The sequence below is a fragment of the Novosphingobium sp. BL-S-33 genome, from assembly GCF_056857025.1.
Genome location: NZ_CM166474.1, coordinates 2,967,796 through 3,082,124, shown reverse-complemented (window position 1 = coordinate 3,082,124; position 114,329 = coordinate 2,967,796). Strand labels below are relative to the sequence as shown.

The following is a 114,329-nucleotide window of genomic DNA, read 5'->3' as shown; positions in this document are numbered from 1 at the left end:
TCAGTACTTGACGTTCAGCGTCAGGATCGCGGTACGACCCGGAGCCTGGTTGGCGAAGTGGGCCGTGTAGGCCTTGTCGTAGTATAGTTCGTTGAAGACGTTCTGCACGTTCAGCTGAAGCTGCGCGATGTCGTTGATCTTGTACGAGGCGCTGGCGTCGAAGCGCCAGTAGCTCGGCACCATGCGGGCGAGGGTGCGGGGAAGCACCAGCTGGCCGTTGGTGATCGTGCGCGCGCCCACTTCCTGGATGCCGCCGTAGATCTTGCTCATGTAGATCGCACCGCCGCCGAGCGTGAACTTCGACGTGACGTTGTAGTTGGTGAACGCGGTGAAGCTGTGCTTCGGCGTGTTCGGGAACGGCGTGCCGGTGCTGACGGCGGGCGCGTAGATCGTGACGGTCTGCTTGGTCACGGTGTCGACTGCGGTGGTGGTGGTGGTGCCGCCGTCGACGATCTTGGCGTCCATGTAAGTATAGCCGCCGAAGACGCTCCATTCCGGCGTAATGTTGCCGTTGAAGCCGAACTCGATGCCGCGAATGCGGCGGTTGCCAACGAAGACGACAGTGTTGTTGTCACCGGTGGTACGCGCGTTCTTGGTTTGGGTCTGGAACGCTGCCAGCGACAGTGAGAGCGTATTGTCGAACAGGTTCCACTTGGTGCCGACTTCGTAGGACTTGGTCCGTTCGATCTTCAGCGCGTCGGTCAGTTCCTGCGGTGTTGGCGCGTTCGGGGTCGTGGGTATCGTGGTGTTGAGCGCGTTGCCTTCGCTGCCCTGGCCCAGATACGCGCCCGGAGGCGTTGCGGCGCTGGAGGTCGAGATGTAGATGCTGCTGTCGGCAGTGGGCTTGAAGACCAGGCCGGCCTGGTAGTTCCACAGGTCGTCCGTACGGCTGACATAGAGGCGGTTGGCGGTTGAAGTCGCGGCGAGGCCGGGGCTGACCACGGTCTTGTAGTGGTCGTAGCGGCCGCCGAGGTTCAGCAGCAGGTTATCGGTGATGTTGACGGTGTCGAACAGCGAGGCGCCCCAGCTGTCGATGCGCGTCAGCGTGCGGGTCTTGGGCAGGCTGCGCACGATGTCGGTCGGGATGGTTGATCCGTCGGCAGTGTAGCTCACCCAGGGATCGCTCGGATTGGGATTGTCGACCGAGGTGCAGTTGTAGCGGGCGACCATGTTCGCGTTGCAGCGCGGGCTCTGGGTCGAGCCGGTCGCGATGGCGGTGCCGGTCGTGGCGTTCGACACGTAGGAGCCGGTCGAGGCCTTTTCGCGTGCGAATTCGAAGCTGGCGGCGAAGCTGTTCTTGAGGCCGAAGAGGTTGGCATCGCCGAACAGGTCGGTCTGGTTGATCAGGCCCTCGGCATAGCCGTAGCGCGTGTTGGCGCGGCGCCAGACCTGGTTACCGGGAGCAGTGATCGTACCAGCGGCGTTCTTGGCACCGTAGACGTTGCCCTGCTGGTCGTCCGGCTGGGTGAGGACGTAGTTCTGCTCGCTGCGGCCATAGCGCGAGGTGTTGCGCAGAGTGATGCCGTTGTCGAACTCGTGCTGGGCGCGGATCGTCAGGTTGTTGACGTTGGTCTTGCGGAAATCGCGATCCTTGAGGCCGTAGAAGGCATCGCGCGGACGATCGACATCGACGCCGCTGATCGTCGTGAAATGCTCGGCCGGGGCGGTTTCGGTCACGCCGGCAGGGGCGTTGGCCGAAGTATAGAGATAGGGAATGCCCGAATCCGGCAGTTCGTTGGATTCGAGGTGATAGTAGCCGATGGTCAGGCTGGTCGGGCCATTGAGGCCGAGCTTGACGGAAGGTGCGACGCCCCAGCGCTTCGACCAGACGGCATCGCGGCCGGCGATGTCCTGATCATGGTACATGGCGGCGAGGCGAACGCCGACGAAATCGTTCAGCGGCTGGTTCACGTCGAGCGTGACGCGCTTGTAGTCGTCGGTGCCGATGCTGCCGCTGGCAGCGGCGAAGCGGTCGGCCGTGGGGGTCTTCGACACGAGGTTGATGCTGCCACCGGCGCTGCCGCGGCCGCCCATCGAACTGTCGGAGCCCTTGACGATCTCGATCTGCTCAACCGCGAAGACTTCGCGGCTCTGCGCGCCGATGTCGCGAACGCCGTCGAGGTAGGTGCTGGCCTGGCTGTCGAAGCCGCGGATGAAGGGACGGTCGCCCTGTGGGTTGCCGCCTTCGCCGGCGCCGAGCGTGATGCCGGGCACGGTGCGCAGGGCTTCGGTGAGCGAGGCTGAGGCGGTGTCGCGGATGACCTGCGAGGGAATGACAGTGATCGAGCGGGGGGTGTCGACCAGCGGAGCGGTGTATTTGGGGGAATCGACCTTGTCGACCTTGTAGCTATCCTCGTCGATGGCCGTGTCGGTCACGGTCACGCCGCCGAGCTTGGGGGCGCTGGCGGTCTGGGCTTCCTGCGCCAGTGCGGGGGAAGCAGCAAGGACGCATCCCAGCGCGAGGAAGGCAGGCGACGACGAATTGCGGAAACGGGACAGAGACACGAACTTCCCCCTTGTTGCTAATGAGTATCAATTAGGTGGCGCTAATGCGAATGATTCGCGATTCATTCAAGGGAAATTTTCGCGGCCCTGCGACAAAGGTGAAATCTGCGACAAAAGTGTAACCATGCGGACGCACCAAGGCGCCCATGGCACTGACCTGCCTCCCAAAAGGTTCCTCGCGGCGATCTATGGGATGCCCATCAGGAAGTGGCACCAGGGCAAGCCGTTTCGCCAAGGTGCGGATTTTCGGGATGGTCACGGCATCGGAGGCGGGGGTCTCACGGTGCACGTTTGCAGCAAGCACGGCTTCAGCACGGCGATCTTCTGCAAGTTGAAAGCACGGATGGCGGCATGGAGGTCCCCGATGCCAGCTCCCTGATTGGCGTCGATCTGAGGGTGGCTCGGAGCCAACACCCGTCCGGCCATGGGGACAAGCTTCGGTGGAACGGCTGCTACACGATGTTCAGCCACACTCGTCGGTTGGAAGTCGAGCGCGCCGGACCTTCAACCGCAAGGCACTCGTTATGGTCGAGGGGGCGCGACGGGCAGGTCGCGCTAAAAAAGAGGCCCGGCCGGCTTGGAAAGCCGACCGGGTAAGGAGGAAGATCGCAATTTGTGGTGGCCTGCCTTGGGCAGCGCTGTCGGGCAGGCCTGATTTTGTGGGACGTGATCAGTTCCCGAAATGCACCTTCAGGCGCAGGCCGTACATGCGCGGTTCGCCAAGCGAGGCGACCAGCATGCCGGTTCCAGAGATGCCGGGCAGGAAGGTGTAGTACTTTTCCTTGGTCACATTGGTTGCGAACAAGGCAAGGTCGACCGGCGAGCCGGCAATCGAATTCCAGCTCGCATTGAGGTTGAGCAGATTGTTCGACGGCAGCCAGCTCAGGCTGCGGAATTCCGCCTGGAGCGCCGGATCCGGGCTCGTGTAGAAGCGGCTGGAATAGTTGCCGAGCGCCCGGTCGGTATGGGTATAGGTCGCGCCGATCGAAATTGTGCCGATGTCTTCGTCCAGCGGCAGCTGATAGGTCGCGGTGATGGAGTACTTGTTCTTCGGCGACAGCAGCAGGGGATCGCCAACCCGGGCTTGGCCGACGACTTCATAGCCGGTCGACGGGCCATCGACCGTAAAGGTCTGGATCGAGCGAATCTTCGTGTCCAGGTGCGCGTAGGAGCCCTGGATCGTGAAGCCCCGGAACGGCGAAATCGATCCGTCGATCTCGACGCCCCAGATCCGCGAGCTACCCGCGTTTGCCGGTGCCGTCGTCGGCGACACGCTGGGCGGATTGGTGAGGCCGGTGGGGTCGCTGTACTGCAGGAAGTCGAGCTGGATCTGCTGGTTCGAGAAGTCGTTGTAGAACGCCGCGACGTTCAGCGTGCTGCGCAGGAATTCACGGAAGCTCCCCTTCATGCCGACTTCATACGTGTCGACCTTCTCGGGCTGCACATAAGCAAGGCTCAAGGGAACCGAGGGAGAGACCGTACCGGTGCGATAACCGCGAGAGTATTTCGCGTAGAGCATGAGGTCACGCATCGGGGTGTAGTCAAGGTCGATCAGCCACGTCGGCGCGCTCGACTTCTGCGTGAGATTGATGCGGCAATCCGTGGTGGGATTGAACGTGGCGGCCGTTACCGTCGCCGCGTTGCTGGTCGCGGGGTTGCTGCAATAGATCTGGGTCGGCGTGCTGTAACCTATGGCCGGGAAGCCGGTGTATGTCACCAGCTGGCTGTCGTTGATCACGCGGTCCCAGGTGTAACGGAAGCCGCCGGTCAGCTTCAGTTGCTCTGTCAGCTTGTAAGTGGCCTGCGCGTAGAGACCCACGTCACGGAACGAGGTTCGCGATGCGGTGTAGTTGACGACGCCTTGCGGAATGCCGGGGACCGGAAGCATCGACAGCGGAGACGTGCACGAGAGCGCCGCCAGATCGTTGCAGTTGCCATAGACCGGCGACTGCGAACCGGACAGGCCGAGCGGATCGCTGACTTCCAGATAGGCGCCGCCCTGATAGGTCAGGCGGTCGTCAAGGGCGCGGCCCTGAAGCTGGAGTTCTTCGGTGAACGTCGACTGGCTGCCCGTCGCCCCGTTGGGCAGCGGATTGATGCTGGCAAAGCCGAACGAACCGTTTGGAAGACCGATGTTGGCGGTATTGAGATCGGTGCCGAACAGCGGCGAAGTAAGATTATCGCGCAGTTCGGCGTAGCTGGCGATGTTCTTGACCGTCAGCGCATCGCTGGCCTGCCAGGTCGTGGTGTTGATGATCTGCCACTGCTCGACCTTGGACGAGGGATTTTCCATCGTCTGCCAGGCATCGTAGAAGCCCGAACCCTGCCGCGTGAGCTGATCGCCCGCAAACGCGCCGAAGCCTTCATTCGGGTCCACCGCGATCAGCTTCTGCAGCGAGCCGTTCGTGTGCGAGCGGCTGTACGACACGATCATGTAGTTTTCGAGGTTGGGCGCGAGATCGGCCACGGCGCTGAAGCGCAGCGCGGTATAGTCGACGTCGCCGAAATCCTTGGGCCCAATGCCGCTGTTGTTGTGGATGTAACCGTCGCGCGACTGATGATCGACACCCATTCGGATGCGCAGCGAGTCCATGACCGGGATGTTGATGACCGCCTGAACGCGGCGCAGATCGTAATTGCCGATCGATCCTTCGACAAAGCCCTCAAGGTTGTCGGTGGGCTTCTGCGGGACCAGAAGGACGGCACCGCCGGTGGTGTTGCGGCCTTGCAGCGTGCCCTGCGGGCCCTTCAGGACCTGGACGTTCGAGAGATCGAAGAAGCTGCCCGGACCGGCGCCGTCGCCAACCGGAACGTTGTTCGACGCGCCGCGCGGCGCAACGACGTCGGCAAAATAGACGCCGACAGACGGCGCCGTGCCGGTGTCCTGGACGAAACCGCGGATAGCGAAAGTGGAGTTTTCGTTGCCGAAGTTCGAGTTCGCCGACAGCGACGGCGTGTAACGCGCCAGATCCTGCGAGTTGACGACATTTCGATCGGCAAGTTGCGACTGATTATAGGCAGTAATCGAGATCGGCACGTCCTGCAGTCGTTCTTCGACGCGGCGTGCGGTGACGATAATGTCGTTGGTGCTGGCTTCCGTATTGTCTGTCGATTGCGCTGCGGCTGGGGAGGCGGCGAAGGCAAAGGCAATTGCACTGGCGCCGATCATCATGGAGCACGATTGGAATTTGGTAAGCACGCTGTCCTCTCCGAATTTATTATTATGCCAGGCATACGAACGGTCGCCGCAAAGCGCGGCCTCCGGGCAGGCATTATTGACTATGTTCAGATATATAGCGCTGCAGCGCATAGCGTTGGCGTTGGGAGGCGGCAATTCCGATCGCCGATAATTCCCAGTGATCGCTGTCGGGATGATGTCTGCCGATACAAATCGCGACTTGTCTTTGCGCGACTCGCATTAAGCGATTTGATCGCCACCAATTCAATATTGAACCGGTCTTGCATTCTAGAGGCAAGGCAGCAGTTCTTATGAACTCTGCTGTATCACAAGTCTAGGGGCTGCGAATCAATCGTAGACGGGACTCCCTACATCCAATCTTCATTGGTTCAACTGGTTGAACGATTTTTGTTCAACAGATCGAATGATGTGCTTCGCAACATTGATCGATGCCCAAATGGTCCGCGCTCATCGCCTCATCGGGGACTTCGCCATCTTCGCGACCGAAAGCGGAAAAATCCACTCGGGCCGTCATGGCGGGCTCCAGCATGTCTTGGAAAAACGAATTGGTCGGGGAGACAGGATTCGAACCTGCGACATCTTGCTCCCAAAGCAAGCGCGCTACCGGGCTGCGCCACTCCCCGACCCTTCGGTCGTCGATGATGATGTTGGGTCCGTGCCGGCCCTCTACGGTGGTGGGCCCGGCAGGATTCGAACCCGCGACCTAGCCGTTATGAGCGGCCAGCTCTAACCGCTGAGCTACAGGCCCCAACCGTTCCCCCGGCTCATCGACAGCGCCGGGGTGAAAGCCCGTTAGCTTGGTGCGTCGCACTAGGCAAGCTCGACTGCGTGCATGATTTCGCCAACGCTCGTCGGAAGCACGCCGCGCCGCGCAAGATGGCCGAAAAGCTGGCGCCACCAGTCATATAACCTGTTGAGATCTTGCACGTCCTGTACGTAAGGCGTGTGTCCAGGGGCCAGCGAAGGGCTGTGGAATGAGAAAACCAGCACCGGAAGACCGTCGTCGATGGCGATATCGACTCCACGGAGGGCCTCGTCGACACTGATTCCCTCCGGCGTCAGGGCGATGCGTTCGAGCAGTCCGGTGCGGGCGAGCACGCCGCGCACTTGCGGCGCGCGCCAGAGGTGTGGGTAGATCGCATTGCCCATCTGCCGCAGCGGCCCCCAGTAGACCGTGGTCAGCGGCAGTTCGAGCAGGCGCTTGGCCGGATCCACCCAGTAGGGTCGCAGCGGATGTTCGCGGTAGTTCGGGCCGCCCGCGCTGCTGTAATCGAACCGGGCACGCACCGAACTGTCGATGGCGATTCCGAATTCGGTGAGGATTTCGGCCGTGCGGGGGCCAAGGCCATAGCGGCCGGCGCGATAGATTCGCGGCGCGGTTCCGAAGGCTTCGACGATCCGGGCGTGGAGCCGGGCGAACTTCTCGCGCTCCAGGGTGAAGGGAAGATTGCCTGCGTAGGAATTGAACTCGCTGACCTCTTCGTCGAACGGCGGGCTCACCCAGGGGTGGAGTTGGACGCCCACTTCGGCACGCCCGGCGCTGACGGCGTTGCCGATGGCTTCCGGTATGCGCGGCGATTCGGCGACCGGATAATCGACAAGGTAGATCGGCTTGACGCCGAATCCTTCGCAGAATTCCTGAAACTGGCGCAGGGCCGAGACAGTGACCGTACTGTAGCGATCACGATCGAGGGGGGCGTCCCAGTCGAACTCTTCCTCGGTATCGACCGTGACAATAAAGCGTTGGCCGAAATCCTCCCGAAAACGGGCAAAGGCGTCCGGCTTGGGCGGCTGAAGGATGTTGATCCCCGACAAGATTGAATTTTCCCCCGATCGGGTCGCATCCGGTAGGGCGACTGAATTCAGAGCGCTCGGCTCCGCGATGAATGGCTATGATCTGTGTCCAGCGCGGTCAACCCGGGCAGGTGAAGCTCCAGGCGCGCGCCGGTGCGGCGCAGACTGCCGCCGGCTGCTGCCGCCTCGGCTGCTGCAAGACGCAGGGTGAAGCCGATCCCGAACATGCCGGTAGACAGGGCATGGCCGCGATCGCTCGACGAGGATTCGTGGAAATTCTCGTCCGTGCGCGCCGCGAGCGAGGCGGGCAGGGCGACGCGCAGCATGGCGCCGTTATCCTCGCGCCCCCATTCGACCGGAAGGATCTCGTCGAATGCGGTGGACCCGGCGAGCGCCGCGAACAGGCGCCAGATAAGGCGTTCGGCTTCGGTACGGTCAAGCGGCACTGGCAATGCCGCGTCGTCGGTCATGGCGATAAGCGCGAAGCCGCTGCGGCGTGGCTCGGTCCATGCCTTTAGGCGGTTCACCGTTTCGGCGAGCACGGCGCCCAGGTCGCATTCCCCGGTTTCGAGGCCGAGCACGCCGGTCTCCAGCCGGACCAGCCGATCCAGTTCCTCGAAGCCGGCAAGAATATGAGCGCAGTCTCCGGCGATGGCGGCGGCCAGCGCGCGATATTCATGCGGAGCAGGGCCATAGAGCTGCTGCTGGATGATTTCGGCGGCAACCTGAATCGCATTGGCGGGGGTGCGCAGCTCGTGCAGCACCTGACGCAGCCGGTCAGCTTCGCCATGGCCTTGCACGGCGGCGCCGACTGCGGCGAGCACGGCGGGACGGCGCAAACGGCCGCAATAGCCCATGAAACGGCCGCTGACGGGATCGAAGCGAGGAACGGCATCGACTTGCCAGGTACCCCGAATCGCGGGGGCGCCGCTGATCTCCACTTGCGCTGCGCGCAGCGGCAGGCGGTGGCGCATGGCCGAGACGATGCCCGCCGGCGCCTCTATGCCCGGCGCTTCCGTGGAGGGGAGGCCGGAAAGGTCGAGGCCGATCAGCGAAGGCGCGTGGATGCCGTCTGCCCAGGATACGCGGCCTTCGGCATCGGTGCTGAAGTCGATCGCGGCCGGCACGCGCGGCGGGCTGGGCGCGGCGTCGGTATGCGGTGCGCGCGGCTCATCGAAAGCCCCGTCGTGGTCGTGATGCCCGTTGCCGAGTGCCTCGCGCGCCTTACGGAATTCCTCGATGCGGCGGACGATGGCGCCGATCCCGGCCTGCGTATTGGTCGGCGGCGGCGCGACGCCCAGCGAGGCAGTGGCTTGACCGAATTCGGCGAAAGGTGCGGTTTCGACGGCGCGGAGCGGAGGAGGGGGGGCAGCCTGCGGCGGAGCAGCAGGGCCAGGCGCACTCGGGCTCGGCGAAGTTGCGGCGGGTGCGGCAGCGGCAGGAGCAGGCGGCGCCTCGACCTCCACTTCCAGCAACATGTCGAGTTCCATCGCCTTGACAGGCGGAAGAGCCCGGTCCTGCACACCAAGTTGTTCGAGCAGGGCATCGACTTGCGGGCCAAGGTCGCGGCGGTGACGCAGGATTCCGCGCGCCCGGATGGGCAGGGCGGGGATCAGCGTGAGCCAGGCATCCTCGGTCAAATTGGCGGTGCGCACGGCGGCAGTGGCCACTTGCGGCTCGGCTTCGGCAAGGCGCGCGACAAGGCGCGGGTTGGCCAGAGGCTGAAGCGGCTGCGCGACCAGCCGCGCGCGGTCGGCGGCGGGAATGATCTTGTCGAGTTCGCGCAGTTGCGCAAACCCGGCGGCAACCGCCCAGGAGCGGGCATTGGCCGGCAGCCGGCCGAGAATATCGACCAGTTGCCGGTACTGGATACGTGCCAGTGCCTCGCCCGTAGTTGGCAGTCGCAACACCGTGGCAAGACGATCGTCGAAATGCATTCCCGCTCCAAACCGTCCGGTGGCCGCTCATGCGCCAATCCGCCGCCGGACTTCAAACTGACACTCTAATCTGCCCCTTGGCGGCGACTTTAACGCAAATCGCTTAAGGAGAGGTCACCAAGCCGCGCACTTCCTCGGATTCTACGGTGGATAACCGTCGCTGGCAAACGGTGCAGACAGCGAAAGCGGTCGGTTTCTAGGCGTTGCAATGCGGTACAATTACGCTATGGGATAATAATATTACAGGGGTGCACGTGTTTTCGAGTGGAAGTTACATGCTGGACGACGCCGGCGCGCCCGCAAGGAAAGATTCGCATGATCAATCTCGATGAAATCGACCGCCGCCTGCTCGCAGAGCTGCAGAGCGAAGGTCGCATCACCAACGTCGAACTGGCGCAGCGCGTGGGCCTGACGGCGCCGCCGTGCCTTCGCCGCGTCCGCAGCCTTGAAGAATCGGGCATTATTCAGGGCTATCACGCCGATCTGGATGCCTCGAAACTCGGCTTCACCATCACCGTTTTCGCATTGGTCAGCCTCAAGAGCCAGGCCGAGGAATCGCTGCGCGCGTTCGAGGACCACATGAAGGGCCTGCCCGAAGTGCGCGAATGCCACATGCTCAACGGCGAAATCGACTTTATACTGAAGATTGTCAGCCGCGACCTTCAGAGCTTCCAGGAGTTCCTCACCAGCAAGCTGACCCCGGCACCGAACGTGGACAGCGTCAAGACCTCGCTGACGATCCGCACGGCCAAGAACGTGCCCGGAGTGCCGCTGGAAGGCTGAGGCTCCCGCGCCCTCGCGCCGGTCCGCGTGGCGGGCCGTGCCGGACGGGGGCGCAATTCAATCCACTGATATGGCGGCAGGCCGGCGAACCATGGGTTGCCGTGTCGCCGCCGACAGTCACAAGCCCGCAGCGGCTTCCAGTGCCACGATGTAGCTCTGCGCACCGAAGCCGGCCACAGTGCCCTTCGCGGCCATGCCGACCCATGACTTGTGGCGGAATTCCTCGCGCGTGTGCGGGTTCGAGAGATGGACCTCGATTACCGGCACCTTGATGGCGCGGATGGCGTCGAGCAGCGCGATCGACGTGTGCGTATAGGCGCCCGCGTTCAGCAGAACGGCATGGGCGCCGTTATCCTCGGCCTCATGCAGCCAGTCGACGAGATGGCCTTCGTGGTTCGACTGGCGCATGTCGATCTCGCAATCCAGCGCTTCTCCGCGTTCGACGAGCATGGCAGCGATATCGTCGAGCGTCTGGGACCCGTAGATGCCCGGTTCGCGCAGGCCCAGCCGGTTGAGGTTCGGCCCGTTGAGCACATAGACCAGCCTGGCTGCCATTTCGCGAATGTCTCCATGAACTTGCCGACACGCGGAACGCGGCCGGACACTGTCGCTCTAGCGCAACTGCGCGGGCCCTGCAAAGCGTGCGGCGGTGCCGTCAGCCGACAGGCTCTGTCTGCACACCGACGCGGAAGGGGCCGTTGTTCATGATGGGGCCGGATGCTGCAGGGGCGGCGGCCTGAGCTGGTGCGGCATCGGGGGCGGGCGGTGGCGCGTCCGCCTGCTTGTCATCGGGCTGCTGCGCGTTGTCCTGCGGCGTGGCCTCGCCCTGATAGAACTGGGCGAGTTCGGCGTCGTGGGCCTGCTTCGCGGCGGCATCTGCCGTTGCCCGCGCAGCGGCCTGATTGGCTGCCTCAGCCTTTGCCGTCTCGGCCTTCGCCTCGGCAAGCTGTTGTTCGAGTTCCGCTTCGCGGCTCTGGCCGCAGCCGGTCAGCGCACCGGTCAGGACAAGTGCCGGTGCCACCAGCACCAGCGAACGCACGACATTCCGAAACACGCAAATGCTCCTCGCAAGGGACCCGAAGGCCTTGCGAGGAGGTTTATCACCGAAGCGTTAGCGCAATGTTAGCGATCCGAGTCCTTGGTCTTGCCCCACTGGCGCATCGCCGAATACCCGAGGTAGCCGGTGCCGAAGAGGGCATAGAGCGGTTCGGGAATGCCGTTGAGGTAAGCGGTCATGCTTTCGGCGATGGCGTGGGCAGTCGCTGGGCTGAGGGCGCCGATCAGCCCCATCGGCAGCGACCAGAGCAGCATGACGTACATTACATATAGAAAGCTGGGTCGTGCGCGACTGGTCCAGGGATCGGTGGAATTGGCCTCAGCGATGATAGCCGAGAGGCTGGCCTGCAGCATCTCCAGATCCTGGCTGTTTTCCTGCTTGAGCAGTTCCAGCTTGGCGCGGTCGCGCGCTTCGGGGTCGGGGATGACCTTGTCTATGATCTTGGCGATGGGATCGATAATCGAATCGAGCAGCGGCATGGACGAGCACTCCCTTTCGGATTGTTGCTCGCAACCAGATAACCAAATCGGTTCGTGTAGGAAAATGCCGTAAACATGCGTCGAGGGTCCCCGAGGGGGGGGGTGCATTGTCGACGATGTTTGGAAAATTGGTCGGGACGAGAGGATTCGAACCTCCGACCCCCACACCCCCAGTGTGATGCGCTACCAGGCTGCGCTACGTCCCGACCGGAGCGCGGCCTATAGGCAGGTCATTCGGATAGCGCAAGCACCCTTTCTTCACTTTCTTCACGGGGCCTGTGGATGAATGCATCAGGGCTTGAAGTGGCGCCGAAGATGGCCATTTGGCCGTGACATTGGGGGGGCTGGGGGCGCTTTCGCCCGCGAGTGCGCGCGTTGCCAGCCTTCCGCTTTATTGCTAACCGCGCCCATCCGGTGAAATCCGGCGACGGTATTTCGGGGCGGGGCGTGCGGCACATCCGATGCAACGCGCGATTCGCGCCGGGACGAAACGACAAGAAGGCCCTTCATCTCAATGCAAAGCTCGATTCTCAACCAGCTTGCCGCCGCCGCGCCCGCGGGCGCTCCGCCCGCATGGATCCAGTATCTGCCCTTCGTGGCGATGGCCGCGATCTTCTGGTTCCTCATCATGCGTCCGCAGATGAAGCAGCAGAAGGAACACCGCAGCAAGCTTTCCGAGCTGAAGCGGGGTGACGAAGTGCTGACCGGCGGCGGTTTCGTCGGCAAGGTCCTCAAGGTCGATGATAACTATGTCGAGATCGAGATCGCCCAGGGCGTGAAGGTCAAGGCCGTGAAGTCGACCATTGTCGACGTCATTCCGCCCGCCGGTTCCAAGCCCGCCAACGACTGAGGCTTCGGCCCTAAAATCAGAAAAAGAGAAGCCTGAGGCTATGCTCGAATTTTCCACCTGGAAGAAGGCCTGGTACTGGGCGCTGACGCTGTTCTTCTGCGTCTGTGCCCTGCCTTCGCTGGTCGCGCTCACACCGAACGTGCGCTGGCCCTCGGCATTGCCCGAGCCCAAGATCAATCTCGGCCTTGACCTTGCCGGCGGCAGCCGCCTGCTGCTCGAAGCCAATCGTGACCAGGTCACCCAGCAGCGTCTGGAAGGCATGGAAGAGTCGGTGCGCACGCGCCTTGGCCAGAGCGAGCCGCGCATTGCCATCGGTGACGTTTCCAGCTCCGGCGGCAAGCTCTCCTTCACGGTGCGCGACCCTTCGCAGGTCGATGCCGCGCGTGAAGCGATTCTGCCGCTGACCTCCGGCGCGGGCCTCTCCGGCCAGCGCGACTGGGACATCCAGGTGGTTGACGGATCGCGCTTCGTGCTCGTGCCGACCCAGGCCGGCATCGATCTTGCGATCAACAACGCGATGGAAACCGCGGTCGACGTCGTGCGCAAGCGTATCGACGCGTTGGGCACCAAGGAGCCCGATATCCGCCGCCTTGGCGGAACGCGCATCGATGTGCAGGTCCCCGGTCTTCAGGATCCGCAGGCGCTGAAGAACCTGCTGGGCCAGACCGCCAAGCTTGAATTCAAGATGGTCGATGAGACCGCCGTGCCCAGCGATCTTGCCAAGGGCGTGGTTCCCCCGGGTTCGGAACTCGTTCCCTGGGCCGATCCGAAGGATCCGGCCTCGCAGGGCGTCCCGGTTCTGGCGGTCAAGCGCCTCGGCGGCATCAAGGGTGACGAACTCACCGATGCCAAGCAGGCCTTCGAGCCCAAGACCAACACACCGGTCGTCTCGATCACCTTCAACCAGCAGGGCGGCGAGAAGTTCGCCAAGCTGACCACCGAGAACGTCGGCAAGCGCTTCGCCATCATCCTTGACGGCAAGGTGCTCTCGGCTCCCAGCATCCGCGAGCCGATCCTTGGCGGCGGCGCGCAGATCTCGGGCAGCTTCACGGTCCAGTCGGCCACCCAGCTTGCCATCGCGCTGCGTTCGGGCGCGCTGCCGGTCGATCTTACCGTGGTGGAGGAGCGCACCGTCGGTCCCGACCTCGGCGCCGATTCGATCCACAAGGGTGCCATCGCCATGGGCGTGGGCACCGGCTTGCTGATGATCTTCATCCTCGTCACCTATGGCCGCTTCGGCGTCTATGCCTGCTGCGCGCTGGTGGTGAACCTGCTGATGATCCTCGGCGTGATGAGCCTGTTTGGCACCACGCTGACGCTGCCCGGCATCGCCGGTTTCGTGCTCACCATCGGTGCCGCGGTCGACGCCAACGTGCTGATCAACGAGCGTATCCGAGAGGAACGCCATCGTGGCCGGCGTGTGCTGCAAGCGGTGGAACTCGGCTACAAGGAAGCCAGCCGCGCGATCTTCGACGCCAATATCACCAACGTCATCGCTGCCGTGCTCATGGCGGCTTTCGGCACCGGACCGGTGCGCGGCTTCGCCATCGTTCTGTTGATCGGTATCGCGACGTCCGTGTTCACTGCCGTGACCATGACCCGCATGTGGGTCGCCGGCTGGCTGCGCAAGACGCGGCCAGCGGACCTGAACCTGTAAGAGGAGAGGACAGATGAAGCTCCTCAAGCTCGTTCCCGACCACACCAACATCCACTTCCTGCGGTGGCGGGTGCCGTTCTACGTCATGAGCCTTGTTCTCATGGCGGCCTCGATCGGCCTCGTCGTCACCAAGGGCCTCAATCTGGGCGTCGACTTCGTCGGCGGCCAGGTGATCCGCGTGACCTTTGCGGAGGGCACCAACGCCCCCGTCGAGGTGCTCAGCAAGGAGATCGACAAGCTGGGTTACGGCGAGCCGATCATCCAGCGCTTCGGCAAGCCGAACGAAATTTCGATCCGCATGAAGCTGCCGACCGGCGGAGACAAGAATCCGAAGCTGTCGGACGCCATGTCGCGCACGATCACCACCGACATCCGCTCGAACCACGCTGATGCCCGTATCGACGGCGTCGATTCGGTCACGGGCAAGGTCTCGGGTGAGCTTGGCCGCAGCGCCATGCTCGCACTCGGCCTCGCGGCGTTGGCGGTGGCGGCCTACATTTGGATCCGCTTCGAGTGGCAATTCGGTGTCGGCGCGCTGTTCAGCCTCGTGCACGACGTGACGCTGACGCTCGGCCTCTTCGCGATCACGCAGATGGAGTTCGACCTCAACATCGTCGCGGCCCTGCTGACGCTGATCGGTTACTCGCTGAACGACACCATCGTCGTCTACGACCGTATCCGGGAGAACATGAAGAAGTATCGCAAGATGCCGATGCCCGAGCTGCTCGACCTTTCGGTCAACGAGACGCTCGCCCGCACCATCGTCACTTCGCTGTCGATGCTGATCACGCTGGTTTCGTTGCTGCTGCTGGGCCCGGACGTGATCTTCGGCTTCACCGCCGCGATCGTGCTGGGCATCTTCGTTGGTACTTACAGTTCGATCTACATGGCCGCGCCGATCCTGATCTGGCTGGGCGTGAGCAGCGACAGCTTCGTCAAGACCGAGAGCGAGATCGACCGTCAGGAACGCCTCGCCCGCGAGCGCAGCGCGCGTCCCTGACGCCGTTTGCTGACTGACAGGAAAAGGGGCCGCTCCCGCAAGGGAACGGCCCCTTTTTCGTGCCCGAATGGTGCGCGGGCAGGGCTATTTTGCGATCCTGTAAAAGTCCGCCACCCGGTCAAGCGCGAGGCCGAGCACCAGCTTGCCGCTGCGCACTGGCCAGCCCAGCGTCTTTTCCGCAGTGGGCACTGTCTGGCCCGCGCAGACCACGCGCCACAGCACGTCGGCGAGCCCCGAACCGGCGGCAGCGATGGCGCTATCGAACCGCGCTTTGGCGGCAATCTGGCGCTCGCCGGGGGTGAGGTCCGTCCCGCCGCCACCGACGCGGACCGGGTCCCAGTGCATCGTCACGCGCGGCGAAAGCTGCGCGCGTTCCCAGTCAGCGCGCAGGAGTTCGCCGGCGGCGAACCGGCGGTCGCTCAAATGGCCACGGGCATGGAGCCAGGATAGCGAGGATTCGGCCAGATTGACGGTCACGCTGCGCGGCCCCCGCCGTCTGGGCGAATCGGCAGCGAGGCGGCCCGATCCCTCGCTTGTGAGCGGGCGTTCGACAAGATGCTGCTTCATGGCTTCCTCCAGAGTTTACAGAAGGCCGTAACTTGCCAAACTGGAGTGATTGTAGGAAAGAGAAAACCTAATTGGTTATTCCGAGGTGCCCGTGATCAACCGTATTCGTGACATCCGGCAGCAGAAAGGCCTTACTTTGGCGGATGTGGCCGCCGCCTGCCGTCCGGCGACGACGGCGCAGACCATCGGGCGGCTTGAAACCGGCACGCGGACGCTGTCGCTTGGCTGGATGAACCGCATCGCCGCCGCGCTTGAGGTGGAGCCTGAACTTCTGCTGCGTAGCGAAACGCGCGAACCGGCGATGATCGTCGCGGTCCTGACCGAAGCCGGGCCGGAAGCGCCGCACGCGCCGCGTGAAGCGGTGCCACCCCACGAACTCGCCGCCGAAGCGCCCTGGCTGGTGCTGGAAGTGGAGACCTCCTCGGGTGAGTACCGTGTGGGAGATCAGGTCTGGCTGCGCCAGCTGCCTCCGGGGCAGGCCGCGCGGGCGCTCAACCGCGATGTGCTGGTGCCGCGTCCCGTCGGGCGCTTCGCGTTCGGGCGGCTGATCGATTGTGACGGGGATCGCATCGCGCTGCTGCCTCCGGCCATCGGCCAGAGGCAAGTGCTGGTGGAACATCCGCAGTGGCTGGCGGTTGCGGAGATGCTGGTCAGAAAGCTCTAACTTCTCACGCGTAGGGGCACGTCATGCGCATCCTTTCGATAGCCACGCTGTTCCCCAACCCCGCGAAGCCGTCCTTCGGGATCTTCGTTGGTAACCAGATGCGCGCGGTGGTGGCCAACTGCGCCGTCGATCTCGTAATGGTGAGTCCGGTCGGTGTGCCGCCATGGCCGCTGTCGCGCCGCAAGCCCTACGATGCGCTGCGGGAGCTGCCTGAGGCGAGCGACGCTTCGGGCATTGAAGTGCTCTATCCGAAGTTCACGCTGATCCCGAAAATCGGCGGCGACAGTAATCCGGGGGGCATTGCCAAGGCGATCTTGCCTCTCGCGCGCCAGTTGCATGCCGAGCAGCCGTTCGACCTTGTCGATGCGCAGTTCTTCTTCCCCGACGGCCCCGCCGCCGCGATCGTGGCGCAGGAACTGGGCGTGCCACTGACGATCAAATCGCGCGGCGCCGATATCCATTACTGGGGGCAACGCCCGGCCGCGCTGGCGCAGATGCTCAAGGCGTCACGACAGGCGAGCGGCATGCTGGCGGTCAGCGAGGCGCTGCGCGAAGACATGATCGCGCTTGGCATGCCGGGCGATCGGATCGGCGTTCATTATACCGGCCTCGACCGTGAGCGTTTTCATCCCATCGAGCGCGGCGCGGCGCGGGCCTTGGTCTCGGCACTGCCGGATCTTGGTGTCTGGTCGGTGGGGCCGCTGCTGGTGACGCCGGGATCGCTGATCCCGCGAAAGGGCCAGCGGCTGGTGATCGAGGCGCTGGCGCATCTGCCGGGTGTGCGCCTTGCGCTGGCGGGCGTGGGCGCGGACGAAAAGGCATTGCGCGGGCTTGCCCATTCGCTCGGCGTTGCCGACCGTGTGCAGTTCCTCGGGCAGGTCGGTCACGATCTCCTGCCGCACTTGCTCTGCGCGGCCGATGTGCTGGTGCTGCCCTCGGCGAGCGAGGGGCTTGCCAATGTCTGGATCGAAGGGCTGGCCTGCGGCACCCCGATTGTCGTTCCCGACATCGGCGGCGCGCGCGAGGTGGTGAAGGACCCCAGCGCTGGCCGCCTTGCCGAACGCACGCCCGAGGCAATTGCCGAGGCGGTGCATGCCATTCTCGCCGACCCGCCGAGCCAAGAGCAGGTTTCGGCCAATGTCGCCCGCTTTTCATGGGGCGTGAATGCGCAGAACCTTGTACGCTTCTGGCGCGCGGTGCTGGACGGAAAGTCGCTCGAAGACGAGGGCGCCGCCGCGCTCACGGGGTAGATTTAAGCCTTGCCCGTAAAGCAGACCTGATTCCCGATCTGAAGGTGCACTCCAGCTGCAACCTCGTCATCCCCGCGAAGGCGGGGATCCCGCTTCTTTTGCGCTAGGCGCGAGGTCGCCAGAAAGCGGGGCCCCCGCCTTCGCGGGGGCGACGATGATGTGGGATTGGCAGTTCGACTTATATCCAGAGGGTGGGGCGTATGCATCTCCGGGCAGGAGATGCATATTCACCGCCGAACTCCGGATTAGCCCTCGACCTGCTCGGCCAGTTCCAGCCAGCGTTCCTCGGCCGCTTCCTTGTCGGCGCGCGCCTTGTCGATGGCGGCGGTGAGGCTGGCGAATTTCGCCGGATCGCGGGTGTAGAGCGCGGGGTCGGCCAGCGCCGCCTCGTCTCGGCCAATGGCCGCTTCCAGTTCCTCGATCTTCTTCGGCAGCAGTTCGTAGTCTCGCTGGTCCTTGTAGGACAGCTTGCCCTTCTTCGGCGGCGGCGGAGCGGCGGTATTGGTGCTCTCCTTCGCTTTGGCCTTGCCGGAGGCCGTGCGCTGGCGGCGCTTGGCTTCCCAGTCGGCATAGCCGCCCGCGATCACGTCGATATGGCCGGATCCGTCGAGCCCGAGGGTCACGTTGACAGTGCGATCGAGGAAGTCGCGGTCATGGCTGACGATCAGCACGGTGCCGTCGTAGTCCGAGATCACTTCCTGAAGCAGGTCGAGCGTTTCGAGGTCGAGGTCGTTGGTCGGTTCGTCCAGCACTAGCAGGTTCGACGTGCGCGCAAATTCGCGCGCGAACAGCAGGCGCGAACGCTCGCCGCCGGACAGCGTGCCCACTTTCGCCTCGACAAGGCCGGGATCGAACAGGAAGTCCTTGAGGTAGCCCTGGATGTGCTTGCGCACGCCGACCACGTCGATCCAGTCGCCACCTTCGGCCAGCACGTCGCGGATGCGCATTTCCGGGCTCATCCGGCTGCGCTGCTGGTCGATGACCGTGGCGTCGAGCGTCGCCGCGCGCGTTACCTTGCCCTCATCGGGCTGGATTTCACCCATCAGGATCTTGAGCAGCGTCGTCTTGCCCGAACCGTTGGCGCCGACCACGCCGATGCGGTCGCCGCGCTGGATGCGCAAGTTGAAGTCCTTGATGACCGTGCGGTCACCAAAGCGCTTGGTGACGTGTTCGGCAACGATAACCGACTTGGTCTTGCTGTCGTCCGCGACCACGGCAAGCTTGGCCGCGCCTTGCGGGCCCATCATCGAGGCGCGCTGCGCACGCATTTCCCAGAGCTTGGCAAGGCGGCCCTGATTGCGCTTGCGGCGCGCGGTGACGCCGCGTTCCAGCCAGTGCGCCTCGATCTTGAGCTTGGCGTCCAGCTTCTGCGCGGCGCGCGCTTCCTCGGCGTAAACTTCGTCTTCCCACGCCTCGTAGCCGCCGAAGCCGATGTCCCGGCGGCGCAGGCCTCCACGGTCCAGCCAGAGCGTCGCATTGGTCAGGCGGGTGAGGAAGGTACGGTCGTGGCTGATGACCACGAAAGCGCCGTTATAGCGCTGGAGCCAGGATTCCAGCCAGTCGATGGCGGCAAGGTCGAGGTGGTTGGTCGGCTCGTCCAGCAGCAGCAGGTCCGGCTCGGAGGCGAGGGCGCGGCACAGTGCGGCGCGGCGGCGCTCGCCGCCCGATGCGCTGCTGGCTTCGCGCGAAAGGTCGATGCCGAGCTGGTCGGCGATGGACTCCACCTCGTGGCGTGGCGGCGCGTCGTCGCCGTGGATCGCGAAATCGAGCAGGGTGTCGAAGCCGGTGAAGAACGGATCCTGCTCCAGCGTCACCACGCGTGTGCCGGGCTGGACCGAGCGCGTGCCCTTGTCGGCATCGACGATACCCGCGATCAGCTTCAGCAGCGTGGTCTTGCCCGCGCCGTTGCGGCCGATCAGGGCCAGCCGGTCACGGGGACCGATGTTGATGTCGATGTCCTGGAAGAGCCAGCCGTTGCCCTGGATGAGGCCGAGGCCTTCCCAGCTGAGAATAGGTGCAGTTGCCATGATGCCTGCGCCCTACAGGCAGGGGCAGGGGGCCGCAAGCGCGGCGGAAGCAATGTGAGCGTGGGATTCCTGCAACACATTTCAGTCGGTGCCGCCTTCGTGCCACATTCAGGACTTGTTCAAGCCCCGGTGCTTAGGCACCCACGACGTTATGAAACGCCTCGTCTCCTTTCTTGCAGTGCGCAGCGCTTTCCTGGGCGCAACTGTGATTGCCGCGTTTGCGCTGGTGGCGCCTTCGCTTTGCGCGCACGCCGCCGATCCGGGCGGAGAGCAGGGAGAGGCCCGCCGCGAGCGGAAGGCGGGCAACATCCTCTCGATCCGCCAGATCGAGCAGCTTGTCCTGCCGCGCATGGGGGCGATGCAATACCTCGGTCCCGAATACGATGCCGCCGCGATGGCGTATCGGCTCAAGTTCATCCAGAATGGAAAGGTCTATTTCGTCGATGTCGATGCCCGCACCGGCCGCGTGATCGGGCAATCCCGCTGATCGGATCCCGCCGATCGGGCGTGGTTATGCGCCCGGAAGGCTGGATCGCTTGACGCTTACCGGCTTTCACCCCATTTGCTTCATCCATTTCGTGGCCCATTTCAGGGCACCTCCGAGGGAGAGACCGATTTGCGCATCCTGATCGTCGAGGATGAACCTACGCTCGGCAACCAGCTCAAGACCACGCTGGAACAGACCGGCTACGCCGTCGATCTTTCGACCGATGGCGAGGACGGACATTTCCTGGGCTCGACCGAGGACTACGACGCGGTGATTCTCGACCTTGGCCTGCCCGAGATCGATGGATTGACCGTGCTCGGCATGTGGCGCCGCGAAGGGCGCGACTTCCCCGTGCTGGTGCTCACCGCCCGCGATTCCTGGTCAGACAAGGTGGCCGGGCTCGATGCCGGTGCCGACGACTACCTCGCCAAGCCGTTCCAGACCGAGGAACTGATTGCCCGCCTGCGCGCGCTGATTCGCCGCGCTTCCGGGAATACTTCCAGCGAACTGACGGCCGGCGACGTGCGGCTGGACACCCGTTCCGGCCGCGTCACACTGGCCGGCGAGCCGGTGAAGATGACCGCGCAGGAATACAAGCTGCTGTCCTACCTGATGCACCACAAGGGCAAGGTGGTCAGCCGCACCGAACTGATCGAGCATATCTACGATCAGGATTTCGACCGCGATTCGAACACGATCGAGGTCTTCGTCACGCGCATCCGCAAGAAGCTGGGTGCCGATGTCATCACGACGATCCGTGGCCTTGGCTACAGTCTCGACGATCCCGCCGAACCCGGCCGCGGCTGAGGCGCCGGCGGTGGCGAACACCGCCCCGCCCGAAGCCGTGCCCGAACCCGAGGCACGCGAAAGCTTCCCGCACGAGGCGCCTACCGGTTCGCTTGCCCGGCGCATGATGCTGATTGCGGCAGGATGGATTTCGATCCTCCTGCTGGTCGGCGGGCTGGCGCTCGACCACACGCTGACCGGGCTCGTCACGCGCAATTTCGACGAGCAACTGGGCTACATGCTGACCGGCATGATCGGTTCGGCGGAAATCGGCCCGGACGGAGAAGTCTTCTTCATCCGCCCGCTGGGCGACCAGCGCTTTCTTGAGCCGAATTCGGGCCTCTACTGGCAGATTCGCGGCAAAGGGCATGAGGATTTCCCCTCGCGCTCGCTGTGGGACCGCAGCCTCGACGTGCCGGCGGACCACTTCGACGCCCAGCCGCACGTCTATGATTCGCACCAGTTCCCGGGCGAGACGCTGCGCGTGATGGAGCGCTCGATCATCCTGCCGGGCAGCAATACCAAGTGGATGTTCACGGTCGCCGCCAGTCGTGTCGATCTGGACGAGCAGATCAAGATGATCCGGGCGATCCTGGTCTACAGCTTCGTCGCGCTTGGCTTCGGCCTGCTGCTGATGGCGGGGATGCAGACCTGGTACGGCCTGTTCCCGCTGCGCCACGTGCGCCGCGCGATCCAGAAGCTGCGTACCACTGGATCGGCCCGGGTTGCCGACCCGCTCCCGCGTGAGGTCGAGCCGCTAGTGGAAGAGCTCAATGCACTGCTCGAACACAACGAGCGTCAGGCCGAGGAAGCGCGTACCCATGCGGGCAATCTTGCTCATGCGCTGAAGACGCCGCTGACCGTGGTGATGAACGCGGCGACCGCGAAGGCGCCCGATCTCGCCGATACGGTGATTCGCGAGGCGGCGGTGATGCGCCGGCAGGTCGATCACCATCTGGCGCGGGCGAGGGCGGTGGGCCGCCGCGCCGTGGGACAGTCGCGCGCCGATGTCTGGCCAAGCCTTGAGGCCGTGCTGCGCGCGGTGGAGCGGCTCTACGATCAGGCCCGCTGCGATCTGGATGGCAATCACGCTGCCGTGGTCGCGCTGGAAAAGCAGGATCTAGAGGAAATCCTCGGCAACCTCATCGAGAACGCGGCCAAGTATGGCGGCGGCAGCGTGTTCGTCACAGTCGACGCCGAGCGCGATTCGCGCCTGTGCCAGATCTGGGTGGAGGATGACGGCATGGGCATTCCCGAGGCCGAGCGCATCCGCATCTTCGATCGCGGCGCGCGGCTCGATTCGGGCAAGCCCGGCACCGGCCTTGGCCTTGCCATCGTGCGCGACGTGGTGGAAATCTACGGCGGCAGCGTCGAACTGGACGAGAGCGAGGATCTCGGCGGCCTGCTTGTCAGGCTTTACCTGCCGCGTGCTATCGCCTGACATATTCCCGGCTTAAAATCCCGTGGAACCGGCGCTAACGACTGTTGCGGAACCAGCCGTTCGTCCCCATGGGCCCGGTTCACCTGATCGAGGATAACCCCCAATGACCGATTCCATCACGCTGACCGTATCCCCCGACGAGATCGAAATGATCGTCGATGCGCTGGAGGCCGACCTCGAAGGGTATGTCGAGGCCGCCAAGGAAGCGCGCGAGGACGGTAACAAGGAAGACCTGGAGACGTTCGCGGAAGCCGCAACGCGCATCCAGGCACTGATCACGCGCCTTCAGGACCTCGTCGAGGGCTGATGCAAGGCTGAGGGATGGCGCGAGATCGCGCCGTCCCTCAGGTATTGCCTGTCGTCAAATTCGCTTTCGGCGAATTTCCAAACCGAACCTCAGCCCGCTTTCGCGCGCTGGTGGTGGCGGATCACTTCATCGATGATGAAGCGGATGAACTTCTCGCCGAAGTCGGGGTCGAGCTGCGCGTCTTCGGCCAGCTTGCGCAGGCGGACGATCTGGCGCTCTTCCCGGCTGGGATCCGAGGCGGGAAGGTTCTTCTCGGCCTTGTAGGTGCCCACGGCCTGGGTGATCCGAAATCGCTCGGCGAGCATGTGGATCAGCGCGGCATCGATGTTGTCGATGCTGGCGCGGTAAGAGGCCAGAACGGGATCGGTGGCGGGAGGCGTGGTCTCGGTCATCGGGACGGTCCGCTAGCACGCCTCTGCGCGCTCTTCCAGTCCGGCCGCCAAACCGTCCTTTCGATGTGCCCCTCCGATCGGCGCCGCCAACCGTATTGTGCACCCGCGTTGTGGCATTCGCTCTTGCGTAAATGCTTGCAAGCGCGCAATGCGCCGAAACGATGAGTGCCGATGTCATACCCCTGCGCACGCGCGGATCGCAGCCTTCCCTCGCCCCCATGCTGGCGCTTACCGCGGCCGGCATGAACAGCGTGAATGCGGTCATTCTTGATCGCATGCAGAGCGAGATCCCGCTTATTCCGGCACTGGCCGGTCACCTGATTTCGGGTGGCGGCAAGCGCATGCGTCCGATGCTCACCGTCGCTGGGGCGGAACTCTGCGGCTATCAGGGCACGCGCCACCACAAGCTGGCGGCTTCGGTAGAGTTCATTCACACCGCCACGCTCCTGCATGACGACGTTGTCGACGGTTCGGACCTGCGGCGCGGCAAGGCGGCGGCGAATATCGTCTTCGGCAATCCGGCGACGGTTCTGGTGGGCGACTTCCTGTTCAGCCGCGCGTTCGAGCTGATGGTCGAAGACGGCAGCCTGAAGGTTCTCAAGATTCTGTCGAGCGCCAGCTCGATCATTGCCGAGGGCGAAGTCGATCAGCTGGTCGCCCAGCGCAAGATCGAGACGAGCGAGGAACACTACCTCCAGATCATCGGCTCCAAGACCGCCGCGCTCTTTGCGGCCGCGACCCGCATCGCCGCTGTCGTCGCCGAGAAGGGCGAGGCCGAGGAGCATGCGCTGGATGCCTATGGCCGCAACCTGGGCATTGCTTTCCAGCTTGTCGACGACGCCATCGACTACGATTCGGAGGCCTCCGAATCGGGCAAGGACAAGGGCGACGATTTCCGCGAAGGCAAGATGACGCTACCCGTCATCCTCGCCTATGCGCGCGGCACGGCCGAGGAACGCAAGTTCTGGGAAGAGGCTATCGCCGGCTTCCGCACCGAGGACGAAGACCTCGCGCACGCTGTCGAGCTGATCAATCGTCATGGCTGCGTCGAGGCGACACGTGAGCGTGCGCGGCTCTATGCGCAGCGCGCCATCGACGCCCTGTCTATCTTCCCCGCCGGTGCCGCGCGAGACGCCATGTGCGAGGCAGTCGAGTTCGCGGTAGCCCGCCGCTACTGATCGGGGCTTTCCCTTCGTAAAAGATTACGGCGCGCCCGGTCACCGGGCGCGCCGTTCGTTTATGCGCGCAAGACATGCGGGCAGGCGTGAAGTCGTTCGCGGCGCTGTTTGAAGTTCCCGGGGCGTATTCTATTGGTTTGATAGATCGGGAGATTGCCATTATCTTCCGGCCATTACGTATCCTGTGAAGGAGCGCGTTCGATGGTCTGGTCGTGCCGCGAGGCGGCGCCGTTTCCCGCCTCAGGCCCAGCCATGGCCCGCGCTCTCCGACTTGCGCTTCGATATCTTCCGTTCCCCCGATTTCGCGAAGAGGAGCCCCCTATGCCCTTCCTGACGACCGGATTCGTGCGCTCTGCCCGCATGCTGGCACTGCCGGCGCTACTCATGGCCGGCATGGCCGCCGATGCTTGTACCCGCGCCGTCTACCTCGGGCCGGATAACAATATCATCACCGCCCGCTCGATGGACTGGAAGAGCGACATCCTCTCCAACATGTGGATCCTGCCGCGCGGAATAGCGCGCAGTGGCGAGGCTGGACCCAATTCGATCAAGTGGACCTCGAAATACGGCAGCGTGATCGTCAGCGGCTACGACGTCTCGACCACCGACGGCGTCAACGAGAAGGGGCTTGAAGCGAACCTGCTCTGGCTCGCCGAATCCGAATATCCGCACTTCGACGCCAAGAGCAAACCCGGCCTGACCATCGCCGCCTGGGCCCAGTACATGCTCGACAACTTCGCGACAGTGGATGAGGCGGTGACCGCGCTTCAGAAAGAGCCGTTCACGATCGTCACCGACAATGTCCCGGGCGAGGATCGGCTGACCACCGTGCACCTCTCGCTTTCGGACGCGACGGGGGATAGCGCGATCATCGAATATATCGACGGCAAGCAGGTCATCCACCATTCGCGCGCCTATCAGGTGATGACCAATTCACCGATTTTCGAGCACCAACTCGCGCTCAATGCCTATTGGAAGGACATCGGCGGCACCGTCATGCTGCCGGGTACCAATCGCGCCGCCGATCGTTTTGCCCGCGCCTCGTTCTACATAAATGCGATTCCCAAGGCTGAAGACCCGAACAAGGCGCTTGCCTCGGTGTTCAGCGTGATTCGCAATGCCTCGGTGCCTTACGGCATCAACACGCCGGAGGAGCCGAACATTTCCTCCACCCGCTGGCGCACCGTGTTCGACCACAAGCGGCAGCTTTATTTCTTCGAATCCGCGCTGACGCCCAACACATTCTGGGTCGATCTCAAGAAGATCGATTTCTCGAAGGAGAGCGGGAAAGTGAAGACGCTCGATCTCGGACCGAACCAGGATCACACGTTCTCGGGTGAGGTGTCAGGCGACTTCGCGGAACACGCTCCCTTCCGTTTTCTGGGCATCAGCGGTTAGCCACCAAGCTCCGGCGTGAGGTGAGGCCAGGAAGCCACCCTGCGCCATTCGGGCAACACTTCAATGCTGCAATGAATCGGCAATAAACCTGCAATTGCCGCGCACCTTTGGCGCGTCTATCCAGACCCCGTTATGCCCCTTGATTCCGAGCTGGCTGCCACGGGTTATCAGCCCGGGTCGCCGCGCCAGCGCTTAGTCTCCTCGCTGCTTTCGGCAGCCATATTGGTGCTCGCGCTCTTGCTTGCGATCACCCAGACGGGATTTGTCCCGGCTCTGGTGAAGAAAACCGCTGCGCTGACCACGTTCGACGTCGTCAACCATGAGCGTGAAAAGGGCGGCAGCGAGCCGCAGAAGCAAAAGCAGAAGCAGGAAAAGCATACCGAGCACAAAACCTCGGTTCCGGTCGTGACGGAGAAGCCTGTCGAGCAGCCTGCGGCCGCGAAAAAGCAGGCTTTCACGTTCCTGCGTATGTCGAGCAACGATTTCGCGGCGGCGGACATCGGCAAGATGAAGGGCGAGTCGTCGGCTTCGGGCGATCAGGCTCCGGGCGGTTCCGGCGGCACTTACGGCCCCGGCGAAGGCCCGGGCGGCATGGTGCTCTACAATGCCGCGTGGTTCCACGAACCGACCGATGCCCAGCTTGCGGGTTACCTGCCGGACCATCGCCCGACCAGTGGATGGGGCGAGATCGCCTGCCAGACGCAGCCCCACTACAAGGTCGACAATTGCCAGATCCTGGCCGAATCGCCGCGTGGATCGGGCTTCGGGCGCGCGGTGCTCAATGCCGCCTGGCAGTTCGAGGTTCAGCCGCCGCGCATCAACGGCAAGGCGCAGATCGGCAGCTGGGTAAGGATCCGCATCACTTACAGCGAGCGGGGCATATCGTCCTGAGCCGCCCGGCGTTACCGGGCGCTCAGGCGACGCTGAACGCGCTCTTCCGCTCGGTGCCGAGGCGTTCGATCAGATCCTCCAGCCGCATCGGCATGCCCAGATGATAGCCCTGCGCCAGCGTGAAGCCGGCGATGCGGGCGCTCAGCATCTGCTCCTCGGTCTCGATACCCTCGATCACGCAGTCCAGCGAGAGCGAGCGGGCGAGGTTGCGGATGGCCGCGATCAGGCGGCGGCCGCGCGTCTCGTCAAGGCGAGGGGCGAAGCTGCGATCGATCTTGACCATGTCCAGCGGAAGCTGGTGCAGCGCGGAGAGGCTTGAATAGCCGGTTCCGAAATCGTCCAGTGCGATACGCGCGCCGGTTTCGCGCAGGCCTTCCAGCGCATCGCTGGCGCTGTCGAACTTGGCAATCAGCGAGGTTTCAGTGATCTCGAAGATCAGCCGCGAGGGCGCACCACCTGATCGCTCGATCAAGGCGATCAGCGCGGCCACGGTCTCGGCATCGGCAATGTCGTGGCCCGAGAGATTGAAGCACATGTGCATGGCCTCGGGCAGGCGGACGAGCGCGGCCAAGGCCTGCGTGAACAGCGCCAGCGTGACTTCGCGGGCGCGGCCGATGCGCTCCGCCGACGCGATCAGCATTTCCGGAGGCACGGCGCCGAGCGAGGGCGAAGTCCAGCGGGCGAGGCATTCCACGCCCATCGGCATGCGATTTTCGGTGGCGACGATCGGCTGGAACACCACCGAAAGCTCGCGCGCTAGGTCGGCCGTTTGCAGCGCCGCGTCGAGCGCCTGCTCGGTGCGGATCATGCCTTCGAGTTCGCTGGAAAAGCGCACGCACTGGCCGCGCTTTTCGTTCTTGGCGTGATAGAGCGCGAAGTCCGCACGGTCGAATAGAGCATCGGCGCTGCGGCCGCTGCCGGGGAAGTCGGCAAGGCCGGCCGAACAGCCAACCGCCACGACAAGGTCACCGACCCGCGCCGGACGTCGGATTTCGGTGCAGAGCTTCTGGGCAATCGCCTCGGCTTCCTCGGGCGAGCCTTTGACGATGATTCCGAACTCATCGCCGCCGAGGCGGGCAATGACCACATTTTCGGGGCAATCGGCGATCATGCGCTGGCCGAGCACTTGCAACAGGCGGTCGCCCTGGGCGTGGCCGTAGGTATCGTTGACCGGCTTGAAGCGGTCGAGATCGATCAGGCCGACGGAAAACCCCTCGGCGCTATCGGGATCGGCCAGCATGGCTTCAAGATGGCTGAAGAAGCGCCTGCGATTGGGCAGCCCGGTCAGGGCATCGGTTTCGGCCAGGCGCGCGTTCTCTGCGCCCAGCACTTGCGCCTGCCGCCGTTCGCTGGTGAGCGCGTGCTGCGTGGTTTCGAGAGCGACGAAGGAATCGTAAGTATCGCGCAGGATCTTCAGGATCACCGTGGCGACCAGTGTGATGTTCACGGCGATAGCTATCCGCACCAGCGGCCCCATGATGAGGCTGTAGGCAAGGAAGATCCCCAACACGAGCGTGCAGATCAGCAGGGCCGCGTTGGGAAGGAACGTCAGGCAGAAGACGCAGCCCAGCACCGTTACCGCGATGTAGATGGCGACATGGCCATGCTCGTAAGGCCCGCCGTACTGGTCCAGCACAAGCGCCCAGCCGACGAATGTCACTGCAATCACCACGGCAAGCCAGGTGGTGCGCCGCATCCGATATTCGGCCACGTCCGGATCGAAGTCCGCCGATGTGGTGGGGCGCAGCCACACGAGCATGCGCATCAGGCAGGCGGCGACGAGAATCGCGGGAACCGTCAGCGTCAGATAGCCCGGCGCCAGCGCCCGATGCGTAAAGGCCAGGATCGCGGCATTGACCGAAAGGAGCCCGTAAAGCGGCGGCACGCGTTCGCGCAGGCGCAAGTATTGCGCCACCGGCAAGGGATGTTGACCGGCTCTATAGGTCAGGTTGGGGGTATGATCGGGGTGTTGCAAAGTCATCGGCTCCGACAGCCACAGTTAGCTATCAATCGTTGAGGAAGAGTGGATGGCCGGACGAACCCGCTCCAAAATGGTTGCATTTACCCGTAATGGTAGCGGTCTGGCGAACCGTTCGATTGGCTTCTAAGGAAGCACGCGTGAGCGAACTCCCGATCCATGCCGTGCTACCCGAACTGCTGGCCGCCTTGCGTGCCGGGCCCCGCGCCGTCCTGATCGCGCCGCCCGGTGCGGGCAAAACGACCGCGCTGGCTCCTGCGCTGTTGGCTGAGCCGTGGTGCACGGGCACCGTGATCCTGCTTTCGCCGCGCCGTGTGGCGGCCCGCGCCGCCGCCGAGCGCATGGCCGCGCAGCTTGGCGAGCAGGCCGGTGAGACCATCGGTTATGTCACCCGCCTTGATGTCAAGCGCTCCGCACGCACACGGGTAGTGGTGATGACGGAGGCGATCTTCGTTGCCACGATCCTCTCCGATCCCGAGCTTCCCGGCGTATCGGCGGTGCTGTTCGATGAAGCGCACGAGCGCCATCTCGACAGCGATCTTGGCCTCGCGCTCGCCATCGAGGCAGGCGAAGTTTTGCGCGAAGACCTGCGGATCGTCGTCATGTCAGCCACCATCGACGGCGCGCGGTTCGCACGCTTGCTGGGGCCCGAAACGCCGGTGATCGAAAGCGAGGGCAAGGCCTGGCCGCTGGCCTTCCGCTGGCTTGGTGCGTCGCCCGCCTTGCGTATCGAGGAGGCGATGACTTCGGCCATTCTTGCTGCCTGGCGCGAGCAGGAGGGCGATATCCTCGCCTTCCTTCCCGGCGTCCGCGAGATCGAGCGCGTGGCCGAGCGGCTGACGGAGCGATTGCCGAACGTCCCGATCCTGCCGCTCCACGGCCAGTGCGAGCCCGCCGCCCAGCGGACCGCGATCCGCCGTGACGGTGAGGGCCGCCGCCGAATCGTGCTGGCCACGGCGATCGCGGAGACGTCGCTGACGCTCGACGGCGTTTCCGTCGTCGTTGACAGCGGCCTCTCGCGCCGGGCGGAGTTCGACAAGGCGGCGGGCGTCACCCGGCTCGCGACTCACCGTGCCAGCCGCGCCTCGGCCGCGCAGCGTTCGGGCCGTGCGGCGCGGCAAGGACCCGGCGTGGCCTATCGGCTGTGGGAAGAGGCCGCCCATGCGGGACGGCCGGAGTTCGATGCGCCCGAAATGCTCACCAGTGATCTGGCCCCGCTGACCCTCTCGCTGGCGCAGTGGGGCGCGGGAGATCCGGCGGCGATGGCCTGGCTGGACCTGCCGCCCGCGCCGTCGCTGGATGCCGCGCAGCGGCAACTCGAATCGCTCGGCGCGCTGGATGGGGAAGGGCGGATCACCGATTTCGGGCGCAAGGTTGCCAGCCTGCCGATGGACCCGGCGCAGGCGGCGATGATTCTGCGCGCTACCGAACTGGGCGCCGGAGGCACGGCCGCGAAGCTGGCGCTGCTGTTGCAGGAACGCGGGCTGGGCGGCCGCAGCGAGGATCTGGCGCAACGCCTGTCTCGCTGGAACGGGGATCGTGCGCCGCGTGCTGAAGCCTCGCGCAAGCTGGCGTCGGGCTGGGCCCGCCGTGCGCGCTCGTTGGTGGCCGAGGGCGGACAGGGTCAGGACGTGCCCCCCGGTGTCCTGCTCGCGCTCGGGCGACCGGACATGCTGGCCCGGCGCCGCGATGCCAGCGGAGAGAACTGGCTATCGGCGGGGGGCAGGGGCTACGTGCTGGATCCCGCCTCGCCGCTCGCCACGCGCGAATGGATGGTGATCGGCGATGCACAAGGGCAGGCGCGGGGCGCGCGAATCCTGTCGGGCGCGACGCTGGAGCCTGCCGAAGTCGAGCAATGGCTCTCTGAACGGATCGAGCGCCGCTCGGTGCTGCGCTGGAACGAATCGGAAGGGCGCGTGGAAGCGCGGCTGGAGCGCCGAATCGGGGCAATCACGTTAGCATCCGGCCCCGACCCGGCCCCCGATCCCGCCGCGATTTTTGCATTCCTGCTCGAACGCGTGCGCGAGAAGGGGCTCGATCTCGTGCCCTTCGGCAAGGGCGCTCACGCCTTGCTGCGGCGCGCGCGCTATGCGGGGATCGAGCCGCTGTCGGAGGCTGCGCTGCTGGCCGATCTCGACGACTGGCTTGGCCCGCTTCTCGGCCGCAGGCTCGACGCGGTGGACAAGGGCGCGCTTGCCGATGCCTTGCGAAACCGGCTCAACTGGGACGACCAGCAAAAGCTGGAGAAACTGGCGCCGCCGGAATTCCGCAGCCCCGCGGGCACCAGCCATGCCATTGACTATGAGGACGAGGGTGGGCCCAGCGTCGAGATTCGCGTGCAGGCGCTGTTCGGGCTCGACCGCCATCCCACGTTCGGCCAGCCGCCGCTGCCGCTTCTGCTCAAGCTGACGTCGCCCGCCGGGCGCCCGATCCAGACCACGCGCGACCTGCCGGGATTCTGGCGCGGATCGTGGCGCGATGTGCAGCGGGACATGAAAGGGCGCTATCCCCGGCACCGCTGGCCGGACGAGCCGTGGAACGAGGATCCCAGCCTGAAGACGCGAAATGCGTTCGAAGCATCGCGGGGCAAATGATTTGCGCTTGATTCTCGCCCCGATTCGACGGCAAAGCGCTTGCCCATGAGTGCACGCATCTATCAGCGCCCGAAGAACGCCATGCAGTCCGGCAAGGCACTGCTTGACCAGTGGGTTCTCGAATTCGCCGCCGCCGAGGCCAAGAAGCCCGATCCCCTGATGGGCTGGGCCGGTTCGGGCGACACGCAGCAGCAGGTCAGCCTGACGTTCCCGGACGTGGAGGCGGCCAAGGCCTATGCAGAGCGCTACGGCATCGAGGCAGAGGTCCATGTAACTCCGCCGCGCCGTCTCAAGATTCAGGCTTACGCCGACAACTTCCGCTGATCCATCGCGCTCCGGCGCGTTTTTTCGCAGCAAACGGCCCGCGTTCCCACATCAAGGGGGCGCGGGCCGTTGCCGTTCCGGCTTTGGAATTTCGGCCGGAACAAGTGCCGCAGGGGCTGGACAAACCCGAAGCGCGCCGCCATATGCCCGCCCGGGAGTCGGGTGGACGTTTGCGTTCGCCAATCTGGTCAGGTCCGGAAGGAAGCAGCCACAACGGATTGCGACGGGTCGCCCGGCTCCTTCAGCCAACATCGTGATGATACCTCAAACTGGCCTCTCAGGCCGCAGGACACCGTTCCTGCCGGTATCATTTCACGCACGGCTGTGGAGCAAATCGCTTTCCTCCTGACATTCGCGGCCCCAACCCCTAGTTTGGCAGACGATGGACGATTCACGCGACATGTTCGGCGATAGCCCGCCCTGGAATGACGGGGACGAGGAAGAGGCCGCACCGACCTCGGCGGAAATGGAAGCCGCCGGGCAGGTGTCGATGTTCGGTGATCCCGAACCGGCGCCCGAGCCTGCTGCAACGGAGCCGGAAGCCGAACCTGCTTCGGAGCCGGAACCTGTGGCTGAACCGGAGGCTGAGGTCGCGGCGCCTGCACCTGCACCTGCACCTGCACCTGCAATTCCAGCCGCCCCGAAAGCACCGGCACCTGTCGGCACGCCCGCGCAGCCCTATCGCGTGCTGGCGCGCAAGTACCGTCCGCAGAGCTTCGGCGAGCTGATCGGCCAGGAAGCGATGGTCCAGACCCTGGCCAACGCGATCAAGCGCGACCGGCTGGCCCATGCCTTCCTGATGACCGGCGTACGCGGTGTGGGCAAGACATCGACCGCGCGCCTGATTGCCAAGGCGCTCAACTGCATCGGTCCGGACGGGCAGGGCGGCCCGACCATCGATCCCTGCGGCCAGTGCGAGCCGTGCCGCGCTATTGCCGAAGGCCGCCATATCGACGTGATCGAGATGGACGCGGCCTCGCATACCGGCGTGGATGACGTGCGCGAGATCATCGAGGCCGTGCGCTACGCTGCCGTTTCGGCGCGCTACAAGATCTACATCATCGACGAAGTCCACATGCTGTCTCGCAATGCATTCAATGCCTTGCTGAAGACTCTTGAAGAACCACCCGCACATGTGAAGTTCCTCTTCGCGACAACCGAAGTGGACAAGCTGCCGGTCACGGTGCTCTCGCGCTGCCAGCGCTTCGACTTGCGCCGTATTCCCGCGCCGATGCTGGCCGATCACTTCGCGAAGGTCTGTGGCCTCGAAGGTGTCGAGGCCGAGGGCGAGGCGCTGGCCATGGTCGCCGCTGCCGCCGAAGGGTCCGTGCGTGACGGCTTGTCGATTCTCGATCAGGCGATTGCCCATGCCGATCTGGATGGCGAAGGCCAGGTCCGTGCCGACAAGGTGCGCGACATGCTCGGCCTTTCCGACAAGAGCGTCCAGCGCAAGCTGATCGCGGCGATTCTCGATGGCAAGGGCGCCGATCTGCTGGACCTGGTCGCGCACCAGTTCGCGCTGGGCGTCGAGCCGATCGCGATCCTGCGCGGGCTGATGGAACTGGGCCACCGGATCGCCGTGGCGCAAGTCGCCGGCAGCGCGCACGATGTCCATTCCGCCGAGGAGCGCGAAGCGATCGAAAGCTGGGCCAAGGCGCTCAAGCCCGGTCAGGTCCATCGCCTCTGGCAGCTCCTGCTCAAGGGGCATGAGGAAGTGAAGTCCGCCCCCGATCCGCTGGTCGCCGCGCAAATGGCGCTGCTGCGGATCATGCATGCGGCCGACATGCCCGATCCGGGCTCGCTGGTGAAGAAGCTGGAAGACCTTGCCGCGCGCGCGCCTGTCGCTGCCGCGCCGGTTGCCGAAGGTCCGGGCGCCCCCGCCGGAGCGGCGCCTGCCGCCACGGTATCGCCGGAAATGCTGGCGAAGCGCTGGGAAGAACTGGCCGACGACGTCGAGCATGCGGGCGAGCTTTCCACCGCCAACACCATGCGCATGCAAGTGCGCGTGGTTGAGCTGCGGCCGGGGCTGCTGCGCTATTGCCAGCCGCCGGGCTTCAGCGAGGACATTACCGCACTTGTGCGTGCTGGCCTTGCCAAGGCGACCGGCGAGCGCTGGGAAGTCCACAAGGTCAGCGAGGACGGCGCGCCGACGCTGGTCGAACTGGCCGAAGCGAAGAAAATCGCGGAAAGTGACGAGGTCAACCAGCACCCGCTGGTACTGGCCGCCAAGGCCGCTTTCCCGGATGCCAAAGTGATCGAGGATGAAAGCCCGCTTGCCGTTGGCGGCGGTGCCCGCAATTGGAGACGTTGAAATGAAGTCGATGGAAGAGATGATCCAGGCGGCGCAGCAGGCCGCCGAGACCATCCAGAAGCAGATGAACGAGACCCAGGCCAAGCTGGACTCGCTCGAAGTCGAAGGGCTTTCGGGCGGCGGGCTCGTCAAGATCCGCTGCTCGGCCAAGGGCCGCGTCATCGCCGTGTCGATTGATGACAGCCTGATGCAGCTGGATGAGAAGCAGATCCTCGAAGACCTCGTGGTCGCTGCCTACAACGACGCGCGCGTCAAGGCGGACTCGGTCGCCGGTGAGGAACTGGCCAAGGCCCAGCAGGGCATGGGTCTGCCACCGGGCTTCAAGATGCCGTTCTGATTCTTTCTGTTTTGAGGCCGATTTGTGACAGATTTTTCTGACGCCGATGGGTGTCTGGGGAAATCCGGGACGGGCCTTTTCGCCGCCCTCGGTGCGGACCATGGATTCACCGAATTCATGGGCCGAACCGGGGGCGGTTTGCCGTTTTTGGCCGCTCGCCGGGCCCGAAACCGCTTATCTACGGCCGATCCGTCCCATTTCCGGAACGGATGACCCCGGTGTGCCGAATGCGCCTCAGTTGCGGATATTCTACACCGGCAATAAGGATTACCGTGGAGGCGAACGGCAAGCGCTTCCACAGTCTTTCGCGGCTATTGCATTGCGTGCTGCCTGATTGACACCATATCTATCGCCAATGGCCGGCGTCCGAATGGGCTTCGGCACGTATAGAATTGGATATGCCTTTGAACCTGCTTCCGTTGCTGCCCTTGCGCGATATCGTCGTGTTTCCCGGCATGGTCGTGCCTCTCTTCGTCGGCCGCGAAAAATCCGTTGCTGCACTTGAGGCGGCGATGGCGGGTGAAAAGGACATCTTCCTTCTCGCCCAGCTCGATCCCAGCTGCGACGATCCCGAGCGTGACGATCTTTATGACACCGGCGTGATCGCCAGCGTCCTGCAACTTCTCAAGCTGCCTGACGGTACCGTCCGCGTGCTGGTGGAAGGGCAGGAGCGTGCGCGCCTGACCGGCCTTCAGGCCGAGCAGGGCGCCGAGGGCGAAATGCTGGTGGCCGACGTCGAGCGGATCGATGCGGACACCGTCGAAGGTTCCGAGAGCACCGAAGTTGCCGCGATGATGCGCTCGGTGGTCGAACAGTTCGGCGAATATGCCAAGCTCAACAAGAAGCTCTCGCAGGACGCGGGCGAACAGCTGGGTGACATCGAGGATGCCGCCCGCCTGGCCGATACCGTGGCCGCGCAGCTTTCCGCCAAAGTCGCGGACAAGCAGGCCGTGCTCTCCGAGCCCGATCCGCTCAAGCGGCTGGAGATGGTCTATTCCTTCATGGAAGGCGAACTTGGCGTCCTTCAGGTGGAGCGCAAGATCCGTGGCCGCGTGAAGCGGCAGATGGAGAAGACCCAACGCGAATATTACCTGAATGAGCAGCTGAAGGCGATCCAGTCCGAACTCGGCGGCGGCGACGGTGAAGAAGCCAACGAGATTCAGGAACTTCAGGACAAGATCGAGAAGACGCGCCTGACCAAGGAAGCGCGTGGAAAGGCCACGGCGGAGCTGAAGAAGCTCAAGTCGATGCAGCCGATGAGCGCCGAAGCCACGGTCATCCGCAATTACCTCGATGTGCTGCTGGGCCTGCCCTGGGGCAAGAAGAGCAAGCTCAAGCGCGACATTTCCGAGGCGCAGGGCGTTCTCGATGCCGATCACTACGCGCTCGACAAGGTCAAGGACCGCATTGTCGAGTATCTGGCCGTGCAGGCGCGCACCAACAAGCTGAAGGGGCCGATTCTGTGCCTCGTCGGCCCGCCGGGCGTCGGCAAGACCTCGCTGGGCAAGTCGATCGCCAAGGCTACGGGGCGCGAGTTCATCCGCCAGTCGCTGGGCGGCGTGCGCGACGAGGCCGAGATTCGCGGCCACCGCCGCACCTACATCGGCTCACTGCCGGGCAAGATCGTGACCAACCTGCGCAAGGCCGGCAAGTCGAACCCGCTGTTCCTGCTCGACGAGATCGACAAGCTGGGTCAGGATTTCCGCGGCGATCCGGCCTCGGCCCTGCTCGAAGTACTCGATCCCGAACAGAACGCGAAGTTCCAGGATCACTACCTCGAACTCGATATCGATCTGTCGGACGTGATGTTCGTCTGCACCGCGAACAGCCTCAATCTGCCGCAGCCGCTGCTCGACCGCATGGAGATCATCCGTCTTGAGGGTTACACCGAGGACGAGAAGGTCGAAATCGCCGAGCGCCACCTGATCCGCAAGCAGGTGGAGGCGCATGGCCTCAAGAAGGGCGAGTTTACGCTCACGCAGGATGGTCTGCGCGATCTCATCCGCTACTACACCCGCGAGGCGGGCGTGCGTACGCTGGAGCGCGAGATTGCAAGGCTTGCGCGCAAGTCGCTGCGCCAGATCCTTGAAGGCAAGACGAAGGGTGTGGTCATTACGCCGGAAAACCTTGCCGATTTCGCGGGTGTGCGGAAGTTCCGCCACGGCGTGGGCGAGGAAGAGCATCAGGTGGGTGCCGTCACCGGCCTCGCCTGGACCGAAGTGGGCGGCGAACTGCTGACGATCGAAAGCGTGACTGTGCCGGGCAAGGGCGCGATCAAGGCGACCGGCAAGCTTGGCGAAGTGATGAACGAGTCGATCCAGACCGCCTTCAGCTTCGTGCGTGCGCGCTCGCCCGCTTACGGGATCAAGCCGTCGATCTTCAACAAGAAGGACATCCACATTCACCTGCCCGAAGGCGCGGTGCCCAAGGATGGCCCCTCGGCCGGTATCGGCATGGTCACCTCGATCGTCTCGACGCTCTCCGGCGTGCCGGTGCGCAAGGACATCGCCATGACCGGCGAAGTCACCCTGCGCGGCCGCGTGCTGCCGATCGGCGGGCTCAAGGAGAAGCTGCTGGCCGCTCTGCGCGGTGGCATCACCACGGTGCTGATCCCGGAAGAGAACCGCAAGGACCTCGCCGAGATCCCCGAGAATGTGAAGCAGGGGCTGGAGATCATTCCGGTCAGCCATGTCGACGAAGTGCTGGCCAAGGCGCTCGTCGAGCCGCTCACCGCGATCGAGTGGACCGAGGCCGACGAACTGGCCGCCGCTCCGCCGCAGACACCGGCCCCCTCCGCCACCGCGCACTGAGGCGGTCGGCATAACCGAAACGAGAAGGGCGCCGGTCGATCCGGCGCCTTTTTTGTATCGGGATGGCGGCTATTTTGAATGGCAACTACCGAACCCGGCCTCACTCCTGCTCAGGCTGAACTTGTCGAAGGATGCGAGCCTTGCACCACGCGCGCGGGGGCTTCGACAGGCTCAGCCTGAGCGGGAGTGGAAGGCGTAGGATTTGATCCGTCGGCCTGATCGGGACCGGTGAACAGGCTATTGTGCCGGCGATGGCGGGGGCACTCTTTGGGTTTCCCCCATCAGCGCGATGACGGCGGCTTTGAAAGGGTAAGCTACTGTCTCGCCCCCCACACCGCTCATCCTGAGCTTGTCGAAGGATGGGAAGCTCGCGCCACGCCCTCAAAGGCTTCGACACGCTCAGCCTGAGCGGGCGGGTGTCCGGTTTGCTCTTCCCCATCCGACTGGCGTTCCATTTCCTTTACGGGCGGCACGCCGTAATTTTCGGTCGAATTTCGATTTCCTTGCGCAAGCGGTTTGCGCAGTCTCTTGCCATCCCCGCGCTGTGCCTGTAACGGGCCGCTTCCCGCGCCGCGTCCTTGCCGTGCGGGGATTTGCATGAAGGATCTTGAAATGGGTTACCGGGTTGCCGTCGTCGGCGCGACCGGAAATGTCGGCCGCGAAATGCTCAACATCCTCGCCGAGCGCGAATTCCCCTGCGACGAGATCGCAGCGGTGGCTTCGTCGCGTTCGATCGGGACCGAGATTGAATTCGGCGAAACCGGCAAAATGCTCAAAGTAAAGAACATCGAGCACTTCGATTTCACCGGCTGGGATATTGCGCTCTTCGCCGTCGGCTCCGAGCCGACGAAGATTTACGCGCCGAAGGCCGCCGCTGCGGGCTGCGTGGTGATCGACAACTCGTCGCTCTATCGCATGGACCCGGACGTGCCGCTGATCGTGCCGGAAGTGAACCCGGACGCCATCGACGGCTACAAGGCGCGCAACATCATCGCCAATCCCAACTGCTCGACCGCGCAGATGGTGGTGGCGCTGAAGCCGCTGCACGACAAGGCGAAGATCAAGCGCGTCGTCGTTTCGACCTACCAGTCGGTTTCCGGCGCGGGCAAGGCGGGCCTTGATGAGCTGTTCGAACAGAGCCGCGCGATCTTCGTCGGCGATCAGGTCGAACCGCGCAAGTTCACCAAGCAGATCGCCTTCAACGTGATCCCGCATATCGACGTCTTCCTCGACGACGGTTCCACCAAGGAAGAGTGGAAGATGATCGTCGAGACCAAGAAGATCCTCGATCCCAAGATCAAGATCCAGGCCACTTGCGTGCGCGTGCCGGTCTTCGTGGGCCACTCGGAATCGCTGAACATCGAGTTCGAGAACGAAATCTCGGCCGAGGAAGCACAGGACATCCTGCGCGAAGCGCCGGGCATCATGCTCGTCGACAAGCGCGAGGACGGTGGTTACGTCACCCCGATCGAAGCCGTTGGCGACAGCGCCACGTACGTCAGCCGCGTCCGCGAGGACCCGACTGTAGAGAACGGCCTGGCCCTGTGGTGCGTATCGGACAACCTGCGCAAGGGCGCTGCCCTGAACGCGGTGCAGATCGCCGAACTGCTGGGCCGCCGCCACCTCAAGAAGGGCTGATTTCGGCTCCGGTGACGGGCGGGCTTCACGGCCTGATCTGACAGACAAAAAGGTCCGCGAGGCAGATGCTTCGCGGGCCTTTTTTGTGCGCACGCGCGGGGGTCTTTGGGGAACCCATGGCAGCGAAATTCTGTATAGTGCGTTTGTCTTGAACGGTTCCGCCACGCTTCAGGCATGCCCCTTCGGGTACGCCTAACAGGGAAGGCCATTGAGTGACCTCACGCATCGTCGAGCAGGGTGATGGCACCCGTCTGAGTGCAGTGCGAGTGGTTGCGCCGTGACGATTGAGCAGATCATTGCCCAATACGGCCTTGTCGGGCTGTTCCTCGGCGCGGGTTTCGAAGGGGAGACCATGACCGTCCTGGGCGGGCTCATGGCGCATCGCGGATTGTTGCCCTATTGGCCGGCGGTGCTGGTTGCGGCGGGAGGGTCGTTCTTTGCCGATCAGCTGTTCTTCCAGCTGGGACGGCGCTTTCGCGATCATGGTTTCGTTCGCCGTATGCACGCCCGACCTGCCTTTGCGCGGGCGCTGGCGGCGTTCGAACGCCATCCGCTCACCTTCACTTTCGCGTTCCGCTTCATTTACGGCCTGCGCACGGTGAGCCCCGTTGCCATCGGCACCACGCGGCTGGCGACACGGACGTTCGTGGCGGTGAATGCCGTGGCGGCGCTGGTCTGGGCGTTCATTTTCGTTTCGCTCGGCTATTGGTGCGGGGAGGCGATCGATACGCTTTTCGGGCGCATCCGGTCGATCGAGCACTTGCTGGCCGGAGTCGTGGCGGTGGCACTGATCGCGGCACTGGCCATCCATTACATACGGCGCCGACCACCCGCCGCATGACTCTTGTCCCGGCGGCGCGGCGGTTCCATCTAGGGGCTTCCTGAAAGCGAGGGAGGCTTTTCATGCAACAACCCGACGCCGCATCCGGTCTGGCGCTCATCGCCAGCCGGCTCAACACTCTTTCCGCATTGCTCGACAAGGCCGAGGGGCTTTGGGTGGGCAGGAATCTCGACACGCTGGCCGCCGCGCGGCTGGCGATCGACATGCATCCGCTGTCCTGGCAAGTGGCTGCCACCGCGACGCAGGCTGAGCAGTTTCTCGCATGGAGCCGGGGCAAGGAGCAGCCGAACACCGTCACTCCGCCCACCGGCTGGCATGATGCGAAGGCGTTGCTGCGCGAGGTACTGGCCAAGGTACAGGCAGCGGCGGCTGAGGCTGCGGCACTGCCGGAGACGAAGCACATCCGACTGGAGCCGATCGGCATGTGCCTCGATCTCTCCGGCCAGCGCTATCTGGACGACTGGATCCTGCCCAATCTCTATTTCCACCTGATCACGGCCTACGCGATCCTGAGGATGCAGGGGCTGGAGTTCGGCAAGGCCGATTTCATGGCGCACCTTGCCGGGGACATCCGGCCGATTGCGCCCACGCCGGTATGACGGTGCGGATGACCGGCGGCTGCCAGTGCGGCCGCATCCGCTACACCGCCGAAGTCGATCCCGAGACGGCCTATCTGTGCCATTGCAAGATGTGCCGCCGGGCGACCGGGGGCGTCTCCACTGCCTTCGTCAATCCGCCGCGCGATAAGGTGGTCTGGCATACCGAGCCGGACTGGTATCAGTCCTCGCCCATCGCGCGGCGGCCGTTCTGTTCGCAGTGCGGCACGCCGCTGGGATTTGAATTCAGCGAGGGCGCGACGAATATCGACCTTACCGTCGGCAGCTTCGACGATCCCACGCCGTTCCGGCCCGAGCACAACTATGCCACTGAATCGATGCTTCCGGCATGGGCTGACGTGACGCATTTGCCCGGCTACACGAGCGCCGAGAATCCCAATGTGATCGAGCGCTGGAAGGCGGCCGGAATGGCACCGCCCGAGTGATCGATCCTCCCGTAGAGCAGGCGAATTGGCAGTGAGCGACGCTAAGACCGAATATCTCGAAGGCTATGCCGGCACCCGGCTGGCCGTGCATGTCATGGGCGATCACGGCGCGCGGCCGCTCCTGTTGCTCCACGGGCTGTTTTCCAGCGCGGATGTGAACTGGATCAAGTACGGCAACGCGCGGATACTTGCCGATGCCGGGTTCGAGGTGTTCATGCCGGACTTGCGCGCCCATGGGCAGAGCGGGGCGCCGCACGAAGCCGATGCCTATCCGGGCGACGTGTTGGTGCGCGATCTCAAGGCGACGGTGGAGCAGCTTGGCCTTGGGGACTTCGACCTTGGCGGCTTTTCGCTGGGCGCGCGGACTTCGGTGCGCGGCGTGCTGGCGGGGCTGGCGCCGCGTAAGTTGATCCTTGGCGGCATGGGGCTCACTGGCCTTTCGGGCTGGGCGCGGCGCTCGGCGCATTTCGTGGATGCCATCGATCGCTTCGGCACGATCGAGCGCGGGGACAAGGCTTTCATCGCGCAGGCCTTCATGAAGTCCATGAACATCGACCGCGTGGCGGCCCGGCTGCTGCTTCAGTCGGTGGATGATACGCCTGCCGATGCCATCGCGCAGGTCTCGATGCCGACGCTCTGTGTTTCCGGCAAGGATGACCACGATAACGGTGCGGCTGTCGATCTGGCGGCGGCACTGCCGGACGGGCGCTATGTCGAGACGCCGGGGAATCACATGTCTTCGGTGACGTTCAAGGATATGGGCCGGGCTATGGCGGCGTTTCTGCTCGATTGAGGTTCGCGCGACGAGAAGGAAAGACATGAGTTCGCGCAAAGGCGCAAAGGCGCCAAGGGGCCGTGTGATTGTGGCATCGCCGTTTTGAGCCAATACCCTCTGCGCACTTCGATAGATGGCAGAGGGTAAGATGCCTTCGGCGCCTTGCGCGGCCTCTTTGCGCCTTCGCGCCTTTGCGCGAAAACCTGTCTTTTTTGCGTAATTTACCTAGCCCGAGGCGCATCGGCTTTATGTCATCGGGCATATATCGGCCATCGCCCTCCCGATACGGTTGATCTTGCGCCAAGCGCGGTTAGTCTCCGGCGCCATCAGAACATACCAAGAGGGCGCACCCATGAAATTCGCATCCACCGCACGCGCGGCGCTGGCCGCCGGGCTTTGCTTCGGACTTGCCGTTCCCGCTTTCGCCGAAGAAGCCAAGGCCGACTATCCCACCACCGCCGCTGGGGCGGCACAGTTCATCGCCGATGCCGAGAAGGACCTGTTCCCCGCCTCGGTCGACAATGCGCGCATCAGCTGGGTGAACTACACCTACATCACCGACGATACCGACGCGCTGGCGGCGCAGTCGAACGCGGCGATCACCGAGAAGCAGGTCGCCTATGCGATCGAAGCCGCGAAGTTCGCGAACGTCCCGGGCCTCGATCCCGACGTTGCCCGCAAGCTGGGCATCCTGCGTCAGGGCATCGTCCTGCCCGCGCCGACCACGCCGGGCGCGGCGGACGAACTGAGCACGATCTCCACACGCCTTGCCTCCACGTACGGCAAGGGCCGCGGCACGCTGGACGGCAAGGAAATCAACGGTTCGGACATCGAGGCCGCCATGGGCGACCTCTCGCACACCCCGGCGGAATTCGCCGAGATGTGGACGAGCTGGCATGACAACGTCGGCGCGCCGATGAAGGGCGATTACGTCAAGATGGTCGGCATCGCCAATCAGGGCGCCAAGGAACTCGGCTATGCCGACGTCGGCGCCATGTGGCGTTCGGGTTATGACATGACGCCGGAACAGTTCTCGGCCGAGACACAGCGCCTCTGGGAAGAAGTGAAGCCGCTCTACCTCGCGCTGCACACTTACGTCCGCCACAAGCTGAACGAGAAGTACGGCGATGCCGTGCAGCCGAAGACCGGCCCGATCCGCGCCGATCTGCTGGGCAACATGTGGTCGCAGGAATGGGGCAACGTCTATCCGCTGGTGGCTCCGGCCGGCGCGGGCGATCTTGGCTATGACATCGGCGCGCTGCTGAAGGCCAAGGGCAAGATCCCGCTGGACATGGTGAAGTATGGCGAGGGATTCTATTCCTCGCTCGGCTTCGCGCCGCTGCCGGACACGTTCTGGAAGCGCTCGATGTTCGTGAAACCCGCCGACCGCGAGGTGATCTGCCACGCGTCGGCCTGGGATATCGACAACAAGGACGATGTGCGCATCAAGATGTGCACCAAGGTGAATTCGGAAGATTTCGTCACCATTCACCACGAACTGGGCCACAACTACTACCAGCGCGCCTACAACAAGCAGCCCTACCTCTACCTCAACGGCGCCAACGATGGTTTCCATGAGGCGATCGGCGACTTCATCGCGCTGTCGATCACCCCGCAGTACCTCGTCCAGATCGGCCTGCTCGACAAGGACAAGGTGCCGAGCGCCGACAAGGACATCGGCCTGCTGCTGCGTCAGGCGATGGACAAGGTGGCGTTCCTGCCGTTCGGCCTGCTGATCGACCGCTATCGCTGGGGCATCTTCGACGGCTCGATCAAGCCGGCCGACTACAACAAGGCGTGGACCAAGATGCGCCTCGACTATCAGGGCGTGGTGCCGCCTTCGGCCCGTCCCGACGACGGTTTCGATGCGGGTGCCAAGTTCCACGTGCCGGGCAACACGCCCTACACGCGCTACTTCCTCGCGCGCATCCTCCAGTTCCAGTTCTACGAAGCGGCGTGCAAGCAGGCCGGCTGGAAGGGCCCGCTTCACCGTTGCAGCTTCTACGGCAACAAGAAGGTGGGCGAGAACCTCGACCGCATGTTGGCGATGGGCATGTCGAAGCCCTGGCCTGAGGCGCTCAAGGCCTTCACGGGTTCGGACAAGCTGAGTGCCAAGCCGATGCTTGCCTACTTCGCACCGCTCCAGAAGTGGCTCGACGAGCAGAACAAGGGCGAGAAGGCCGGCTGGTAATACGAATGCGGCGCGGGAGCATGGGCTCCCGCGCCGCATCTATCGGCCGTTCAGGGCCGCAGGCGTCATTGCATTCCCGGCATCCATTTCGGCGGACTGCTGTTCGCGGCGATGTTGCTGAGCGTGCCGATCCACAGCGACTGATGGCCCGAGCGGGGCAGGATATGGCCGGAGAAGCGGAACGTGACGGCGCGCGGATGCTTGCCTAGCAGCGTGTTCAGCTGGCTGGACGCATCGCGCGAGAGTTCGAAGCGGTTCCGCCCGGTCTTGTCGTCGCAATCCGGCGCCTGAAGCGAGAAGCCGTCCACGCCCGCGACCAGCACGCCCTGACCCTGCACCGGACCCGATGAGGTGGTGTTGACGTTCCAGCAAGCGCCCATTTCATGCGCGGGTTTGAGTTCGGAACAACCTGTGCCTGCCAGAGCAAGCAGGCCTGCAATCGATAGTCGCACGTGTGCCGTCTTCATCGGTGCTGTCATCCTCTCTCTTTTCATTTTTTTGAGAGGATGACGCGGTATTGTCCGTCGTGCAACGAAAGATGTCATCTGCGGTTCATGAAAGACCGCGAAATCGGGGAGCCGGACGGACCCGGCTCCCCTCTTTTCACTCTTAGAAGTCGACAGTCACGTTCATGAAGAGCGTGCGGCCATAGACGTCATACGTGGATGGATAAGTGTTCGCCTGCTCCTGGTTGTCGCCCAGGATCGGCGGCTTCTTGTTGAACATGTTGTTCATGCCCACCGACCAGGTGAACTGCTTGGCCACGTCGATCGAGGCTGCCAGGTCGAAGTAGTCGAACGCCTTGATCTTTTCGACGCTGTAGTCGGTCGACACATCGTCGTCCTTGACCGGGGACAGGTGACGCCAGGCGAGCGAGAGGGTCTTGCCTTCGGTCGACCATGTCACGCGGCTGTTGAGGCGCCACTTGGCGTAGACGTTGCCGCAGAGCAGGCCGAACTTGCCGGCGCAGTCATACGACATATCCGAAATCGTCGCGATCGGCGTGAACTTCCAGCTCATCAGGCGGGTGCCCGAGAAGCGCAGGTCCAGCTTGCTCTCGTCATTGACGCCGAACGCGAGCGGGATCGTGTAGCGCGCGTCGAAGTCGATGCCGTCGGTCTTCACGCCGCCCGAGTTCGTCAGGTTATCGATGGCGCCGTTGATATTGTAGCTCGTCGGATCGCGCGGCAGCAGCGAGCAATAATCGGTGTTGTAGGGCGTCCAGCCATTGGCGGCAGTGCCGTAGCAGGCACCGACGATGTTGTTGGTAGTCGCGGTGGTGATGAAGTTGTCGATCTTGATGTTGTAGTAATCGACCGTCAGCGAGAAGCCCGGAATGAAGCGGGGCTGGATCACCGTGCCGAACGTCCAGGTATTGGCGGTTTCCTCACGCAGTGCGCTGTTGCCCGCGTTGTAGCTGAGGATCTGCGGATCGGTGGTGAAGTTGCCGATCTTGCCCGCCGGAACGCCCGAGGCGATGCAGCTGGCATTGAGCGTGGCATTGGAAAGCGCCGCGCTGGTGGCGCAGGGGTCGCTTGCGGTCTCGTAGTTTCCGATGCTGCCGCTGTAGAGATCGGCAACCGTTGGCGCGCGAACGGCCCGCGAATATTGCCCGCGCAGGCTGATGTCCTTGACCGGTGCCCAGACAAGACCGGCCGAGAACGTGCCGACCTGACCCGCTGCCGTCGAGTAATCGGAGAAGCGATAGGCGCCGTTGAATGCCAGACGGTCGATGAACGGCTTGTCCGCCAGCAGTGGCACGTCGATCTCCGCGAAGAGTTCCTTGACGTTATAGCCGCCCGCGGTCGGGCCGGAGGCGTTGAAGCCGATCACGTCGCCCGAGGAGAGCGCCGCGTCGGGTTCGAACTTGCCGTGTTCGTTGCGGTATTCGGCACCGAACGCCAGACCTGCGGCCCCGGCGCCGAGGTCGAACAGCGAATTGTTGGTGATCGCGCCGCTGGCGACCTTCTCGGTGATGGTCGAGCGGTTGACCGTGTCGATCGAGATGAAGTCGGCCGCCGCCTGGCTGATGTTGCCTGCGCCGAAGATGTTGAGCGGGACGCAGCCGTTGCTCGTATCGGTGCAGACAAGGTTGCCCGCGCTGTCACGCGTGGTCATCAGCGCCTGCTGGACGCGGCTGGCCGAGACGTTGCCGTACTGGTGCTCCACCTGCCGGGTGCGGGCGTAGCTGAAGTAAGCGTCGTAGTTCCAGTCGCCTGAGATATTGCCGCGCGCGCCGATCAGGCCGCGAACGGCCTTGCTGTCCATCACCGAAATGCGGTTGCCCACTTCGTTGAGGCGGCGATAGACCGAAGCGGACGTGTAGCCGTCACCATCGGTATCGTAGCTTTTCAGTAGGGCCTGCGAGTCCGCCGAGAGGAACGAGCTGTTGGTGTCGATCTCGTACGTGCCCGAGAGCGGCGTCGGCGCCAGCTGGTTCTTCACGCGGTTGTGGACGTACTGGCCCTCGCCATAGAGCGTCAGGTGATCGCTGACGTCGAAGTGGGCCTGACCGAACAGCAGTTCGCGCTTCTGCGGGACCTGAAGGTAGTTTTCCGAGGCGTAGTTATAGGCGTCTGCCGAGGTATAGTCCCGGTAGTTGCCGTCCTGATTGAACATGTAACGGTTGCCGTCGAGCGAGATCGCGCCCTGCGGGATGTAGCTCGAACCACCGGCCGTCAGGCCGCCAGCGCCGTCTTCGGTCTGGGTCGTCGCGGTGTACTTGCGGGCCGACTGGAGGATCGGATTGCGGCGCATGTAGTCGCCATAGAGCGTGATGTTGCCGCGCCCGTCCGCGAAGTTCTTGCCGACCAGCAGGCCGCCGCCGTACTGCGCGCCGTCGCCCTGTCCGGTAAGGCGGTAGTTGGCGTTGGCCTGCACGCCGTCATAGTCCTGCTTGGTCACGAAGTTGACCACGCCGCTGACCGCGTCCGAGCCGTAGACTGCCGATTTGCCGCCCGTGACCACATCCACGCGCTCGATCAGCGCGGTCGGGATCGTGTTGAGGTCGACCACCTGATTGGTGTCGTAGGAAACGTAGCGACGGCCGTTGACGAGGATCAGCGTGCGCACCGCGCCAAGGCCGCGCAAGTCGGCCGTGGCGACGCCGCCGCCGGGATTGTTCGACGATGCGGTCGCGCCCGGAAGTACCTGCGGCAGGTCCTTGAGGATGTTCTCGACATTGACCTGTCCGGTCAGTTTGATCTCTTCCCGGCTCACCGCCATGATCGGCGCGGCCTGTTCGAGATTGGCGTTGGACAGGCGCGAGCCGGTGACGACGATGGCGCCCGTATCGGCACCGGCGTCGGTTTCATTGCCGGAAGTGGCGGCAGTGTCTTGGGCCTGAGCTGCGACCGGTAGACCCATGAGGAGCGTGGACGCCAGAAGAAGGCGCTTCATCTCGGATGTCATTGATTACTCCCTATTGCGGATTTCGGCGCGGGAGAGGGGTGTGCGCGTCGAAATCAGGAAAGGGTGTCTGCGCGGGAGTCCCACGCTTGTCATGCGAGATCAGTAGTTGTGTTTGATTGATTCAGGGTTAGTTGTAGAACTGCCACAACTATTTCAGATCAAGAAAAGAAGATGAAAAATTCGAAATTCGAAAGAAATACAATTGAAATGGAATTTCATGTTCTTTTCTTGAAGGGTGATATCTCGATTATTGGTTGTTTGAGCATCAATCAAGTCTAAAAGTGTCCATAATATCGTATATTATGGAATATAATTATACCGCTCTATGGTGATGCGATGGTTGATTGCGCTGGTTGGCCGGAGAGGCGTGCAACGAAAAGCCGCCGCTTTCATGACGAAAACGGCGGCTCATTCGTGTCTTGGTGATGGACCGGCGGCGAACCGCGGCCGTTTAACGGAACGGCGGTTCGTTGAATGCATGCAGCTTGCGGCTGTGCAGGCGCTCGCCCTCGGCGCGCAGCAAGTCGCAGGCCTGGAGGCCGATCTTGAGATGGCTGGCGATGGCTTCCTCATAGAACCGGTTGGCCTGGCCAGGCAGCTTCAGTTCGCCATGGATCGGCTTGTCGGAAACGCAGAGCAGGGTGCCGTAGGGTACGCGGAAGCGGTAGCCCTGCGCGCTGATCGTGGCGCTTTCCATGTCGATGGCGATGGCGCGGCTGAGGCTGAAACGGTGCGCGGATTCGGTGTAGCGCAGTTCCCAGTTGCGGTCGTCGGTGGTGACAACGGTGCCGGTACGCATGCGCTTCTTGAGATTGGCGCCGCCTTCGCCGCTCACCGCCTCGGCGGCGCTGGCCAGCGCCTGCTGGACTTCGGCAATGGCAGGCAGCGGGATTTCCGGCGGCAGCACGCGGTCAAGCACGTGGTCGTCGCGCAGATAGGCATGGGCGAGCACATAGTCGCCGATGCGCTGGCCTTCGCGCAGGCCCCCGCAGTGGCCGATCATCAGCCAGACCTCCGGGCGGATGACCGCGAGGTGGTCGGTAATGGTCTTCGCGTTCGAGGGGCCGACGCCGATATTGACCAGCGTGATCCCCGACTTGTCCGGCCGGATCAGGTGATAGGCCGGCATCTGGTGGCGGCGCCACGCAGTGTCGGACAGGCGTTCACGCGCATTGTCGACCGGCGTGTCGAGATAGAGCCCGCCCGCGCCAGAAAGCGCGGTGTAGCCATCGGTGCCGATCTGCCGGCCTGCCCAGTCCACGAACTCGTCCACGTAGCGGTGGTAGTTGGTGAAGAGGATGAAGCGCTGGCAGTGCTCGACGCTGGTGCCGGTGTAATGCTGAAGGCGCGCGAGGCTGAAGTCGGTGCGCAGTCCGTCGAACAGGGCTAGCGGCAGCGGCTCGTCCTGCGGGTGCATGAAGGTGCCGTCGGCGATCTCGTCACCGATCATGGCGAGTTCGGTGGTCGGGAAGTGCGCCGCCAGTTCCTGCGGCGTCACGCTGCCCATGCCGATGCCGTCGAGCACGTAAGGGAAGGGGATCTCCTGCGTGGAGCGGCCCACCTCGATGGCGATTTCATAGTCTTCGTGAAGCAGGCCGAGCTGTTCGTGCAAATAGTCTGCGAAGAGCCGCGGGCGCGTGATCGTGGTGACGTATGTGCCGATGTCGTTCAGCCGTCCGAACGAGCGGCTGTAGAGCGAACCGCGCTCGACGCCATGATAGGTGATGCGCAACTCGGGATAGCACCAGGCACGTGCTTCGCGGCGTTCGACAGGAGGGAGTGTGCCGTTCTCGACAAAGGCGGCGATATCGGCCTTCAGAGTGGTGACGGCGGTTTCGTAAACGCGGACCAGTTCCGCGATCGTGCTTTCGATCGTTTCCATCGCCCACACTTACGCGATTCGTATTGCAGTGCAATAGTCGGGCCGGGCGATTGGATTGGGGTGTTTGCGTGGGAAGGTTTCACGCGGAGGCGCGGAGACGCGGAGGATTTCTGGTGCGCCATGGGCGCCTTCAGTATGTGTCGTCAGCGTTTTGCGCGTGCCGCGAGTATGAGTGCGGCTTTGCCGCCGGCGTTATTCCTCCGCGTCTCCGCGCCTCCGCGCGCATCAATCTATGATGCGCATCAGATAGGTCACAGTCTTTCCGTTCCCCAGCAGCGCCTCGCCCACGGGTTTGAAGCCAAGCGCCTGATGGAAGGCTTCGCTGACCGGGTTGGGCGGGTCGGAATTGACTTCGCAGACCACGCACTCATGCCCGGCGGCGCGGGCCCGCTCGAAGAGATGAGCGTAGAGCTTGCGGGCAAACCCGCGCCCGCGTGCCTCCGGCGCGGTGACCACCCGGTCGACATAGACGAAGCGCGGGTAACGAGCGCGGAACCATTGGAAATTGGCGCTGTCGTAGTCCGCATCCTGATCGAAGGCGATCAGCGCTGCGTCCAGCGTTCCGGCATTCCGGCCAATCCGCGCCGCCACGAAGGCGCGCTCCACCAGCAACTCCATCCGTGCCGCGTCGGCCAGCGAAAGCTCGACCGCATGGGCATTGTTGAGCGCCAGCAGCGCCGCGCGCAATTCGGCATTGATGGCATAGCCGGGGCGCAGATCGGTGGGGTCGGTCATCGTCAGGTCCGCACAAAGGAGAAAGGCCCCCGCTCCGTGAGGAGCGAGGGCCTTTCGAAACGCTTGGTCAAGCAGAAGGGGAAGCTCAGGCTTCCTCTTCGCCTTCCACCGCAGCTTCTTCGACCGCGATTTCGCCGGGTTCGGCGTTCGGGTCGTAGGCTTCGGTGAAGCCCGAGACGTCCTGTTCGAACATCGCGGCCATGACGTCGACGCCCTGCGACTGCAGGTCGGCTTCGTCGGGCGAGCGAGCGACGTTCACCTTGACGGTGACGGCGACTTCGGGGTGCAGGTTCACGCGAACGTCGAACACGCCGATCGTCTTGATCGGGCGTTCGAGCACGATCATGTTCTTCGCAACCTTGGCGCCATCGGCGTTCAGGGCGTCGACGATGTCGCGCACCGAAACCGAACCGTAGAGCTGGCCCGAGTTCGACGAAGCGCGGATCAGGACGACCTGCTTGCCTTCGACGTCGCCCGAGTGCTGCTCGGCAGCCGAACGACGCTCAGCGTTTTCGGCTTCGATCTTCGCACGGTTGGTCTCGAAGACCTGCTTGTTGCGCTCGTTGGCGCGGAGCGCCTTCTTGTTCGGCAGCAGGTAGTTGCGTGCGTAACCGTCCTTGACGGAAACGACGTCACCAATGGCGCCGAGCTTCTCGATGCGTTCGAGGAGGATGATATCCATGAGGTTCGTCCCCCTTACTTGACGATGTAGGGCAGGAGGCCGATGTGCCGGGCGCGCTTGATCGCCTGGCTCAGCTCACGCTGCTTCTTTGCGGAAACCGCGGTGATGCGGCTGGGAACGATCTTGCCACGCTCGGACATGAAGCCCTGAAGCAGACGCACGTCCTTGTAGTCGATGGCCGGAGCGTTCTTGCCCGAGAACGGGCACGACTTGCGGCGGCGGAAGAATGCACGTGCCATGGATCAGGCTCCTTCACGTTCGCGACGGCGAGTACGCTCGCGATCGCTCTTGCGCATCATGACCGAGGGGCCGCCTTCGTGCTCGTCGACGCGGACGGTCATCCAGCGGATGATGTCTTCGTTGATCGCGGTCTGACGCTCGAGCTCGGCGACAACGTCACCGGTAGCTTCGATGTTCAGCATCACGAAGTGCGCCTTGCGGTTGCGCTTGATCTTGTAGGCGAGATTCTTGAGGCCCCAGGTCTCGGTCTTGGTGACCTTGCCCTGGTTCGACTCGACGATCTCGGTGGCGGTGGCGGCAAGCGTATCGACTTGCGCCTGGCTGAGGTCCTGGCGTGCCAGGAACACGTGCTCGTAAAGAGCCACGGCACTTCCTTTTCTCTAATCTAACCGATCGCTGGCTGTCCGCGGGATTGCGGGGCCCCTCCGGCTTTCGTCCTTTCCGAGCGGCCATGCGGCACGGTCGGAAGGCGCGCCCTTATGCGGGGTGGCCGGGAAATGCAAGCTCTATCCGACCGCACGCCCCCGGCCGATGCCGGAGGCGTGCAAAGCGAAACGGGCGCTCAGGGCTTGATCCCGAGCTTCGTGTAGAGCGCATCCACGCCCGGATCCAGCCGGCGGGCAACGGCGATTTCGTCCCGGCTCTCGGCCGCGCGGCCAAGGCGGGCGAGGACGATGCCGCGCATGTAACGGCTTTCGGCCTGGGTCGGCGCCTCCAGAATTACGGCATCGAGATCGTGCAGGGCATCGTCATAGCGGCCAAGGCGGAACCAGATCACCGCCCGGCTGTCGAGCGGGCCGACCGGGCTGGCGGCCAGTTCGACCGCGCTGGAACACTGGCGAACCGCGCTTTCCACCTCAACCCCGCGCATGCCCTTGATCCAGCAGGCCAGATTGAGCAGGTCCGGGCTCTGCGGCCTCTGCGTCATCAGCGTGTCCAGCATCGAGAGCGCCTCGGTCGCATCGGCATAGAGGCCCAGCTTCTCGACTTTCGACATTTGCCAGAACCGCAGCTCGTCGCCGCCCAGCGCAATCTTCTCGTCGATCAGTTCGCGAACTTCGTCGGTCTTGCCTTCCAGTGCCAGCAGCGTGGCCACGAGATCGGCGGAGGCGCTGTCCGAAGGATCGAGTTCCTGCGCCTTGCGGGCATCGGCCATTGCGCCCGGCACGTCGCCCAGCGCGCGGTTGACCTCGGCGCGTTCGAGATAGGAGGGCGCATCTGCCGAAAGGGCGATGGCGTGGGTCAGGTCCTCGCGCGCGCCTTTATAGTCACCGATGCCCCGGCGCACGCTGGCCCGCGCGATCCAGGGATCCGGTTTGGGCTCCTTGGCCGCCATGGCCTTGGTCAAGATGCCGTCGATGGCGGCGGCCTGCGTCGTGCCCTTGGCGGCCGGAGTGAGATCCCAGCGACGCGTGGCATTGGCGGGGGCGACGATTTGCGGGACTTGCGCCTGCGCCTTGGCGAGCTGCGCGCGGTCGGCGGCGATCCGGTCCGCGGGAACTTCCTGCCCCGAAGCGTCCTGCCGCTCGTCATAGGAGAACAGGCCGCCAGTGAGCGCCGCATGCCCGGTGAAACGCGATCCCCCCACCGAGGCGTCGATGTCGTTCGCGCCCTGAAGCGTATAGCCCTTGCCGCCGTCAGGCAGCTTGATCCGCACATGATAAACCATGCTGACCGGCTGCGTCGTGGCGACCGGAAGCTGCCGCCATTCGGCGCGGGCACGGTCGGGGATGAAGGAGAAGTCGGCGAGCATGCTCTCCATCCGCCGTTGCATCAGCCGGTCGCGCGGCCTCCACACGGTGGTGACGATGCCACGCCCCTTGAGCACGGTAGTGGCATTGTCGGTCGAGGTTTCGATCGAAACCTCGGCGTACTGACCTTGGCCAAGCACGCGCGTAAGCTGGCTGCGGACCATGTCGTCGCGCTGCTCGGGATCGAGCGAGTTGGCGGCTAGCCCGATGCCGAGCGCCTGCGCGCCGTGGAGCGTGACTTTGGCGGTAACGACTGCCGGCAGATCGAGGCTGGTGCTCTCGTCATAGTCCGCCTCCAGCTCCAACGTCGGCCGCGCGTTGGCGTGGGTCTCGATCAGTTCGGGCTCGGCGCCGGCCGTACGCAGCGGCAAGACGTAGCCGAAATCGGGCGTGTCATGGATGTCCTCGATCCGCGAGCCTAGCCCGGTGCCGTCAAGCCAGAGGCTCTGTCCGCCCACTTTCGCCCGGACCAGCACGTGGTCGAACACGGCGGCGCTGGGCAGGCGGCGCGGCAGATCGAAAGCGCCGCCTGTGGCGCTGGCGGTCACCGCCTCGGCCTCCACGCCCAGCCGGTCGAGCAGGGCCAGCAGGAGCAGGGTCTTGGCCTTGCAGTCGCCGTAGCGCAGTTGCCAGGTCTCCGCCGGCTTCTGCGGCGTATAGTTGCCGCCGTTCATCTGGACCGCGAGATAGCGCACTTTGTCCTGCACGAGCTGGAGCGCGGCCTGCGCACGCGTCAACGGATCGGTCGAGGCGGCGGCGATCTTGTCCGCCTCGGCGGCCAGCGGGGTGCCGTCCGCAATGAGCCCGTGCGCCGCGTAGAGCGGGGCGAACGTGCGCGAAACCTCAGGCCAGTCGCGGAACGTGGAGAATTCGAAAAGCGGCAGAGGGCGGAATCGCGCGGGTGCGTCGGCCGGCATTTCGGGCTGCTTGGCCAGCGGTAGCGCCACTTCCAGTTCCATGGTGTCGCCATGGCGGACCGGGGCTGCCGGGCTGTCCTTGGTGAGGATCTGCCACTTGGCGTTCTCCGCCACCGGCCAGATCACGCGCAGGCGCCCGGTGCCGATCCGCAAGGGGCGAACGGGGAGGACGGCCATGGCCTGCACGTGATCGCCCAGCACTTTGTCATGCTGCGTGCTGGAATAGCGCAGGCGGAACAGATCGCCCACGCGCAGGCCCTGAATCGCGGCCGTGGCGCTAAGGACGCCGGTGAGCTGGCGCTGTTCGAGCAATTCCTCGCGGCGCAGCACGTCAAGCTTCATGCCGCCCTTGAGGAGGTCGATAGTCTCGCCATCGCGCACGATCGAGATCTCGTGAATGATGAGGTCTCCCTGATCGGGGGACCACTGCGCAGCTACGGTAGAGAACTGGGCGAGCATCTCGGCAGAAGCGATCCGTACCGCCGTATCGTTATATCGCCAGAGCTGGCCGCCTTCGACCTTCTGCTGCGAATCGTAGATGGCGATGGGCGCCGTGTCGGAGCCGGTGGCGGCAGGCAGAGCGGCGACTTTCACCCAGGCGGGCGAGGGCTGGTAGAGAACGGTCTCGCCCGCAAAGGCCGGAGACGGAATAGCCGCAACGATGGCGCAGGCCAGAACGGCCCGCGAGACTTTGCCCAGATGCACCTGAATTTCCCCCAATTGAACGGCGCAAATGTGTAATCCATTGCCATTGCCGCGCAATAGGGTGGGCGAGAAATGGCACGTCTTTCTGGGCGCCCGATGGAAAGCTTTGGCCGCCTCCAAACCCCCGTCATCCTGAACTTGTTTCAGGATCCATCTCGCCGCTTGCGCCGTGTTTTGATCGGCCAATCGTACCTATTCGCTCTCCACATCGCTCATCCTGAGCCTGTCGAAGGATGCCAGCACCGCGCCACGCCGCCGGGGGCTTCGACAAGCTCAGCCTGAGCGGGATCGAGAAAATGGTTGAACGAGCGGAAATATCGATGTCTGTTTCGGACGCGGAAGCATTGCTTCAAATGGCCAAAATTGCGGGAAACAGTCAGGCCGGTTTCAGGCGCTTGCGAAGGAAAATGCGGACATTGTCACGTGGCGAATTATCGAGCGTGCCAAACACCTCGTATCCGAGTCTCTCGTAAAACCCCCGCGCCTGGAAAGTGAAAGTGGTCAACCAGGACCCTACACACCCTCGCTCAATCGCGAGTTCTTCCGCCGATGCCAACAATTGCGCGCCTAAATCTTGACCCCTTAGTGCAGTCGGCACGACAAGGTAGTCAACGAAGAGCCAATCATAAACGGTCTTGCCCCATAGGCCTCCGATGATCGCGCCATCTTCGCCAGTGAGGGTGATGGCGACGGGTTGAGGGTCTGGGGGGTAACCGTTCTCGGCATTGAAGGCCGCCAGTGGGCGCAAGATCGCGTCTCGGATCGCGTCCGTCGGGGTTTCACATAGGGTAAGGGCAGTCGCCATGCTCATCCTGCTCATTGTTCAAAGAGCAGCTTCGTCGAGAAACGGGGCAACAATTGGGCGAGCACAACGGCGATTCCGGAAAGGCATATCTCGGGTAAAGGCAGCGACAGATGGATTTAGCGCTCGAATTACTCCCTGCCACCCTAACTCACCGCCAGAACAAGGTTGCGCACTTGCGGGTAAACCTGCGTTTCCCAGCGCGACCCGGCAAACAGGCCGTAATGGCCCACGCCGGGCTGGAGGTGGTGCCGCTTGAGATGCGGCCGCAGGCTGGAACACAGGAAGTGCGCCGCCGCCGTTTGGCCCACGGCGCAGATGTCATCCCGCTCGCCCTCGACAGTGAGCAGGGCCGTCTTGCGGATCGCGCCGCAGTCCACCTTGCGGCCCCGATGTTCCAGTTCGCCCTTGGCCAGCAGTGCCCGCTGGAACACCTTGTCGATCGTTTCGAGATAGAATTCGGCCGTGAGGTCCAGCACGGCGAGATATTCCTCGTAGAACGTCTCGATCTTGTCGGCATCGGCCTGCCGGTCGTCGGCCAGCGCCTGATAGAGCTTGCGGAACTGGCCGAAGTGGCGGCCGAGGTTCATCGACATGAAGGCGGAAAGCTGGATGAAGCCGGGATAGACCTTGCGGCCGGCGCCCTTGTGGCGCCAGGGCACCGTCTCGATCATCGTGTCCTGAAACCAGGCGAAGGGGTGTTCGGTGGCCAGTTCGTTGACGCTGGTGGGGCTTTCGCGGGTGTCGATCGGGCCGCCCATCAGCGTCATCGAGCGGGGTTGGCAAGGATCGTCGTCCTGCGCCATCAGCGCAACGGCTGCCAGCACCGGCACGCAGGGCTGGCACACCGCAAGTACATGCGCGCCGCGCTTGCCGTCGGCGTCGCCCAGTTCCTGCAGGAAGTGAATTACATAGTCGATGAAGTCGTCAAAGCCGAAGTTACCCTGGCTCAGCGGGATGTCGCGCGCGTTCTTCCAGTCGGTGATGTAGACATCGTGATCGCTCAGCAGCGTGAACACGGTATCGCGCAGCAGGGTAGAGTAGTGGCCGGAGAGCGGGGCGACGACCAGCATCTTCGGTTGCGGCGCTGCAACATCGTCCTTGGCGAAGTGGAGAAGGTTGCCGAACGGCAGGTCCACCACCACTTCCTCGCGCACTGTGACCTCGCGGTTGCCACTTAGCACCGAGGTAATGTTGTAGGCCGGGCGCGCGTGGGTGATCGTGGCTTTCTCGAACGTCTCCGAAAGCGCGAAAAAGCGGCGTAACCAGGGCTGATCGTGGGCTCCGCTAAAGTAGTGGTCCCGCATCTCGACGGTGTTGCGCGCGGCCCAGCGGGGGAGTTCGAGCAGGTCCGAATAGGCCTGGTACGCCTGGTAGAGCATGCGTGGTCTTTCCCTGCCGCGGTTTCGCGCGCGATTCGTTTCGAGGCGCAATCGGTGCTGGATTCATGCTGCGCTGCATCATAAGCTGATGCAAGCAAAAGCACATTATGCGGAGACGGCGGTGAGCGAGTCGGGAAGCGCCCAGCTATCGATTTCGAGCAAGACCTATTCGGCCTGGTCGCTGCGCGGCTGGCTCCTGTGCCGCCTTGCGGGGATCGAAGTGGAGGAGAAAGTGGTCGCCAACGATGCGGCCAATCGCGCGGAGCTGCTGCTGCTCTCGCCCTCGGTTCTGGTGCCGCGTCTCGAACATGAGGGCGCCAGCGTGTGGGACACGCTGGCGATCGCCGAATATCTCAACGAGAAATACCCCGGCGCGGGAATGCTGCCGCAGGATCCGATCGCGCGGGCGCATTGTCGCTCGATCTCGGGCGAGATCCATTCCGGCTTCACCAACTTGCGCTCGGCGCTGCCGATGAACCTCAAGGTGGTGCACGAAAGCTTCCCGATCTTTTCCGGGGCGCGTCCGGATATCGAGCGGATCGAGGCGATCTGGCAGGAATGCATCGAGATCTACGGCGGTCCCTACCTGTTCGGGAGCGAGCCGACCGTGGCCGATGCCATGTATGCGCCTGTTACGCGCCGCTTCCTGAGCTATGCCGTGCCGATGAACGACTTGTGCCGCGCCTATTGTGAGACCATTGCCGTGTGGGCGCCGATGGCCGAATGGCTGGTGGCCGCCAAGGCAGAGCCGGAAGATATCGAGGAACTCGACGTCGAGTTCTGAAAGCAAAGACAACCCGGCGGGCATCGCTGCCCGCCGGGTGCTTTCGGGACCTTAGGGATCCCGCTGGGGAACCGTTCAGCGCAGAAGCGTGAGGACGTTTTGCTGGGCCTGATTGGCCTGCGCGATCATCGCGGTGGAGGCTGGCGAGAGGATCTGCGCCTTGGCCATCTGCGTGGTTTCAACGGAGTAATCGGCGTCCTCGATCCGTGAGCGGGCGTCGGAGAGGTTGGTCACATTGCTGGTCAGGTTGTTGATCGCCGATTCCAGCCGGTTCTGCCCGGCGCCGAGTGAGGCGCGGTTGACGTTCAGGGATTTCAGCGCATCGTCGACATGGTCCAGCGTGTTCGAGGCGGCGGTGCTGGTCGAAACGTCCAGCGCCGTGGCGTCGAGATCGGTGCCGTCGATGGCGACCGACGTGAGCGTAACCTTTTCGCCGGAGTTCGAACCGGTCTGGATGTCAAATGTCACGTCCGAGCCGGAGGTGGTGGAAAACAGTTTGTTGCCGTTGAACGTGGTGGTGGAAAGAATGTCGCCGATCTGGTCGGTCAGTGCGGACACTTCCTGCTGCATCGCGTCGCGGTCGGTGTCCTGATAGGTACCCGATGCCGACTGGATCGCCAGTTCGCGGACCCGCTGGAGCATGTTGGCCACTTCGTCCAGCGCGCCGTCGGCGGTCTGCGCCAGAGAGATGCCGTCGTTGGCATTGCGGATGCCCTGGCTCATGCCGCGGATCTGTGAACTCATCGAGGTCGAGATGGCAAGGCCCGCCGCATCGTCCTTGGAGGAATTGATGCGCTTGCCGGTGGAGAGGCGCTCCATCGCGGTGCCGAGTGCCGCGTTGGCGGCAATCGATGCGTTCGAGGCGCGGATGGCGCTGATGTTCGTGTTGATGACCGACATGATTGTTCCCTATTTTCAATACGTTGGAAGTCACCGTCGAGGCTCGTTCCGGACAGGGGAGAGAACGGTGGGCATCGGACGCCGTTAAGGGCAGTGTGAGGGGAGCAATGGCGATCGGTCTTGCGGAAGCGCGGCGGCGGCCATCACGAAAGGCCGCAAACCCCTTCATTGGCGAGGTTTTTGCCGGAATTGCTTGATCGGTGAAAAATTCCCCCGCATGGCTTGGGAATTCTGTTCAACCGACCAAGGATTGTTCTTCCAATGCCTTCCGGCCTCGTTGCCCTGCTCGATGACGTTGCGGTGATCGCGCGTGCTGCCGCCGCCTCGCTCGATGACGTGGGGGTGGGCGTGGCCAAGGCCGGGAGCAAGGCGGCCGGCGTGGTGATCGACGATGCGGCGGTGACGCCGGGCTACGTCACCGATTTCACGCCCGATCGGGAACTGCCGATCATCTGGAAGATCACCAAGGGATCGCTGCGCAACAAGCTGTTCATCCTGCTGCCGATTGCCCTGGTGCTAAGCGCGTTTCTGCCCTGGCTCATCACGCCGATCCTGATGCTGGGCGGCAGCTATCTCGCCTTCGAGGGCGCCGAAAAGGTGATCGAGAAGCTGGGCGGTGCCAAGCACGGCGAAACGCTGGAAAGCCCCGTTCAGGACGCGACGACATTCGAACAGGTGCGCGTTTCCGGCGCCATCCGCACAGACCTGATCCTTTCGGCAGAGATCATGGCCATCGCTCTTGCCGAAGTCGCCGACAGTTCGCTGGTGACGCGCGCGGTGGCGCTGGCGCTGGTGGGCGTGCTGATCACGGCGGGCGTCTATGGCGCGGTGGCGCTGATCGTGAAGATGGACGACATCGGCCTCCACCTCGCCCGGAAGGAAGGGAAGGGCACGCAGGCCGTGGGCCGCATGCTGGTGCAGGGCATGCCGAATGTGCTGACCGTGCTCGCTTCGGTCGGCACGGTGGCGATGCTGTGGGTTGGCGGCGGGATCATCCTCCACGGCCTTGAGCAACTGGGCGTTCCTGCTCCGGCGCATCTGGCGCATGGCTTCCAGCACTGGCTCACGGTACTGGGCGGGCCGCTGGGCGGTGTGCTCGGCTGGCTGGGCTATGCGCTGGCTTCGGCCGCAGTGGGTTTGGTGCTGGGCGGCGTGATCGCGCTGATCGTGCATCTGATCGCCAAAGTGCGCGGCAAGGCGCACTGATCGGCGATCAGGGCCTCGATCAGGGAAGCGCCGCGAGCAGTTCTTTCGCGAATACCGTCAGCGTGTCGTCTCGCGCGCCCATGACCACCACGCGGTCACCGGGCTTGGCGATCTCGACAATGCGGCGCGCGCAGTCCTCGCGAGCGGCGACATATTCCGACTTTCCACCGGCTGCTTCGATCAGGCTGACGATGCGCTCGCTGCCCTGCGAGCGGTCCACCGTGCCGCCGAAATAGACCGGATCGCACAGGATCGTCACGTCGTCCGGGCCGAGCTTCGCCGCGAAGACTTCGGCCAGTTCGTAGCCCATCTGGCGCAGCGGGCCGTAGCCGTGCGGCTGAAAGAAGGCGATCACCCGGCCTTCGTGCGCCTTGAGCGTGGCGAGCGTGGCCGAGACCTTATCCGGATTATGGCCGAAATCGTCGATCACCGTCACGCCTGACGGTGAGGTGCCGACGATATCAAATCGGCGCGCAAGGCCGACGAAACTGCCCAGCGCCTCGACCGCCTCGGCCACCGAAATCCCGGCGGCATTGGCCGCAGCAATGGCGGCCAGCGCGTTGTAGAGGTTGTGGCGGCCCGGAACCTTGAGCGCCAGCGCGTGGGCAGACCCATCGCGGCGATCCACGACCGTTGCGGTCAGCGAAATCGGCTCTTCCACAATATCTGTCGCGGTGATCTGCGCATCCGGCGAAACGATCCCGAACGTCACCAGCGCCTTCGCATGAGGGGCGAGCGCGGCCGTTTCCGCATCGTCGAGATTGATTGCGGAGACCTCCGCGCGGCTCAGGAAGTCACCGAAAAGCTGGCGCAGTTCCTCAATGCTCTTGTGGTCGAGGCTGACATTGCCCAGCACCGCGACCTTCGGGCGATAGAGTGCGATGGAGCCATCACTCTCGTCCACTTCCGACACGAAGACTTCGCCCTCACCCACCCGGGCGCTGGCGAAAGGCGCATCGGGCGAAGCGAAGTTCTTCATCACCGCGCCGTTCATGATCGTGGGGTCACGCTCGGCGTGGGTCATGATCCAGCCGGTCATGCCGGTGACGGTCGACTTGCCCGAGGTGCCGCCGATGGCAATGCCGAAAGGCGCGGCATTGAACAAAGTCGCCAGAAGCTGCGCACGGCTCATGCGCGGGCAGCCGAACTCTTTCGCGCGGACCACTTCGGGAACGGTGTCTTCCACCGCTGCCGAGGCGACCAAGGTCTGCTCCGCGCCGGTAATGCCGCTGCCATCCTGCGGATGCAGGTCGAAGCCGAGGCTTTCCAGCCATGCGAACTTTTCAGGCGTGCGGCCCTGATCGCGGCTGCGGTCCGAGCCCGCTACTTGCGCGCCATGCCCCTTGAGGATCAGCGCGAGCGGCAACATGCCCGATCCACCGATGCCGCAAAAGAACCAGGGATGTGAAGTGAGGTCGTGATGCTCGGAAGTCATGAAGCTTCGGTATGCGGCCTTGTTCGTCCTGACAACCTCGATAGGAAGGAGCCATGACCCGTATCGCAGTTTGTGCACCGTCCACCCCGATCACCCGCGAGGATGCGGAGGCCGTCGTCGCATTGGTGGCAGAAGAGTTCCCCGGCGTGGAGCTTGCGATCCACGATCAGTGCTTCGAAGTGGAAGGCCATTTCGCCGGCAGTGACGCCTGGCGGATCGCGGCCCTGGTGGAATGCGCCAACGACCCGTCGGTGGATGCAGTGTGGTTCGCGCGCGGCGGCTATGGAGCCTGCCGCGTGGCCGAAAGCGCTATCGCGAAATTCACGCATGACGCACAGAAGAAGACTTTCCTTGGCTATTCCGATGCGGGTTACCTGCTTGGCGGGCTCTATCGTGCGCGGATCGGCAAGCCCGTGCACGGGCCGATGCTGGCCGATATCCGGCGCGAAGGCGGGGCAGAGGCAGTGCGCCGCGCATTACGCTGGCTGACCGGCGATGCCTCCGGCGTCGAACCCACCGGCGACGATCATCCGCGCGTCGCCTTCAACCTGATGACGCTGTCGATGCTCTGCGGCACCCGCCTGATGCCGGGGCTGGCCAAGCATGTCGTGCTGGTGGAGGAAGTTTCCGAGTATCTCTACGCGGTGGACCGGCTGTTCTTTCACCTGACCGCGCACCTCGGCGGCGTGGCCGGCCTGCGCCTCGGCCGGGTCAGCGACGTGCCCGAAAACGACCGTCCGTTCGGCATCGAAGCCGAGGAAATCGCCCGCCATTGGTGCGCGCATCACTCCATCCCCTACCTCGGCAGCGCCGATATCGGGCATGACGCGATGAACCGGATTGTTCCCTTCGGGCTTGCCGAGCGGCCCTAAGGTCAATAACGCGCCGCGCCACGTCATATTCGCAAATCGGCAGGGCGCACCCGCAAGCCCGCCGGATAGAAGGAGCCGCCAAGATGCGTGCATTCGTTTTCCCGGGACAGGGTAGCCAGAAGGTCGGCATGGGCGCCGAACTCGCCGAAGCCAGCGCCGTTGCGCGTGAAGTCTTCCAGGAAGTGGACGAGGCGCTCGGCCAGAACCTCTTCCGCGTGATGACGCAGGGCCCCGAAGAGGAACTGACCCTTACCGAGAACGCCCAGCCGGCGATCATGGCCAATGCCATCGCCGTCCTGCGCGTGCTGGAGAAGGAAGGCGGCATCTCGCTCGCCGACAAGGCGGACTTCGTCGCCGGTCACTCGCTGGGTGAATATACCGCACTCTGCGCCGCCGGTGCTTTCAGCCTTGCCGACACCGCGCGCCTGCTGAAGCTGCGCGGCCAGTCGATGCAGGCGGCCGTTCCGGTCGGCCTTGGCGCGATGGCGGCGCTGCTGGGCGCGGATATCGAGAAGGCCACGGCGCTGGCCGAAGCCGCTGCCGAAGGTCAGGTTTGCACCGTCGCCAACGACAACGACCCCACGCAAGTCGTGATCTCGGGCCACAAGGAAGCCATCGAGCGCGCTATTGCGCTGGTGAAGGACCACGGCATCAAGCGCGGCGTGCTGCTGCCGGTGTCGGCCCCGTTCCACTGCCCGCTGATGCAGCCCGCCGCCGATGCCATGGCAGAGGCACTGGCCAAGACTCCTCCGGGCAGCCTGCACGTGCCGCTGTTCGCCAATGTCACCGCCTCGGTCGTCACCGATCCCGCCGAAGTCCAGCGCTTGCTGGTCGAGCAGGTCACCGGCCGCGTCCGCTGGCGCGAAAGCGCGATCGCCATGCGCGAGGCGGGCGTCGAGACCTTCGTCGAACTCGGCGGCAAGGTGCTCGGTCCGATGATCAAGCGTTCGGCCGGTGAGGTGGAGGTGATCTCCGCCGTGACCATGGCCGAGATCGAGGAACTGGCGAAGATTCTTTAAGAGTTCGCGCAAAGGCGCGAAGGCGCAAAGGGGGCGGCGGCTTTGGTTGATGTCGATGCGATCAGCGCGGACGTCGTTGATGCCGCCGTCCGAATACATCGCGGCCTTGGTCCCGGCTTGCTGGAAAGCGTGTATGAAACGGTCTTGGCGGCTGAGTTGGAGCGCCGAGGATACAAGGTTGACCGGCAGCGGCCGGTCGACATCCGGTTCGACGGCATGCATTTCCCGGCTGCGTTCAGAGTGGATCTGCTGATCGAGGAGCGTCTTGTTGTCGAGATCAAGTCGGTGGAAAATCTCAGTCGCGCCCATGCCAAGCAGGTTCTCACCTACTTGCGTTTGGTCGACCAGCCCCTAGGGCTGCTGCTCAATTTCTCGGGTGAAACGATGAAGGAAGGAATTCGGCGGTTGGTGAACAACCATCGATCCGATCGCTGAGGCCTTCGCGCCTTTGCGCCTTTGCGCGAACCCTTTACAACTAAAGTCATCATGGAGTGACCCAGATGTTCAACCTCAACGGAATGACCGCCCTTGTCACCGGCGCCTCGGGCGGCATCGGCTCGTCGATTGCCCGCGCGCTGGCCGCGCAGGGTGCGCGCCTTGCCATCTCGGGCTCGAACGCCGACAAGCTGCGCGCCTTCCGCGACGAGCTTGACGAGCACACCCCGCAGCACCTGCAGGACGTCGATCATGTCGCCATCGCCTGCAACCTCGGCGATGCCGAGCAGGTCGAGAAGCTGGTTCCCGCCGCGCTCGAATCGCTGGGCAAGATCGACATCCTGATCAACAACGCCGGCATCACCCGCGACAACCTCGCCATGCGCATGAAGGACGAGGAGTGGGACCAAGTCATCAAGATCAATCTCGAATCGACCTTCCGCCTGATGCGCGCCGTGACCAAGCCGATGATGAAGGCCCGCTTCGGCCGTATCATCAACGTCACCTCGGTCGTCGGCACCACCGGTAACCCCGGGCAGATGAACTACTGCGCGGCCAAGGGCGGCATCACCGCCATGTCGAAGAGCCTCGCGCAGGAACTCGCCAGCCGCAACGTTACCGTGAACTGCATCGCCCCGGGCTTCATCCGCACCGCGATGACCGACGTTCTGCCCGACGCGCAGAAGGACGCCCTCAACGGCCGCATTCCGATGGGCCGCATGGGTGAGGGCGAGGACATCGCCTCTGCCGCCGTGTTCCTCGCCTCGAAGGAAGCGGGCTACGTCACCGGCCAGACGATCCACGTCAACGGCGGCATGGTGATGGTCTGACATGACCTTGGGATTGGCGCGGATGGTCAGGGTTGAGCCCTGCGATCCGCGCGATCCCGATGCCGTTTCGGTGATGGAGCGCCTCTCGCGGGCGCTGAACGCCATCACCGGCGATGGCGGTACGTCCTCCTTCGATCCGGCCGATGTGCTCGTGTCCCGCGCGCTTTTCGTGATCGCGCGGGATGAGCATGGCGCCGCGATCGGATGCGGCGCCTATCGGCCGCTCGAAGGCGATGTGGCCGAGATCAAGCGGATGTATGCCGAACACGGTAGCGGCGCGGCGATTCTGTCCCATCTCGAAGCTGCCGCGCGGGCCGATGGCTATGGCGCGGCATGGCTCTCCACCCGGCGCGTCAACGCCCGTGCTGTCTCGTTCTACGAGCGACACGGCTATGTCGAGATCGCACCGTATGGCCGCTATGCGGATCGGCCGCAGTCGATTTGTCTCGGGAAAATCCTCACCTCCTAATCGTGAACGGTGCGGTCCGCGCTCACGATATCCGCGCCGAGCTTTCCCGCGAGATCGCGCGCGACGGCCAGAATCGAGTGGCCGTCCGGTTCGGGATCGGGCGCTGCAAAGCTCACGGTGCCGTTGGGCGACCACCAGAGCGCGCGCAGCCAGCCGCCATAGCCATCGCGCCAGACTTCCACATCGCCGCCACGGTTCGGCATGACGACCCACTCGCGGGTAACCGGATTGAGCGCGTTGGCGTCGCCATCGGCAAGCCGCACGCCTTCGATGCCGATCACGGCCTCTTTCCATTCAGGCAGGGTGATCGGGCGAATTTCGCCGCTCTCATCCTTGCGTTCGATGCGCAGATGGTCAGACAAGTGGTTCGTCTCCCACGATTTCGGCGTGGCTGGGGGTGCTTGTGAACATGCTCCGAACGCGTCTTGGGGGCAAGCGGCGAGCGTCATCGGGGCGCCGGAATGCGGCGGGCTGCGGCGCCGGGGCGAAAAGTCACGAGAAACCCCCGATTTATCCCCAGTTTCGCCTTTCAGGGGGCATTACTCGCTTGCCGCAAGCCTTACGTACGCTAGAGATATTCGTCCTGAAATTCGGGATCTCCCGCCTTCGCGGGGGTGTCCCAAGCCCGACCAAGGGGGACCTGAGGCTGACATGAAGGCCACCATCGAACGTTCCACGCTCCTGCGCTGCCTCAGTCACGTGCAGTCCGTCGTCGAGCGGCGCAATACCATTCCCATTCTCTCGAACGTACTGATCGAGGCTTCGGGCAGTGGGTCGTTGCGCATCATGGCGACCGACCTCGACTTGCAGGTGGTGGAAACCCTTGGCGCGGTCTCGGTAGAGCAGGCCGGCGCGATCACGGTTTCCGCGCACCTCCTGTTCGACATCGCTCGCAAGCTGCCGGACGGTAGCCAGGTCAGCCTCGATGCGGCCGATAACCGCATGGTGGTGAAGGCCGGGCGCAGCCGCTTCCAGCTGCCGACGCTGCCGCGCGACGATTTCCCGATGATCGCCGAGGGCGAGCTGCCGACCAGCTTCGAAATTCCGGCGGCAACGCTGGCGCAGCTGATCGACCGCACGCGCTTCGCGATTTCGACCGAGGAAACGCGCTACTATCTCAACGGCATCTTCCTCCACGTCTCGGACGAGGAACTGAAGGCTGCCGCCACCGACGGTCACCGTCTCGCCCGCTTCACCCTGGCCCGTCCCGACGGCGCCGAGGGCATGCCGGACGTGATCGTGCCGCGTAAGTGCGTGGGCGAGCTGCGCAAGCTGCTCGAAGAAGCGCTCGACACCAATGTGCTGGTCGATCTTTCGGCCAGCAAGGTCCGCTTCACCTTGGGCGGCGAGCACGGCGTTGTGCTGACCAGCAAGCTGATCGACGGCACCTTCCCGGACTACACGCGCGTCATCCCCACCGGGAACGACAAGCTGCTCCGCATCGATCCCAAGAGCTTCTTTGAAGGCGTGGACCGCGTGGCGACCATCGCCACCGAAAAGACCCGCGCGGTGAAAATGGCGCTGGAGCAAGACCGCGTGACGCTTTCGGTCACCTCGCCGGACAACGGCACGGCGGCGGAAGAAGTACCGGCAGACTATTCGTCGGATGGTTTCGAGATCGGCTTCAATGCCAATTATCTCAAGGATATCCTCGGCCAGATCGATGGCGACACGGTGGAACTCCACCTTGCCGACGCCGGCGCGCCGACGCTGATCCGTCAGGACGAGAAGAGTCCTGCGCTCTACGTGCTGATGCCGATGCGCGTCTGATTTCGGGCATTATCGCAGGATAGAGGGCCGGGGCGAAAGCTCCGGCCCTTTTTCTTTGCGCGTTCGGGATGGGTGGGCTGCTTGGCCAAGCCTCCGCCGCCTCGAACCTTTGCCGTCATCCCCGCGAAGGCGGGGATCCCGCTTTTCTTTGAGACGTGGTGCGAAAGAAGCGGGGCCCCCGCCTTCGCGGGGGCGACGATGGTCTATTTGGGATAGCGGCTGAAGAGGATCGGCTCACGACCCTCAATCAGTTCTGTAACTCAGGCCACTTCGCTGCGCATATCGGGCTCCGCCGCGAAATAGTGGGGCACTTCGTCTGCCTCGATCGGCTGGCTGTAGAAGTAGCCTTGCAGGTGCGTGCAGCCCGCGCCCTTGGTGGCGTCGATGAGGTGGGCCTCGCTGATGCCCTCGGCCACCACTTCGGCGCCGACATGCCGGGCCATGGTCACCGCCGCTTCCAGCACCGCGACCGAGGCCGGGTCCTGCCCGAGGTCCATCACCAGGCTGCGATCAAGCTTCATGCGATCGAACTTGAAGCTCTTGACCATCGACAGCGACGAATAGCCCGTGCCGAAATCGTCCAGCGCAATGCGGAAGCCGAGGTTGCGCAGCAGGTTGAGCGTAAGCAGCGCGCGGGTGTTGCGCTCGATCGAGAGCGATTCCGTCACTTCCAGGAACAGGCGCTGCGGGGCAATGCCGTGGCGGCCGCAGGCGTCGAGCAGGAAGGCGCTGAACCCGTCGTGCTGGAGTTGCAGCGGCGAGAGGTTGATGCTCATCGTCATGTCGGGCCAGCGCGCGAAATCAGCCAGCGCGCGGCGGATGATCCATTCGCCCAGCCGCACCATCTGGCCGCTGCGCTCGGCAGCGGGGATGAATGTGGAAGGCGGCACTTCGCCCAGATTCGGATGCTTCCAGCGAACCAACGCCTCCACTTCCTGCACGGTGTCGGAAACCGGGTGGATCGGCTGGTAGACCATGCGCAGCTCGCCTCTTTCGAAGGCGGTTTCGAGGTCCTTTTCAAGTGCCCGGTCGACGGCGCGCTCCTCGGCCATTTGCGGCGCGAAGCCGGTGGCGGAATTGCGGCCGTTCTTCTTCGAGGCGTAGAGCGCCATGTCGGCATTGCGCAAGATTTCGTCGATGTCGGCCTCGTCCGAGGCTTCCACTTCGGCAACGCCGATCGAAGCGGTGATCGCTACCGAATATTCGCCGAGGCTGAAGGGCGTGCGCACCGAATCGGTGAGGCGGGAGGCCAGTACGGTGGCGGATTCGCCCTCTGCCATTTCGATGCAGACGGCGAACTCGTCCCCGCCGACGCGGGCGACGATGCTGCCGTCGCCGAGGTTAGCCTTGAGCCGGGTGCCGATCAGCCGCACCAGATCGTCTCCGGCGGCGTGGCCGTAATCGTCGTTGATGTGCTTGAAGCGGTCGATGTCGATCAGCATGCAGGCGAAGCGGCGCTCCGGCGCGGCGCTGAACAGCCAGGTCACGTCTTCCTGGAAGGCGCGACGGTTGGGCAGGCCGGTGGCCGGGTCGCTGAAGGCCAGGTTCTTGACCGCCTTGGCATTGCGCCGGAAGGTTTCGAGCGGGCCGGACAAGTCCTTCAGTTCCTTCAGGCGGAAGGAGCCGATCTCGATATCGAGGTCACCATTGGCCAGCCGTTGCAGCGAACCGTGCATGCGGCGCACGGCGGGCAGAATGTTCCGGAGGATGTCGAACAGCACCAGCGAGACGATCAGGATCGTCACCAGCCCGGTGCCGAGCACCAGCATCTGCCAGCGCCCGATCGACGCGACCAGTCGGCGCTGCGCGGCCTCGCGCTCGGCATGGGCACGCTCGACGATGCGGGCGGCAAGGCCGGCCATGGCATTGTTGCGCGCCTCGATCCGCTCGATCAGGCCTTGGCCGGCGTTGTGGCGGGACTGGATTTCGAGAATGGCGGCGATGTGCTTGTCCAGATCCGCGAAAGGGTCGGAGGCTTCCGGCAGGTCATAGAGCGCCATGCCGCTGTTGCGCAGCTTGCCGAGCCGGTCGCCGATGGCGATGGCCGCGTCGGTCAGTTCGTCTGCGGTATCGTCGCTGGCAACAAGGCCGCGATTGGTCGCCATGCGCAGCTTGCCCACCGCTTCGGCGAACTGGTCCGCGTTCTCGGCAATGGCCGATGCGTGAACAAGCGCCTCGCCCTCATGGCGCAGCCCGAAGGCTTCGCGTTGGGTGACGACCTGCAACAGCACGGTCGCCACGACGATAAGCGCAAGCGCGCCGACAAGACGCGTTTCCAGCGACGAAAGCAGCCGGCCAATCGCCGGTTTCCAAGATGACATCATGCACCCGAAGTTTCGGGGTTTCGATATCGCCCCGGTTGATTTCGGATGGCTAAGTAGACGACAAGTTCTAAGAAATCATAATAATAACAACTATTTAATTTCAAATGCTGTCATCAAAGTGCAATGTTAAGGCGCTTTACAGGCGGGCTTTTGCAGCGGTTTCGGCTCTCGCTTCGGTAACGACAGCCTTTTCTTGGAGCAGCGGCACCAAAACCGCGTTCAGATCGTCAAGATCGAAGGCGCCGGCCTTGGCGTAACGGAGTTTTCCGTTCCTATCGATGACGAAATTGGTGGGAACACCGGTGAGCGGTCCATACGGGCCCTTGATCTTGCGCGCGGCCGGGATCGCCATGGCCTTGAACAGGTCCTTCAGCAGATAGAGCGGCGCGGAGTCTTCCGTGGTGATCGCGAAGACGCTGAGGCCGTGCTGGTGCTGGATCTTGTAGTAGTGATCGAGCGTGGGCAGTTCCTTGCGGCAGGGCACGCACCACGTCGCCCAGAAATTGAGCACGACCACTTGCCCGCGAAGCTGTGCGAGCGTGACCTTGCTGCCGTCCATCAGGGTGATTTCGAAGTCCGGCGCCATCTGGCCGACCACCGGTGCGGGCTTGGCCTCGACTGTCCCCACAGGCATGGCCAACATCAATGCCGCCGCGATTGCGGTGCGGACATGCTTCATCGTCATCGTGCGTAACCCCCTGTTCGCAAGAGTGGCAGGGGATAGCTGCGGCGGCGGGGCGGTCCAGTGAAAATTACGCATTTGTTGCCGGTGGCCGCTGGATCGGCAGCCACCGGCAGACGGTGTCAGTGCTTGCCGGCGGCCTCTATCATATGTTCCACCGCGACGAACTTTTCGCGCGGGGCGCCGTCGCGGGCATTGGCGATCTCGGCCTCGTCGATCTTTTGCCAGTCGGTGAACTTGACGTAGTCGATCCCGCGTTCGGCCGCGAGCGCGTCGAAGCCGGGGCGGCCGGGCTTGCCGGCGCCATCGGCGCGGAAGCCGCCAAGGTCGTCGGAAATCTTCTCGACGATGGCGAAGCCGTCGGGCCGGTTGGTGCCGATCGTGCCGGTGGGGCCGCGCCGGGCCCAGCCGACGCAATAGAGCCCCGGCGCGATCCGGCCGTCCTCATTGGCGAAACGGCCGAGCTTGTCGTCATAGGGTACGTCCGGAATTGGCGAGGTCTGGTAGCCGATGCAGGCGATCACCAATCCGGCGGGGATGCGATAGGTCTCCCCGGTGCCGACTGCCTTGCCGTTTTCCAGCCGGGTGCGTTCGACCTCGACCGCCTCGACACGGGTCTCTCCCAGGATGGCGCGCGGGGCGGCGAAGAAGTCGAAATCGATGACGACGCGTCCGCCTGCGGGCTCGGGGCCCGTTTCGGCCTCCGATTCGACCGCCGCGAAGGCGCGCAAATGGCTCACCGCCTTGCGCTGGCCGGGTTCGAGCGCGGCGTCTTCGGCGGCGGGCGGCAGGTCGGCCGGATCGACATGCGGCCAGGCGCGGGTGAGGTGGGTCAGCTCGCCCAGTTCCTTGGGTGTCATCGCGATCTGGCGCGGCCCGCGCCGCCCGAGGATGACGATGCGGCGGACTTGCGAGCCCAGCAAGGTATCGAGTGCGTGCCGGACGATATCCGAACCCGCGAACTCTTCCTTGGACTTGGCAAGGATGCGCGCCACGTCGAGCGCGACATTACCGTTGCCGATCACCACCGCCGTATCGTTCGAAAGCTGCGGGGCGAGCCCCGAGAATTGCGGATGGCCGTTGTACCAGCCGACGAAGGCGGCCGAGCCGAAGACATTGGCCAGATCCTCTCCGGGAAGGCCCAGCTTGCGGTCGTTGGGCGCGCCGGTGGCCAGCACGACGGCATCGTAAAGGTCGCGCAGTTCGGCCACGGTCACGTCGCGGCCGATATAAACATTGCCGACGAAGCGGACATTCTCGGAAAGTGCGGTCGTTTCGTAGCGGCGGGAGACGCCCTTGATCGACTGGTGATCGGGGGCCACGCCGCTGCGGATCAATCCGAAGGGTACCGGAAGGGCATCGAAGATATCGACGCGCACACCGTCTCCCCATTGCCTGAGCGCTGCTTCGGCGGTGTAGTAGCCGGCCGGTCCCGAACCCACGATCGCGATATGCCGCATGGACTTGCTCTCCCGTGAGAGGGCGCACCGGGCGTGCGCCCCGTCACTTTACAAGCAAGCATGGGGCAGGGAACGGAGCAAGCGAAAACGGCCACTTGGCTGCGCCCTGTCCCAAGTGGGCGGGTGCCCGTCGCGGGCCCGGCGGGGGATAAGTGTTATCCCCTGTGAGGCGCAGCAAATTCGGATTTTTGCGGTCACCGAGAGGCGCGGGCTTAACCCTTTTGAAATGGCCCGGCCTGCAATAGCGAGGGCATGGCGAAAACAGGTTCCAGACGGCGATGGCCGACCGCTGGCGAGGGCGTGACGGATTCGCGCGCCTCTGCGCCGCTGCGCGTCGATGCGGCCGGCGAATCGGAGCTGACTGTTTCACACGATAGTGCTCCGGACATTCTCGCCGTCGACGAGCCGGTATCGGAAGCGACTGCCCCGCGCAGTGCCGCCGGGAATTTCGCGCTGCTGCGGCCCAAGGGCGGAAGCAGCGACCCGCTGTTCTATTTCATTGCCCGCCGCTGGGAACTGATGGCGCCGTGCATGATCTGCGCGCTGGTCATTATGGGGCTTGTGGCGCGGGCTGCGCCGGGTCCCGGGCCCTCGTTGCTGACGCTGTTCGCGGCGCTTGGCTGCCTTGCCGCACCGTGGCTCGCCCGTATCGAGGAACGCTGCGCGCACGATAGCTGGAAGCGCTACCCGCTGATGCTGCTGGCGATCGCATTGCCGATGGCACTCTTCGGCACCGCCGCGACGGACTGGACCCTGTCCTCTCCCGAGCTTGGCGGAAGCGTGACGATCTCGGTCTTCGTGCTGACCGTGCTGCTGGCGACCGTACTGCTCGAAGGGCGGCAGACATCCATCGTGACCGCAACCGTGGCCCTGTGGTGCGGCGCCTCGCTGCCGTCCACCTCGTTCCATGCGTTCGGCCTGATCGTCGCGGGGAGTGCCGTGGGCCTCGTCGTCGCCAGACGCCAGATGCGGACGGCGGCGGCGGAATCGGCCCGCCGCGCCGAACAGGCACTGCGTCAGCACCGCGCCGAGGAACTGCTCGGCGAATATGAGGACACCGGGCAGGGCTGGTTCTGGGAGAGCGACCGGCGCGGGCTGGTTACTTATGTGTCGCCGCGCATTGCCCAGCTTCTCGGCTGCACGCAGGAAGAGGCGGCCGGACGCACGTTCGCCAGCCTGTTCCATGTCGAGACTGGCGGACAGCAGGAGAGCGAGCGCACGCTGGCCTTCCACTTCGCCACGCGCTCCTCGTTCCAGGACCTGACCGTACGCGCCGCGACGGGCGAGGCGGATGAGCGCTGGTGGTCGATCTCCGGTCGTCCGGTGCTCGACCAGTTCCACAATTTCCTGGGTTTTCGTGGTTCGGGCACCGACCTGACCGAGACCCGCAAGTCGCAGCAGCACGTGACGCAGCTGGCGCGCTTCGATTCGCTGACCGCGCTCGCCAACCGCTATCAGATGGCGGAATGGCTGGAGAAGATCCTCACCTCGCCGCGCCTCGAAAGCCGCGCCTGCGCGGTGTTCCTGCTCGATCTCGACCGCTTCAAGCAAGTCAACGACACCATGGGCCATCCGGCCGGCGACGCGCTGCTCAAGCAAGTGGCCGAGCGGCTGACCGGCACCGTCGGCGCCATGGGCCGTGTCGGACGCCTCGGCGGCGACGAGTTCCAGGTCCTGCTGCCCGGCCATCACCAGCATGAGGGCCTTGCCCATCTGGCGCGGCGGATCATCGAGAACCTGTCGCAGGCCTATCCGATCGACGGCGCGCAAGTGACCATCGGCGCCTCGGTGGGCATCTCGCTCTGCCCGGACAACGGCGTGACGGCGGAGGAGATCATCCGCAATGCCGACCTCGCGCTCTATGCGGCCAAGGGCGGTGGGCGCGGGCGGCATTACTTCTACGACGACGATCTCCATTCGGACGTCAAGGAGCGTCAGCAGCTCGAACAGGACCTGCGCGACGCCATCGCGCTGGGCACGCTGGAACTCCATTACCAGCCGCAGATCCGCACCACGACCGAGCGGATCACCGGTTTCGAGGCACTGCTGCGCTGGAACCATCCGCGTCATGGCTATCTCTCGCCCGCCCGCTTCGTGCCGGTGGCGGAAGAGACCGGGCTGGTTGCCGAGATCGGCGAATGGGCCCTGCGCACCGCCTGCCGCCATCTTGCCGCCTGGCCGGACGAAGTGCGCGTGGCCGTGAACGTTTCGCCGCTGCAATTCTCCAACCCCGCATTGCCTTCGATCGTCACCCGCGCCATCGCGGATGCCGGAATCGCACCTTCGCGGCTCGAACTGGAGATCACCGAGAGCGTCTTCCTGGGGGAGGACGAATCGACCGAGGCGATGTTCGCCGCGCTCAAGGCGATCGGCGTGCGTCTGGCGCTCGACGATTTCGGCACCGGCTATTCCTCGCTCGGCTATCTGAAGAAAGCGCCGTTCGACAAGATCAAGCTCGACCAGAGCTTCGTGCGCGGCGCCGCAATCGAAGGCAGCCGCAACGGCGCGATCATTTCCTCGATCGTCAGCCTTGCCGAGGCGCTCAACATGGAGACCACGGCCGAGGGCGTGGAAACGCTGGACGAGCTGGACCTCGTCCGCCTGCTCGGGTGCAGCCATGTGCAGGGCTATATCTACGAACGGCCGCTGGACGGCGTCGGCGTGGCGGCGCGGCTGGCGCTGGGCCTTGGCGCCACCGCGCAGGGCCCGCGCTCGGCACGCGCGCCGCGCCAGACCATGCTGCGCAAAGTCATGCTGGAGCATGGCGGCCATATCTACCATGCCACCATCCGCAACGTGTCGCAGACCGGCGCGCTGGTGGAAGGGCTGTGGAACGTGCCGGTCGAGACCTGCTTCGCGCTGCATCTGTCCGACGATCACGTCGTTCTCGCCCATGCGCGCTGGTGCCGCGAAGATCACATGGGCGTCGAATTCGCGGCGCCGCTGGAGCTGGATGCCCACGGAGCGGTGCTTTTCACCCCTCCGCGCACCCTTCGCGAGGCAAGCGATTCCGGGCCAATGCGCAAGGCAGGCTGACAGCGGCCAAAAGCGCTGCTAACGGCGCTCCATGACCGAACTCGCCCAGATCCGAAATTTCTCGATCATTGCCCATATCGACCACGGCAAGTCCACGCTTGCCGACCGTCTGATCCAGTCGACCGGTGGCCTCTCCGAACGTGAGATGAGCGCCCAGGTGCTCGACAACATGGACATCGAGAAGGAACGCGGCATCACCATCAAGGCGCAGACCGTGCGCCTGAACTACACCGCCAAGGACGGGCTCACGTACGAGTTCAACCTGATGGACACCCCGGGCCACGTTGACTTCGCCTACGAAGTCAGCCGCAGCCTTGCCGCCTGCGAAGGCGCGCTGCTGGTGGTGGACGCGGCGCAGGGCGTGGAAGCGCAGACGCTGGCCAACGTCTATCAGTCGATCGAGCACGACCACGAGATCGTGCCCGTCATCAACAAGATCGATCTCCCCGCTGCCGAGCCCGAGAAGGTTCGCACTGAGATCGAGGACATCATCGGCATCGACGCCTCGGAAGCGGTGCTCGCCTCCGCCAAGTCGGGAATCGGCATTGCCGAGATCCTCGAAGCCGTGGTTGCCAAGATCCCGCCGCCGAAGGGGGAGCGCAATCAGCCGCTCAAGGCCATGCTGGTCGATTCGTGGTACGATCCGTACCTCGGCGTCGTCATTCTGGTGCGCGTGATTGACGGCGTCATCAAGAAGGGCCTGCAGGTCAAGTTCATGCAGGGCGGCACCGAGCACCTGATCGATCGTGTCGGCTGCTTCACGCCCAAGCGCATCGACCTGCCCGAACTGGGCCCGGGCGAAATCGGCTTCATCACCGCGCAGATCAAGGAAGTGGAACAGGCCAAGGTCGGCGACACCATCACCACGGTGAAGGGCGGCGCGACGCAGGCTCTGCCGGGCTACAAGGAAGTGCAGCCGGTGGTGTTCTGCGGCCTGTTCCCGGTCGACGCGAACGACTTCGAGAAGCTGCGCGAATCGATCGGCAAGCTGCGCCTCAACGATGCCTCCTTCAGCTTCGAGATGGAATCGAGCGCGGCGCTGGGATTCGGCTTCCGTTGCGGCTTCCTCGGCCTGCTGCATCTGGAGATCATCCAGGAGCGCCTGAGCCGCGAATACGACCTCGACCTCATCACCACGGCGCCTTCGGTGGTCTATCGCCTGACGATGACCGACGGCACCGTGAAGGAATTGCACAATCCTTCCGACATGCCCGATCCGGTGAAGATCGACTTCATGGAAGAGCCGTGGATCAAGGCGGTGATCTACACGCCGGACGAATATCTCGGCTCGATCCTGAAGCTCTGTCAGGACCGTCGCGGTATCCAGAAGGACCTGACTTACGTCGGCGGCCGCGCACAGGTGACCTACGAACTGCCGCTCAACGAAGTGGTGTTCGACTTCTACGACCGTCTGAAGTCGATCAGCCGCGGCTATGCCAGCTTCGATTACGAGCAGATCGGGCTTCAGGAGGGTGACCTCGTGATGATGAACATCCTCGTGAACAACGAGCCGGTCGACGCGCTTTCGATGGTTGTCCACCGCAGCCAGGCCGAACCGCGCGGTCGTGCGCTGGTGGAGCGTCTGAAAGATCTGATCCCCCGCCACATGTTCAAGATCCCGATTCAGGCGGCGATCGGTGCCAAGGTGATCGCGCGCGAGACGATTTCGGCGATGCGCAAGGACGTGACTGCCAAGTGCTATGGCGGCGACATCACGCGCAAGAAGAAGCTTCTGGAAAAGCAGAAGGAAGGCAAGAAGCGCATGCGCGAGTACGGCAACGTGCAGATTCCGCAGGAAGCCTTCATTGCTGCCCTTCGCATGGGCGAGGAGTGAGCACGACTACCGGCTCGCTTCGAGTGGATTGAGAAAAGGGCGGGAGAGCGAGGCTCTCCCGCCCTTTTTCTTTGCCGTGGCGTTGGAAGAAGGAAGCGGGATCCCCGCCTTCGCGGGGATGACGAAATTTGAGGTTGCGGGGGCTGTCGAACGCCCCTGAACCCACCACCACGTCATCCCCGCGAAGGCGGGGATCCCGCTTCACTTCAAGCGCGACGGCCGAAGCTGCCACAGCCTCAGAAAATCCGCCGCACCGAAAGCAGGACAGTCCGGCCCATCGGGTCGAGATAGTCCTTCTGATAGGCGTAGGGCGTGGCGCCGGTGGCATCGGTCACGCGCTGGCGCTGATCGAACAGGTTCTCGATCGAGAGGCTGACGCGGGTGCCGCGCGCCCAGGCCTTGCCCCGGAAGCGGTTTTGCAGGTTCCCGAACAACCGAAGGTCGAGCGTCGACAGCGATGAGAAGTGCAGGTCGCCGGTGGACGAGGAGAGCCCGTCGCCTTCGACATGGGTCGCGCTCTGCCAGTTGCCCTCCAGCCGGAAGCCAAGGCCGTTGTCGATCACGCCAAGGCTGGCGGTGACCTTGTGTTGCGGCGTCGCGTTGCCGGTGATCGTGCCGCCGTGGAGGAGGTCGATGGTCTCGCTGTCCTCGGTAAGCTGCACGTCCTGGCGCAGGATCCAGGTATGATAGACCGAGGCGAGCAGGCGCATGCCGTTGTCGCTCCCGCCCGAGAACCCGCGTCCGCCGCGCCCACCCGGGCCGCCGAAGCCACCGGGTCGGCCGCCGCCGGGGCCGCCCGGCCCACCGGGACCGCCTTCACCGGGAGGCGGACCGAAGCCATCTGGCGGCGGACCGTCGCGGGGAGGGCCGAAACCATTTGGCGGCGGTCCACCCGGAGGGCCGAAGCCGCCGCCGGGGCCTTCGCCCTCGCGCTGGCCGTTGACGGTGATCTCGTTGTCGGCGCCGGGCTGACCGGGCTGGGGCACTCCGGCCTGCTGGCTCGGCGTCTGCCCGGGTCTTTGACCACCGGCAGGCCGCTCGCCCTGCTCACCGAACCGACGGCCGCCCCATGGGCCCTCCCCGGGCCGCCGCTCGGGGCGCTTGGGCTTGCGCAGCTGGGCCGAGAAGTTGAAGCCCCAGCGCACTTGCTCGGTGCGCTGGCGATAAACGTTCACGGGACGGGAATCGACGCTTGTGAGCGTGCCGGAATCGTCGCGGATGAAGCGATCGGGGAACGCGTCCTCGACTTGCTCGGTCACGCCGCCAAGGCTCATGATGGCGTTGCGATTGCGGCTGTCGACGTAGCTGGCGCTGAAATTGAGCTTGGGCTCGCTGGTCAGCTGCGCATTGACGCCCAGCTTGAAGCTGTGGCGGTCATCCGCCTTGAGGTTGGGATTGCCGCCGGTGATCGTCGTCACCAGCACCGACTCGCCCGTCACATAGTCGAAGACGCGCTGGTTGGTGGTGGTGATCACCGGGTTGCTCAGCTGGGCCACGGTCGGCGCGCTGCGGTCCTCGTTCACCGCCGCGATCACCGTCACGTTCTTCACCGGCGTCCAGTTGAGCCCGTAACCGAACGTGCCGAGCGTGCCGTAGTCCGAAACTTGCGTGATGCCGCCGTTGAGATTGAGGCTGAGCGTGCCGATCGCGCCCAGGAAGCCCTTGGTGCGGCTGGTCAGCGGAATATCGACGCTGAGCTTGGCGCTGCCGTTGGTGCGGCTGGCGTCGCCATCGATGGTCGAGCCCTCGCGAATGGTGGTCGATGTTTGCGACGTGAAGTCGCCGCCCAGTTTCAGGCTGACGCCCATGTCGCCGGCCGGCAGCTTGAGCAGCTTGCCGAAGATCAGCGCGCTGGCACTGCCGGTGTCGCTGTTGGACTTGGCGCGATTGGTCAGCATGTTCCCTAATAGGCCGGGTGACAGCGTGCCATAGGGATCGACCGTGGGATCCCCGGCATCGAGCGCGGCTTGCAGGGCAGCGGTGTCGTACCCCGTCTCGGTGCGGGTATCCGTCTCGGTGTGCTCGTAGCTGGCGATGACCGAGAGCTTCCAGCGGGTGGACAGATCGACGTTGAAAGTCGATCCGGCCGTGACATCGCCGGTATTGGTCGACCGGTTCAAAGGATCGGTCGAAAGGTAGCGGTTGAGCGTGGTTGCGGTGCCGTCCGAGAAGGGATTGTCGGCGGGAACCGTCAGTTCGCCGTCGGCCAGCCCGCCCAGCGAGCGGCTCGTCTTGTACGTGCCCTTGACGTTGAACGAGAGGTTCGCGGAACCGCCCAGATCGTGCGCAAGGCTGGCGCCAACCGCATAGTTGCGCGTCGATGCCTGAAGCGTGCGATAGGCGCGGTCGTCGGAAAGCCCGGCCGCCGGGGTTATGCCGCTGTTGGGGTCGGGCTGGATATCGCGGTCGCTTTCCAGAATCGCGGCCTGCGTGTTGATCTTGCCGGTCAGGTTCACGCGGTCGTTGTCGTGGATGCGCGTATAGGTGAACGCGCCCGAGCCCTGACCGCCGCCGCCCTTGGTCGAAAGGCCGCCGCCCAGATCGGCCACGCGCGACTGGAAGCGGCGCTTCAGGATGATGTTCACCACCTTCTGCTGCGCGTCGTAGCCATACTTGATGGCCACTTCCTCGGGCAGGATGTCCACCCGCAGCACCGATTCCACCGGCAGGTCGCCAACTTCGTTGACGCCCGAGACGCGCTTGCCGTTGACCAGCACGACCGGCCCGCTCGACGAATCGCGGCCGGATATGCTGGCGGTCTGGTCGGCGATCTCGTTCAGCAGGTCGCTGATCGAATCGACGCCGTAGGATGCGATCTCGCCCGGGCCGATCTGGTTCTCCGGCGGAATGTCGCCGATCACCGCGCCGGGAACCGCCTGTCCGGTGACGATGATCTCGTCATTGCTGACAGTCTCGTTCGAACTGGCGGCGGAATTGCTCTTGGCGGCGGAGGACTTCGGTGCCGCAGCGGGCGCGGCCGTCGCAGCCTGCTGCGCGCGAGTCTCCACCGGTACGGCCAGCGCCGTGGAGGCCAGCGCAAGGTAAAGCGCACTGTGGTGTGCGGGCAGGGCGCGTGTGCGGGCGATAGCGGAGGTCCTCATGTTTTCCGGGCTAGATGGAGAGTGCCTCCCGGCAAATCCTCGAATGGTAAGAAATTGTAATGGTCCCGTCGCAGTTGTTACAGACTGACGAATTCGGTGCACGGGCACGGCTAAAGCATTGGGTTTGCGAACGTAGTTAAGGCCCGCGCAGAAAATTCTGGCGGCCGAGCGCGGCGTTTCGGCGATTGGTCTGGAAAAGGTCCCATTTAAGCTGCCGGAAAAGCCGCTCGCTCGATGGCATTTGCCAGTGCGCCGGGTTGAACACCAATTGGTTACCGACATATATGTAGCAAGAAAGGACCGGCGGGGTGGGGGATGCCTCGTTGGAACGGGGAAGTACGGGTTCGATGGAAATCGATTGTTGGGCGCACGAACCGGAATCGGCGCAGTTTCGGCGGATTTTGGAAGTCTTGCCGCTGTTGACCGAGAAACAGCATGAGGTGTTGAGCCTCGTGGCGGAGAATCGCACGAGCAAGGAAATCGCATGGGAACTCGGGATTTCCGAAAGCGCGGTGAATCAGCGCATCGAAGGCGTTCGCAATCGCACCGGCTCGCCGCCGCGGGCGGAGCTGGCGCGCGTCTATCGCCAGTACCAGAAGCTGCCGGATGCAGCCTGTAATCCTCTACCAGACAAGAATCCTCAGGTTTCGCCAATCGACGTTGCCGCCGAAGAATGGGGGCAGGACGAGCAGGGCGACCGCCTCAGGCTTGCCGATGGAGTGACCTTCAGAGTGGAGGCGCCCTGGCACGCCGAACCGGTCGACCGGCTTGTTCCCGAGGTGCTCGATGGTCCCGATGCAGGTCTCAACCGCATGGCAGCCATGGTCCTCATCGCCGGCGGCCTGCTGCTTGTTGCGGTGTTTGGACTGGATCTTGCCACGGCGCTGAGCCGGCTCTCGTGAGCCAGCCTCGATCGCTCACAATGTCAGGCGCCTCGTTCGGGTCGGAGGCGTCGATGGAGGGTCGTTATGTCGATGACGATTTCCGCAGCCACTGCCTGCATCAGCCGCCAGCTCCCCGAAGCCGAGCTTTCGCTCGATTCGGCGCTCCTTGCCTCTGCCCGCCTGATGGAATCGATGCTGCTGGCACGCCAGGCGGACGGCGTGGCGAATTTCACGGGCCAGACCGCGATCCTGCGCCTTGCCAAGTCGCAGCGCTCGCTGATCGAATGCCAGAACGACATGATCCGCGTTCACCGCGCGCTGCTCGACGCCGGCCGCGAGGTCAAGGCCATCATCGACGAGCCCGAAGCCTGCCCCGCGTCGGGCACTCTGGTCGAAGAAGCGTCGCTGCTTCAGGTCGCCTGAACAGGTCCGGCGGGTCCGCGAGGTCCGCGCGATCGGGTTCGCATGGCGGCGGGGGGCCGCCATGCTGATCTGGGATGCGCGGGCCTACGTGCTTCACGCCGTACTCCTGATATTGTTCGTTCTGGCGCTGCGCCGTGGTGCAGCGCCGGAACGCATCCTGACGACAACCCTTCTCGGCATGCTTGTGTTCGACCGGATCTATCACCTGATCACCGGACAGCATCCCGTGATGGTCATGGGAGTGAACCTTGGTCATTTCGCGATCGACGTTATCGGCCTTGCAGTCTTCGTCACTGTTGCTCTCAGCGCCAACCGGAGCTACCCGCTGTGGATAGGGGGCGCGCAGATGGTGGCGCTCTCAAGTCATTTCTATCCGCTGCTGGCCCACGATTTGGCGGGGACGGGCTATTTGGCGATGAGCATCATGCCCTCCTACGCACAGACGATCGCGATGGGGATTGGTCTTGCGTCGCACATGCGGCGGCAGAAGACAGCGGGCAGCTATCGCTGCTGGCGCACATCCTCCAGCCCTTTGCAAAAGGGCAGGCCGAGGACATCGCCCGCCGCCTGATCCAGTCGTTCGGGTCGCTGCGCGGGATTACCTGCGCATCGCCCACGGCTCTCGCTGACGCGATTAGGGGGGGCAACTGCAACGAGGATATGCTGGTGGCAGCGATCATCGTGGCGCGTGACATCAATATGCTGGCCGCCCGCGAAGCGCTCTATGGCGAACCTACCGAGCCGGGAAACCCACGGCTGCGCCAATACCTCGTCCGCAGGCTCGGCCCGCGTCACGAGGAATGCGTGCTGGTCCTGTTCCTGACGGCGGAAGGTCTGTTCATCGCCGAGGATTTCTACGCGGGGGCCCATTGCAACACGGCGACGCTGCCGCTGCGCCGCACGGTACGCCGTGCCTTCGACCTTGACGCCAGGCGGCTGGTGATCGCGCACAACCACCCCTCGGGCAATCCCGAGCCCAGCGCGGCGGACATCCGGGCAACCCGTCATTTCGGCGAGATTGTCGGCGCGCTCGACCTCGAACTCGACGATCACGTCGTGATAGGCTGGAACCGGACCGTGAGTTTTCGCGAGAGAGGATTGATCTGAAAGGCGTTTATCGCGCAGGACCCATCATTCCGCCGAAATGCCCCGTTCGGGTATTTGACATTGTGGGCGATGGAACCAGACTGTCTTTCGTTACTTCCAGACACTCTCTATCCGGCGGAATTGCCCAGCTTTCGAAATCGCTTGGCTCCGCTTCCGGTATTCCTTCGGCTTTCACATTCCTGCCGCACACTTCCCCCCCACTGCATTGGAGACACGCCCTTGACCCGGACCGTGATCGTACCCACCACTCCGTATGAAGGTCAGGCGCCCGGGACCTCGGGCCTGCGCAAGAAAGTGCGGGTGTTCCAGCAGCCCAATTACGCGGAAAACTTCATCCAGTCGGTGTTCGATGTGGTGAGGCCCGCACCGGGCGCAGTGCTGGTAATCGGCGGTGACGGACGCTTCCACAACCGCGAGGTGATCCAGCAGGCGATCCGCATGGCCGCTGCCAATGGCTATGCGCGCGTGCTGGTCGGGCGCGGGGGCATTCTCTCGACCCCGGCGGCCAGCCACGTGATCCGCAAGTACGGCGCCAGCGGCGGCCTGATCCTTTCGGCCAGTCACAATCCCGGCGGCCCGGACGAGGATTTCGGCATCAAGTACAACATCGCCAACGGCGGCCCCGCGCCGGAGAGCGTGACCGGCGCGATCCATGCGCGGACCGAGACGATCGACCGCTGGCTCACCGTCAAGACGGACGACATCGACCTCGACAAGCTGGGCGAGGTCCGCGTGGGCGACACCACGGTCGCCATTCTGGACCCGGTTGCCGACTATGCGGAATTGATGGAGACGCTGTTCGATTTCGACGCGATCCGCGCGATGGTCTCTTCCGGCTTCACCATGCGTTTCGACGCGATGGGGGCCGTGACCGGGCCCTATGCGCACGAGATCCTCGAAAAACGCCTCGGTTTTGAACAGGGGACGGTGGTGCACGGCACGCCGCTGGAGGACTTCGGCGGGCACCATCCCGATCCCAACCTGATCCACGCGCGGGACCTCTACGATCTGATGATGGGGCCTGACGCGCCCGATCTCGGCGCGGCATCGGACGGCGATGGCGATCGCAATCTCATCATCGGCCGCGGGCGCTTCGTGACGCCGTCCGATTCGCTGGCCATGCTGGCCGCCAATATCGAGATCGCGCCCGCCTATCGCGGCCGCCTGACCGGAATTGCCCGCTCGATGCCGACCAGCGGTGCAGCCGACCGCGTGGCCACGGCTTTAGGCATTCCCTGCTACGAAACGCCCACCGGATGGAAGTTCTTCGGCAACCTGCTCGATGCGGGCAAGGCCACGATCTGCGGCGAGGAAAGCGCGGGCACCGGCTCGGACCACGTGCGCGAGAAGGACGGGCTCTGGGCCGTGCTGCTCTGGCTCAATATCCTCGCCGTGCGCGGGATAAGCGTCGACGAACTGGCGAAGTCTCACTGGGCGCGCTTTGGCCGCAATTACTACGCGCGGCACGACTACGAAGCCATCGACAAGACAAACGCCGATGCTCTGATGGCCGAACTCAAGGCCGCATTGCCCGCGCTGCCGGGCAAGACGTTCGGTCCGCTGACCGTCGCGCATGCCGATAGCTTTGCCTATACCGATCCTGTCGACCATTCGGTCAGCGAAAATCAGGGCATCCGCGTGCTTTTCGAGGATGGCAGCCGCGTGGTTTTCCGCCTTTCGGGCACGGGCACGCAAGGGGCCACACTGCGCGTCTACCTCGAACGCTACGAGCAGCCGCTCGGCCATCTCGACGCCGAGACCGCCGCGATGCTGGAGCACCAGATCGCCGCTGCCGACGCCATCGCCGGGATCGCGCGCCACACCGGACGCACGGCGCCTGACGTCATTACCTGAGCAGGTGCGTTCCGGGCTTCGGGCCCACGACTTCAGGTAATTTCGACACGCCGGAATAGCGACATTCCGGCGTGTCGGCGCGGTCCGTGAGATCCCGAAGAATCAACACATTGCGGCTGCTTTCGGGCGCTAGCTGATGGCAAATCCGGTGCGCTTGCGACCGCATTTATCCCGATGAATGCACATGCTTTGCCCGGTTTCTGCCGATCTTATCCACAAGGCTGTCCACGCGGCCCCGCGCAGCGCAACGCCGTGGCGGTTTCGCGGCGGCTGTCTTGCGCGCGTCGTTGGCGCGGCAGAGCATCCCGCTCGCGACGCCCGCGAAGGGCGCATTGGGGAGAACGCGGATGCCTCGGACCGACGTGGGTGGAATCGGCATTGCCTATGAATTGCTCGGCAAGGAGGGCGACCCGGCCGTGGCGCTGACGCCGGGCGGGCGCTTCACCATGGAGGTACCGGGCCTGCGCGAGATGGCCGAGGGCCTTGTCGCGGCGGGGCGGCGGGTCCTGATCTACGATCGCCCGAACTGCGGCGCATCCGATGCGTGCCTGCTGGGCGAGAGCGAATCCGAGATGCAGGCAGAGGCGCTCGCTGGCCTGATCCGCAAGCTGGACCTTGGCCCGACGATGATTGCGGGCGGATCGGGCGGCAGCCGCGTCTCGATGCTGGCGGCGGCGCGCGATCCGGAGATCTGCTCGCACCTTGCGCTCTGGTGGATCTCGGGCGATCCGATCGGGCTCATGCAGCTCGCCACTTATTATTGCGGCGAGGCGGGGACGCTGGCCAGCCGGGGCGGCATGGAGGCTGTCCTTTCGGCAACGAGCTGGGCGGAAAACTTCGCCAAAAGCCCGCGCGCGCGCGATTTCATCCTGTCGCAGGATCCGGACAAGTTCATCGCGGTGATGCAGAAATGGGCGGCGGCTTACGTGCCTTCGCCGGTGAGCCCGGTCCCGGGCATGACCCAGCGCGACTTTGCGCGGCTGACGATGCCGGTGCTGGTGTTCCGCTCAGGCACCAGCGATCTTTCGCACACGCGGGCCACGTCGGAATGGGTGCACCGCATGATCCCGCATTCGCGGTTCATCGATCCGCCATGGGGCAACGACGAGTGGAACGAGCGTTCGGTCGAGACGCATTCGGGCGGAAACGGGCACACGCTGTTCCGTTCGTGGCCGAAGCTGGTGCCGTTTTTGCTTGAGCTTGCGAGCCAGTAACGGACGTCGTCTTCGCCGGGGTGTATTCGGGGCTCTGGTTGCACCTCGCACAGAAGAAGCGGGATCCCCGCCTACGCGGGGATGACGGGGGGCGTTAGGCACCGCCTTTCCTCCTCCGTCATCTCAACGAAAGCGGGGAACCTGCCACGGCGCTTGAACAAAGTGCCATGCGAATGGCGCGTTTGCCGGGAGCGCGTCAATCACCATGCTGCCGTTTGCCGGGACGACGACGGGCGGGGGCCCGCAATTGGCAAGCTCGAGAGAGCGAGGCTCCAGAACCCAAACCCCGTCGTCCCCGCGAAGGCGGGGACCCCGCTTTTCTTGAGAAGCAGCGGTACGCAGTCCGGGAGGATTTACCCACCGGCCGCCCACATCACACCCACAGCCGGTCCACTGATTATGCCCGATATATCCACAAACTTTCGCAAAGTTATCCCGGCTTGTGCACCATCTGCCGACAGCTTCCTGACAGGATATGCCTGCTATATCGACAAACTTATCAACAGGCTTGCCCGGCAATGGAACGAGGTGCTCTAGAGCGATGATGAACCTCGATCGCTACCTCGCACGTATCGGCCTCGACGCCGCACCTGCCGCCGATCCCGAAGGCCTCGCAGCGCTGCAACTGGCGCATCGCCGCGCCATCGGCTTCGAAAACCTGGCCATCCCGCTGGACGAGGGCATCCGCATCGATAGCGCCAGCGTCTTCGACAAGCTCGTCATGCGTGGGCGAGGGGGCTATTGTTTCGAGCAGAACCGGCTGTTTTCGGACGTTCTGTCGGCCATCGGTCTCGTCAACCGGCCGCTGCTGGCGCGCGTGTTGCTGGGGCTGGCCGAACATGCCGCGCCGCCCCGCACGCATACGCTGGTACTGGTGAACATGCAGGGCGCGGCGTGGATTGCCGATGCAGGATTCGGAGGCAGCTTCGTGCCGCCGATGCCGCTGGAGGACGGCGCGCAGGCGCAGAAGCCGGACGGCGCGTGGCATCGCCTGCTGCGCAGCGGCGAGCGCGGATCGCTTGGCGGCGAATGGCGGCTTGAACGCGCGGGGCCGGCCAGCGCCACCGACGGACGCAGCGCGCCGCACGGCGACTGGCAGCCGCAATATATCTTCGACCTCAGCGAGGTCGCGCAGGACGATCTCGAGATGGGCAACCACTGGACCTCGACCCGCCCGAACACGCGCTTCACCACGCTCTGCGTGGCCAGTGTGGTGCTGGAAAACGGCTTCGCGGCCATGACGGACCGCCAGCTTTCGCTCTACCGAAACGGCGCCAGCGAGACGCGCGAGATTGCCGATGCGGCCGATTACGCCCGCACTCTGCGCGAAGTCATGGGCATTGCCCTGTCAGACGAGGAAGCGGCACGCCTGCCGCTGTTTGCCTGAAGAAGGCGAGGCTCAGACTTCTCTGAGCCTCGGCATCAGTTCGACGAAATTGCAGGGGCGGTTCCGGCTGTCGAGCTGTTCGGCAAGGATGCCGTCCCAACCGTCCTTCACCGCGCCGTTGGAGCCGGGCAGGGCGAAGATGTAAGTCCCGCGCGCCACCGCCGCGCAGGCGCGCGACTGGACGGTTGAGGTGCCGATGGTCTGGTAGGACAGCCAGCGGAACAGTTCGCCGAAGCCGGGAATGTCCCGATCCTTTACCTGGTCGATCGCTTCGGGCGTGACATCGCGGCCGGTCAGGCCGGTGCCGCCGGTGGTGACGATGGCGTCGATCTCGCGATCGTCGATCCAGTTGTTGAAGCGGCTGGCGAGGCGGGCGGCATCGTCCTTCTCGATGGCGCGGGTGACGAGCCGGTGGCCGGCGTCGCGGATGCGCTGTTCGAGAATGTCGCCTGAGGTGTCATTCTCGGGGCCACGGGTGTCGGAAACGGTGAGCAGGGCGATGTTGATGGGCTTGAATTGACGATCAGGATCAATGGCCACGCACAATCGCTCCGTTCGCTGCCATGTGGACGGCCTGCGAGCCGGTGAGGCCCGGGAAAGTCGGCCACAGGTCCTGTGCAAGCGCCATGCGGCTTTCCGAAGGGCCGCCAGCCTGACGCTCGTACATCCAGTAGTTGCGCAGCACTATGTTCACGTAACCGCGCGTTTCCCAGTAGGGCAGCGATTCCATCCACAGCAGCGGATCGCCGCCGCAGTTCACTTCGGTATTCCAGCGGGTGATCGGCACGAGGCCCGCGTTATAGGCCGCCATGACCTTGAGCAGCAGGCCCTGCGTGCCCGGCGCGTCGCGCAGGGTCTGCAAGTGCTGCTGGCCGAAGGCGAGGTTGACCTCGGGCTTGTTGAGATCGCCCGGCGTGCCGGACACGCCCAGCGCGGCGGCATGGTCGCGCGCGGCGGCGGGCATGATCTGCATCAGGCCGCGCGCGCCGGCAGGGCTGACGACGCTGGTCTGGAAGATCGATTCCTGAAGCGTATGCGCATAGACGAGCGCCGGATCGACTTTCCAGCCGCCGGCGGGAGTCCACTTCGGCGTCGGGAAGCGGCTGGCCGGTTCCGGGCGGCCGCCGGTCGGCGCATTGTAGGCCATCCAGAGCTGGGTCGAAGGCAGGCCGAGATCGCGGGCAAGGCGGGTGATCTGCACATATTGCGAGGCATCGCCGATGCGGGCCTGATGGCGCAGCACTTCGTCGGCAAGGCCGTCCTCGCCGATTTCGGAGAGTTCCACGGCGGCACGGATATTGGGGGTGTTGCGCAGTGCCTGCCAGTCGGCCTGCGTGAAGTCGGCGGCGGCGTGCTGTTCGGGCAGCTTCATGCCCAGCTGCTCGGCGGCGAGCATGCCGTAGAGCGTTTCGTCACGCGCAGCGGCAAGGCGCAGTTCGGTGGCAGCCATCTCCGGCTTGCGGCAGCGGACCAGCGCGCGGCTGCGCCAATAGTGCGCGGCGCTGCTGAGTTCGGCGTTCTCGGAATTCTTCGCGGTCTTGTCGAAGGCGTCGGCGGCGCCGTCGCAGTCGCCCAGACGCCAGGCGGCAAGTCCGGCGGTCCACCACGATTCGCCCACCCACGGGCCCGCGCCCATCGCGCCCAGCTGCGCCGCCTGATAGGCCTGCGCGTCAAGGTTCTCGATATAATAGGCCCAGGCGACCTTCTGGCGCCATTCGGCCTGCGCATAAGGGCTGAGCGAAGCGTCGATACCGTCGAGCAGGGTGCGCGCGCCGGTCGGATCGTCGTTCTTGATGCGGTCGTTGATGCTGGCCGAAATCGCGGCGGGCATCGTGCCGTCATCGATCGAGGCCGGGCGCACGCGCTTGGTCATCGTCGGCAAACGGGCGAAAGCCTGTTCGCTGGGGACGGTGGGCACGCTGGCGGCGCCGCGCTTCAGGGCGAGGCGGCTGATCTGGTCGGCGCCGGGAAGCTCAGTGCCCTGAGCCAGCCAGGTCTGGAGGTCGCTAAGCTCGATCTTGGGCGAGCCCGAGGCAAGGAAGTATTCGGCGCGGAGCTGCTGGTGGAGCGGGCCGTCCGGACGGTCCGTCAGCATCTTCTGCACGGTCGCCCAGTCCTTGGCGTCCACTGCGGCGAAGGCCTGCTTGTAGTAATCCCGATCGTCCTGGCTGAGCAGCGACGGGACCGCCGTGTTGTCTGCGCGGGTGCGGAAGTATTCCACCGCTGCGCTGTTGGCGAATGCCGGCGTGGCTGCCAGCGTGGCGACAGCTAGCGCAGCCACCCCCGCGGCGCGCGCTGCCTTGGCAATGTGTTTCACTTCAATTCCCCGCATCCTGCGACCTGACCCCGAATTTCGTGGCCGGATGGATGCTCCCTCAGGGTGCCGTCCACTCCAGCCAGGCCCTCCAGATACTTGCTTTCGCGCGCGGATTTTGCAGCAGCGCAGCAAGCCCCCATCCTGCCAACAGAGGTATCGTCATTCCTTCATGGTGAAATTGTCTTAAAACGGCAGCCCGTTGCGGTGATTCGTGGCCGATCAGCGGCAGAACGTTGCCTCCGAGCACAATCAGCCGCTTCGGCGCGGCCAAAACGATATGTCGCGCCAGCGCGTCGCCCACCCCGCGAGAGGCCGCTGCGCGCCAGTCGGGCACCGGATCGGGGCGGGGCAGGGCACTGGCGAGGTAGACATCCTCGCGCCGCATGCCGAAAGCCTTGAGCATCGCGTCGAGCAGCCTGCCCTGCGGTCCGGTGAGCAGGCGCTCGCGGTCCTCGCCTTCGGGCGTTTCCATCACGATCATCAGTTCGGCACCTGCCTCACCCTCGGGCATCAGGCGGCCGGTGGGGCCGCCATCGTCGAGCAGGGTCTCGGTCATCCACCATGAACGGAAGGCGTCGAGGTCGGCGGGCAGCAGCTTGGGATCGATGCTGGTGGGCGCGGCGGGGGCTTCCTCCACCACTTGCGGGCGACGGCGCGGCGGGCGGCGACTGCCGTCTTCGGCCTGCTCTTCCTCGGGCACGATCCATTCGCGCGGTTCGTCGAGGAAGTCGCAATCGACCCCCGCCTCGCGCCACCAGTCGAGCGCGGCGGTGATATCGGATTTGATATCGTCCAGAAATTGCCGATTTGGGGCCTGATCCATCGCGTGGGTCTTGACCTGTCGCATTCCACCAATCAAGGCACAACACGAATTAATCGCGCGTTTAAGTGCGTGAATCGTGAATTTCAGGGGCTGTTGGGGCCAGAACCGGGCCAGATTACGGGGCCAGACTACGAGGGTTGCCATGATTGAACGTGAATCGATGCCTTACGACGTCGTCATCGTCGGCGGCGGGCCAGCCGGCCTTGCCACGGCGATCCGTCTGAAACAGGTCGATCCCGAACTTTCCGTCTGCGTCCTTGAAAAGGGCTCGGAGATCGGCGCCCACATCCTTTCGGGCGCCACCATCGATCCCAAGGCGCTGGACGAGCTGCTGCCCACCTGGCGCGAAGACGGCTGCCCGCTGGTCGAAACCCCGGTGACGGACAACTGGCACTGGCACCTTACCAAGAAGAAGAAGTTCTCGCTGCCGCATCTGGTGATGCCGCCGCTGATGTCCAACAAGGGCAGCTACACCGGTTCGCTGGGCAACCTCTGCCGCTGGCTGGCCGAACAGGCCGAAGCGCTGGAGATCGAGATCTTCCCGGGCTTCCCTGCTGCCGAGATCCTCTATGACGATGCCGGCGCCGTGATCGGCGTGCAGACCGGCGACATGGGTGTGGACCGAGAGGGCAATCCCAAGGACGACTTCCAGCCGGGCATGAACCTGCTCGGCAAGTACACCGTGTTCTGCGAAGGCGCGCGCGGCCACCTGACCAAGCGCCTGAAGGCCAAGTACAATCTGGAGGCCGATTGCGAGCCGCAGATCTATGGCATCGGCATCAAGGAACTCTGGGACATCCCGGCGGACAAGCACGTCCCCGGCCGCGTGATCCACACGCAGGGCTGGCCGATGAGCGAGACCGACAGCTGGGGCGGCGGCTTCCTCTATCACCAGGCGAACAATCAGGTCGCGCTCGGCTTCGTCACCGCGCTCGATTACAAGAATCCCTACGTCTATCCGTTCGAGGAATTCCAGCGCTGGAAGCAGCACCCGGAAATCCGCGCGATTCTCGAAGGCGGCAAGCGCGTGGCCTATGGCGCGCGCGCCATCAACGAGGGCGGCTGGCAGTCGGTGCCGATGCTGGCCTTCCCGGGCGGCGTGCTGGCGGGTTGCTCGGCGGGCTTCGTCAACGTGCCGCGCATCAAGGGCACGCATACCGCGATGAAGAGCGGCATCCTCGCGGCCGAGGCGATTGCCGCGGCGATCAAGGCGGGCCGCGAGCAGGACACGCTGGGCGAATACGATACCGCCGTGCGCGAAAGCTGGATCGCCAAGGAACTGAAGCTCGTCCAGAACGCCGAGCCGCTGGTCGCCAAGTGGGGCGGCGAGATCGGCACGGTGCTGGCGGGCGCGGACATGTGGCTGCGCACGCTGTTCGGCTTCGGCGTGGCCAAGCCGATGAAGCACCACACCGACGCTTCCACCCTGCAACGCGCGGATCTCTACAAGCCGGTTGCCTATCCCAAGCCGGACGGCGTGATCAGCTTCGACCGCCTGACCAGCGTGTCCTACTCGTTCACCAACCATGAGGAAGACCAGCCGGTCCACCTCAAGCTGACGGACCCCACGGTTCCCACGCGGATCAACCTGCCGGTCTATGCCGGTCCCGAGGCGCGCTATTGCCCGGCGGGCGTCTACGAATTCGTCGATCCGGACGGTTCGGGCATGAAGCTGCAGATCAACGCGCAGAACTGCGTCCACTGCAAGACCTGCGACATCAAGGACCCGACGCAGAACATCGAATGGGTGACGCCGGAAGGCGGCGGCGGTCCGAACTACCCGAATATGTAATCGGCGATGGGGGGAAGGCTGAGCTTTCCCCCTTTTCGGATTCTATTTGCGGCCAATATTTCTGCCATTCTTCATCGTCACCCTGAACTTGTTTCAGGGTCCATCGTGCAGCGTGAGCGGAACTGGAGACAGCCAGCCGAGAGTTCCGCTGGTGACCTGACGCTTCGGAGCAGGCGGCCAGATGGATCCTGAAACAAGTTCAGGATGACAAAAGGCAGGACGTTCGGGTGTTGGAAAAACATTCGGGAGTCCGAAAACGAGGGCCACCTTGCCTCTCCGTTCGCATAGCGGCATGGACAAGGCGATGATTTCCGAAACCGCCTACGCCAAGATCAACCTCGCGCTCCACGTCCGCAGACGGCGCGAGGATGGCTATCACGAACTGGAAACGCTGTTTGCCTTCGTCGATGCCGGGGATGAACTGACGGCGGTTCCCGCCGAAGCCGACCGCCTGACGACCCACGGCGAATTCGCGGCGAAGATCGACGATCCCTTCGGCAATATCGTCGCCAAGGCGCTGACGGCGCTCCCCCATGGGAAAGGCTGGGCGGTCGATCTCGAAAAGCGGCTGCCAGTTGCCGCCGGTCTGGGCGGCGGCTCGGCCGACGCGGGCGCCGTGTTCCGCATGGTCGAGCGTACGCAAGGGTTGCCCGAGGACTGGCACGCCCGCGCCGCCAAGCTGGGCGCCGATGTGCCCGCCTGCGTGCTCTCGCGGCCCTGTATCGGCACCGGCACTGGCACCGACCTCACCGAAGTTTCCGAAAACGATCTGGCCGGTTGCCCGGTCCTGCTGGTCAATCCGCGCCTTCCGGTGCCGACCGGCCCGGTGTTCAAGGCGTGGGACCGGGTCGACCGGGGCCCCATGCCGGGCGGCACACTGCGTGACATCGCGCTGTCCGGCCGCAACGATCTCGAAGCCCCCGCCATCGAAATCTGCCCGGCAGTGGCGGACGTGCTGGCGGTTCTGCGCGAGACCGCGCCTTTCCTTGCCCGCATGTCCGGTTCGGGCGCGACCTGCTTCGCGCTTTACGAGAGTCAGCAAGCCTTAAGCGAAGCGGCGGCAAGGGTGGCGGCGGTCCGCCCCGATTGGTGGCAATTGTCCGGGAGCCTGCGTTGATTACCGAAGCGCGCATCACCGAAGCCTGGCGTCTGCTGGGCACGCCGCAAGCGGGCGGCATCCTGATCGTTGGCGATCATGCCTCCAACCGCGTGCCGGAGGGGATCGACCTTGGCATTCCCGCCGAACTGATGGAGCGGCACATCGCCATCGACATCGGCGTGGCGGGCGTGGCGGAGCGGATGGTCGAGCACGGCGGGAGCGGCGGCATCGCCGCATGGCTCGCCAATGTCAGCCGCCTCGTCTGCGATTTCAACCGCGACCTCGATGCGCCCGGGCTCCTGCCCGAAGTGTCGGACGGCCATGCGATCCCGGGCAATGTGCTGTGCACCGAAGGCCGCTCGGCCCGCCTTGCGCGGTATTTCCACGCCTATCACGACGGTCTCGAAGCCCGGCTGGTGGCCGCCGAGCCCGCGCTGATCCTCTCCCTTCACAGCTTCACGCCCGCGCTGGCGACCTGCGACAAGCCTCGCCCGTGGCATGTCGGCGTGCTCTACAACGAGGATGACCGCGCCGCGCGGATCGCCATTCCGCTGCTGGAGGCCGAGGGGCTCGTGGTGGGTGACCAGTTGCCCTATTCGGGCAAAGTGCTCAACGCGACGATGAACCGCCATGCCGAGGCGCATGGCCGCCCCTATCTCGGCATCGAGATCCGGCAGGACCAGATCGAGGATGCGGCCGGGCAGGCGCTCTGGGCCGACCGCATGGCGCGGGTGTGCCGGGAGGTTGCGGTTCGTCTCGGCTGACTTGTGGAGTGCGGGCCGTCGCGATACTCTTCCGGCACCTAAGCATCGGGGGAACGTCATGATCGGCTATCATGTGGTGCGACTGGCGAAATTTTCCGGCCGCGAAGCGCGTGCGAAGTTCTGGCCATGGGTCGCGGTGGTGATCGGTCTGACGTTCGTGATCGGTGTCATCGCGGTGGCGCCGATGATGCTCTCCACCATGACCCGGATGCAGCAGTTCGCTCGCGAGCATCCCGATCAGGCGACTGTCACGACCGGGCCGGGCAGTTACCAGATCCGCATTGAGGGCAATCACCCCGAACTGATGCCGGACCCGGCGCCGATCTTTGCGGCGATGGAGGGCATTGCCGCGCTGGCCATCGTCCTACTGGCCGCCGCCATCGTCCGCCGCCTGCACGACGCCGGGCGCGGCGGAGCATGGGGACTGCTGCCGCTGCCGTTCCTGTTCTTCTCCTTTGCCAGAATGCCCGCGATCTTCGCCGCGCCTCAGCCGGACATGGGCCTGTTCGGCCTGCTGGCGCTCAACAGCCTGCTCTTTCTCGGCGCGGTAGGCGTGCTTGTCCTGCTGCTGGCGCAGCCGGGGCGGGCCAAGGAAAACCGCTACGGCTTGCCGCCGGAAGGCTGATCGGGCGGCTCGGACTTGCCTGACCCGATGCCGAACAGCGCCAGCACTTTCTTGCGCAGATCGGTCACCGCCACGATCAGCGCGGAGAGCGCGACGATCACGCCGGTAACCAGCTTGAGCCAGAACGGCGCGCCTTCCAAAGTGTCCTGAATCCAGCCGACCACGCCCACCTTGACGTGGAAGCCGTAGGAATGCGGCGTGCTCACCACGTCCCAGAACTGGCCTTGCCGGTCCTTGACCTGCACTACGGTGGTGATCGTCATCATGTGGTCGCCGCCGCGCTTGGGCGTGACCTGCCAGCCCCAGACCGTCGAAGGATAGGGCTTGCCGAGGTGGACGCGCTGGGTGCGGTCGCGCAGCGGCTTGATCTCGAAGGAGTCGTCGCCTTGCAGGTCCGCCGCCACGAACTCGCCCACGGTGACGCTGAAGTGCTGCACATGGCCGGGCATCTGCGCGACGACCTGCTCGGGCGCGGGAGCAAGGTCGGCGGTGGTCGCAGGCGGCGGGGCCGGGGTGACGAGCGCGGCATTGTCGGTTGCCTCGGCCACGGGCGCGGCCGACGCGTCCTCGCTGGGTGCAGGGCTTGGTTTGGGGCTGGGCGGCGGTGTCGGGGCGGGCGCCGGTGAGGGTGGGGGCGTGGGATGAGGCTTCGGCGGATCGGCGGCAACCGCCAGCCACACCGTGAAACTCTCGCCGCGTTCGAGCGGGTTGGGTGCGTTGAACGCCGCCGTGCCGTCGGTTTGCCGCGCGGCCTGCTTGGCGAATTCCGTGCAGTCGTCGGGCAGGACATAGTCCTGGATCACGTCGCAGTATTCGGTGCCTTCGGTCGGCCCCCGACTACCGGGGGCGTTCGTGCAGCCACTCAGCGACAGTGCCGCCGTAAGCAGCGCAAAGCCGCCAAATCCGCTCCAACGCATTGGTGCCATGGTGATCCCCCATGCCCGGATGCCCCTGCTGCAAACGGTTTCATGGAAGCCCCCATCCTGTCAATCGGGGCTTCCCCGGCGCCTCGCAATTGCGCATGATCCGGAAAGTTAAATCGGTCATCCGGGACATTTTATGGCTCGCAAAAGCCGCCCGCATCGCGTAGGGGGCGCGGGCAAGACGGTGCGCGCGACGTGCGGCACCGGTCATTTCCCGGAGTTCGCACAATGCCCGCCTATCGCTCACGCACTTCCACTCACGGCCGCAACATGGCGGGCGCGCGTGGCCTCTGGCGCGCGACGGGGATGAAGGATGCGGACTTCGGAAAGCCGATCATCGCCGTTGTAAACTCCTTCACGCAGTTCGTTCCGGGGCACGTCCACCTCAAGGACCTCGGCCAGATGGTCGCGCGCGAGATCGAGGCAGCGGGCGGTGTCGCCAAGGAGTTCAACACCATCGCGGTCGATGACGGCATCGCCATGGGCCACGACGGCATGCTCTATTCGCTGCCGAGCCGCGACCTGATCGCGGACAGCGTGGAGTACATGGTCAACGCCCACTGCGCCGACGCCATGGTCTGCATCTCCAACTGCGACAAGATCACGCCGGGCATGCTGATGGCCGCGCTGCGCATCAATATCCCGGTGGTCTTCGTCTCGGGCGGGCCGATGGAAGCGGGCAAGGTCGTGCTGCGCGGCAAGGAGCAGGCGCTCGATCTGGTCGACGCCATGGTCGCCGCCGCCGACGAGAGCTACACCGATGAAGAAGTGAAGGCGATCGAGCGTTCGGCCTGCCCGACTTGCGGGTCGTGCTCGGGCATGTTCACCGCCAATTCGATGAACTGCCTGACCGAGGCGCTGGGCCTCTCGCTGCCGGGCAACGGTTCGACCTTGGCGACCCACTCGGACCGCCAGCGCCTGTTCCTCGAAGCCGGCCGCCTCGCGGTCGATCTCTGCCGCCGTTATTACGAGCAGGAAGACGAGACCGCGCTGCCGCGCAACATCGCCAGCTTCAAGGCGTTCGAGAACGCCATGAGCCTCGATATCGCCATGGGCGGTTCCACCAACACCGTGCTCCACCTGCTTGCCGCCGCTGTCGAAGCGGGCGTGGACTTCACCATGGAGGACATCGACCGCCTGAGCCGCAAGGTGCCGTGCCTTTCCAAGGTCGCGCCTGCGAAGAACGACGTGCACATGGAAGACGTTCACCGCGCGGGCGGCATCATGGCGATCCTGGGTCAGCTCGATCGTGCAGGCCTGCTGCATACCGACCTGCCGACCGTTCACGCGCGCACGCTGGGCGATGCGCTGAACCACTGGGACATCTCGCGCACCAACGCGCCTTCGGTTCAGGAATTCTTCAAGGCCGCGCCGGGCGGCGTGCCGACGCAGACCGCCTTCAGCCAGTCGCGCCGCTGGGAAGAACTCGATCTCGACCGTGAGAACGGCGTCATCCGCAGCAAGGAGCACGCGTTCAGCCAGGACGGCGGCCTTGCGGTGCTCTACGGCAACATCGCGCAGGACGGCTGCATCGTGAAGACGGCAGGCGTGGACGATTCCATCCTGAAGTTCACCGGCACCGCGCGCGTCTACGAATCGCAGGATGCCGCCGTTGCCGGCATTCTCGGCGGACAGGTCGGTGCGGGTGACGTCGTGGTCATCCGCTACGAAGGACCGCGCGGCGGACCGGGCATGCAGGAAATGCTCTATCCGACCAGCTACCTCAAGTCGAAGGGCCTCGGAAAGGCGTGCGCGCTGCTGACCGACGGTCGCTTCTCGGGCGGCACTTCGGGCCTCTCGATCGGCCACGCCTCGCCCGAAGCGGCGGAGGGCGGCGCCATCGGTCTTGTCGAGAACGGGGACACGATCGAGATCGATATCCCGGGCCGCACGATCAACCTGATGGTCTCGGACGAAGTGTTGGCGCACCGTCGCGCCCAGCAGGAAGCACGCGGTGCCGATGCCTGGTCGCCGGTCCATCCGCGCCCGCGCAAGGTCTCGGCTGCGCTTCAGGCCTATGCGGCCATGACTACCAGCGCGGCCAAGGGCGCGGTGCGCGATGTGACGCAGCTCAAGCGGAAGTAAAGGGACGCCCTTCGGCAGGGCGCAACCCATCTCCAAATTCCTGACGGGGCTCCTGCGAAAGCGGGGGCCCCGTTGTCTATTGTACTCCCGGTCAGGCGGATCAGAGTGCAAGCGGTCCGGTGCGCTCGCTTCTGCACTTTATTTTGATCGCCCGGGAACCAAATCCGGTTTCGCGGAAAGCATACGCGAAGAACTGGCTAGGCGAATGTTTTTAATGAGTTGAGCAGAAGGCCCTCGATTCGGTCCGAAAACGCATTCCCGCCCTATTCGCAACAACAGCGCGCCACTTAACCCAATCGCTGCAAGTGAAAATGCAGTTCCGGGCCACGCAAAAGTGCGTTTCGTCCGTGCAGTCTGCATCGGTTCACCGCACGTTGCACTCGGATTACCCGCACGTGCCCGGTTGTTAGGGAGAGTGTTCATGTGCCCGCAAGGTGAATCTGAACAGGCAGAACATCCATGGTTCAGGTGCGGCTTACCGGTCGCACATTTTATGAAGCGAAATGGAGGGGTTCTGACAGCCGGTTACACCATCACAGGGGGACGGCAGTCGGACGAGAAGCTGCGATCACGCAGGCCCGACTGGTCGAGATTGAAGGAGTAGCGCAATGAGTGTCATTTCCAAAAACCCCAAAGCCCTTTTACTGATCGGCACGCTGGCTGTTTCGGTGGCCGGCAGCGTTTCCGCGCAGCAGCAGGACGGCCTGGAAGGCAGCGTTACGGCAGACGCCTCCAGCCAGCAGCCGGTCGACACGGCCGGCATGACCAAGGGTCCCAAGGTCGAAGGCATCATCTCCGCGCGCAGCGGTGACCGGGTCCAGGTTACCAGCGCCAACGGCAACAAGACGATCGTCACCGTCACGAGTGCCACCAAGGTCAAGTCCAGCGGCGGCTTCCTGGGCCTGAACAGCAACAAGCTGGCGACAAACCAGCTTCTCAATGGTCTGCCGGTTTCGATCGACACCTTGCAGGGCGGCGGCGCGCTGGTGGCCAGCTCGATCGATCTGAAGAACAAGGACATGAAGGTCGCCTCCATGATCCACAACGGCACGGATCAGCGCTTCGCGTCCAACGAAGCGGCAACCGAAGCTCTGCGTGGCCGCATGGGCGACATCGACAAGTACAACATCAAGGGCACGACGAACGTGAACTTCGACACGGGCAAGTTTGATCTGACGCCCGAGGCGAAGAGCAATCTCTGCTCGGCGGCCACTTCGGCCGACGGCATGGATAATGCCCTTCTGCTGGTGGTCGGCTACACCGACTCCGTCGGCAGCGACGATTACAACCAGACGCTCAGCGAAAAGCGCGCCACCCGCGTGGTGAACTACCTCCAGCAGGCTTGCCACTGGAAGCCCTATCGCATGCTGACCCCCACCGGCATGGCCAAGGCCGATCCGCTGGCGGACAACAGCACGCCCGAAGGCAAGGCACAGAACCGCCGCGTTGCGGTGAACATCCTCGTCAGCAAGGCCGTGGACGGCTACTGAGCCAAGACGCACGGGGTGGGCTTTGGTCCCACCCCGGGTTTTCCGGCCGGGCTACGGCTCGGCCGAATTCAAGTCTGGCGGCATGTGTCCCATTCTCGGGCTGTGCCGCATAGATGCTTGTCGCTGGCGGGAATGTCCTTGTAGCAGAGGCGCATGGCCCGCTCCCTTACAGGCATTGCCTTGCTCCTCGCGCTCGCCGCTTGCTCGTCGCGGCATGAAGCGCCGAAAGTGGCCGAGGGGGACGAGCATATTCCCTGTGCCGTCTCCGGCTCCGGCAAGCTTCAGCCGGTTTGCGCGGTCGAGCGGCTGGAAGGGCCGGATGGGCTGTCCTTGCTGGTCCGCCATCCGGACGGCGGCTTCCGCCGCTTTGCCGTCGTCAGCGACGGACGCGGGCTTGAGGTTGCCGACGGGGCGCAAGTGGCGGTAACAAGGTTGAACGGCGACCGGCTCGACGTTTCGGTCGGGGCCGACCGCTACTTGTTCCCGGCGACGAGGAAGCCCCATGCCCCATCGGCTGCTGCCCCAGAATGACCAGATCCTGACCGTGGCGCAGATGCGCGCGGCTGAAGATGCGCTGATCGCGGCGGGGTCTTCGGTTTCCGCGCTGATGCGGATTGCCGGGCTTGGCGCGGCCGAATGGGTCTGGCGGGTTTCGGCGGGCAGGGCGGTTACCGTGCTCTGCGGTCCCGGTAACAACGGCGGCGACGGCTATGTGATCGCCGAAGCCATTCGCGAGCGCGGCGGGCAGGTTACGGTTGTGGCTGCGAGCGATCCGAAAACCGACGCGGCGCGCGAGGCGCGCACGCTTTATCACGGCGCGGTGGTAGGGCCCGATACTGAGATTCACGGCGATGTCTTCGTCGATTGCCTGTTCGGTAGCGGGCTCACGCGGCCGCTTGCAGCGGAGCATCTGGCATTGCTCACGCGACTGGCGCAGGCGCATCATCACCGGCTGGCACTCGACCTGCCGAGCGGCGTGCAGTCCGACACCGGCATGACGCTGAACGCCGGTCTGCCGTACTACGATGCGACGATTGCGCTGGGCGCGTGGAAATTCGCGCATTTCCTGATGCCGGCGGCAGCGACGATGGGCACGCTGCGGCAAGTGCCTATTGGCGTGGCTCCCGTGGAGGGGGCGGCGGTTCCGGTCGGCAAGCCCCGGATCGGCGCACCTGCAGTGGATGCGCACAAGTACCGGCGCGGACTGCTCGCCGTGGTCGGCGGAGCGATGCCCGGCGCGGCAGTGCTGGCGAGTGTGGCGGCGCAAGGCGCCGGAGCTGGGTACGTGAAGCTTTTCGCGGACAGCAAGCGCAATGTGCCCGCCGATCTCGTGGTCGATCAGGGCAAGCTGTTCGACGTGCTGGTCGACGACCGGAATACCGCCGTACTGGTGGGCCCGGGCCTTGGGCGAGACAGTCTGGCGCGCGAGCGGCTGGCGATTGCTCTGGCCGATCCGGTACCGGCAGTGATCGATGCCGATGCGCTCGTGCTGCTCGGGCCACGCCTGCTGACCGAGCGCAAGGGCGCGACAGTGGCGACTCCGCATGAGGGTGAACTGGTGACGCTCGAACGGACGTTCGGCTGCGATGGTAGCGGCAGCAAGGCGGACCGCGCGCTGGCGCTGGCCAAGTCGGCCGGAATGATCGTGGTCGCCAAGGGGCCGGACACGGTGATCGCTGCGCCGGACGGCCGGATCGCCTGCGCGCCGCGCGCCAGTTCGTGGCTCTCGACCGCAGGAACCGGCGATGTTCTGGCCGGTTGCATCGCCAGCCGCCTCGCTGCCGGAGCGGAAGGATTCGCGGCCGCCTGCGAGGGAGTCTGGCTCCACGGAGAGGCGGCGCGCTGCGCCGGACCCGCCTTTACCGCCGGCCAGCTTGGACAAATGGTCCCGGCTGCGCTAGCGGCCTGCCTGTGACTATTGGAACCGAAGAAATTCTGCGTATCGCCGCCAAGGGCGATGGTGTGACCGCATCCGGCCGCTTCGCCTGGGGCGCGGCGCCGGGCGACCTGCTGCATGAGGACGATACCCTCGAATGGGGGCCGCATCATATCCAACCGGCGTGCAGCCATTTCGGCCGCTGCGGCGGCTGTCAGCTTCAGCAGCTTGACGAAGAGAGCCTTGAGCACTTCGTCGCCGCGCGCGTTGCCAATGCCTCGGCCTCGCAGGAACTGGGCGCCGAATTGATCGCGCCGCCCTACCTCTCGCCGCCGGGCGCGCGCCGCCGCGTATCCTTGCGCGCCGAAAGCTCGGGTGGGCGCGTGACCATCGGCTTCCGCGAGGCGAAATCGCACCGGCTGGTGGAACTGGAAGAATGCCCGGTCATGGCGCCGGAACTGTTCGCCGTGCTCGGGCCGCTGCGCAAGCTGCTCATCACCATGGGCAAGGCGGCGCCTGCCAAGAAGGGTGGCCGCCCCGGCAAGCCGACCAAGCACCAGCAGCCCCGCATGGCCGCCGACATCGAGATGACGCTGACCGAGCAGGGAGTCGATCTCGGCATCAAGGGGCTGACGGCGGAAGGGCTTGCGGCGACCGAGGCGATGCTCGATTTCTCGCGCGAACATAAGCTCGCGCGCTTCACCATGGATGGTGGCTACGGTTTCGAGACTGTGTGGGAGCCGGTGCCGGTTACGGTGCGGTTAGGTGGCGTTCAGGTACCGCTTCCGCCCGGCGCATTCCTGCAGGCGACGGCGGACGGCGAAGAGGCGCTGGTGGAGGCCGCGCGCGGCTGGCTGGCAGGCGCGGCGACCGTGGCGGACCTGTTCTCCGGCCTCGGCACGTTCGCGCTGGCGCTGGCCGGACCGCAGACCAGAGTGCTGGCCGCAGAGGCTGCGCGCGATGCCCATCTGGCGTGCAAGACGGCCGCCGGACGCGCGCAACTGCCGGTTTTCTGCGACCACCGCGACTTGTTCCGCAACCCGCTCCAGCCCGACGAACTGAGCAAGTTCGATGCCGTCATCCTCGACCCGCCGCGCGCCGGTGCGCGCGAGCAGGTGGAGTGCATTGCGGCTTCGAGCGTCGGCCGCGTGGTCTATGTCTCGTGCAATCCGTCAAGCTGGTCGCGCGATGCGGCGCGGCTGATCGAGGCGGGATTCAGGCTGGTGGAACTGCGCCCGGTCGGCCAGTTCCGCTGGTCCACCCATGTCGAACTCGCGAGCTATTTCGAACGCGCCTGACCGAATGAAAAGCGTAGGAATTCAGTCGGATTCCTGCGCTTTTGCCATCATGTCCATGAAATCCCGTGCGAAATTGCGGTCCTCTTCGTTGTCGAAGGCGACATCGAGATCGGGCGAGGCGTTGAACATGTAAAGCAGGCACCACAGCGCGAAGCGCCGCGCGCGGTCCTTCTCCATGCCAAGATCGACGCGAATGCGATCGAGCCCGGTTTCCAGCGTGGAAGGGGCGATGGTGGAAAGGTCGTCGGTGCCGAAGTAGCGGCGGAGCTGATCGTCGAAGTCCATGGCGCTCCCTACAGGGATCCGCTGCGAACGTCACGTATTCCCGTCGTTCTCGGATTCGTCGGCATTGCAGGATAGCAGTTGGTAGATCACCGCGCCCCAGGCGCTGCCGATCACGCCCACGAAGAACATCGACCAACTCAGGTTCCAGCTGGTTGCCATCACCTTGCTGACGAGCGTGGCCAAAGTCAGGAAGATGAAAGCGATTTCCAGCGCGAGTACTGCCCACAGTACTGGCGGACTTGCCAATTGCCGGCGAACTGTCTTCACGCAGCACCTCCCGAACTACGCATCTCCCGATAAGGAGATTACTACGCCGGGAGCGCTTCGTCTAGAACATGACCACGGCAGCGCGGGCTATCAGGAACATCAGGCAGAAGGTCGAAAGCGCGTAAAACGCGAAGCGCAGGGGCATGCGATTGAAGGTCGTCTGCACGATCGAATGCATGACCCGGAAGCCCACGTAGGCCCAGGCGACCTGCGCATTCATCCCATCCCCCAGCCCAAGCAGCGCAAGCGTGATCGAGATCGCATAGAAGATCACCGGATCTTGCAGCAGGTGGTTGTAATTATGGGCTTTCCACTCGACCTGCGGTGGCAGCACATGGTCGAGCGAGACATGGGGATCGTCGATCAGTTCTTCCGGATCGACTTTGCCGAACGAGGAAAGGCGCGATCCGTAGAGCCAGAACCACATGACCATGGTCCAGGCCGCCAGCGCGACCACGGGTTGCAGGATTGCCATTCCGGTCATGGGATCTCCCTTGCTGCGAACCCGAGCCTCGGCCGCGCCGGCCGGCTTGTCAATGCGGTACTTGGGTCAGGACTTAGGCGTTTCCGGACAATACCTTGGCGAAGGCCTCGGCATCGGTGTTGCCGCCCGAAAGCACCACGGCGGTACGGTCGGTCAGGGAGACCTTGCCGGCCAGCACTGCAGCGAGCGCGGCGGCTCCACCGGGCTCGATGACAAGGCGGAGCTTGGCGAAAGCGAGGCGCTGCGCTGCGCGCACTTCCGCGGGCGTGGCGACGAGCCCGAACGGGCAGCGGGCTTTCAGCACCTCGAAGTTGATCGGCCAGGTGGCCGGCGTCTGCAAGGCATCGCAGGCCGTGGGCGGCGCATCGGCCGCCACGCGGCGGATCTCGCCGTCCGCAAGGCTGCGGCGGACATCGTCCCAGCCTTCGGGCTCGACCGGCACCACGGCCGCATCGGGAAGGGCGAGCGCGATTCCTGCCGTGAGCCCGCCGCCGCCGCAGGGGGCGACGATCTGGTCAGGCGCGCCGAGCCAGCGTTCGGCCATTTGCTGCGCGATTTCGATCGCGGTGCTGCCCTGACCCTCGATGATCCACGGGTCGCCGTAGGCATGGACGAGCGTGGCCCCGCGCTCGTCGCAAAGGCGGTTGGCCACGTCGTCGCGGTCCTCGCCGCCGGGGCGGTCATAGAGCAACACTTCGGCGCCGAGCGCGCGGGTATTGGCGAGTTTCACCTCCGGCGCGTCGGTCGGCATAACGATGGTAGCGGCAATGCCCAGCCGCCGTGCGGCCCATGCCACGCCCTGCGCATGGTTGCCGCTGGAAACGCCGACGACCCCGCGTTGGCGCTCGTTATCGGACAGCGCGGTAAGGCGGTGCCAGGCGCCGCGAATCTTGAAGGCGCCCACCGGCTGGAGGCTCTCGGCCTTGCACCAGATCGTGTGCCCGTCGACCTCAAGCGGCAGCAGCGGCGTGCGTGGCAGGATCGCCGCGACTTTGGCGGCGGCTTCGAGCACGCCTTCGTGGGTCGGGCGGCGCTGAAGATTCGGGTTCGGGAGATTCGCGTTCATGGACAAGGCCATAAACTCACCGCGTCAGCCGCACCATCTGGTAATAGCCGAGTGGCCCGCGCGTGAACTCCACCGACAGGCCCCGGTCTCCGGCAATGCGTGCCGCCTGCATAGGCAAGTCCAGCCGGGGTGTGACGTGAAACTTCGCCAGCCAGCCCCGCAGGCCCGCCCGCAAGGGGGAAGGCAGGCCCGCGAGGTCGCCGAAATCGATGGCATGGAGCACGCCGCCGGGGGAAAGCGCCGCCACCGCGCGCGACAGGGCGTCCTGCCAGCCGGGGATCATGGAGAGCGTATAGGAGAGGAAAATGCGGTCGAACCCGCCGCGGCCGAACAGGGCCTTGGGGTCGAAGCGAGTCGCATCGCCGGGTGCGAGCACGGCCTGCTCACCCAGCCGCTTGCGCGCGTTCTTGAGCATCTCGCCGGAAATGTCGAAGCCGTGGAGGCCCACGCCGGGCCACGCCTTGCCCGCCAGTTCGAGATTGCGCCCGGTGCCGCAGCCCACTTCCAGCACGGCCATTCCCGGCGCCGCGTCCAACTCGCGGATCAGGCGATCGCGGCCGAACAGATAGTACTTGCGCGTGAGGTCGTAGATGTGGCGCTGGCCGCGATAGACGCGGTCCATCAGCGCGGCATGATCGACGGGAAGGGTGGTTTCGGTCACCGTCAGCCTTTCAACACGTAGAGATGCACGCCGCCGTAGATCGAGGAGCGATCGCCCTCGGTTGCGGTGCGCGATTCGTCTTCGCGGTAATCCCAGTGCGAGAGGATCTCTTCCGGTACGCGGCCGGGCAGCAGCGTGGGTTCGGCGGCGGTGCGGAACAGCACGCGCGATCCGGGGCGGGCGGTGCGGGTGATCTCGCTCCACAATTCGGTCAGCTGTGCGTCGCTCATCCAGTCCTGCGCATCGAGCAGGATGTAGCGATCGAACGAGGCGTCCGCGCTTTCCGCGAGGACTTGCGTGAAGTTCGCATGGCGCAGGGTCAGGCGGCCCAGACGTTCACGCACCATCGGCACGTTGGCTTCCTGCAGATAGGGCGGAAGCGGGGCCTTGGCTTGGCGACCATAGCCGCGCCCGAAGGCCTGCCAGGCGAAGTAATTGTCACCCAGCGGGAAGTGGCAGGCCAGCTTTTCGAGGCGGGCGCGCAGCACGTCGGCCATGCGGTGGCCGCCTGCCAGCGCGTCGTACTGCGCGGGCGGAATGCCGAGGCCGAACAGCGAGGCGGGCTGGTCGGTCAGCCAGCGCACCAGCTTGCGTTCGAAGATCGGGGCGAAGCGCTCATCGAACACGCGGCGCTGTTCTTCCAGCGTCTCGGCGCCGAGGATTTCGCTGGGGTCGATCTTGTAGAGCTTGGCGAGCACGTGCGCGGCGCCGATGAAGTGGCCCAGCAGGCCGCGCTTGTAGATGCCGCGCGTAAAGCCCCGAATGCGCTGGCGGCCTGCGAGATCGCGGCCTTCCCAATAGCGGCGCGTCGCTTCGTCGAGGTGCGGGGCCAGCTTCTCGCGGTAGATCGCGGCGTTTTCCGGCTTGTCGGCTTCGGCGATGAAGCTGCGCAAGTCGGCGTAATCGAGGTTCTCGATCGCGGCGATCTTCAGGCGGCCCAGCGCGATATGCGCGGTGTTGAGATCGACGCAGGTGATCGCGGCCGGATCGGCGGTGAGATAGGAAAGCGCATTGCAGCTGCCGCTGGCGATGGTCAGGACGCGGCTTTCGGGCCCGATCTGAAGCGCGGCCATGTCCGCCACCGGGTCTTCCCAGATCTGCGCATAGACCAACCCCTTGAAGGCAAGGGCGAAGGCCTTGTCGAGCAGGCGCGACGCGCGTGAGGATTCCGAGCGGACGACCGCTCCCTCGATCAGATCGGAAGCAGGGCGTGCGTTTGGCATGGTAGTGGTCCCCCGGTGCCGTATCGGTAATGGCACGGCGGCAATGCCTCCACCGGGTGACCGCGTGATGACGGGATGATGGCGAATTATGACAGCCGTGGTTGGATATGGTTTGACGCGTTGCCGGTGATCGCCTGGTTTCGGCGGAGCCATCCCGCACCCTCCTTTCGTCATTGCGAGCGGAGCGAAGCAATCCAGAGTCGTCGCGCATAACCGCTCCGGATTGCCACGTCGGCTTCGCTTCCTCGCAATGACGAAGGAGGAGGGCAGAAAACTCTCACAGTTGAGTTGTCACACAGGGGCACTATATGCGGCCCTTTCGCGGCTTGCGCGTTCAAGGAGATAGATTGGTGAGCAAGGTTCTGGTGATCGGCGCAGGCGGCGTCGGTTCGGTCGCGGTCCACAAGATGGCGATGAATCCGGATATCTTTTCCGACATTCATCTCGCCAGCCGCACGGATTCCAAGTGCGAAGCGATCGCCGAATCGGTGAAGCAGCGCACCGGCGTGACGATCGGCACTTATGCGATCGACGCCGACGACGTTGAGGCGACCTCGGCGCTGATCCGCTCGATCGGTCCGAAGCTGGTGGTCAATCTCGCGCTGCCCTATCAGGACCTTGCGATCATGGACGCGTGCCTGGCGACCGGCACGCACTACATGGACACCGCGAACTACGAGCCCAAGGACGTGGCCAAGTTCGAATACCACTGGCAGTGGGCCTATCAAGAGCGCTTCAAGCAGGCGGGCCTGATGGCGCTGCTGGGTTCGGGCTTCGATCCGGGCGTCACCTCCGTCTTTGCGATGTGGCTGAAGAAGCACAAGCTGAAGACCATCCGCACGCTGGACATTTTGGACTGTAACGGCGGCGATCACGGCCAGGCCTTCGCGACGAACTTCAACCCGGAAATCAACATCCGCGAAGTCACCGCGCCGGCCCGCCACTGGGAAAACGGCGAATTCGTCGAAACCCCGGCGATGGGCGTGAAGCAGAGCTTCGACTTCGAAGCCGTCGGCCCCAAGAACATGTACATGATGTACCACGAGGAACTGGAAAGCCTCGCCAAGTTCATCCCCGAAATGGAGCGCGCGCGCTTCTGGATGACCTTCGGTGACGAGTACATCAAGCACCTCACCGTGCTGCAGAACGTGGGCATGACCCGCATCGATCCGGTGGTCTACAACGGCGTGGAAATCATTCCGCTCCAGTTCCTGAAGGCCGTTCTGCCCGAGCCCAGCTCGCTTGGTTCGACCACCAAGGGCAAGACCAACATTGGCGACATCGCGACCGGCGAAGCGCTGGACGGTTCGGGCGAGAAGACGTTCTACATCAAGAACATCTGCGACCACGAAGACGCCTATGCCGAAACCGGCAACCAGGCCGTCAGCTACACCACCGGCGTTCCGGCGATGATCGGCGCGGCCATGATCCTGACCGGTGCTTGGGGCGGTGAAGGCGTGTTCAACATGGAGCAGTTCGATCCCGATCCCTACATGGACATGCTGAACAAGCACGGCCTGCCCTGGACGGTCGAGGAACTCGACGGCCCGCTGGCGTTCTGATGCCTATCCTGCGGACCGTCCCTGCGGGCGGGCCCGGCGCACTTGCGCTGGCGGCCTGCCCCTCGGAGGACGGTCCGCAGTTTTCCGCCGCGCCGATATGAGCGCGGCCGACCACGGGCCAATGTCAGGCTGACGACAGCCTTTATGGCTGCTACCCCGAAGCACGGGGCGGCAAGGCGCCGCACGTAATCCGCGTCTATTGAGGCATTGATGAACTGGTCTTTCGTTGCCCCCATAGCGATGCTCGCGGGTTCCAATCTGTTCATGAACACCGCATGGTATCTGCATCTCAAGATGCCGGGCAAGGCGCTGTGGATGGCGATCCTGATGAGTTGGGGCATCGCTTTCTTCGAATATTGCCTTGCCGTGCCGGCCAACCGGATCGGCAGCCACGTCTATTCGCTGGGGCAGCTCAAAGTGCTTCAGGAAGCCTTTTCGCTAACCGCCTTCGTGCTGGTGGCATGGGTGCTGTTCGGCCAGAAGCCGGGGCTCAACGAGCTGGTCGGATTTTCGCTGGTCGGGGCGGGGGCATGGTTTATCTTCAAGGGGCCGTTCGGCTGAGGCCGTCCCCCTCTCGCAAAGGACTTCAGTGATGGAAACCCGCGCCGGCGATCCGGGAGCCTTCGTTCACTTCGACCTGTCGCGCGTCGACAGCCCCAGCTTCGTGGTCGATGCCGCGAAGCTGCGAGACAACCTGCGTGTGCTGAGCGACATCGGCGAGCGTGCAGGCGTCAAGGTGCTCTCCGCGCTCAAGGCCTTCTCGATGTGGTCCACCGCGCCGATCGTCGGCGAGTATCTGGACGGCGTCTGCACTTCGGGCCTGTGGGAAGCGCGCCTTGCCAGCGAGTTCTACGATGGCGAGATCGCGACTTATTCGGCCGCCTACAAGGCCGAGGATCTCGACGAGATCCTGCGCCTGTCGGACCATGTGATCTTCAATTCGCCGATGCAGATCGAGCGCTTCTGGTCGCAGATCGAAGCCGCCCGCGCGCGCGGTGAGGCTTTCGACATCGGCCTGCGCGTCAATCCGATGCACCCCGAAGGCGAAGTGCCGAAGTACGATCCCTGCGCGCCGCACTCGCGCCTCGGTTTCCCGATCGACCAGCTGACCGAAGATCACATCGAGATGATCGACGGCATCCACATGCACACCCTGTGTGAGCAGGACTTCGAGCCGCTGCGCCGCACCTGGGACAAGGCGTTCGATTACCTCGAACCCTTCTTCGGCCAGTTCAAGTGGATCAACCTCGGCGGCGGGCACCACATCACCCGCGCCGATTACCAGCGCGACGAACTGGTGGAATTCCTGATCGACCTTCAGGAAGACACCGGCGCCGAAGTCTATCTGGAACCCGGCGAGGCCGTGGCACTCGATGCCGGCATTCTGGTCGGTTCGGTGCTCGACATCGGCCACAACGGCATGCCGGTGGCGGTGGTCGATATCTCCGCCACCTGCCACATGCCCGACGTGATCGAGGCACCCTATCGCCCCGCCATGCTGGGCGAGCGCGAGGATGGCGATGGCCAGCCCGTGCGCCTCGGCGGCCCGTCCTGCCTCGCGGGTGACGTGATCGGCGACTATGTTCTGCCCGAGCGTCCCGAACCGGGCATGCGCTTCGCGTTTCTCGATCAGGCGCACTATTCGATGGTCAAGACCACGACCTTCAATGGCGTGCCGCTGCCGTCGATCTGGCTCTGGGATTCCGAGACGGACTCGCTCGAATGCATCCGCCGCTTCGATTACGAGGATTTCCGGGCCCGGCTGAGCTGATCGGACTTCGCTGATTGAGCGGGGGCAGGGCGGCTCGGTCCGTCCTGCCCCTGCCACGACCGGTGCCCCGGCCGGTCCCCCACGCGGACGAGTCGCGTGAACCCCACGGCAAGGGGTGCGTTTTAACCGTGAATTGCGATGCATTTTTCCGCCTGTCCGGGGCATTCCCGGCCGGCCAGTAATGACGGTTTAACCATCTGGTTTTGAAAGACTAAATTCTTATTTAGGGCGCGCATTTCGGTCGTTCATGAAGCTTATGTGACGTTTTCATGAAAGCCCGATTTTTTCACTTGCGATTCATCCGCTCAGCCCTATATCCGGCCCCTCGCTGCCCCATGGGGACTTCCAAACCGCAAGGCAGCTTTTCGCTAACAATTCCGTTTGGGGGTCCCTTGAGTTGCTCGAACATCTTGATGCACCGGCCGTAGCGCGCACCCTCGCGCCTGACGAACCCGTTATCCTCAATCGCCCGCATGCTGCCGCGCGCGCTGCTCGTTTCTTCGCCACGAAGTTTCCGGGCAAGTCGCTCTATGCCGTGAAGGCGAACCCCTCGCCGGATCTCATCCAGATCCTGTGGGACAATGGGATCACGCATTTCGACGTAGCTTCGATCGGTGAAGTCCGCATGGTCCGCAAGACCCTGCCGGCTGCGACCCTGTGCTTCATGCACCCGGTCAAGACTGCGAGCGCGATCCGCGAAGCCTATTTCGAGCATGGCGTCCGCACTTTCAGCCTCGATACCATCGAGGAAGTCGAGAAGATCCTCGAAGCGACCGCCGATGCCGAAGGCAATCAGGCAACCGACCTGCGCCTCTGCGTGCGTCTGCGCGTTTCGTCGGAATATTCGGAACTGAGCCTCGCCTCGAAGTTCGGTATCGATCTGGCCGACGCCGGGCCGCTGCTTCAGGCGACCCGTCAGGTTGCCGACTGGCTGGGCGTGTGCTTCCACGTTGGTTCGCAGGCGATGACGCCGTTTGCCTATGTGCAGGCGCTGGAGCGTGCGCGTGCGGCGATTGCCGACGCGGGCGTGGTTATCGACATGATCGACGTCGGTGGTGGCTTCCCCTCGGTCTATCCGGGCATGGAACCGCCGCCGCTGGAAGACTACTTCCAGATCATCCACCGCCACTTCGAAGCGCTGCCGATCGCGTACAACGCCGAACTGTGGTGCGAGCCGGGCCGTGCGCTCTCCGCCGAATACAGCTCGATGATCGTCAAGGTCGAGAAGCGTCGCGGTGACGAGCTTTACATCAACGAGGGTGCCTATGGTGCGCTCTACGATGCGGCGCACGTGGCATGGCGTTTCCCGGTGAAGTGCATCGCGCGCGATGGCCAGCGTTCGGAGGACCTTCAGGAGTTCTCGTTCTACGGCCCGACCTGCGACGATGCTGACTTCATGGAAGGCCCGTTCATGCTCCCCGCCGACATCAAGGCGGGCGACTGGATCGAAGTGGGCATGCTGGGCGCTTATGGCGCTGCCATGCGCACGGCGTTCAACGGCTTCGGCACGGGGGACGTGGTGACGGCCTCGGACGAGCCGATGGCCAGCCTCTACAGCGGCGACCGCAAGGATCCGCGCGTTTCGGACAACGTGGTCTCGCTGCGCTGATCGCCTGTCGATAGAAACAAGAAAAGGCCCCCGGTCATCGCTGACCGGGGGCCTTTTCCGTTGGGCTTCAGTTCGCGGTGAGCAAGTCCTTCAGGCCAAACGGCTGGCAGCGCAGGAATTGCGGCGAAACCTTGATTTGCGCACCGAGGGCGGCGGCGGCGTGCCAGGGCCAGCGCGGGTCGTAGAGCACAGTGCGGGCAATCGCGATCATGTCCGCCTCGCCATTGGCAAGGATCGCCTCGGCCTGCTCGGGCTCGGTGATGAGGCCCACGGCGATCACCGGCATGGTGTCCACCGCTTCCTTCACCTTGTGAGCGAGCGGCACCTGATAGTTCGGGCCGACCGGGATCTGCTGGTCGGCATGAAGGCCGCCGCTGGAAACGTGGAAGCCGTCGCAGCCACGCGCTTCAAGAGCCTTGGCGAAAGCGATGGTCTGCTCGATGTCCCAGCCGCCCTCGACCCAGTCGGTGCCGGAGACGCGCATGGTGACCGGCTTGTCGGTCGGGAAGGCGGCGCGCACGGCGTCGTAGACTTCCAGCGGGAAGCGCATGCGGTTTTCAAGGCTGCCGCCGTATTCGTCCGTGCGTTTGTTGGAGAGCGGCGAGAGGAACTGGTGCAGCAGGTAGCCATGGGCGCCGTGAAGCTGAATGGCGTCGATGCCCAGACGCGCGGCGCGGCGGGCGGCATCGGCAAAGGCATCGCGGATGCGGGCGAGACCGGCCTTGTCGAGCGCCTCAGGCGCGTTCTCATGCGGAAGGAAGGGAATGTCCGATGCGGAGACCGTCTGCCAGCCGTTCGCGTCCTGAGGGGCTATCTGACCGCCTCCGTCCCAGGGCTTGGCCGTGCTGGCCTTGCGGCCGGCGTGGGCGAGCTGGATGGCAATGGGCATGTCCGACCAGCGGCGCACGGATTCGAGTACTTTGCCCATGGCGGCCTCGGTCTCGTCATCCCACAGCCCCACGTCGGCATAGGAGATACGGCCTTCCGGACTGACGGCGCTGGCCTCGATGGTGAGGATGGCTGCGCCCGACTGGGACAGGTTGCCGAGATGCTGGACATGCCAGTCGGTCATCTTGCCGTCTTCGGCGGAATATTGACACATCGGCGCGATGACGATGCGGTTTGCGAGGGGGAGCTTGCCGAGGGAAGTCGGTTCGAAAAGCTTGGCCATGGGGTCCTTCCGGTCATGTCGTCGCAGCTAGGGGGAGGGCGCGCGGAGAGGCGCCTGCGACGGCAGGCAACTTGGGGTGCCCGGGCCAAATGAAAAGGGCCCCTCGCGCGTGCGGGGGCCCTTCCATGAAAAGATTATGTTGCGGCCGCGAAAGCCACTCTGACCCGGTCAGGCGGCGAGGCGCATTTCCAGACGTTCCCAGATCTCGACGAGCGCATCGGTCAGGCTGCGCATCATTGCTTCGGTATGCGTCGGCCCGGGCGTGAAGCGCAGGCGCTCGGTGCCGCGCGGCACGGTGGGGAAATTGATCGGCTGCACATAGGCGCCATATTCGGCCAGCAGGATGTCGCTGATCTTCTTGGCCTTGACCGGGTCGCCGACCATCAGCGGCACGATGTGCGTGGTGGAGTTCATCACCGGCAGGCCCGCGTCGCGGAACATCTGCTTCAGCGTCGCGGCCGAGTGCTGCTGCGCCTCGCGCTCCGCACTGGAGCTCTTGAGGTGCTTTACCGAGGCCAGAACGCCCGCCACCAGTACTGGCGAGAGCGAGGTGGTGAAAATGAAGCCGGGGGCATAGCTGCGGATGCAATCGATCACCTTCTGGTCGGCCGCGATATAGCCGCCCATCACGCCGAACGCCTTGCCCAGCGTGCCTTCGATGATGTTGATGCGGTGCGCCGCCTCGTCCCGATCGGTGATGCCGCCGCCGCGCGGGCCGTACATGCCGACGGCGTGGACCTCGTCGATGTAGGTGAGCGCGTTGTACTTCTCTGCCAGGTCGCAGATCGCGTGGATCGGCGCGATATCGCCGTCCATCGAATAGACCGACTCGAAGGCGACCAGCTTGGGCAGGTTCGGGTCCGTCGCAGCCAGCAGTTCCTCAAGATGTTCGAGGTCGTTGTGGCGCCAGACTTTCTTCTCGCAGCCCGAATTGCGGATGCCGGCGATCATCGAGGCGTGGTTCAGCTCGTCCGAGAAGATCACGCAGCCCGGCAGGAGCTTGGCGAGCGTGGAGAGCGTGGCATCGTTCGAGACATAGCCCGACGTGAACAGCAGCGCGCCTTCCTTGCCGTGAAGGTCCGCCAGTTCCTGCTCAAGTTCGATGTGGTAATGCGTGTTGCCGCCGATGTTGCGGGTGCCGCCGGAACCGGCGCCGACGTCGTGCAGCGCCTCTTCCATCGCCTCGATCACCTTGGGGTGCTGGCCCATCGAGAGGTAGTCGTTGGAGCACCAGACGGTGATCGGCTTGGGGCCGTTGTGGCCGGCAAAGCAGCGGGCGTTGGGGTAGGCCCCCTTGTTGCGCAGGATATCGATGAAGACGCGGTAGCGACCTTCGGAATGCAGACGTTCGATCGCCTGTTCGAAAATGTGCTCGTAGTTCACCTGGGCTCTATCCTGCACTGGCCGTGAAGTGGCTTCTACCTGTTATTGGGCGCCAATACCGCATCGTTCGAAGCCTGACCAGACGGTTGTATCAGTTACGGTGATTGATATCGCCTCAGGATCGGCTTGAAATAAATCGTCTCGCAGACGACATTTTCGCATCGGGGCGGGTTTCGAGATGATTGCCCTCAAGATTTCACGAAACCCCAAGGCACACCGTCCGGCGCTGCCGGATCATGTCCCGGGATCACCACCAGGCTTGGCGCAGCCCGCTTGAGCGCCTGAATGGTCATCAACCATGACGCGATCGCGATGCGCTTGTCGGGGTGGCCCAGATCGGCGAACGTCCGTGCCGGTGGGCGCAAATCCTGCCAGCTTTCGGATACTTGCGCGACATCGCCGGTAAACAGAAATTCCCGGCCGTCCGCCAATTGCACGAAGTACATCGTGGCGCGATTGGGCAGATCGAGCTGGGGGATGGCCACGATTCCGGGGGCGACCGCGTGCGGGTGGCCGTCGCTGAGATCGGGCAAGGGCAGCGCTTCGGGAGAATGGACCGCGGGATTGCCCCGGTGCGAGGGCCGGTCCAGCAGTTGCAGTCGCAAGCCGGCCTGTGCGACTTCGTGGTCCACGCGCCGCTGGGCGATGGAATCGAACTCGGAGACGTTGTTTTCCTCGGCGATTTCGGCCGTCGTGCCGGCGTCGATGACGATTGGACGCGCGCCGGGCACCAGCAGTTCGTAGGCCCGGATGCCGGTGCGAATGGGGCGGAGGCCGGTTCCGGCCGCGAGCTGGTTGTGCAGCGACATGCGCGTGCCGATCAGCTCATGACGGATCTGGGTGGGATGCGCGCCGTCGATAGACTTCGCAAGCGTGCGTAACTCGTCGATGTCGAGCGGCCTGGCGTGGGCATCGGGCGCGCTGGCGTCGAACTGGAACCAGTAGAGCGGCAGCCCGACGAGCAGCAGCAGCGCGAGCACGAAGACGTTGAATGTCGGCGTCAAAGCAGCCCGCCCCCTTCAAGTCCGTATCGCGACAGGGCAATGGCGTAAGATGAGGTCAGGTCTCTGGTCCCGGTGAAAAGGGCCCGGTCGGGGACCGCGCGGGCAAAGTCCTGCCCCTCGGTCAGCCGGGTGATCTGGCGGGCGATGCCCTGTGCGCCGTGGACGAAGGCGACGCCGGGGCCAAAGGCTTCGGCCAGTTCCTCTTCCAGCAGCGGGAAATGCGTGCAGGCGAGAACGACCGTGTCGATCTCCGTGCCGCCGGGCATGCTGCGCAGGGCCTCTGCGGCGCGGCGAATGACGGCCGGATCGACCGGTTCACCGCGCAGCTTGGCTTCGGCCGCCTCTACCAGTTCGGGAGCACCGTGGCGCAGCAGCCGCTTGTCGGCGGCGAATTCCTGTTCAAGCCGGTCGACGTATGCCTGCCGGATCGTTGCCTGCGTGCCGAGCAGCCCGATGGTGCCGGTGCGCGTCATCGCTGCCGCCGGCTTGATCGCGGGCACGGTGCCGACAATCGGCACTTCCAGCACCTCGCGCACCATGCCAAGCGCGATGGTCGAGGCGGTGTTGCAGGCGATGCAGACGAGGCGCGGCGAAAAACGTTCGGTCATGCGCCCCAGCAGTCCGGCAACGCGCGCGGCGACTTGCGCCTCGGTCTTGGTGCCATAGGGCAGACCGGCGGTATCGGCGGCGTAGATCACTGGCGCCTGCGGCAATGCCCGGCGCAATTCGGCGAGCACGGTGAGGCCGCCCACGCCCGAATCGAAAACCAGGATCGGCGCGGCGGGGTCGACCTGCAAGGCGGTCGACACGGCGGAACTTTCGGAAGGCATCGTTTTTCCCTGTACCTTGCACACTGTTAACCGCGCGGGGGTGCCAAGGGCAATCTCGAAAGCTGCAAGTTACTTCGCCTAAAGCGTTCGAGCCGCTAAGAGGCCGGACATGTATTGGATTCTCCCTCTCGTTCTCGGCTACGCCCTTGGTTCGGTGCCTTTTGGCCTTCTCCTCACGCGCATCGCGGGAGGCGGCGATTTGCGCTCGATCGGATCCGGCAATATCGGCGCGACCAATGTGCTGCGCACCGGCCGCAAGGGGCTGGCGGCGGCGACACTGCTGCTCGACTTGCTGAAGGGCCTCGCCGCCGTGCTGATCGCTGCGCATTTCTGGCTGGAATGGGCGTGGCTGGGCGCGCTCGGCGCGTTCCTGGGCCACTGCTTCCCGGTCTGGCTGGGCTTCAAGGGCGGCAAGGGCGTGGCGACCATGGCGGGTGTGGCCTTCGGCCTCGCATGGCCGGTGGGGCTGGCTTACGCGCTTACCTGGATCGGGCTGCTGCTGATAGTGCGAATCAGTTCCGTTGCGGGGATGACGGCCGCTGTCGTCGCGCCGATTGCCGCTTTCGCGCTCGGACACGGACAGGCAGCAGGAGTATTGGCTGTAATCGCGGCGCTTGTGCTCTTCCAGCACCGCGAGAACATTGCCCGCCTGCGCGCAGGCACCGAACCGAAGGTCGGGAGCGGCAAGAAGCCGTGAGTCGAGCCGGGGGGGACAGCAAGACCGCACTCTCGCAGGACGAGGCGTTTGCGCGCATTCGTCTGCTGCGCTCGCCCAATATCGGTCCCGTCACATACCGTCAGCTGCTTGCCCGCTGCGGCAGCGCCGAGGCGGCGATCAAGGCCTTGCCCGAACTCGCCGGCCGCGCTGGGCGGCGTTACCAGCCCGCGCCCGAAGGAC

98 protein-coding genes, 3 tRNA genes and 1 other RNA gene (1 of these 102 running past the window's edge) are annotated in these 114,329 nt (G+C 64.5%); 57 read left to right on the top strand and 45 right to left on the bottom strand.

Annotated features, from left to right (window positions below):
• The 6 genes from AC1VVM_RS14315 to AC1VVM_RS14290 form a co-directional block, all read right to left on the bottom strand.
• Entirely contained in the window at nucleotides 1-2,505 is a 2,505-nt protein-coding gene (locus AC1VVM_RS14315) for a TonB-dependent receptor (protein ID WP_482955261.1), read from the bottom strand.
• A 670-nt stretch (nucleotides 2,506-3,175) separates the two neighbouring features.
• Nucleotides 3,176-5,704 (bottom strand): TonB-dependent receptor, encoded by a 2,529-nt coding sequence (locus AC1VVM_RS14310; protein ID WP_482955260.1) that lies wholly within the window; start codon nucleotides 5,702-5,704, stop codon nucleotides 3,176-3,178.
• Between the two features lie 546 nt (nucleotides 5,705-6,250).
• Nucleotides 6,251-6,327 (bottom strand) — tRNA-Pro (locus tag AC1VVM_RS14305).
• 49 nt (nucleotides 6,328-6,376) lie between these two features.
• A tRNA-Ile gene (locus AC1VVM_RS14300) sits at nucleotides 6,377-6,452 on the bottom strand.
• A 62-nt stretch (nucleotides 6,453-6,514) separates the two neighbouring features.
• Entirely contained in the window at nucleotides 6,515-7,519 is a 1,005-nt protein-coding gene (locus tag AC1VVM_RS14295; protein ID WP_482904450.1) for a polysaccharide deacetylase family protein, read from the bottom strand.
• Between the two features lie 47 nt (nucleotides 7,520-7,566).
• Complete coding sequence (locus AC1VVM_RS14290) at nucleotides 7,567-9,435, bottom strand: histidine kinase (protein ID WP_482955259.1); 1,869 nt, start codon at nucleotides 9,433-9,435, stop codon at nucleotides 7,567-7,569.
• Between the two features lie 315 nt (nucleotides 9,436-9,750).
• Between AC1VVM_RS14290 and AC1VVM_RS14285 the strand changes: the two genes are divergently transcribed.
• Nucleotides 9,751-10,218, top strand: coding sequence for an Lrp/AsnC family transcriptional regulator (locus AC1VVM_RS14285; RefSeq protein ID WP_132385696.1), 468 nt, complete (start codon nucleotides 9,751-9,753; stop codon nucleotides 10,216-10,218).
• Between the two features lie 117 nt (nucleotides 10,219-10,335).
• Here the strand turns inward: AC1VVM_RS14285 and aroQ are convergent, their stop codons facing one another.
• The 4 genes from aroQ to AC1VVM_RS14265 form a co-directional block, all read right to left on the bottom strand.
• The gene (gene aroQ / locus AC1VVM_RS14280) at nucleotides 10,336-10,773 is read right to left on the bottom strand and encodes a type II 3-dehydroquinate dehydratase (protein ID WP_482955258.1); all 438 of its coding nucleotides are present in this window, start codon (nucleotides 10,771-10,773) and stop codon (nucleotides 10,336-10,338) included.
• Between the two features lie 100 nt (nucleotides 10,774-10,873).
• Complete coding sequence (locus AC1VVM_RS14275; protein WP_482955257.1) at nucleotides 10,874-11,272, bottom strand: hypothetical protein; 399 nt, start codon at nucleotides 11,270-11,272, stop codon at nucleotides 10,874-10,876.
• A gap of 68 nt (nucleotides 11,273-11,340) precedes the next feature.
• Nucleotides 11,341-11,754 (bottom strand): holin family protein, encoded by a 414-nt coding sequence (locus AC1VVM_RS14270; protein WP_482955256.1) that lies wholly within the window; start codon nucleotides 11,752-11,754, stop codon nucleotides 11,341-11,343.
• A 129-nt stretch (nucleotides 11,755-11,883) separates the two neighbouring features.
• Nucleotides 11,884-11,960, bottom strand: a tRNA-Pro gene (locus AC1VVM_RS14265).
• Between the two features lie 308 nt (nucleotides 11,961-12,268).
• Here AC1VVM_RS14265 and yajC point away from each other — a divergent pair.
• The 3 genes from yajC to secF are packed head-to-tail and all read left to right on the top strand — an operon-like array spanning nucleotide 12,269 to nucleotide 15,261.
• Nucleotides 12,269-12,604 (top strand): preprotein translocase subunit YajC, encoded by a 336-nt coding sequence (yajC, locus tag AC1VVM_RS14260; RefSeq protein ID WP_132385692.1) that lies wholly within the window; start codon nucleotides 12,269-12,271, stop codon nucleotides 12,602-12,604.
• A gap of 40 nt (nucleotides 12,605-12,644) precedes the next feature.
• Nucleotides 12,645-14,261 carry a protein translocase subunit SecD gene (gene secD / locus AC1VVM_RS14255; protein ID WP_482904445.1) on the top strand — a complete coding sequence of 539 codons (1,617 nt, stop codon included), beginning with the start codon at nucleotides 12,645-12,647 and terminating at the stop codon, nucleotides 14,259-14,261.
• A 13-nt stretch (nucleotides 14,262-14,274) separates the two neighbouring features.
• On the top strand, nucleotides 14,275-15,261 hold the full coding sequence (gene secF, locus AC1VVM_RS14250; RefSeq protein ID WP_482904444.1) for a protein translocase subunit SecF: 987 nt from the start codon (nucleotides 14,275-14,277) through the stop codon (nucleotides 15,259-15,261).
• Between the two features lie 84 nt (nucleotides 15,262-15,345).
• Here the strand turns inward: secF and AC1VVM_RS14245 are convergent, their stop codons facing one another.
• Nucleotides 15,346-15,828: a DUF6456 domain-containing protein gene (locus AC1VVM_RS14245; RefSeq protein ID WP_482955255.1), complete on the bottom strand. Its 483-nt coding sequence runs from the start codon at nucleotides 15,826-15,828 to the stop codon at nucleotides 15,346-15,348.
• A 91-nt stretch (nucleotides 15,829-15,919) separates the two neighbouring features.
• Between AC1VVM_RS14245 and AC1VVM_RS14240 the strand changes: the two genes are divergently transcribed.
• Both AC1VVM_RS14240 and AC1VVM_RS14235 read left to right on the top strand, forming a co-directional pair.
• Entirely contained in the window at nucleotides 15,920-16,492 is a 573-nt protein-coding gene (locus tag AC1VVM_RS14240) for a helix-turn-helix transcriptional regulator (RefSeq protein WP_482955254.1), read from the top strand.
• A gap of 23 nt (nucleotides 16,493-16,515) precedes the next feature.
• Nucleotides 16,516-17,742 carry a glycosyltransferase gene (locus tag AC1VVM_RS14235; protein ID WP_482955253.1) on the top strand — a complete coding sequence of 409 codons (1,227 nt, stop codon included), beginning with the start codon at nucleotides 16,516-16,518 and terminating at the stop codon, nucleotides 17,740-17,742.
• A 245-nt stretch (nucleotides 17,743-17,987) separates the two neighbouring features.
• Here AC1VVM_RS14235 and AC1VVM_RS14230 read toward each other — a convergent pair whose 3' ends face one another.
• The gene (locus AC1VVM_RS14230; RefSeq protein ID WP_482955252.1) at nucleotides 17,988-19,769 is read right to left on the bottom strand and encodes an ABC-F family ATP-binding cassette domain-containing protein; all 1,782 of its coding nucleotides are present in this window, start codon (nucleotides 19,767-19,769) and stop codon (nucleotides 17,988-17,990) included.
• Between the two features lie 151 nt (nucleotides 19,770-19,920).
• On the opposite strand from AC1VVM_RS14230, the gene AC1VVM_RS14225 reads away from it, so the two are divergent.
• From AC1VVM_RS14225 to AC1VVM_RS14210, 4 genes are all read left to right on the top strand, one after another.
• Nucleotides 19,921-20,256, top strand: coding sequence for a PepSY domain-containing protein (locus tag AC1VVM_RS14225; RefSeq protein ID WP_132385685.1), 336 nt, complete (start codon nucleotides 19,921-19,923; stop codon nucleotides 20,254-20,256).
• Nucleotides 20,257-20,385: 129 nt separating this feature from the next.
• Nucleotides 20,386-21,063 (top strand): response regulator, encoded by a 678-nt coding sequence (locus AC1VVM_RS14220; RefSeq protein WP_132385684.1) that lies wholly within the window; start codon nucleotides 20,386-20,388, stop codon nucleotides 21,061-21,063.
• A gap of 103 nt (nucleotides 21,064-21,166) precedes the next feature.
• The gene (locus AC1VVM_RS14215; protein ID WP_243652415.1) at nucleotides 21,167-22,483 is read left to right on the top strand and encodes a sensor histidine kinase; all 1,317 of its coding nucleotides are present in this window, start codon (nucleotides 21,167-21,169) and stop codon (nucleotides 22,481-22,483) included.
• Between the two features lie 103 nt (nucleotides 22,484-22,586).
• Nucleotides 22,587-22,790, top strand: coding sequence for a hypothetical protein (locus AC1VVM_RS14210; protein WP_132385682.1), 204 nt, complete (start codon nucleotides 22,587-22,589; stop codon nucleotides 22,788-22,790).
• A gap of 89 nt (nucleotides 22,791-22,879) precedes the next feature.
• Here AC1VVM_RS14210 and AC1VVM_RS14205 read toward each other — a convergent pair whose 3' ends face one another.
• Nucleotides 22,880-23,182: a chorismate mutase gene (locus tag AC1VVM_RS14205; RefSeq protein WP_132385681.1), complete on the bottom strand. Its 303-nt coding sequence runs from the start codon at nucleotides 23,180-23,182 to the stop codon at nucleotides 22,880-22,882.
• A gap of 161 nt (nucleotides 23,183-23,343) precedes the next feature.
• Here AC1VVM_RS14205 and AC1VVM_RS14200 point away from each other — a divergent pair, with 161 nt between their 5' ends.
• The 3 genes from AC1VVM_RS14200 to AC1VVM_RS14190 all read left to right on the top strand — a co-directional run bounded on the left by AC1VVM_RS14200 (nucleotide 23,344) and on the right by AC1VVM_RS14190 (nucleotide 26,649).
• Nucleotides 23,344-24,360, top strand: coding sequence for a polyprenyl synthetase family protein (locus AC1VVM_RS14200; RefSeq protein ID WP_132385680.1), 1,017 nt, complete (start codon nucleotides 23,344-23,346; stop codon nucleotides 24,358-24,360).
• Between the two features lie 321 nt (nucleotides 24,361-24,681).
• Nucleotides 24,682-25,758, top strand: a complete 1,077-nt coding sequence (locus AC1VVM_RS14195; RefSeq protein WP_482955251.1) for a linear amide C-N hydrolase — start codon at nucleotides 24,682-24,684, stop codon at nucleotides 25,756-25,758.
• A gap of 132 nt (nucleotides 25,759-25,890) precedes the next feature.
• Nucleotides 25,891-26,649 (top strand): energy transducer TonB, encoded by a 759-nt coding sequence (locus AC1VVM_RS14190; protein ID WP_132385678.1) that lies wholly within the window; start codon nucleotides 25,891-25,893, stop codon nucleotides 26,647-26,649.
• A gap of 22 nt (nucleotides 26,650-26,671) precedes the next feature.
• Here AC1VVM_RS14190 and AC1VVM_RS14185 read toward each other — a convergent pair whose 3' ends face one another.
• Nucleotides 26,672-28,630: a putative bifunctional diguanylate cyclase/phosphodiesterase gene (locus tag AC1VVM_RS14185; RefSeq protein ID WP_482955250.1), complete on the bottom strand. Its 1,959-nt coding sequence runs from the start codon at nucleotides 28,628-28,630 to the stop codon at nucleotides 26,672-26,674.
• Nucleotides 28,631-28,767: 137 nt separating this feature from the next.
• Here AC1VVM_RS14185 and hrpB point away from each other — a divergent pair, with 137 nt between their 5' ends.
• From hrpB to AC1VVM_RS14125, 12 genes are all read left to right on the top strand, one after another.
• Nucleotides 28,768-31,221 carry an ATP-dependent helicase HrpB gene (gene hrpB, locus AC1VVM_RS14180; RefSeq protein WP_482955249.1) on the top strand — a complete coding sequence of 818 codons (2,454 nt, stop codon included), beginning with the start codon at nucleotides 28,768-28,770 and terminating at the stop codon, nucleotides 31,219-31,221.
• A gap of 45 nt (nucleotides 31,222-31,266) precedes the next feature.
• Nucleotides 31,267-31,545: an ETC complex I subunit gene (locus tag AC1VVM_RS14175; RefSeq protein ID WP_132385676.1), complete on the top strand. Its 279-nt coding sequence runs from the start codon at nucleotides 31,267-31,269 to the stop codon at nucleotides 31,543-31,545.
• A 151-nt stretch (nucleotides 31,546-31,696) separates the two neighbouring features.
• Nucleotides 31,697-31,791, top strand: an RNA gene (gene ffs, locus AC1VVM_RS14170) — signal recognition particle sRNA small type.
• A 136-nt stretch (nucleotides 31,792-31,927) separates the two neighbouring features.
• The gene (locus AC1VVM_RS14165; RefSeq protein WP_482955248.1) at nucleotides 31,928-33,856 is read left to right on the top strand and encodes a DNA polymerase III subunit gamma/tau; all 1,929 of its coding nucleotides are present in this window, start codon (nucleotides 31,928-31,930) and stop codon (nucleotides 33,854-33,856) included.
• Nucleotide 33,857: 1 nt separating this feature from the next.
• Nucleotides 33,858-34,193, top strand: coding sequence for a YbaB/EbfC family nucleoid-associated protein (locus AC1VVM_RS14160; RefSeq protein WP_132385674.1), 336 nt, complete (start codon nucleotides 33,858-33,860; stop codon nucleotides 34,191-34,193).
• A 398-nt stretch (nucleotides 34,194-34,591) separates the two neighbouring features.
• Complete coding sequence (lon, locus tag AC1VVM_RS14155) at nucleotides 34,592-37,003, top strand: endopeptidase La (protein WP_482955247.1); 2,412 nt, start codon at nucleotides 34,592-34,594, stop codon at nucleotides 37,001-37,003.
• Nucleotides 37,004-37,615: 612 nt separating this feature from the next.
• The gene (locus tag AC1VVM_RS14150; protein WP_132385817.1) at nucleotides 37,616-38,641 is read left to right on the top strand and encodes an aspartate-semialdehyde dehydrogenase; all 1,026 of its coding nucleotides are present in this window, start codon (nucleotides 37,616-37,618) and stop codon (nucleotides 38,639-38,641) included.
• Between the two features lie 277 nt (nucleotides 38,642-38,918).
• Nucleotides 38,919-39,482 carry a DedA family protein gene (locus AC1VVM_RS14145; RefSeq protein ID WP_482904434.1) on the top strand — a complete coding sequence of 188 codons (564 nt, stop codon included), beginning with the start codon at nucleotides 38,919-38,921 and terminating at the stop codon, nucleotides 39,480-39,482.
• A gap of 62 nt (nucleotides 39,483-39,544) precedes the next feature.
• Nucleotides 39,545-40,081: a DUF1993 family protein gene (locus AC1VVM_RS14140; RefSeq protein ID WP_482955246.1), complete on the top strand. Its 537-nt coding sequence runs from the start codon at nucleotides 39,545-39,547 to the stop codon at nucleotides 40,079-40,081.
• On the top strand, nucleotides 40,078-40,524 hold the full coding sequence (locus tag AC1VVM_RS14135) for a GFA family protein (RefSeq protein ID WP_482955245.1): 447 nt from the start codon (nucleotides 40,078-40,080) through the stop codon (nucleotides 40,522-40,524). The genes AC1VVM_RS14140 and AC1VVM_RS14135 overlap by 4 nt, the downstream gene beginning before the upstream one ends.
• Nucleotides 40,525-40,555: 31 nt before the next feature.
• On the top strand, nucleotides 40,556-41,317 hold the full coding sequence (locus AC1VVM_RS14130) for an alpha/beta fold hydrolase (protein WP_482955244.1): 762 nt from the start codon (nucleotides 40,556-40,558) through the stop codon (nucleotides 41,315-41,317).
• Nucleotides 41,318-41,651: 334 nt separating this feature from the next.
• Entirely contained in the window at nucleotides 41,652-43,490 is a 1,839-nt protein-coding gene (locus AC1VVM_RS14125) for a M2 family metallopeptidase (protein WP_482955243.1), read from the top strand.
• Nucleotides 43,491-43,555: 65 nt separating this feature from the next.
• On the opposite strand, the gene AC1VVM_RS14120 is transcribed toward AC1VVM_RS14125, so the two are convergent.
• The 10 genes from AC1VVM_RS14120 to AC1VVM_RS14075 all read right to left on the bottom strand — a co-directional run bounded on the left by AC1VVM_RS14120 (nucleotide 43,556) and on the right by AC1VVM_RS14075 (nucleotide 55,997).
• Entirely contained in the window at nucleotides 43,556-43,957 is a 402-nt protein-coding gene (locus tag AC1VVM_RS14120) for a hypothetical protein (RefSeq protein WP_482955242.1), read from the bottom strand.
• A gap of 142 nt (nucleotides 43,958-44,099) precedes the next feature.
• The gene (locus tag AC1VVM_RS14115; protein ID WP_482955241.1) at nucleotides 44,100-46,889 is read right to left on the bottom strand and encodes a TonB-dependent receptor domain-containing protein; all 2,790 of its coding nucleotides are present in this window, start codon (nucleotides 46,887-46,889) and stop codon (nucleotides 44,100-44,102) included.
• Between the two features lie 463 nt (nucleotides 46,890-47,352).
• Nucleotides 47,353-48,783: an AMP nucleosidase gene (locus AC1VVM_RS14110; protein WP_482955240.1), complete on the bottom strand. Its 1,431-nt coding sequence runs from the start codon at nucleotides 48,781-48,783 to the stop codon at nucleotides 47,353-47,355.
• 225 nt (nucleotides 48,784-49,008) lie between these two features.
• Entirely contained in the window at nucleotides 49,009-49,518 is a 510-nt protein-coding gene (locus AC1VVM_RS14105) for a GNAT family N-acetyltransferase (protein ID WP_482955239.1), read from the bottom strand.
• 85 nt (nucleotides 49,519-49,603) lie between these two features.
• Complete coding sequence (rplI, locus tag AC1VVM_RS14100) at nucleotides 49,604-50,200, bottom strand: 50S ribosomal protein L9 (protein WP_132385662.1); 597 nt, start codon at nucleotides 50,198-50,200, stop codon at nucleotides 49,604-49,606.
• A 14-nt stretch (nucleotides 50,201-50,214) separates the two neighbouring features.
• Nucleotides 50,215-50,439: a 30S ribosomal protein S18 gene (gene rpsR, locus AC1VVM_RS14095; RefSeq protein ID WP_021232952.1), complete on the bottom strand. Its 225-nt coding sequence runs from the start codon at nucleotides 50,437-50,439 to the stop codon at nucleotides 50,215-50,217.
• 3 nt (nucleotides 50,440-50,442) lie between these two features.
• Nucleotides 50,443-50,805, bottom strand: a complete 363-nt coding sequence (gene rpsF, locus AC1VVM_RS14090; RefSeq protein WP_132385661.1) for a 30S ribosomal protein S6 — start codon at nucleotides 50,803-50,805, stop codon at nucleotides 50,443-50,445.
• 197 nt (nucleotides 50,806-51,002) lie between these two features.
• Nucleotides 51,003-53,813 carry a tetratricopeptide repeat protein gene (locus tag AC1VVM_RS14085; RefSeq protein WP_482955238.1) on the bottom strand — a complete coding sequence of 937 codons (2,811 nt, stop codon included), beginning with the start codon at nucleotides 53,811-53,813 and terminating at the stop codon, nucleotides 51,003-51,005.
• Nucleotides 53,814-54,189: 376 nt separating this feature from the next.
• A complete protein-coding gene (locus AC1VVM_RS14080; protein WP_482955237.1) occupies nucleotides 54,190-54,618 on the bottom strand; it encodes a GNAT family N-acetyltransferase in 429 nt (142 codons plus the stop codon).
• Between the two features lie 143 nt (nucleotides 54,619-54,761).
• Nucleotides 54,762-55,997, bottom strand: coding sequence for a polyhydroxyalkanoate depolymerase (locus AC1VVM_RS14075; protein WP_482955236.1), 1,236 nt, complete (start codon nucleotides 55,995-55,997; stop codon nucleotides 54,762-54,764).
• An 88-nt stretch (nucleotides 55,998-56,085) separates the two neighbouring features.
• Here AC1VVM_RS14075 and AC1VVM_RS14070 point away from each other — a divergent pair, with 88 nt between their 5' ends.
• The gene (locus AC1VVM_RS14070; protein ID WP_482955235.1) at nucleotides 56,086-56,781 is read left to right on the top strand and encodes a glutathione S-transferase; all 696 of its coding nucleotides are present in this window, start codon (nucleotides 56,086-56,088) and stop codon (nucleotides 56,779-56,781) included.
• A gap of 75 nt (nucleotides 56,782-56,856) precedes the next feature.
• Here AC1VVM_RS14070 and AC1VVM_RS14065 read toward each other — a convergent pair whose 3' ends face one another.
• The gene (locus AC1VVM_RS14065) at nucleotides 56,857-57,681 is read right to left on the bottom strand and encodes a flagellin N-terminal helical domain-containing protein (RefSeq protein ID WP_482955234.1); all 825 of its coding nucleotides are present in this window, start codon (nucleotides 57,679-57,681) and stop codon (nucleotides 56,857-56,859) included.
• A 261-nt stretch (nucleotides 57,682-57,942) separates the two neighbouring features.
• On the opposite strand from AC1VVM_RS14065, the gene AC1VVM_RS14060 reads away from it, so the two are divergent.
• Entirely contained in the window at nucleotides 57,943-58,887 is a 945-nt protein-coding gene (locus tag AC1VVM_RS14060) for a DUF808 domain-containing protein (RefSeq protein ID WP_482955233.1), read from the top strand.
• A 19-nt stretch (nucleotides 58,888-58,906) separates the two neighbouring features.
• Here the strand turns inward: AC1VVM_RS14060 and AC1VVM_RS14055 are convergent, their stop codons facing one another.
• Nucleotides 58,907-60,322, bottom strand: coding sequence for a glutamate ligase domain-containing protein (locus AC1VVM_RS14055; protein WP_482955232.1), 1,416 nt, complete (start codon nucleotides 60,320-60,322; stop codon nucleotides 58,907-58,909).
• Nucleotides 60,323-60,375: 53 nt separating this feature from the next.
• Here AC1VVM_RS14055 and AC1VVM_RS14050 point away from each other — a divergent pair, with 53 nt between their 5' ends.
• The 5 genes from AC1VVM_RS14050 (at nucleotide 60,376) to AC1VVM_RS14030 (ending at nucleotide 63,947) form a co-directional block, all read left to right on the top strand.
• Entirely contained in the window at nucleotides 60,376-61,194 is an 819-nt protein-coding gene (locus tag AC1VVM_RS14050; RefSeq protein WP_482955231.1) for an LD-carboxypeptidase, read from the top strand.
• 83 nt (nucleotides 61,195-61,277) lie between these two features.
• Complete coding sequence (gene fabD, locus AC1VVM_RS14045) at nucleotides 61,278-62,213, top strand: ACP S-malonyltransferase (protein WP_482955230.1); 936 nt, start codon at nucleotides 61,278-61,280, stop codon at nucleotides 62,211-62,213.
• Nucleotides 62,214-62,255: 42 nt separating this feature from the next.
• Entirely contained in the window at nucleotides 62,256-62,648 is a 393-nt protein-coding gene (locus AC1VVM_RS14040; RefSeq protein ID WP_482955229.1) for a GxxExxY protein, read from the top strand.
• 65 nt (nucleotides 62,649-62,713) lie between these two features.
• The gene (gene fabG, locus AC1VVM_RS14035; RefSeq protein ID WP_482955228.1) at nucleotides 62,714-63,478 is read left to right on the top strand and encodes a 3-oxoacyl-[acyl-carrier-protein] reductase; all 765 of its coding nucleotides are present in this window, start codon (nucleotides 62,714-62,716) and stop codon (nucleotides 63,476-63,478) included.
• A gap of 1 nt (nucleotide 63,479) precedes the next feature.
• Nucleotides 63,480-63,947 (top strand): GNAT family N-acetyltransferase, encoded by a 468-nt coding sequence (locus AC1VVM_RS14030; protein ID WP_482955227.1) that lies wholly within the window; start codon nucleotides 63,480-63,482, stop codon nucleotides 63,945-63,947.
• On the opposite strand, the gene AC1VVM_RS14025 is transcribed toward AC1VVM_RS14030, so the two are convergent.
• Nucleotides 63,944-64,309 (bottom strand): hypothetical protein, encoded by a 366-nt coding sequence (locus AC1VVM_RS14025; RefSeq protein WP_132385650.1) that lies wholly within the window; start codon nucleotides 64,307-64,309, stop codon nucleotides 63,944-63,946. The genes AC1VVM_RS14030 and AC1VVM_RS14025 overlap by 4 nt on opposite strands.
• A gap of 289 nt (nucleotides 64,310-64,598) precedes the next feature.
• On the opposite strand from AC1VVM_RS14025, the gene dnaN reads away from it, so the two are divergent.
• Nucleotides 64,599-65,717: a DNA polymerase III subunit beta gene (dnaN, locus tag AC1VVM_RS14020; protein ID WP_132385649.1), complete on the top strand. Its 1,119-nt coding sequence runs from the start codon at nucleotides 64,599-64,601 to the stop codon at nucleotides 65,715-65,717.
• A 260-nt stretch (nucleotides 65,718-65,977) separates the two neighbouring features.
• Here dnaN and AC1VVM_RS14015 read toward each other — a convergent pair whose 3' ends face one another.
• From AC1VVM_RS14015 to AC1VVM_RS14005, 3 genes are all read right to left on the bottom strand, one after another.
• Complete coding sequence (locus AC1VVM_RS14015) at nucleotides 65,978-68,041, bottom strand: putative bifunctional diguanylate cyclase/phosphodiesterase (protein WP_482955226.1); 2,064 nt, start codon at nucleotides 68,039-68,041, stop codon at nucleotides 65,978-65,980.
• A gap of 136 nt (nucleotides 68,042-68,177) precedes the next feature.
• Complete coding sequence (locus tag AC1VVM_RS14010; protein ID WP_482955225.1) at nucleotides 68,178-68,726, bottom strand: TlpA family protein disulfide reductase; 549 nt, start codon at nucleotides 68,724-68,726, stop codon at nucleotides 68,178-68,180.
• A gap of 119 nt (nucleotides 68,727-68,845) precedes the next feature.
• Nucleotides 68,846-70,183: an FAD-dependent oxidoreductase gene (locus AC1VVM_RS14005; protein WP_482955224.1), complete on the bottom strand. Its 1,338-nt coding sequence runs from the start codon at nucleotides 70,181-70,183 to the stop codon at nucleotides 68,846-68,848.
• Nucleotides 70,184-70,702: 519 nt separating this feature from the next.
• Between AC1VVM_RS14005 and AC1VVM_RS14000 the strand changes: the two genes are divergently transcribed.
• Together AC1VVM_RS14000 and lepA are read left to right on the top strand one after the other, a co-directional pair.
• On the top strand, nucleotides 70,703-73,219 hold the full coding sequence (locus AC1VVM_RS14000) for an EAL domain-containing protein (protein ID WP_482956356.1): 2,517 nt from the start codon (nucleotides 70,703-70,705) through the stop codon (nucleotides 73,217-73,219).
• Nucleotides 73,220-73,250: 31 nt separating this feature from the next.
• Nucleotides 73,251-75,053: a translation elongation factor 4 gene (gene lepA / locus AC1VVM_RS13995; RefSeq protein WP_132385644.1), complete on the top strand. Its 1,803-nt coding sequence runs from the start codon at nucleotides 73,251-73,253 to the stop codon at nucleotides 75,051-75,053.
• Nucleotides 75,054-75,289: 236 nt separating this feature from the next.
• Here lepA and AC1VVM_RS13990 read toward each other — a convergent pair whose 3' ends face one another.
• Nucleotides 75,290-78,154, bottom strand: coding sequence for a TonB-dependent receptor (locus AC1VVM_RS13990; protein WP_482955223.1), 2,865 nt, complete (start codon nucleotides 78,152-78,154; stop codon nucleotides 75,290-75,292).
• 308 nt (nucleotides 78,155-78,462) lie between these two features.
• Between AC1VVM_RS13990 and AC1VVM_RS13985 the strand changes: the two genes are divergently transcribed.
• From AC1VVM_RS13985 to AC1VVM_RS13955, 7 genes are all read left to right on the top strand, one after another.
• The gene (locus tag AC1VVM_RS13985; RefSeq protein WP_482955222.1) at nucleotides 78,463-79,056 is read left to right on the top strand and encodes a sigma factor-like helix-turn-helix DNA-binding protein; all 594 of its coding nucleotides are present in this window, start codon (nucleotides 78,463-78,465) and stop codon (nucleotides 79,054-79,056) included.
• 66 nt (nucleotides 79,057-79,122) lie between these two features.
• Nucleotides 79,123-79,461, top strand: coding sequence for a hypothetical protein (locus AC1VVM_RS13980; protein WP_482955221.1), 339 nt, complete (start codon nucleotides 79,123-79,125; stop codon nucleotides 79,459-79,461).
• Nucleotides 79,462-79,522: 61 nt separating this feature from the next.
• The gene (locus tag AC1VVM_RS13975; RefSeq protein WP_482955220.1) at nucleotides 79,523-80,032 is read left to right on the top strand and encodes a hypothetical protein; all 510 of its coding nucleotides are present in this window, start codon (nucleotides 79,523-79,525) and stop codon (nucleotides 80,030-80,032) included.
• An 89-nt stretch (nucleotides 80,033-80,121) separates the two neighbouring features.
• Entirely contained in the window at nucleotides 80,122-80,568 is a 447-nt protein-coding gene (locus AC1VVM_RS13970; RefSeq protein WP_482955219.1) for a JAB domain-containing protein, read from the top strand.
• A 219-nt stretch (nucleotides 80,569-80,787) separates the two neighbouring features.
• On the top strand, nucleotides 80,788-82,422 hold the full coding sequence (locus AC1VVM_RS13965) for an alpha-D-glucose phosphate-specific phosphoglucomutase (RefSeq protein WP_482955218.1): 1,635 nt from the start codon (nucleotides 80,788-80,790) through the stop codon (nucleotides 82,420-82,422).
• Nucleotides 82,423-82,769: 347 nt separating this feature from the next.
• On the top strand, nucleotides 82,770-83,636 hold the full coding sequence (locus AC1VVM_RS13960; RefSeq protein WP_482955217.1) for an alpha/beta fold hydrolase: 867 nt from the start codon (nucleotides 82,770-82,772) through the stop codon (nucleotides 83,634-83,636).
• 544 nt (nucleotides 83,637-84,180) lie between these two features.
• The gene (locus AC1VVM_RS13955; protein ID WP_482955216.1) at nucleotides 84,181-85,023 is read left to right on the top strand and encodes an arylamine N-acetyltransferase family protein; all 843 of its coding nucleotides are present in this window, start codon (nucleotides 84,181-84,183) and stop codon (nucleotides 85,021-85,023) included.
• A 12-nt stretch (nucleotides 85,024-85,035) separates the two neighbouring features.
• On the opposite strand, the gene moaB is transcribed toward AC1VVM_RS13955, so the two are convergent.
• Genes moaB through AC1VVM_RS13940 form a run of 3 tightly spaced genes read right to left on the bottom strand, consistent with a single transcriptional unit; the run spans nucleotide 85,036 to nucleotide 88,163 of the window.
• Nucleotides 85,036-85,563: a molybdenum cofactor biosynthesis protein B gene (gene moaB / locus AC1VVM_RS13950; RefSeq protein WP_482955215.1), complete on the bottom strand. Its 528-nt coding sequence runs from the start codon at nucleotides 85,561-85,563 to the stop codon at nucleotides 85,036-85,038.
• On the bottom strand, nucleotides 85,553-87,355 hold the full coding sequence (locus AC1VVM_RS13945; protein ID WP_482955214.1) for a lytic transglycosylase domain-containing protein: 1,803 nt from the start codon (nucleotides 87,353-87,355) through the stop codon (nucleotides 85,553-85,555). Before AC1VVM_RS13945 ends, moaB begins: the two co-directional genes overlap by 11 nt.
• A gap of 43 nt (nucleotides 87,356-87,398) precedes the next feature.
• Nucleotides 87,399-88,163 carry a uracil-DNA glycosylase family protein gene (locus tag AC1VVM_RS13940; protein ID WP_482955213.1) on the bottom strand — a complete coding sequence of 255 codons (765 nt, stop codon included), beginning with the start codon at nucleotides 88,161-88,163 and terminating at the stop codon, nucleotides 87,399-87,401.
• Nucleotides 88,164-88,305: 142 nt separating this feature from the next.
• On the opposite strand from AC1VVM_RS13940, the gene AC1VVM_RS13935 reads away from it, so the two are divergent.
• From AC1VVM_RS13935 to AC1VVM_RS13920, 4 genes are all read left to right on the top strand, one after another.
• Nucleotides 88,306-89,955, top strand: a complete 1,650-nt coding sequence (locus tag AC1VVM_RS13935) for an electron transfer flavoprotein-ubiquinone oxidoreductase (RefSeq protein WP_482955212.1) — start codon at nucleotides 88,306-88,308, stop codon at nucleotides 89,953-89,955.
• A gap of 292 nt (nucleotides 89,956-90,247) precedes the next feature.
• Nucleotides 90,248-91,072, top strand: a complete 825-nt coding sequence (locus AC1VVM_RS13930) for a 4-(cytidine 5'-diphospho)-2-C-methyl-D-erythritol kinase (protein ID WP_482956355.1) — start codon at nucleotides 90,248-90,250, stop codon at nucleotides 91,070-91,072.
• Complete coding sequence (locus AC1VVM_RS13925; RefSeq protein WP_482955211.1) at nucleotides 91,069-91,818, top strand: N-formylglutamate amidohydrolase; 750 nt, start codon at nucleotides 91,069-91,071, stop codon at nucleotides 91,816-91,818. Before AC1VVM_RS13930 ends, AC1VVM_RS13925 begins: the two co-directional genes overlap by 4 nt.
• A gap of 58 nt (nucleotides 91,819-91,876) precedes the next feature.
• Nucleotides 91,877-92,443 (top strand): DUF805 domain-containing protein, encoded by a 567-nt coding sequence (locus AC1VVM_RS13920; protein ID WP_482955210.1) that lies wholly within the window; start codon nucleotides 91,877-91,879, stop codon nucleotides 92,441-92,443.
• Here the strand turns inward: AC1VVM_RS13920 and AC1VVM_RS13915 are convergent.
• Nucleotides 92,419-93,369 (bottom strand): hypothetical protein, encoded by a 951-nt coding sequence (locus tag AC1VVM_RS13915; protein ID WP_482955209.1) that lies wholly within the window; start codon nucleotides 93,367-93,369, stop codon nucleotides 92,419-92,421. The genes AC1VVM_RS13920 and AC1VVM_RS13915 overlap by 25 nt on opposite strands.
• A 225-nt stretch (nucleotides 93,370-93,594) precedes the next feature.
• On the opposite strand from AC1VVM_RS13915, the gene ilvD reads away from it, so the two are divergent.
• The 5 genes from ilvD to AC1VVM_RS13890 all read left to right on the top strand — a co-directional run bounded on the left by ilvD (nucleotide 93,595) and on the right by AC1VVM_RS13890 (nucleotide 100,115).
• Complete coding sequence (gene ilvD / locus AC1VVM_RS13910) at nucleotides 93,595-95,451, top strand: dihydroxy-acid dehydratase (protein ID WP_132385630.1); 1,857 nt, start codon at nucleotides 93,595-93,597, stop codon at nucleotides 95,449-95,451.
• Nucleotides 95,452-96,059: 608 nt separating this feature from the next.
• Nucleotides 96,060-96,941, top strand: a complete 882-nt coding sequence (locus AC1VVM_RS13905) for an OmpA family protein (protein ID WP_132385629.1) — start codon at nucleotides 96,060-96,062, stop codon at nucleotides 96,939-96,941.
• 153 nt (nucleotides 96,942-97,094) lie between these two features.
• Nucleotides 97,095-97,472: a hypothetical protein gene (locus AC1VVM_RS13900; protein ID WP_482955208.1), complete on the top strand. Its 378-nt coding sequence runs from the start codon at nucleotides 97,095-97,097 to the stop codon at nucleotides 97,470-97,472.
• Entirely contained in the window at nucleotides 97,444-98,856 is a 1,413-nt protein-coding gene (locus AC1VVM_RS13895; protein WP_482955207.1) for an NAD(P)H-hydrate epimerase, read from the top strand. The genes AC1VVM_RS13900 and AC1VVM_RS13895 overlap by 29 nt, the downstream gene beginning before the upstream one ends.
• On the top strand, nucleotides 98,853-100,115 hold the full coding sequence (locus tag AC1VVM_RS13890) for a class I SAM-dependent RNA methyltransferase (protein ID WP_482955206.1): 1,263 nt from the start codon (nucleotides 98,853-98,855) through the stop codon (nucleotides 100,113-100,115). Before AC1VVM_RS13895 ends, AC1VVM_RS13890 begins: the two co-directional genes overlap by 4 nt.
• A gap of 21 nt (nucleotides 100,116-100,136) precedes the next feature.
• Here the strand turns inward: AC1VVM_RS13890 and AC1VVM_RS13885 are convergent, their stop codons facing one another.
• The 6 genes from AC1VVM_RS13885 to AC1VVM_RS13860 all read right to left on the bottom strand — a co-directional run bounded on the left by AC1VVM_RS13885 (nucleotide 100,137) and on the right by AC1VVM_RS13860 (nucleotide 104,101).
• Entirely contained in the window at nucleotides 100,137-100,400 is a 264-nt protein-coding gene (locus tag AC1VVM_RS13885) for a hypothetical protein (protein WP_132385625.1), read from the bottom strand.
• A 30-nt stretch (nucleotides 100,401-100,430) separates the two neighbouring features.
• Nucleotides 100,431-100,667 carry a hypothetical protein gene (locus AC1VVM_RS13880; protein WP_132385624.1) on the bottom strand — a complete coding sequence of 79 codons (237 nt, stop codon included), beginning with the start codon at nucleotides 100,665-100,667 and terminating at the stop codon, nucleotides 100,431-100,433.
• A 61-nt stretch (nucleotides 100,668-100,728) separates the two neighbouring features.
• Nucleotides 100,729-101,151 carry an MAPEG family protein gene (locus AC1VVM_RS13875; RefSeq protein WP_132385623.1) on the bottom strand — a complete coding sequence of 141 codons (423 nt, stop codon included), beginning with the start codon at nucleotides 101,149-101,151 and terminating at the stop codon, nucleotides 100,729-100,731.
• A 73-nt stretch (nucleotides 101,152-101,224) separates the two neighbouring features.
• Nucleotides 101,225-102,217 (bottom strand): threonine ammonia-lyase, encoded by a 993-nt coding sequence (locus AC1VVM_RS13870; RefSeq protein WP_482955205.1) that lies wholly within the window; start codon nucleotides 102,215-102,217, stop codon nucleotides 101,225-101,227.
• A gap of 16 nt (nucleotides 102,218-102,233) precedes the next feature.
• Entirely contained in the window at nucleotides 102,234-102,839 is a 606-nt protein-coding gene (locus AC1VVM_RS13865; protein ID WP_482956354.1) for a class I SAM-dependent methyltransferase, read from the bottom strand.
• A gap of 41 nt (nucleotides 102,840-102,880) precedes the next feature.
• On the bottom strand, nucleotides 102,881-104,101 hold the full coding sequence (locus tag AC1VVM_RS13860) for a BtaA family protein (RefSeq protein ID WP_482955204.1): 1,221 nt from the start codon (nucleotides 104,099-104,101) through the stop codon (nucleotides 102,881-102,883).
• 350 nt (nucleotides 104,102-104,451) lie between these two features.
• Between AC1VVM_RS13860 and AC1VVM_RS13855 the strand changes: the two genes are divergently transcribed.
• The 4 genes from AC1VVM_RS13855 (at nucleotide 104,452) to AC1VVM_RS13840 (ending at nucleotide 109,043) form a co-directional block, all read left to right on the top strand.
• Complete coding sequence (locus AC1VVM_RS13855) at nucleotides 104,452-105,663, top strand: saccharopine dehydrogenase family protein (RefSeq protein ID WP_482955203.1); 1,212 nt, start codon at nucleotides 104,452-104,454, stop codon at nucleotides 105,661-105,663.
• Between the two features lie 210 nt (nucleotides 105,664-105,873).
• Nucleotides 105,874-106,224 carry a DMT family protein gene (locus AC1VVM_RS13850; protein ID WP_482904387.1) on the top strand — a complete coding sequence of 117 codons (351 nt, stop codon included), beginning with the start codon at nucleotides 105,874-105,876 and terminating at the stop codon, nucleotides 106,222-106,224.
• Between the two features lie 31 nt (nucleotides 106,225-106,255).
• A complete protein-coding gene (locus tag AC1VVM_RS13845) occupies nucleotides 106,256-107,434 on the top strand; it encodes a carboxynorspermidine decarboxylase (protein WP_132385618.1) in 1,179 nt (392 codons plus the stop codon).
• Between the two features lie 397 nt (nucleotides 107,435-107,831).
• A complete protein-coding gene (locus AC1VVM_RS13840) occupies nucleotides 107,832-109,043 on the top strand; it encodes a type III PLP-dependent enzyme (RefSeq protein WP_132385617.1) in 1,212 nt (403 codons plus the stop codon).
• Between the two features lie 67 nt (nucleotides 109,044-109,110).
• On the opposite strand, the gene AC1VVM_RS13835 is transcribed toward AC1VVM_RS13840, so the two are convergent.
• From AC1VVM_RS13835 to murI, 4 genes are all read right to left on the bottom strand, one after another.
• On the bottom strand, nucleotides 109,111-110,214 hold the full coding sequence (locus AC1VVM_RS13835) for an NADH:flavin oxidoreductase/NADH oxidase (RefSeq protein ID WP_482955202.1): 1,104 nt from the start codon (nucleotides 110,212-110,214) through the stop codon (nucleotides 109,111-109,113).
• Nucleotides 110,215-110,382: 168 nt separating this feature from the next.
• Entirely contained in the window at nucleotides 110,383-111,597 is a 1,215-nt protein-coding gene (gene hemA / locus AC1VVM_RS13830; RefSeq protein WP_132385615.1) for a 5-aminolevulinate synthase, read from the bottom strand.
• Between the two features lie 188 nt (nucleotides 111,598-111,785).
• A complete protein-coding gene (locus AC1VVM_RS13825) occupies nucleotides 111,786-112,601 on the bottom strand; it encodes a hypothetical protein (protein ID WP_482955201.1) in 816 nt (271 codons plus the stop codon).
• On the bottom strand, nucleotides 112,598-113,431 hold the full coding sequence (gene murI, locus AC1VVM_RS13820) for a glutamate racemase (RefSeq protein ID WP_482955200.1): 834 nt from the start codon (nucleotides 113,429-113,431) through the stop codon (nucleotides 112,598-112,600). The genes AC1VVM_RS13825 and murI overlap by 4 nt, the downstream gene beginning before the upstream one ends.
• Before the next feature lie 109 nt (nucleotides 113,432-113,540).
• On the opposite strand from murI, the gene plsY reads away from it, so the two are divergent.
• Entirely contained in the window at nucleotides 113,541-114,128 is a 588-nt protein-coding gene (gene plsY / locus AC1VVM_RS13815) for a glycerol-3-phosphate 1-O-acyltransferase PlsY (protein ID WP_482955199.1), read from the top strand.
• Nucleotides 114,125-114,329, top strand: partial view of a DNA-processing protein DprA gene (gene dprA, locus AC1VVM_RS13810; protein WP_482955198.1) — the 5' end (the start) only. It continues 932 nt past the right edge of the window; only the first 205 of its 1,137 coding nucleotides appear in the window; it begins with the start codon at nucleotides 114,125-114,127; its stop codon lies off the right edge, out of view. The genes plsY and dprA overlap by 4 nt, the downstream gene beginning before the upstream one ends.

Excerpts from the sequence above, each read along its gene's own strand:
- AC1VVM_RS14200 (WP_132385680.1), top strand. The coding sequence starts at position 23,344 with ATGAGTGCCGATGTCATACCCCTGCGCACGCGCGGATCGCAGCCTTCC.
- AC1VVM_RS14075 (WP_482955236.1), bottom strand. The coding sequence starts at position 55,997 with ATGCTCTACCAGGCGTACCAGGCCTATTCGGACCTGCTCGAACTCCCC.
- AC1VVM_RS14030 (WP_482955227.1), top strand. The coding sequence starts at position 63,480 with ATGACCTTGGGATTGGCGCGGATGGTCAGGGTTGAGCCCTGCGATCCG.
- AC1VVM_RS14050 (WP_482955231.1), top strand. The coding sequence starts at position 60,376 with ATGACCCGTATCGCAGTTTGTGCACCGTCCACCCCGATCACCCGCGAG.
- AC1VVM_RS13850 (WP_482904387.1), top strand. The coding sequence starts at position 105,874 with ATGAACTGGTCTTTCGTTGCCCCCATAGCGATGCTCGCGGGTTCCAAT.
- AC1VVM_RS14125 (WP_482955243.1), top strand. The coding sequence starts at position 41,652 with ATGAAATTCGCATCCACCGCACGCGCGGCGCTGGCCGCCGGGCTTTGC.
- AC1VVM_RS13935 (WP_482955212.1), top strand. The coding sequence starts at position 88,306 with ATGATTGAACGTGAATCGATGCCTTACGACGTCGTCATCGTCGGCGGC.
- AC1VVM_RS13955 (WP_482955216.1), top strand. The coding sequence starts at position 84,181 with ATGAACCTCGATCGCTACCTCGCACGTATCGGCCTCGACGCCGCACCT.
- AC1VVM_RS13860 (WP_482955204.1), bottom strand. The coding sequence starts at position 104,101 with ATGCCAAACGCACGCCCTGCTTCCGATCTGATCGAGGGAGCGGTCGTC.
- AC1VVM_RS14150 (WP_132385817.1), top strand. The coding sequence starts at position 37,616 with ATGGGTTACCGGGTTGCCGTCGTCGGCGCGACCGGAAATGTCGGCCGC.
- AC1VVM_RS13930 (WP_482956355.1), top strand. The coding sequence starts at position 90,248 with ATGGACAAGGCGATGATTTCCGAAACCGCCTACGCCAAGATCAACCTC.
- AC1VVM_RS14060 (WP_482955233.1), top strand. The coding sequence starts at position 57,943 with ATGCCTTCCGGCCTCGTTGCCCTGCTCGATGACGTTGCGGTGATCGCG.
- AC1VVM_RS14135 (WP_482955245.1), top strand. The coding sequence starts at position 40,078 with ATGACGGTGCGGATGACCGGCGGCTGCCAGTGCGGCCGCATCCGCTAC.
- fabD (WP_482955230.1), top strand. The coding sequence starts at position 61,278 with ATGCGTGCATTCGTTTTCCCGGGACAGGGTAGCCAGAAGGTCGGCATG.
- AC1VVM_RS14070 (WP_482955235.1), top strand. The coding sequence starts at position 56,086 with ATGCAAGCAAAAGCACATTATGCGGAGACGGCGGTGAGCGAGTCGGGA.
- AC1VVM_RS13970 (WP_482955219.1), top strand. The coding sequence starts at position 80,122 with ATGCTGGTGGCAGCGATCATCGTGGCGCGTGACATCAATATGCTGGCC.
- AC1VVM_RS14210 (WP_132385682.1), top strand. The coding sequence starts at position 22,587 with ATGACCGATTCCATCACGCTGACCGTATCCCCCGACGAGATCGAAATG.
- rplI (WP_132385662.1), bottom strand. The coding sequence starts at position 50,200 with ATGGATATCATCCTCCTCGAACGCATCGAGAAGCTCGGCGCCATTGGT.
- AC1VVM_RS13885 (WP_132385625.1), bottom strand. The coding sequence starts at position 100,400 with ATGGACTTCGACGATCAGCTCCGCCGCTACTTCGGCACCGACGACCTT.
- AC1VVM_RS14015 (WP_482955226.1), bottom strand. The coding sequence starts at position 68,041 with ATGATGTCATCTTGGAAACCGGCGATTGGCCGGCTGCTTTCGTCGCTG.
- AC1VVM_RS13975 (WP_482955220.1), top strand. The coding sequence starts at position 79,523 with ATGCTGATCTGGGATGCGCGGGCCTACGTGCTTCACGCCGTACTCCTG.
- AC1VVM_RS14175 (WP_132385676.1), top strand. The coding sequence starts at position 31,267 with ATGAGTGCACGCATCTATCAGCGCCCGAAGAACGCCATGCAGTCCGGC.
- AC1VVM_RS14080 (WP_482955237.1), bottom strand. The coding sequence starts at position 54,618 with ATGGCGACTGCCCTTACCCTATGTGAAACCCCGACGGACGCGATCCGA.
- lon (WP_482955247.1), top strand. The coding sequence starts at position 34,592 with ATGCCTTTGAACCTGCTTCCGTTGCTGCCCTTGCGCGATATCGTCGTG.
- AC1VVM_RS14165 (WP_482955248.1), top strand. The coding sequence starts at position 31,928 with ATGGACGATTCACGCGACATGTTCGGCGATAGCCCGCCCTGGAATGAC.
- AC1VVM_RS13875 (WP_132385623.1), bottom strand. The coding sequence starts at position 101,151 with ATGACCGGAATGGCAATCCTGCAACCCGTGGTCGCGCTGGCGGCCTGG.
- AC1VVM_RS13905 (WP_132385629.1), top strand. The coding sequence starts at position 96,060 with ATGAGTGTCATTTCCAAAAACCCCAAAGCCCTTTTACTGATCGGCACG.
- AC1VVM_RS13945 (WP_482955214.1), bottom strand. The coding sequence starts at position 87,355 with ATGCGGGGAATTGAAGTGAAACACATTGCCAAGGCAGCGCGCGCCGCG.
- AC1VVM_RS14140 (WP_482955246.1), top strand. The coding sequence starts at position 39,545 with ATGCAACAACCCGACGCCGCATCCGGTCTGGCGCTCATCGCCAGCCGG.
- AC1VVM_RS13990 (WP_482955223.1), bottom strand. The coding sequence starts at position 78,154 with ATGAGGACCTCCGCTATCGCCCGCACACGCGCCCTGCCCGCACACCAC.
- rpsR (WP_021232952.1), bottom strand. The coding sequence starts at position 50,439 with ATGGCACGTGCATTCTTCCGCCGCCGCAAGTCGTGCCCGTTCTCGGGC.
- AC1VVM_RS14225 (WP_132385685.1), top strand. The coding sequence starts at position 19,921 with ATGAAACGCCTCGTCTCCTTTCTTGCAGTGCGCAGCGCTTTCCTGGGC.
- AC1VVM_RS13980 (WP_482955221.1), top strand. The coding sequence starts at position 79,123 with ATGTCGATGACGATTTCCGCAGCCACTGCCTGCATCAGCCGCCAGCTC.
- AC1VVM_RS13895 (WP_482955207.1), top strand. The coding sequence starts at position 97,444 with ATGCCCCATCGGCTGCTGCCCCAGAATGACCAGATCCTGACCGTGGCG.
- fabG (WP_482955228.1), top strand. The coding sequence starts at position 62,714 with ATGTTCAACCTCAACGGAATGACCGCCCTTGTCACCGGCGCCTCGGGC.
- AC1VVM_RS14010 (WP_482955225.1), bottom strand. The coding sequence starts at position 68,726 with ATGACGATGAAGCATGTCCGCACCGCAATCGCGGCGGCATTGATGTTG.
- AC1VVM_RS14185 (WP_482955250.1), bottom strand. The coding sequence starts at position 28,630 with ATGACTTTGCAACACCCCGATCATACCCCCAACCTGACCTATAGAGCC.
- AC1VVM_RS13915 (WP_482955209.1), bottom strand. The coding sequence starts at position 93,369 with ATGGCACCAATGCGTTGGAGCGGATTTGGCGGCTTTGCGCTGCTTACG.
- secF (WP_482904444.1), top strand. The coding sequence starts at position 14,275 with ATGAAGCTCCTCAAGCTCGTTCCCGACCACACCAACATCCACTTCCTG.
- AC1VVM_RS14205 (WP_132385681.1), bottom strand. The coding sequence starts at position 23,182 with ATGACCGAGACCACGCCTCCCGCCACCGATCCCGTTCTGGCCTCTTAC.
- AC1VVM_RS13835 (WP_482955202.1), bottom strand. The coding sequence starts at position 110,214 with ATGGCCAAGCTTTTCGAACCGACTTCCCTCGGCAAGCTCCCCCTCGCA.
- AC1VVM_RS14005 (WP_482955224.1), bottom strand. The coding sequence starts at position 70,183 with ATGCGGCATATCGCGATCGTGGGTTCGGGACCGGCCGGCTACTACACC.
- ilvD (WP_132385630.1), top strand. The coding sequence starts at position 93,595 with ATGCCCGCCTATCGCTCACGCACTTCCACTCACGGCCGCAACATGGCG.
- aroQ (WP_482955258.1), bottom strand. The coding sequence starts at position 10,773 with ATGGCAGCCAGGCTGGTCTATGTGCTCAACGGGCCGAACCTCAACCGG.
- AC1VVM_RS14120 (WP_482955242.1), bottom strand. The coding sequence starts at position 43,957 with ATGAAGACGGCACACGTGCGACTATCGATTGCAGGCCTGCTTGCTCTG.
- AC1VVM_RS14235 (WP_482955253.1), top strand. The coding sequence starts at position 16,516 with ATGCGCATCCTTTCGATAGCCACGCTGTTCCCCAACCCCGCGAAGCCG.
- murI (WP_482955200.1), bottom strand. The coding sequence starts at position 113,431 with ATGCCTTCCGAAAGTTCCGCCGTGTCGACCGCCTTGCAGGTCGACCCC.
- plsY (WP_482955199.1), top strand. The coding sequence starts at position 113,541 with ATGTATTGGATTCTCCCTCTCGTTCTCGGCTACGCCCTTGGTTCGGTG.
- AC1VVM_RS14105 (WP_482955239.1), bottom strand. The coding sequence starts at position 49,518 with ATGACCGACCCCACCGATCTGCGCCCCGGCTATGCCATCAATGCCGAA.
- AC1VVM_RS13900 (WP_482955208.1), top strand. The coding sequence starts at position 97,095 with ATGGCCCGCTCCCTTACAGGCATTGCCTTGCTCCTCGCGCTCGCCGCT.
- AC1VVM_RS14230 (WP_482955252.1), bottom strand. The coding sequence starts at position 19,769 with ATGGCAACTGCACCTATTCTCAGCTGGGAAGGCCTCGGCCTCATCCAG.
- AC1VVM_RS14055 (WP_482955232.1), bottom strand. The coding sequence starts at position 60,322 with ATGACTTCCGAGCATCACGACCTCACTTCACATCCCTGGTTCTTTTGC.
- secD (WP_482904445.1), top strand. The coding sequence starts at position 12,645 with ATGCTCGAATTTTCCACCTGGAAGAAGGCCTGGTACTGGGCGCTGACG.
- AC1VVM_RS14110 (WP_482955240.1), bottom strand. The coding sequence starts at position 48,783 with ATGGAAACGATCGAAAGCACGATCGCGGAACTGGTCCGCGTTTACGAA.
- AC1VVM_RS13940 (WP_482955213.1), bottom strand. The coding sequence starts at position 88,163 with ATGGATCAGGCCCCAAATCGGCAATTTCTGGACGATATCAAATCCGAT.
- AC1VVM_RS14115 (WP_482955241.1), bottom strand. The coding sequence starts at position 46,889 with ATGAAGCGCCTTCTTCTGGCGTCCACGCTCCTCATGGGTCTACCGGTC.
- AC1VVM_RS13870 (WP_482955205.1), bottom strand. The coding sequence starts at position 102,217 with ATGAACGCGAATCTCCCGAACCCGAATCTTCAGCGCCGCCCGACCCAC.
- AC1VVM_RS13920 (WP_482955210.1), top strand. The coding sequence starts at position 91,877 with ATGATCGGCTATCATGTGGTGCGACTGGCGAAATTTTCCGGCCGCGAA.
- AC1VVM_RS14215 (WP_243652415.1), top strand. The coding sequence starts at position 21,167 with ATGATGCTGATTGCGGCAGGATGGATTTCGATCCTCCTGCTGGTCGGC.
- lepA (WP_132385644.1), top strand. The coding sequence starts at position 73,251 with ATGACCGAACTCGCCCAGATCCGAAATTTCTCGATCATTGCCCATATC.
- AC1VVM_RS13845 (WP_132385618.1), top strand. The coding sequence starts at position 106,256 with ATGGAAACCCGCGCCGGCGATCCGGGAGCCTTCGTTCACTTCGACCTG.
- AC1VVM_RS14245 (WP_482955255.1), bottom strand. The coding sequence starts at position 15,828 with ATGAAGCAGCATCTTGTCGAACGCCCGCTCACAAGCGAGGGATCGGGC.
- AC1VVM_RS14065 (WP_482955234.1), bottom strand. The coding sequence starts at position 57,681 with ATGTCGGTCATCAACACGAACATCAGCGCCATCCGCGCCTCGAACGCA.
- dnaN (WP_132385649.1), top strand. The coding sequence starts at position 64,599 with ATGAAGGCCACCATCGAACGTTCCACGCTCCTGCGCTGCCTCAGTCAC.
- AC1VVM_RS14290 (WP_482955259.1), bottom strand. The coding sequence starts at position 9,435 with ATGCATTTCGACGATCGTCTTGCCACGGTGTTGCGACTGCCAACTACG.
- AC1VVM_RS14270 (WP_482955256.1), bottom strand. The coding sequence starts at position 11,754 with ATGCCGCTGCTCGATTCGATTATCGATCCCATCGCCAAGATCATAGAC.
- AC1VVM_RS13865 (WP_482956354.1), bottom strand. The coding sequence starts at position 102,839 with ATGGACCGCGTCTATCGCGGCCAGCGCCACATCTACGACCTCACGCGC.
- AC1VVM_RS14285 (WP_132385696.1), top strand. The coding sequence starts at position 9,751 with ATGATCAATCTCGATGAAATCGACCGCCGCCTGCTCGCAGAGCTGCAG.
- AC1VVM_RS13960 (WP_482955217.1), top strand. The coding sequence starts at position 82,770 with ATGCCTCGGACCGACGTGGGTGGAATCGGCATTGCCTATGAATTGCTC.
- yajC (WP_132385692.1), top strand. The coding sequence starts at position 12,269 with ATGCAAAGCTCGATTCTCAACCAGCTTGCCGCCGCCGCGCCCGCGGGC.
- AC1VVM_RS14160 (WP_132385674.1), top strand. The coding sequence starts at position 33,858 with ATGAAGTCGATGGAAGAGATGATCCAGGCGGCGCAGCAGGCCGCCGAG.
- AC1VVM_RS14195 (WP_482955251.1), top strand. The coding sequence starts at position 24,682 with ATGCCCTTCCTGACGACCGGATTCGTGCGCTCTGCCCGCATGCTGGCA.
- AC1VVM_RS14190 (WP_132385678.1), top strand. The coding sequence starts at position 25,891 with ATGCCCCTTGATTCCGAGCTGGCTGCCACGGGTTATCAGCCCGGGTCG.
- AC1VVM_RS14000 (WP_482956356.1), top strand. The coding sequence starts at position 70,703 with ATGGCGCCGTGCATGATCTGCGCGCTGGTCATTATGGGGCTTGTGGCG.